Source organism: Dechloromonas sp. ZY10, from assembly GCF_041378895.1.
GTDB classification, from domain to species: Bacteria; Pseudomonadota; Gammaproteobacteria; order Burkholderiales; family Rhodocyclaceae; genus Azonexus; species Azonexus aquae.
Genome location: NZ_CP144212.1, coordinates 3,325,595 through 3,438,653 on the forward strand (window position 1 = coordinate 3,325,595; position 113,059 = coordinate 3,438,653).

Annotated in this window: 110 protein-coding genes and 2 riboswitches (2 of these 112 cut by a window edge); of the genes, 48 read left to right on the plus strand and 62 right to left on the minus strand. The window is 63.7% G+C overall.

Annotated elements, in window-relative coordinates:
* From VX159_RS15200 to VX159_RS15285, 18 genes are all read right to left on the minus strand, one after another.
* Positions 1-134, minus strand: partial view of an NAD-dependent succinate-semialdehyde dehydrogenase gene (locus tag VX159_RS15200; protein ID WP_371323712.1) — the beginning only. 1,321 nt of this gene lie to the left of the window's left edge; the window shows 134 of its 1,455 coding nt (coding positions 1-134); its start codon is at positions 132-134; the stop codon falls past the left edge of the window.
* A 1,378-nt stretch (positions 135-1,512) separates the two neighbouring features.
* Positions 1,513-2,307 (minus strand): aldolase/citrate lyase family protein, encoded by a 795-nt coding sequence (locus tag VX159_RS15205; protein WP_371323713.1) that lies wholly within the window; start codon positions 2,305-2,307, stop codon positions 1,513-1,515.
* A 32-nt stretch (positions 2,308-2,339) separates the two neighbouring features.
* Complete coding sequence (gene hpaH / locus VX159_RS15210) at positions 2,340-3,143, minus strand: 2-oxo-hept-4-ene-1,7-dioate hydratase (RefSeq protein WP_371323714.1); 804 nt, start codon at positions 3,141-3,143, stop codon at positions 2,340-2,342.
* A 15-nt stretch (positions 3,144-3,158) separates the two neighbouring features.
* On the minus strand, positions 3,159-3,554 hold the full coding sequence (locus VX159_RS15215) for a 5-carboxymethyl-2-hydroxymuconate Delta-isomerase (RefSeq protein ID WP_371323715.1): 396 nt from the start codon (positions 3,552-3,554) through the stop codon (positions 3,159-3,161).
* Between the two features lie 34 nt (positions 3,555-3,588).
* Positions 3,589-4,485, minus strand: coding sequence for a 3,4-dihydroxyphenylacetate 2,3-dioxygenase (gene hpaD / locus VX159_RS15220; RefSeq protein ID WP_371323716.1), 897 nt, complete (start codon positions 4,483-4,485; stop codon positions 3,589-3,591).
* Between the two features lie 64 nt (positions 4,486-4,549).
* A complete protein-coding gene (gene hpaD / locus VX159_RS15225) occupies positions 4,550-5,398 on the minus strand; it encodes a 3,4-dihydroxyphenylacetate 2,3-dioxygenase (RefSeq protein ID WP_371323717.1) in 849 nt (282 codons plus the stop codon).
* A gap of 21 nt (positions 5,399-5,419) precedes the next feature.
* Positions 5,420-6,874 (minus strand): 5-carboxymethyl-2-hydroxymuconate semialdehyde dehydrogenase, encoded by a 1,455-nt coding sequence (hpaE, locus tag VX159_RS15230; protein WP_371323718.1) that lies wholly within the window; start codon positions 6,872-6,874, stop codon positions 5,420-5,422.
* Between the two features lie 16 nt (positions 6,875-6,890).
* Positions 6,891-7,664, minus strand: coding sequence for a fumarylacetoacetate hydrolase family protein (locus VX159_RS15235; RefSeq protein WP_371323719.1), 774 nt, complete (start codon positions 7,662-7,664; stop codon positions 6,891-6,893).
* Positions 7,661-8,305, minus strand: a complete 645-nt coding sequence (locus VX159_RS15240; RefSeq protein WP_371323720.1) for a fumarylacetoacetate hydrolase family protein — start codon at positions 8,303-8,305, stop codon at positions 7,661-7,663. The genes VX159_RS15235 and VX159_RS15240 overlap by 4 nt, the downstream gene beginning before the upstream one ends.
* Before the next feature lie 15 nt (positions 8,306-8,320).
* Complete coding sequence (locus VX159_RS15245) at positions 8,321-9,649, minus strand: TRAP transporter large permease (protein ID WP_371323721.1); 1,329 nt, start codon at positions 9,647-9,649, stop codon at positions 8,321-8,323.
* The gene (locus VX159_RS15250; protein ID WP_371323722.1) at positions 9,646-10,188 is read right to left on the minus strand and encodes a TRAP transporter small permease; all 543 of its coding nucleotides are present in this window, start codon (positions 10,186-10,188) and stop codon (positions 9,646-9,648) included. The genes VX159_RS15245 and VX159_RS15250 overlap by 4 nt, the downstream gene beginning before the upstream one ends.
* Before the next feature lie 27 nt (positions 10,189-10,215).
* On the minus strand, positions 10,216-11,244 hold the full coding sequence (locus VX159_RS15255; RefSeq protein WP_371323723.1) for a TRAP transporter substrate-binding protein: 1,029 nt from the start codon (positions 11,242-11,244) through the stop codon (positions 10,216-10,218).
* A 153-nt stretch (positions 11,245-11,397) separates the two neighbouring features.
* Positions 11,398-12,453 (minus strand): NADH:ubiquinone reductase (Na(+)-transporting) subunit F, encoded by a 1,056-nt coding sequence (locus tag VX159_RS15260; protein WP_371323724.1) that lies wholly within the window; start codon positions 12,451-12,453, stop codon positions 11,398-11,400.
* Between the two features lie 67 nt (positions 12,454-12,520).
* Positions 12,521-12,880 carry a phenol hydroxylase subunit P4 gene (locus VX159_RS15265; protein ID WP_371323725.1) on the minus strand — a complete coding sequence of 120 codons (360 nt, stop codon included), beginning with the start codon at positions 12,878-12,880 and terminating at the stop codon, positions 12,521-12,523.
* 10 nt (positions 12,881-12,890) lie between these two features.
* Positions 12,891-14,435: a YHS domain-containing protein gene (locus VX159_RS15270; protein ID WP_371323726.1), complete on the minus strand. Its 1,545-nt coding sequence runs from the start codon at positions 14,433-14,435 to the stop codon at positions 12,891-12,893.
* Between the two features lie 25 nt (positions 14,436-14,460).
* The gene (locus VX159_RS15275) at positions 14,461-14,730 is read right to left on the minus strand and encodes an MmoB/DmpM family protein (protein ID WP_371323727.1); all 270 of its coding nucleotides are present in this window, start codon (positions 14,728-14,730) and stop codon (positions 14,461-14,463) included.
* Between the two features lie 10 nt (positions 14,731-14,740).
* Positions 14,741-15,733 carry a phenol hydroxylase gene (locus tag VX159_RS15280; RefSeq protein ID WP_371323728.1) on the minus strand — a complete coding sequence of 331 codons (993 nt, stop codon included), beginning with the start codon at positions 15,731-15,733 and terminating at the stop codon, positions 14,741-14,743.
* A gap of 60 nt (positions 15,734-15,793) precedes the next feature.
* On the minus strand, positions 15,794-16,048 hold the full coding sequence (locus VX159_RS15285) for a phenol hydroxylase subunit (protein ID WP_371323729.1): 255 nt from the start codon (positions 16,046-16,048) through the stop codon (positions 15,794-15,796).
* 273 nt (positions 16,049-16,321) lie between these two features.
* On the opposite strand from VX159_RS15285, the gene VX159_RS15290 reads away from it, so the two are divergent.
* Both VX159_RS15290 and VX159_RS15295 read left to right on the plus strand, forming a co-directional pair.
* Complete coding sequence (locus VX159_RS15290; RefSeq protein ID WP_371323730.1) at positions 16,322-19,768, plus strand: response regulator; 3,447 nt, start codon at positions 16,322-16,324, stop codon at positions 19,766-19,768.
* Complete coding sequence (locus VX159_RS15295; protein WP_371323731.1) at positions 19,758-20,819, plus strand: HD-GYP domain-containing protein; 1,062 nt, start codon at positions 19,758-19,760, stop codon at positions 20,817-20,819. The genes VX159_RS15290 and VX159_RS15295 overlap by 11 nt, the downstream gene beginning before the upstream one ends.
* Positions 20,820-20,834: 15 nt before the next feature.
* On the opposite strand, the gene VX159_RS15300 is transcribed toward VX159_RS15295, so the two are convergent.
* From VX159_RS15300 to hpaA, 3 genes are all read right to left on the minus strand, one after another.
* The gene (locus VX159_RS15300) at positions 20,835-21,263 is read right to left on the minus strand and encodes a hypothetical protein (RefSeq protein WP_371323732.1); all 429 of its coding nucleotides are present in this window, start codon (positions 21,261-21,263) and stop codon (positions 20,835-20,837) included.
* Positions 21,264-22,403, minus strand: a complete 1,140-nt coding sequence (locus tag VX159_RS15305) for a hypothetical protein (protein ID WP_371323733.1) — start codon at positions 22,401-22,403, stop codon at positions 21,264-21,266.
* A 130-nt stretch (positions 22,404-22,533) separates the two neighbouring features.
* Positions 22,534-23,448: a 4-hydroxyphenylacetate catabolism regulatory protein HpaA gene (gene hpaA, locus VX159_RS15310; RefSeq protein ID WP_371323734.1), complete on the minus strand. Its 915-nt coding sequence runs from the start codon at positions 23,446-23,448 to the stop codon at positions 22,534-22,536.
* Between the two features lie 162 nt (positions 23,449-23,610).
* Here hpaA and hpaR point away from each other — a divergent pair, with 162 nt between their 5' ends.
* Together hpaR and VX159_RS15320 are read left to right on the plus strand one after the other, a co-directional pair.
* Positions 23,611-24,093, plus strand: a complete 483-nt coding sequence (hpaR, locus tag VX159_RS15315; RefSeq protein ID WP_371323735.1) for a homoprotocatechuate degradation operon regulator HpaR — start codon at positions 23,611-23,613, stop codon at positions 24,091-24,093.
* A 137-nt stretch (positions 24,094-24,230) separates the two neighbouring features.
* Complete coding sequence (locus tag VX159_RS15320) at positions 24,231-26,195, plus strand: acetoacetate--CoA ligase (protein ID WP_371323736.1); 1,965 nt, start codon at positions 24,231-24,233, stop codon at positions 26,193-26,195.
* A 101-nt stretch (positions 26,196-26,296) separates the two neighbouring features.
* Here the strand turns inward: VX159_RS15320 and VX159_RS15325 are convergent, their stop codons facing one another.
* Both VX159_RS15325 and yegQ read right to left on the minus strand, forming a co-directional pair.
* Positions 26,297-27,406 carry an acyltransferase family protein gene (locus VX159_RS15325; RefSeq protein ID WP_371323737.1) on the minus strand — a complete coding sequence of 370 codons (1,110 nt, stop codon included), beginning with the start codon at positions 27,404-27,406 and terminating at the stop codon, positions 26,297-26,299.
* A gap of 60 nt (positions 27,407-27,466) precedes the next feature.
* Positions 27,467-28,765, minus strand: coding sequence for a tRNA 5-hydroxyuridine modification protein YegQ (gene yegQ, locus VX159_RS15330; protein WP_371323738.1), 1,299 nt, complete (start codon positions 28,763-28,765; stop codon positions 27,467-27,469).
* A gap of 92 nt (positions 28,766-28,857) precedes the next feature.
* Between yegQ and rng the strand changes: the two genes are divergently transcribed.
* From rng to VX159_RS15350, 4 genes are all read left to right on the plus strand, one after another.
* Positions 28,858-30,309 (plus strand): ribonuclease G, encoded by a 1,452-nt coding sequence (gene rng / locus VX159_RS15335; protein ID WP_371323739.1) that lies wholly within the window; start codon positions 28,858-28,860, stop codon positions 30,307-30,309.
* Positions 30,310-30,331: 22 nt separating this feature from the next.
* Positions 30,332-31,213, plus strand: a complete 882-nt coding sequence (locus VX159_RS15340; protein WP_371323740.1) for a dienelactone hydrolase family protein — start codon at positions 30,332-30,334, stop codon at positions 31,211-31,213.
* Between the two features lie 49 nt (positions 31,214-31,262).
* On the plus strand, positions 31,263-31,691 hold the full coding sequence (locus VX159_RS15345) for a ProQ/FINO family protein (RefSeq protein ID WP_371323741.1): 429 nt from the start codon (positions 31,263-31,265) through the stop codon (positions 31,689-31,691).
* Between the two features lie 78 nt (positions 31,692-31,769).
* Complete coding sequence (locus VX159_RS15350; protein ID WP_371323742.1) at positions 31,770-32,861, plus strand: GGDEF domain-containing protein; 1,092 nt, start codon at positions 31,770-31,772, stop codon at positions 32,859-32,861.
* 24 nt (positions 32,862-32,885) lie between these two features.
* Here VX159_RS15350 and VX159_RS15355 read toward each other — a convergent pair whose 3' ends face one another.
* The 9 genes from VX159_RS15355 to VX159_RS15395 form a co-directional block, all read right to left on the minus strand.
* Positions 32,886-33,491, minus strand: coding sequence for a nucleoside triphosphate pyrophosphatase (locus VX159_RS15355; protein WP_371323743.1), 606 nt, complete (start codon positions 33,489-33,491; stop codon positions 32,886-32,888).
* A 3-nt stretch (positions 33,492-33,494) separates the two neighbouring features.
* Entirely contained in the window at positions 33,495-33,965 is a 471-nt protein-coding gene (gene rlmH / locus VX159_RS15360) for a 23S rRNA (pseudouridine(1915)-N(3))-methyltransferase RlmH (RefSeq protein ID WP_371323744.1), read from the minus strand.
* Positions 33,962-34,327: a ribosome silencing factor gene (gene rsfS / locus VX159_RS15365; protein ID WP_371323745.1), complete on the minus strand. Its 366-nt coding sequence runs from the start codon at positions 34,325-34,327 to the stop codon at positions 33,962-33,964. The genes rlmH and rsfS overlap by 4 nt, the downstream gene beginning before the upstream one ends.
* Positions 34,327-35,010, minus strand: a complete 684-nt coding sequence (nadD, locus tag VX159_RS15370; RefSeq protein WP_371323746.1) for a nicotinate-nucleotide adenylyltransferase — start codon at positions 35,008-35,010, stop codon at positions 34,327-34,329. Before nadD ends, rsfS begins: the two co-directional genes overlap by 1 nt.
* Complete coding sequence (locus tag VX159_RS15375) at positions 35,003-35,776, minus strand: BPSS1780 family membrane protein (protein WP_371323747.1); 774 nt, start codon at positions 35,774-35,776, stop codon at positions 35,003-35,005. The genes nadD and VX159_RS15375 overlap by 8 nt, the downstream gene beginning before the upstream one ends.
* Before the next feature lie 3 nt (positions 35,777-35,779).
* Positions 35,780-36,529: a BPSS1780 family membrane protein gene (locus VX159_RS15380; protein WP_371323748.1), complete on the minus strand. Its 750-nt coding sequence runs from the start codon at positions 36,527-36,529 to the stop codon at positions 35,780-35,782.
* 15 nt (positions 36,530-36,544) lie between these two features.
* On the minus strand, positions 36,545-37,492 hold the full coding sequence (locus VX159_RS15385; RefSeq protein WP_371323749.1) for a homoserine kinase: 948 nt from the start codon (positions 37,490-37,492) through the stop codon (positions 36,545-36,547).
* 3 nt (positions 37,493-37,495) lie between these two features.
* Positions 37,496-37,825 (minus strand): DUF2782 domain-containing protein, encoded by a 330-nt coding sequence (locus tag VX159_RS15390; protein ID WP_371323750.1) that lies wholly within the window; start codon positions 37,823-37,825, stop codon positions 37,496-37,498.
* A 119-nt stretch (positions 37,826-37,944) separates the two neighbouring features.
* Positions 37,945-38,673, minus strand: coding sequence for a TIGR00730 family Rossman fold protein (locus VX159_RS15395; protein WP_371323751.1), 729 nt, complete (start codon positions 38,671-38,673; stop codon positions 37,945-37,947).
* A 5-nt stretch (positions 38,674-38,678) separates the two neighbouring features.
* On the opposite strand from VX159_RS15395, the gene polA reads away from it, so the two are divergent.
* The 3 genes from polA (at position 38,679) to VX159_RS15410 (ending at position 44,315) form a co-directional block, all read left to right on the plus strand.
* The gene (gene polA, locus VX159_RS15400) at positions 38,679-41,444 is read left to right on the plus strand and encodes a DNA polymerase I (protein ID WP_371323752.1); all 2,766 of its coding nucleotides are present in this window, start codon (positions 38,679-38,681) and stop codon (positions 41,442-41,444) included.
* A 130-nt stretch (positions 41,445-41,574) separates the two neighbouring features.
* Entirely contained in the window at positions 41,575-42,702 is a 1,128-nt protein-coding gene (locus VX159_RS15405) for a glycosyltransferase family 4 protein (RefSeq protein WP_371323753.1), read from the plus strand.
* A gap of 14 nt (positions 42,703-42,716) precedes the next feature.
* Positions 42,717-44,315 (plus strand): ArnT family glycosyltransferase, encoded by a 1,599-nt coding sequence (locus VX159_RS15410; protein WP_371323754.1) that lies wholly within the window; start codon positions 42,717-42,719, stop codon positions 44,313-44,315.
* Between the two features lie 231 nt (positions 44,316-44,546).
* On the opposite strand, the gene VX159_RS15415 is transcribed toward VX159_RS15410, so the two are convergent.
* The gene (locus VX159_RS15415) at positions 44,547-45,551 is read right to left on the minus strand and encodes a glycosyltransferase family 9 protein (RefSeq protein WP_371323755.1); all 1,005 of its coding nucleotides are present in this window, start codon (positions 45,549-45,551) and stop codon (positions 44,547-44,549) included.
* Positions 45,552-45,641: 90 nt separating this feature from the next.
* On the opposite strand from VX159_RS15415, the gene VX159_RS15420 reads away from it, so the two are divergent.
* The gene (locus tag VX159_RS15420) at positions 45,642-46,655 is read left to right on the plus strand and encodes a UDP-glucose 4-epimerase family protein (protein WP_371323756.1); all 1,014 of its coding nucleotides are present in this window, start codon (positions 45,642-45,644) and stop codon (positions 46,653-46,655) included.
* Here the strand turns inward: VX159_RS15420 and VX159_RS15425 are convergent.
* The 12 genes from VX159_RS15425 to VX159_RS15480 form a co-directional block, all read right to left on the minus strand.
* The gene (locus tag VX159_RS15425; RefSeq protein ID WP_371323757.1) at positions 46,646-47,866 is read right to left on the minus strand and encodes an O-antigen ligase family protein; all 1,221 of its coding nucleotides are present in this window, start codon (positions 47,864-47,866) and stop codon (positions 46,646-46,648) included. The two genes, VX159_RS15420 and VX159_RS15425, sit on opposite strands and share 10 nt — an antisense overlap.
* Entirely contained in the window at positions 47,863-49,041 is a 1,179-nt protein-coding gene (locus tag VX159_RS15430) for a glycosyltransferase family 4 protein (RefSeq protein ID WP_371323758.1), read from the minus strand. The genes VX159_RS15425 and VX159_RS15430 overlap by 4 nt, the downstream gene beginning before the upstream one ends.
* Before the next feature lie 13 nt (positions 49,042-49,054).
* Complete coding sequence (locus tag VX159_RS15435; RefSeq protein ID WP_371323759.1) at positions 49,055-50,173, minus strand: glycosyltransferase family 4 protein; 1,119 nt, start codon at positions 50,171-50,173, stop codon at positions 49,055-49,057.
* 33 nt (positions 50,174-50,206) lie between these two features.
* Positions 50,207-52,099 (minus strand): asparagine synthase (glutamine-hydrolyzing), encoded by a 1,893-nt coding sequence (gene asnB, locus VX159_RS15440; RefSeq protein ID WP_371323760.1) that lies wholly within the window; start codon positions 52,097-52,099, stop codon positions 50,207-50,209.
* 7 nt (positions 52,100-52,106) lie between these two features.
* A complete protein-coding gene (locus tag VX159_RS15445; protein WP_371323761.1) occupies positions 52,107-53,231 on the minus strand; it encodes a glycosyltransferase family 4 protein in 1,125 nt (374 codons plus the stop codon).
* Positions 53,228-54,226 (minus strand): glycosyltransferase family 9 protein, encoded by a 999-nt coding sequence (locus VX159_RS15450; protein WP_371323762.1) that lies wholly within the window; start codon positions 54,224-54,226, stop codon positions 53,228-53,230. The genes VX159_RS15445 and VX159_RS15450 overlap by 4 nt, the downstream gene beginning before the upstream one ends.
* Positions 54,223-55,992 carry a lipid A export permease/ATP-binding protein MsbA gene (msbA, locus tag VX159_RS15455; RefSeq protein WP_371323763.1) on the minus strand — a complete coding sequence of 590 codons (1,770 nt, stop codon included), beginning with the start codon at positions 55,990-55,992 and terminating at the stop codon, positions 54,223-54,225. The genes VX159_RS15450 and msbA overlap by 4 nt, the downstream gene beginning before the upstream one ends.
* 62 nt (positions 55,993-56,054) lie before the next feature.
* On the minus strand, positions 56,055-57,191 hold the full coding sequence (locus VX159_RS15460; protein ID WP_371323764.1) for a glycosyltransferase family 4 protein: 1,137 nt from the start codon (positions 57,189-57,191) through the stop codon (positions 56,055-56,057).
* Entirely contained in the window at positions 57,188-58,312 is a 1,125-nt protein-coding gene (gene rfaQ / locus VX159_RS15465; protein WP_371323765.1) for a putative lipopolysaccharide heptosyltransferase III, read from the minus strand. Before rfaQ ends, VX159_RS15460 begins: the two co-directional genes overlap by 4 nt.
* A gap of 30 nt (positions 58,313-58,342) precedes the next feature.
* Positions 58,343-58,909, minus strand: coding sequence for an alpha-ribazole phosphatase family protein (gene cobC, locus VX159_RS15470; RefSeq protein WP_371323766.1), 567 nt, complete (start codon positions 58,907-58,909; stop codon positions 58,343-58,345).
* 70 nt (positions 58,910-58,979) lie between these two features.
* Complete coding sequence (locus tag VX159_RS15475; RefSeq protein ID WP_371323767.1) at positions 58,980-59,420, minus strand: universal stress protein; 441 nt, start codon at positions 59,418-59,420, stop codon at positions 58,980-58,982.
* Positions 59,421-59,437: 17 nt separating this feature from the next.
* Positions 59,438-60,706, minus strand: coding sequence for a putative Na+/H+ antiporter (locus tag VX159_RS15480; RefSeq protein WP_371323768.1), 1,269 nt, complete (start codon positions 60,704-60,706; stop codon positions 59,438-59,440).
* Between the two features lie 143 nt (positions 60,707-60,849).
* On the opposite strand from VX159_RS15480, the gene VX159_RS15485 reads away from it, so the two are divergent.
* Together VX159_RS15485 and VX159_RS15490 are read left to right on the plus strand one after the other, a co-directional pair.
* Positions 60,850-62,415, plus strand: coding sequence for an ATP-binding protein (locus VX159_RS15485; RefSeq protein WP_371323769.1), 1,566 nt, complete (start codon positions 60,850-60,852; stop codon positions 62,413-62,415).
* A complete protein-coding gene (locus VX159_RS15490) occupies positions 62,412-63,020 on the plus strand; it encodes a response regulator transcription factor (RefSeq protein WP_371323770.1) in 609 nt (202 codons plus the stop codon). The genes VX159_RS15485 and VX159_RS15490 overlap by 4 nt, the downstream gene beginning before the upstream one ends.
* Positions 63,021-63,102: 82 nt before the next feature.
* Here the strand turns inward: VX159_RS15490 and VX159_RS15495 are convergent, their stop codons facing one another.
* The 3 genes from VX159_RS15495 to cobT all read right to left on the minus strand — a co-directional run bounded on the left by VX159_RS15495 (position 63,103) and on the right by cobT (position 65,950).
* Positions 63,103-63,990, minus strand: coding sequence for a hypothetical protein (locus VX159_RS15495; protein WP_371323771.1), 888 nt, complete (start codon positions 63,988-63,990; stop codon positions 63,103-63,105).
* A gap of 120 nt (positions 63,991-64,110) precedes the next feature.
* Complete coding sequence (locus tag VX159_RS15500; protein WP_371323772.1) at positions 64,111-64,878, minus strand: adenosylcobinamide-GDP ribazoletransferase; 768 nt, start codon at positions 64,876-64,878, stop codon at positions 64,111-64,113.
* Between the two features lie 4 nt (positions 64,879-64,882).
* Positions 64,883-65,950 (minus strand): nicotinate-nucleotide--dimethylbenzimidazole phosphoribosyltransferase, encoded by a 1,068-nt coding sequence (gene cobT / locus VX159_RS15505; RefSeq protein ID WP_371323773.1) that lies wholly within the window; start codon positions 65,948-65,950, stop codon positions 64,883-64,885.
* An 86-nt stretch (positions 65,951-66,036) separates the two neighbouring features.
* Positions 66,037-66,247: riboswitch (cobalamin riboswitch) on the minus strand.
* A gap of 26 nt (positions 66,248-66,273) precedes the next feature.
* On the opposite strand from cobT, the gene cobU reads away from it, so the two are divergent.
* From cobU to VX159_RS15520, 3 genes are read left to right on the plus strand one after another with little or no spacing between them, the layout of a single operon-like run.
* On the plus strand, positions 66,274-66,828 hold the full coding sequence (cobU, locus tag VX159_RS15510) for a bifunctional adenosylcobinamide kinase/adenosylcobinamide-phosphate guanylyltransferase (protein ID WP_371323774.1): 555 nt from the start codon (positions 66,274-66,276) through the stop codon (positions 66,826-66,828).
* Between the two features lie 28 nt (positions 66,829-66,856).
* On the plus strand, positions 66,857-67,468 hold the full coding sequence (locus VX159_RS15515; protein ID WP_371323775.1) for a sensor histidine kinase: 612 nt from the start codon (positions 66,857-66,859) through the stop codon (positions 67,466-67,468).
* Complete coding sequence (locus VX159_RS15520; protein ID WP_371323776.1) at positions 67,465-68,853, plus strand: response regulator; 1,389 nt, start codon at positions 67,465-67,467, stop codon at positions 68,851-68,853. Before VX159_RS15515 ends, VX159_RS15520 begins: the two co-directional genes overlap by 4 nt.
* A 7-nt stretch (positions 68,854-68,860) precedes the next feature.
* Here the strand turns inward: VX159_RS15520 and VX159_RS15525 are convergent, their stop codons facing one another.
* Positions 68,861-70,375, minus strand: a complete 1,515-nt coding sequence (locus VX159_RS15525; RefSeq protein WP_371323777.1) for a cobyric acid synthase — start codon at positions 70,373-70,375, stop codon at positions 68,861-68,863.
* A 56-nt stretch (positions 70,376-70,431) separates the two neighbouring features.
* Positions 70,432-70,612, plus strand: a riboswitch (cobalamin riboswitch).
* A 60-nt stretch (positions 70,613-70,672) separates the two neighbouring features.
* Between VX159_RS15525 and bluB the strand changes: the two genes are divergently transcribed.
* The 8 genes from bluB (at position 70,673) to VX159_RS15565 (ending at position 78,482) form a co-directional block, all read left to right on the plus strand.
* Positions 70,673-71,449 (plus strand): 5,6-dimethylbenzimidazole synthase, encoded by a 777-nt coding sequence (bluB, locus tag VX159_RS15530; protein ID WP_371323778.1) that lies wholly within the window; start codon positions 70,673-70,675, stop codon positions 71,447-71,449.
* Positions 71,446-72,429 carry an adenosylcobinamide-phosphate synthase CbiB gene (gene cbiB, locus VX159_RS15535; protein WP_371323779.1) on the plus strand — a complete coding sequence of 328 codons (984 nt, stop codon included), beginning with the start codon at positions 71,446-71,448 and terminating at the stop codon, positions 72,427-72,429. The genes bluB and cbiB overlap by 4 nt, the downstream gene beginning before the upstream one ends.
* Positions 72,422-73,414 carry a threonine-phosphate decarboxylase CobD gene (cobD, locus tag VX159_RS15540; protein WP_371323780.1) on the plus strand — a complete coding sequence of 331 codons (993 nt, stop codon included), beginning with the start codon at positions 72,422-72,424 and terminating at the stop codon, positions 73,412-73,414. The genes cbiB and cobD overlap by 8 nt, the downstream gene beginning before the upstream one ends.
* Positions 73,415-73,547: 133 nt before the next feature.
* Positions 73,548-74,339 carry a cobalamin-binding protein gene (locus tag VX159_RS15545; RefSeq protein ID WP_371323781.1) on the plus strand — a complete coding sequence of 264 codons (792 nt, stop codon included), beginning with the start codon at positions 73,548-73,550 and terminating at the stop codon, positions 74,337-74,339.
* A gap of 61 nt (positions 74,340-74,400) precedes the next feature.
* A complete protein-coding gene (locus VX159_RS15550; protein WP_371323782.1) occupies positions 74,401-74,757 on the plus strand; it encodes a hypothetical protein in 357 nt (118 codons plus the stop codon).
* Positions 74,754-75,380, plus strand: coding sequence for an SCO family protein (locus VX159_RS15555; protein WP_371323783.1), 627 nt, complete (start codon positions 74,754-74,756; stop codon positions 75,378-75,380). The genes VX159_RS15550 and VX159_RS15555 overlap by 4 nt, the downstream gene beginning before the upstream one ends.
* 106 nt (positions 75,381-75,486) lie before the next feature.
* Complete coding sequence (locus VX159_RS15560; RefSeq protein WP_371323784.1) at positions 75,487-76,392, plus strand: ABC transporter substrate-binding protein; 906 nt, start codon at positions 75,487-75,489, stop codon at positions 76,390-76,392.
* Positions 76,389-78,482 (plus strand): diguanylate cyclase, encoded by a 2,094-nt coding sequence (locus VX159_RS15565; protein ID WP_371323785.1) that lies wholly within the window; start codon positions 76,389-76,391, stop codon positions 78,480-78,482. The genes VX159_RS15560 and VX159_RS15565 overlap by 4 nt, the downstream gene beginning before the upstream one ends.
* A 65-nt stretch (positions 78,483-78,547) precedes the next feature.
* Here VX159_RS15565 and VX159_RS15570 read toward each other — a convergent pair whose 3' ends face one another.
* On the minus strand, positions 78,548-80,686 hold the full coding sequence (locus VX159_RS15570; protein ID WP_371325541.1) for a TonB-dependent receptor plug domain-containing protein: 2,139 nt from the start codon (positions 80,684-80,686) through the stop codon (positions 78,548-78,550).
* Between the two features lie 340 nt (positions 80,687-81,026).
* Here VX159_RS15570 and VX159_RS15575 point away from each other — a divergent pair, with 340 nt between their 5' ends.
* Genes VX159_RS15575 through VX159_RS15585 form a run of 3 tightly spaced genes read left to right on the plus strand, consistent with a single transcriptional unit; the run spans position 81,027 to position 84,033 of the window.
* Positions 81,027-82,157, plus strand: a complete 1,131-nt coding sequence (locus VX159_RS15575; RefSeq protein ID WP_371323786.1) for a homoserine O-acetyltransferase — start codon at positions 81,027-81,029, stop codon at positions 82,155-82,157.
* Positions 82,154-82,768: a methionine biosynthesis protein MetW gene (metW, locus tag VX159_RS15580; RefSeq protein ID WP_371323787.1), complete on the plus strand. Its 615-nt coding sequence runs from the start codon at positions 82,154-82,156 to the stop codon at positions 82,766-82,768. Before VX159_RS15575 ends, metW begins: the two co-directional genes overlap by 4 nt.
* Positions 82,768-84,033 (plus strand): AmpG family muropeptide MFS transporter, encoded by a 1,266-nt coding sequence (locus tag VX159_RS15585; protein ID WP_371323788.1) that lies wholly within the window; start codon positions 82,768-82,770, stop codon positions 84,031-84,033. The genes metW and VX159_RS15585 overlap by 1 nt, the downstream gene beginning before the upstream one ends.
* On the opposite strand, the gene VX159_RS15590 is transcribed toward VX159_RS15585, so the two are convergent.
* From VX159_RS15590 to VX159_RS15610, 5 genes are all read right to left on the minus strand, one after another.
* Complete coding sequence (locus VX159_RS15590) at positions 84,024-84,278, minus strand: hypothetical protein (protein WP_371323789.1); 255 nt, start codon at positions 84,276-84,278, stop codon at positions 84,024-84,026. The genes VX159_RS15585 and VX159_RS15590 overlap by 10 nt on opposite strands.
* 53 nt (positions 84,279-84,331) lie before the next feature.
* Positions 84,332-84,637, minus strand: coding sequence for a YqjK family protein (locus VX159_RS15595; protein ID WP_371323790.1), 306 nt, complete (start codon positions 84,635-84,637; stop codon positions 84,332-84,334).
* Complete coding sequence (locus tag VX159_RS15600; RefSeq protein WP_371323791.1) at positions 84,634-85,041, minus strand: phage holin family protein; 408 nt, start codon at positions 85,039-85,041, stop codon at positions 84,634-84,636. The genes VX159_RS15595 and VX159_RS15600 overlap by 4 nt, the downstream gene beginning before the upstream one ends.
* Before the next feature lie 6 nt (positions 85,042-85,047).
* Positions 85,048-85,362 (minus strand): YqjD family protein, encoded by a 315-nt coding sequence (locus VX159_RS15605; RefSeq protein WP_371323792.1) that lies wholly within the window; start codon positions 85,360-85,362, stop codon positions 85,048-85,050.
* A 75-nt stretch (positions 85,363-85,437) separates the two neighbouring features.
* Positions 85,438-86,220, minus strand: coding sequence for an exodeoxyribonuclease III (locus tag VX159_RS15610; RefSeq protein ID WP_371323793.1), 783 nt, complete (start codon positions 86,218-86,220; stop codon positions 85,438-85,440).
* Between the two features lie 95 nt (positions 86,221-86,315).
* On the opposite strand from VX159_RS15610, the gene pyrE reads away from it, so the two are divergent.
* The gene (pyrE, locus tag VX159_RS15615; RefSeq protein WP_371323794.1) at positions 86,316-86,957 is read left to right on the plus strand and encodes an orotate phosphoribosyltransferase; all 642 of its coding nucleotides are present in this window, start codon (positions 86,316-86,318) and stop codon (positions 86,955-86,957) included.
* Positions 86,944-87,573, plus strand: a complete 630-nt coding sequence (locus VX159_RS15620) for a hypothetical protein (RefSeq protein ID WP_371323795.1) — start codon at positions 86,944-86,946, stop codon at positions 87,571-87,573. The genes pyrE and VX159_RS15620 overlap by 14 nt, the downstream gene beginning before the upstream one ends.
* Before the next feature lie 94 nt (positions 87,574-87,667).
* On the opposite strand, the gene gatB is transcribed toward VX159_RS15620, so the two are convergent.
* Genes gatB through gatC form a run of 4 tightly spaced genes read right to left on the minus strand, consistent with a single transcriptional unit; the run spans position 87,668 to position 91,465 of the window.
* Positions 87,668-89,119: an Asp-tRNA(Asn)/Glu-tRNA(Gln) amidotransferase subunit GatB gene (gatB, locus tag VX159_RS15625; RefSeq protein ID WP_371323796.1), complete on the minus strand. Its 1,452-nt coding sequence runs from the start codon at positions 89,117-89,119 to the stop codon at positions 87,668-87,670.
* Positions 89,120-89,131: 12 nt separating this feature from the next.
* Positions 89,132-89,662: a hypothetical protein gene (locus VX159_RS15630; protein WP_371323797.1), complete on the minus strand. Its 531-nt coding sequence runs from the start codon at positions 89,660-89,662 to the stop codon at positions 89,132-89,134.
* 1 nt (position 89,663) lies between these two features.
* Positions 89,664-91,121: an Asp-tRNA(Asn)/Glu-tRNA(Gln) amidotransferase subunit GatA gene (gene gatA / locus VX159_RS15635; protein ID WP_371325542.1), complete on the minus strand. Its 1,458-nt coding sequence runs from the start codon at positions 91,119-91,121 to the stop codon at positions 89,664-89,666.
* 56 nt (positions 91,122-91,177) lie between these two features.
* Positions 91,178-91,465, minus strand: coding sequence for an Asp-tRNA(Asn)/Glu-tRNA(Gln) amidotransferase subunit GatC (gene gatC / locus VX159_RS15640; protein WP_371323798.1), 288 nt, complete (start codon positions 91,463-91,465; stop codon positions 91,178-91,180).
* 112 nt (positions 91,466-91,577) lie between these two features.
* Between gatC and VX159_RS15645 the strand changes: the two genes are divergently transcribed.
* From VX159_RS15645 to VX159_RS15685, 9 genes are all read left to right on the plus strand, one after another.
* Positions 91,578-92,621 carry a rod shape-determining protein gene (locus VX159_RS15645; protein ID WP_371323799.1) on the plus strand — a complete coding sequence of 348 codons (1,044 nt, stop codon included), beginning with the start codon at positions 91,578-91,580 and terminating at the stop codon, positions 92,619-92,621.
* Between the two features lie 29 nt (positions 92,622-92,650).
* A complete protein-coding gene (gene mreC, locus VX159_RS15650) occupies positions 92,651-93,571 on the plus strand; it encodes a rod shape-determining protein MreC (RefSeq protein WP_371323800.1) in 921 nt (306 codons plus the stop codon).
* Between the two features lie 9 nt (positions 93,572-93,580).
* Positions 93,581-94,102 (plus strand): rod shape-determining protein MreD, encoded by a 522-nt coding sequence (gene mreD / locus VX159_RS15655; protein WP_371323801.1) that lies wholly within the window; start codon positions 93,581-93,583, stop codon positions 94,100-94,102.
* A 13-nt stretch (positions 94,103-94,115) separates the two neighbouring features.
* Positions 94,116-96,023 (plus strand): penicillin-binding protein 2, encoded by a 1,908-nt coding sequence (mrdA, locus tag VX159_RS15660; RefSeq protein ID WP_371323802.1) that lies wholly within the window; start codon positions 94,116-94,118, stop codon positions 96,021-96,023.
* Positions 96,020-97,132, plus strand: coding sequence for a rod shape-determining protein RodA (gene rodA / locus VX159_RS15665; protein ID WP_371323803.1), 1,113 nt, complete (start codon positions 96,020-96,022; stop codon positions 97,130-97,132). Before mrdA ends, rodA begins: the two co-directional genes overlap by 4 nt.
* Positions 97,129-98,190: a septal ring lytic transglycosylase RlpA family protein gene (locus VX159_RS15670; protein WP_371323804.1), complete on the plus strand. Its 1,062-nt coding sequence runs from the start codon at positions 97,129-97,131 to the stop codon at positions 98,188-98,190. Before rodA ends, VX159_RS15670 begins: the two co-directional genes overlap by 4 nt.
* A gap of 100 nt (positions 98,191-98,290) precedes the next feature.
* Entirely contained in the window at positions 98,291-99,301 is a 1,011-nt protein-coding gene (locus tag VX159_RS15675) for a peptidase U32 family protein (RefSeq protein ID WP_371323805.1), read from the plus strand.
* 24 nt (positions 99,302-99,325) lie between these two features.
* Positions 99,326-100,228 carry a U32 family peptidase gene (locus VX159_RS15680; RefSeq protein WP_371323806.1) on the plus strand — a complete coding sequence of 301 codons (903 nt, stop codon included), beginning with the start codon at positions 99,326-99,328 and terminating at the stop codon, positions 100,226-100,228.
* Positions 100,229-100,230: 2 nt separating this feature from the next.
* The gene (locus VX159_RS15685; RefSeq protein ID WP_371323807.1) at positions 100,231-100,692 is read left to right on the plus strand and encodes an SCP2 domain-containing protein; all 462 of its coding nucleotides are present in this window, start codon (positions 100,231-100,233) and stop codon (positions 100,690-100,692) included.
* A 233-nt stretch (positions 100,693-100,925) separates the two neighbouring features.
* Here VX159_RS15685 and VX159_RS15690 read toward each other — a convergent pair whose 3' ends face one another.
* From VX159_RS15690 to VX159_RS15700, 3 genes are all read right to left on the minus strand, one after another.
* On the minus strand, positions 100,926-101,276 hold the full coding sequence (locus VX159_RS15690) for a hypothetical protein (protein ID WP_371323808.1): 351 nt from the start codon (positions 101,274-101,276) through the stop codon (positions 100,926-100,928).
* 144 nt (positions 101,277-101,420) lie between these two features.
* Positions 101,421-103,250: a PHA/PHB synthase family protein gene (locus tag VX159_RS15695; RefSeq protein WP_371323809.1), complete on the minus strand. Its 1,830-nt coding sequence runs from the start codon at positions 103,248-103,250 to the stop codon at positions 101,421-101,423.
* A gap of 19 nt (positions 103,251-103,269) precedes the next feature.
* Positions 103,270-104,310 carry an MBL fold metallo-hydrolase gene (locus VX159_RS15700; protein WP_371323810.1) on the minus strand — a complete coding sequence of 347 codons (1,041 nt, stop codon included), beginning with the start codon at positions 104,308-104,310 and terminating at the stop codon, positions 103,270-103,272.
* Positions 104,311-104,425: 115 nt separating this feature from the next.
* On the opposite strand from VX159_RS15700, the gene VX159_RS15705 reads away from it, so the two are divergent.
* The 9 genes from VX159_RS15705 to VX159_RS15745 all read left to right on the plus strand — a co-directional run.
* Positions 104,426-104,842, plus strand: a complete 417-nt coding sequence (locus VX159_RS15705) for a MerR family DNA-binding transcriptional regulator (protein ID WP_371323811.1) — start codon at positions 104,426-104,428, stop codon at positions 104,840-104,842.
* Between the two features lie 52 nt (positions 104,843-104,894).
* Positions 104,895-105,380, plus strand: a complete 486-nt coding sequence (locus VX159_RS15710) for a PaaI family thioesterase (RefSeq protein ID WP_371323812.1) — start codon at positions 104,895-104,897, stop codon at positions 105,378-105,380.
* A 15-nt stretch (positions 105,381-105,395) separates the two neighbouring features.
* The gene (locus tag VX159_RS15715) at positions 105,396-106,568 is read left to right on the plus strand and encodes an isovaleryl-CoA dehydrogenase (protein ID WP_371323813.1); all 1,173 of its coding nucleotides are present in this window, start codon (positions 105,396-105,398) and stop codon (positions 106,566-106,568) included.
* Positions 106,569-106,675: 107 nt separating this feature from the next.
* Positions 106,676-107,824, plus strand: a complete 1,149-nt coding sequence (gene can, locus VX159_RS15720; protein ID WP_371323814.1) for a carbonate dehydratase — start codon at positions 106,676-106,678, stop codon at positions 107,822-107,824.
* A gap of 38 nt (positions 107,825-107,862) precedes the next feature.
* The gene (locus VX159_RS15725) at positions 107,863-109,053 is read left to right on the plus strand and encodes an acetyl-CoA C-acyltransferase (RefSeq protein ID WP_371323815.1); all 1,191 of its coding nucleotides are present in this window, start codon (positions 107,863-107,865) and stop codon (positions 109,051-109,053) included.
* A gap of 167 nt (positions 109,054-109,220) precedes the next feature.
* The gene (locus tag VX159_RS15730) at positions 109,221-110,357 is read left to right on the plus strand and encodes an acyl-CoA dehydrogenase family protein (RefSeq protein ID WP_371323816.1); all 1,137 of its coding nucleotides are present in this window, start codon (positions 109,221-109,223) and stop codon (positions 110,355-110,357) included.
* An 81-nt stretch (positions 110,358-110,438) separates the two neighbouring features.
* Positions 110,439-111,056 carry a 2-hydroxychromene-2-carboxylate isomerase gene (locus tag VX159_RS15735; protein WP_371323817.1) on the plus strand — a complete coding sequence of 206 codons (618 nt, stop codon included), beginning with the start codon at positions 110,439-110,441 and terminating at the stop codon, positions 111,054-111,056.
* A 39-nt stretch (positions 111,057-111,095) separates the two neighbouring features.
* A complete protein-coding gene (locus VX159_RS15740; protein WP_371323818.1) occupies positions 111,096-111,695 on the plus strand; it encodes a TIGR00730 family Rossman fold protein in 600 nt (199 codons plus the stop codon).
* A gap of 95 nt (positions 111,696-111,790) precedes the next feature.
* A protein-coding gene (locus VX159_RS15745; protein WP_371323819.1) for a carboxyl transferase domain-containing protein crosses the window boundary here: on the plus strand, positions 111,791-113,059 show its 5' portion. Its footprint extends 339 nt past the window's final position; the window shows 1,269 of its 1,608 coding nt (coding positions 1-1,269); it begins with the start codon at positions 111,791-111,793; its stop codon lies off the right edge, out of view.

The window sequence follows — 113,059 nt, forward strand, 5'->3', positions numbered from 1 at the left end:
CGCGGCACGCTGGCGATGGTCTCGCCGGTCGCCGGATTGGTCACCGCGATGGTCTCACCGCTATCGGCGCCAACCCAGGCGCCATCGATGTAGCAAGCCTGGCGGAGAAGGTTTTGATCGTTCAGGGACAACATGCAGGGCTCCTTCGGAGTGATGCGCCTGCCGTTTATACGGCAGGTCGGGGATTTTTCGGGGTTTTCACGGTCGACCGTGAAAAGTGGGGTTTTTGGGCTGCGATTTGGGCTGAAAAATGGGGAAATGGTTCGCGGCTGACACTGCTTGCGGCCTGACCGTCGCACGGGAACCGCCGCTGCCGCCTGCCGGTCGGGCTACGGCGCAACCGTTTCTATTCTCTGCTTGAGGCTGGTTTCCGCCGTTGACCGGCGGGCGTACTTTTTCTTGTCTTGCCAAGAAAAAGTAGCCAAAAAGAAGGCGCGCCCGCTGCAGCGCCCGGCTGCGCCGGGTGCACTGCGCTGCTCGCGAACAACGGGGGGTTGCGGAACTCGGCCCTTTGGGTCTCAGACAGTCCTCGCCCTTTTTCCCGTTGCCCGCTGCGCTGCTCGACGCCGCAGAGGGCTGGGGGAAAAACATCTCGGATTCACGGTCGACCGTAAAAAATGGCGTTTTTACTAGTCGACCGTAAAAAACAGTTTGCTTTGTTTTTTGCTCCAGCCTTTCCGCCGCGACACCTCTGGGTCCCCATGTGAAGCGCCGAGCAACGCAGGCGGGCCGGGGGATTTCGGCGAGGACTGTTTGAGGCCCGCAGGGCCGAGTTCCGCAGCCGCCCGGCTCGACGAGTAGCGCAGGGCAGTCGGCGTAGCCGACCGCGTAGCCTGGGGTCGCCTTTTCTTTGCTTACTTTCTTTTGGCGAAGCAAAAGAAAGTAAGGCGCCGTCAAGGCGAAACTCGGCCGTTCAGCCAGCGCCAAAGCAAAACCTGAGCAAGCAGCCGCTGTCCTGGCAGAACCCAGTCGCAAAACAGACCGCAATAAGCCCCCTGCTGCAAAGGGCCGCGAGAAAAACCTCGCGAATTCACGGTCGACCGTAAAAATGGACGTTTTTGCCGGTAGACCGCAAAAAACAATCAGCTGCGTTTTTTGCTCAAAGCTTTCCGCCGCGACGCCTCTGGGTCCCCATGTGGAGCGCCGAGCAACGCAGGCGGGCCGGGGGATTTCGGCGAGGACTGTTTGAGGCCCGCAGGGCCGAGTTCCGCAGCCGCCCGGCTCGCTGAGTAGCGCAGGGGAGTCGGCGCAGCCGACCGCATAGCCTGGGGTCGCCTTTTCTTTGCTTACTTTCTTTTGGCAAAGCAAAAGAAAGTAAGGCGCCGTCAAGGCGAAACTCGGTTGATCAGCCACCGGCACGGCAGGAACAGGCCGCTCGGCAACCACCAAAAACCGCATTTCCCGCCGTCGACCGTGAATCGCCAAACTCACGCAGCACCCCGAACTCAACCCTCCCCCCGCCGTGAGCGGCAGGGACCGGCGAGAATAAAAGCACGGGCGCCGCGCCATGGCCTAATACGCCGCGCCACCCGCCGCCGTCTGCCCGGCAGCCTTGAATTTGTCAGCCAGCGCCACTGCCGAGTTACGCAGCAGCAAGGCGTCGACACCGACCAGCAGGAAGCTGGCACCGATCTGCCGGTAGGCTTCGGCGGCGGCCGGATCGGCCGAGAAAACGCCGGCAGCGAGGCCGGCGGCGGAAATCTTGCGGATGGCGCCTTCGACCGCCGCCTTGACTTCCGGGTGGCCCGGATTGCCGAGATAGCCCATCGATGCGGCCAGGTCGGAGGGGCCGATGAACACGGCATCGACGCCCTCAACCTGAAGAATCTCGTCGATGGCGGCGAGGCCGGTGGTCGATTCGATCTGCACGATCAGGCACATTTCCTGGTCGGCCTGGGCGAAGTAGCCGTTCACGCCGTTCCAGCGCGCGGCACGGGCCATTGCGGTGCCGACGCCACGGATGCCGTTGGGCGGGTAGCGCATGGCGCGCACCAGCTTTTCGGCATCGGCAGCGGATTCGACCATCGGCACCATCAGCGTCTGGGCGCCGCCGTCGAGCAGTTGCTTGATCCGCGCCACGTCGTGGTCGACGGTGCGCACCACCGGCCGTACCGGGTACGGCGCCAGCGCCTGCAGCTGGGCGATGATCGTGCGCAGGTCGTTGGGGCCGTGCTCGCCGTCGATCAGCAGCCAGTCGAAGCCGGTGGTGGCGACGACTTCGGCGGTGTAGGCGTTGGCCAGGCCGAGAAAGAGGCCGATCTGCGTTTCACCGGCAGCCAGCGCGCGCTTGAATGTATTGAGGGGCATGTCCACGGTCGACGTCCTTTATCCCGGCAAAATCAGACAAAACGGGCAGTGATGTTGCCCAGCGGGCCGTAATCGACGTGGATGGTATCACCCGGCGCGACCTTGACCGGACGGGTGAAGGAGCCGGCGAGGATGATCTGGCCCGGTTCCAGCGCCACGCCGTGCGGCGCGAACTTCTTGGCCAGCCAGACGATACCGTTGGCCGGATGGTTCAGGACACCGGCGGCGACGCCGGTTTCCTCGATCACGCCGTTCTTGTAGAGCAGCGCGGCGGCCCAGCGCAGGTCGATGTCCATCGGCTTGATCGGGCGACCGCCGAGGATGATGCCGACGTTGGCGGCGTTGTCGGAAATGGTGTCCATCACCTTGCGCGGCCGCTTGGTTTCCGGATCGATGCGATGGCAGCGGGCATCGATGATCTCGACCGCCGGCACCACGTAATCGGTGGCCGAGAGCACGTCGAAGATGGTGACGTTCTCGCCTTCCAGGCGATCCTTGAGGATGAAGGCCAGCTCGACCTCGACCATCGGGTCGATGAAGCGCGAGCAGGGAATGTCGCTGGCATCTTTGTAGACCATCTCGTCGAGCAGGGTGCCGAAGTCCGGCTCGTTGATCTGCGACGACATCTGCATGGCGCGCGAGGTCAGGCCGATCTTGTGGCCGACGACCTTCTGGCCCTCGGCCAGCTTGATCTGGACCCAGGCTTTCTGGATCGCGTAGGCGTCCTCGATGGTGATTTCCGGGTGGTCGAGCGAAATCTGGCGCACCGGCTGGCGGGCCTGTTCGGCGGCGTGCAGGCGCTGGGCGGCGGCCTGAATGATGTCTTGGCTGAGCATGTTGATTCTCCTCTGTCAGTTCTTCTTGTAGCGGGGGTGAATGTTGTTTTTCTTCCAGGTGCCGGCCTCGCTGAACTCGGCGATTTCCATGGAGAGCGCCAGACCATGACGCTCGAAGAAGGCGGCGAAGTGCGCGCTCAACATCGCGAACAGTTCGTCACCGGTCTTTTTCTTGGCCTCGTCGGAACGGCCCGCACCGATCTTCAGCGTGGCATGCACGAAGGCATCGCTGGTCTGGGCGCCATCGGCAACGCAGTAATCCTTGAGCCAATGCACGCGGGAGCGGATACCCCCGGTCGGGAAAACGCCCCCCTGATCGATCAGGACCTGGTTGCTCTTCTTCAGCAGGCCCTGAATGTCAGCCTCGGCCACGTTCAGGTTGTCGGTGATTTCGTAGATCAGGTGGGGCATGTTCCTCTCCAGATAGTTCTTTTACGGTCGACGCTCAGGAAACCGGCATTTCCATGCCGACGCCCTTGGCCTGCGGCGGAATGCCGGCAACCGGCAGGCTGACCACCACCTGCCCGGTGCCCGAGCTTTCGAAATAGGGGCAGACGATCTCGGCCTTGCCTTCGTACTTGTCCCAGCCGAGGGCGCCGAAGAGCATCGCGGTGTCGTGCATCTTGCCTTCGCCGGTGCAGTACTGCGCGTACTCGGGCAGCATGCGCAGGAAGGGGCCCCAATCGCCGGCCTCCCACAGTTGCAGCGCGCGCAGATCGACCTGCTTGTTGAATTCGCGGCTGATCGTGTTGAAGCCCTGCTCGACCAGACGGTTTTCCCAGATCTGGTGCGACATCGAGCCGGAGGCGACGATGGCGACCTTGCAATTGCTGCGGGCGACGGCCTTGGCCAGTGCTTCGCCGAGGATGCGCGACTCGTCCAGCGAGCCGAAGGTACTCCAGCCGGCAATCGAGATCACGCGGATCTTGCCTTCCGGGTTCATGTAGCGCATCGGCAGGATGGTGCCGTACTCGAGGTCGAGCGAAGCCACTTCATGGGCACGGGTCTTGACGCCCATCGCCGTCGCTTCCTCGGCGATCATCCGGCCCAGTTCCGGGTTGCCCGGGAAGGCGTAGGGCAGGTCCTGGATGAAGTGCGGGAACTCGTGGCTGGTGTAATTGCCCTGATGCACCGCGTTGTTGTTGATGTGGTAACCCGCATTGACCAGCCAGTGCGTGTCGAACACGATGAAGGTATCGACGCCGAGTTCGACGGCGCGCCGGCCCAGCTCGCGCTCGGCATCGATGGCAGCCTGACGGCAGCCATGCGCCGGCCCCGGCTGTTCGGAAATCAGCATCGAGGGCACGTGCGTGCACTTGATGGCCATGACGATTTCACCCATGTTTGTCTCCCTTATCCTTTGGAAATTGGCTTCTCTGCGGGGTTGACCGTGGCTTTACGCTCTTTTAGACGGGAAAGACGACGTTGATCTGGCCGGTGCCGGATGAGCCGAAGTACGGCGTCACCACCTCGGCCTGGCCGGTGTAGCTTTCGCCACCGAGCACGCCGAGCAGCATTGCCGTGTCGTGCATCATCCCTTCGCCGTGACACTTGACCGCGTACTCGGGCAACATGCCGCAGAAGGTCTTCCAGTCGCCCTTTTTCCACAACTCGACGACGTGGTGATCGACGGTTTCCAGGAACGGGTCCCAGACCTTGTGCAGGAATTGCTCGGAAACGCCGTTCTGGGCGAAGCGGTGCGACAGCGAGCCGGAGGCAAGCACGGCGACGGTGCCGTCGTACTGTTCCTCGATCGCCTTTCTTACCGCCTGACCGAGCACGATGGAGTCGGCCAGGTTGTGCACCGTGCACAGCGCCGAAACCGAGACCACCTTGAACTCTTTGTCCGGGTTCATGTAGCGCATCGGCACCAGGGTGCCGTACTCCGGGGCCAGGCTGGTCGCGTCGTGGGCACGGGTATGCACCCCCATGGCCGTCGCCGTGTCGGCGATGGCCTTGCCCAGCTCCGGGTTGCCGACGTAGGAGAACGGCAGGTTCTTGATGAAGTGCGGCAGCTCGTTGGAGGTGTAGATGCCCTCCCAACTCGGTGCGCAGTTGATGTGGTAACCGGAATTGACCAGCCAGTGCGTATCGAAGACGACGACGGTGTCGACGCCGGCCTCACGCATACGGCGGGCGATCTCCTTGTGACCGTCGATGGCGGCCTGACGGCAGCCCTTGTGTGGTCCGTCCTGCTCGGACAGGTACATCGACGGCACGTGGGTGATCTTGGCGGCTAAAGCGAGTTTTCCCATGATTGTCTCCTCCGTGCGTCCTCAGACGCCCCAACGCGGGATCGGGTGGCTGCCGTAGGACACGGCGATGTTCTTCGCCTCGCAGAACACTTCGTAGCTGTAGTGGTTGCCTTCGCGGCCGGTACCGGAGGCCTTGGAGCCGCCGAAGGGCTGGCGCAGGTCGCGCACGTTCTGGCTGTTCACGAAGGTCATGCCGGACTCGATGGCCTTGGCCAGGCGGATGGCGCGGCCGGTGTTGTTGGTCCACAAGTACGACGAGAGGCCGTAGATGGTGTCGTTGGCGATCTGGATCGCTTCTTCTTCGGTCTTGAAGCGGATGATGCACGGCACCGGCCCGAAGATTTCTTCCTGGGCGATGCGCATCTTGTTATCCACCCCGGCGAACACCGTCGGCTGAACCCAGAAGCCGTTCTTGAACTTGTCGTCGACCGTCGGCGTGCCGCCGCCGAAAACGACTTCGGCACCTTCCTGCTTGCCGAGTTCGATGTAGTAATTGACCTTTTCCTGGTGGCCCTTGGAGATCATCGGCCCGATGATGGTGCTCATGTCGGTCGGGTCGCCGACCTTGATCTTGGCGGCGCGGGCGGCGAAATCGGCGACGAACTTGTCGTAGATGCCGGCCTGAACAATGATCCGCGAGCCGGCGGTGCAGCGCTCGCCATTGTTCGAGAAGATCATGAAGATGGCGGCGTCGAGGGCGCGTTCGTAGTCGGCGTCGTCGAAAATGATGAAGGGCGACTTGCCGCCCAGTTCCATCGAGAACTTCTTGAGGCCGGCCGACTTGACGATGCGGTTGCCGGTGGCGGTCGAGCCGGTAAAGGAAATCGAACGCACATCCGGGTGAGCGACCAGCGGCTCGCCGGCGGTGTTGCCGAAGCCATGGACGACGTTGAAGACGCCCGGCGGGATGCCGGCTTCGAGCGCCAGTTCGCCGAGGCGGTTGGCGGTCAGCGGCGACAACTCGGACATCTTGAGCACGGCGGTGTTGCCGAAGGCCAGGCAAGGCGCGGTCTTCCAGGTGGCGGTCATGAACGGCACGTTCCACGGCGAGATCAGCGCGCAGACGCCCACCGGCTGCCACAGCGTGTAGTTCAGGTGGCCGGTGTCGGAATCGTAGGTTTCGCCGTGCATGTGCTGGATCAGCTCGGCGAAGTAGTTGAAGTTGTCGGAGGCGCGCGGCACCAGCACCTTCTTGGTCTGGTAGGTGACCTGGCCGGTGTCGGCGGTTTCCATGTCGGCGATCGGCTCGACGTTGGCGGCAATCAGCTCGCCCAGCTTGCGCACCAGGCGGGCGCGCTCCTTGACCGGCGTGGCGGCCCAGCCCGGGAAAGCGGCCTTGGCGGCGGCCACTGCGGCATTGACTTCGGCTTCGCCGCCGCTGGCAACGGTATCGATCACTTCGCCGGTCGCCGGATTGACCGTTTCGAAGGTCTCCTTGCTCTCGACCTTCTGGCCGTTGATGATGTGCTTGATCATGCTGTTCTCGCTTTCTTTAAACGGGGGCGAACCAGGTCTGGTCGTCGACGATGGTGTTGACCAGACAGCAGACGTTTTCAACTTCGGTTTCGATGACATCGCCCGGCTTCACATCGGCCAGGCCTTCCGGCGTGCCGGTCAGGATGACGTCGCCCGGATTCAGGGTCATGAAGGACGACAGGTATTCGATCAGGGTAGCGATGTCGAAAATCATGTCGGCGGTCGTTCCTTCCTGCGTCGTCTGGCCATTGACGCGGGTGGTCAGCTTGAGCGCCATCGGGCTCGGCACATCGGCGGCATCGACCAGCCACGGGCCGAGCGGCGTGCAGGCGTCACGGTTCTTGACCCGCAGGTTCGGGCGGTAATAGTTCTCGAGGTAGTCGCGGATGGCGTAGTCGTTGGCCACGGTGTAGCCGGCGACCATGTCCATCGCCTCGGCCTTGTTCACGTTCTTGCCGGTCTTGCCGATGACCACGGCCAACTCGCACTCATAGTGCATGTAGGTGGCGTCGGCCGGGCGGCGCGTCTTGGCCTTGTGGCCAGTGATGGTGTTCGGCCCCTTGAGGAAGACCAGCGGCACTTCCGGCGCCTTGAAGGCGAGTTCCTTGGCGTGGTCGGCGTAGTTCAGGCCGAGCGCGAAGACAGTACCGACTTCGACCGGCGGCAGCCATTGAAATTCGCCCTCGCTGAGCAGTCGACCGTCGGCGAGGCGAACGCGGCCCGCATTTTCAACACCTGCGTCCGTCACCTGATGGACGGCGCCGTTGTAACTGATCCGACCGTGCTTCATGCGGCGACTCCTTGTGCGATGGTGAAATTCAGGCTGCCCAGGCCTTCGGCACTGAGGCGGACGACGCTGCCGGCCTTGGCCTGCGGCGCCTGGTAGCGCACGCCGACGAGCAACACGTCGCCGGCATTGAGGGTCATCCATTCCGAGACATCGGCCAGCAGTTGCGCCGGCTGGCGGATCAGATCATTGAGCGGGCGACGATCCACGACCTCGCCATCGATTTCGGTGACCAGGGTCAGGCCGGCGATATCGACCAGCGGCTTGACCGAGGACAGCGGCAGCGCACCGTCGAAACACTTTTCCTTGATCGCCGGGCGGTAGTAGCTGGCGTGCGGCAGGCTGAGATCGGCAGCGAGCACCAGGCCGCTGACGTGACCCAAGGCATCGGCCGCCGTCACGCGGGCGGCAGCCTGGCCGATGACCAGACCGACGGTAGCGGCGACTTCGACCGAATGGGCACCCTGCGGCAGGTTGACCGTCGAACCACATCCAACACGGGTGTTGGCCGGCTTGATGTAGAGCACCGGGGCCTTCGGGGCACCCTTGTACGGGGCCTCCTCGAGCGAACCGATTTTTTGCACGGAGACGGCATCGTTGAGGATGACGCCGTAGGCCGTGCCGCGAACGTGTTGCTTGATCATGGATTCAGACTCCGCTCAGCCGAGGAAATGCACCAGGCCGAGGCACAGGGTGGGGAAGAAGACCAGCGCGATGATGCGGATGAAGTCGGAGGCGAGGAAAGGCATCACGCCCAGCGCGGTTTCCTTCATCGGGACATCCTTGGCGATCTTGTTGATGACGTAGAGGTTCATGCCGACCGGCGGATGGACCAGACCGATTTCGACCACCATCAGCGCCAGGATGCCGAACCAGATCGACTTGTCCTCGACGCTCATGCCGAAAAAGTCCAGCCCCATGACCATCGGATAGAAGATGGGAATGGTCAAGAGGATCATCGCCAGCGAATCCATCACGCAGCCGAGCAGGATGTAAATGAGCAGGATCGCGAACAGCACGACCAGCGCCGGCAGACCGCTGTTCTGCACCCACAGCGCCAGCTCGGTCGGCATTTGCGACAGGGCCAGGCTGGAGTTGAGCAGATCGGCGCCGATCAGGACCATGAAGATCATCCCGGTGGCGTGGGCGGTGCCATAGACGCTCTGCAGGAAATCCTTGGTGCGCATGCCGCCGGAGACCGCCGCGATGATGCCGCAGGCGGCCGCGCCGATGGATGCGGCTTCGGTCGGGTTGGCCCAGCCACCGTAGATGCCGACGATGACGACGAGGAAGACGCAGAGCACCGGAATGATGTTGATCTGGGCTTTGATCATTTCGGCGAAGGGCACCTTCTCGCCGGCCGGACCGGCCGCCGGGTCGCGGCGGACGATGATCGCGATCACCAGCAGGTAACCGAGAGCGGCAACGATACCGGGCACAACGGCCGCGACGAACAGCTTGCCGATCGACTCCTGGGTCAGCACCGCGTAGATGACCAGCGGCACGGAGGGCGGGATCAGGATGCCCAAGGTGCCCGAGGCAGCCAGCGTGGCCGTGGACAGCTTGCCGGAATAGCCGTGCGACTTCAGTTCCGGCAGCGCCACCTGCCCCATGGTCGCGGCGGTGGCCAGCGAGGAACCGCAGATCGCGCCGAAGGCCGCACAGGCTGCCGTCGAGGCCATCGCCAGACCGCCGCGCCAGTGGCCGATCAGCGTGCCGGCGGCACGGAACAGCGCCTTGGACAAGCCGCCGTGGGTCGCAAACTGGCCCATGAGAATAAACAGCGGGATCACCGCCAGGTCATAGTTGGAAACCCGGGCATAGACCAGGTTGTTCAGGGTGTACATCAGGGCCGAGGTTTCACCCTGATTCATGACGAGATAGATGCCGGCGCCGGTGATGAACATCGCCATCGTGATGTGCACCCGCACGGCGAGCATGGCCAGCAGACAGCCAAAGCCGATCAGGCCGATGGTGGTACCGCTCATTTGTGGGCTCCCGGAAGTTTCTTGGTGGGATGGAAGGAGGCGTAGGCGCGGTAGAAGGCACAGACGGCCATCAGCACGATGCCCGGCACCAGCAGCGCGGTCGGAATCCAGAGCGGCAGCGAGACCAGGGTCGTGACCTCTTGCGATTCATAGGTGGAAATCGCCGACAAGACGGTACGCCAGGCGAGCAGCACCGACACCCCGCCGAGCAGCAGCTCGGCGATGCCGTCGATCGGGCGCTTCAGGGAATCACGCATGTTCTCGGTGAAAAAATCGACCTTGATGTGTTCGCCGAGCAGCGTGCAGTACGGCAGGAAAGCCGTCGCCGCCACCGCCGTCCCGGCCTGCATCAGTTCGATATCGCCGTTGACCGAGCCAAAACCCAGCTTGCGGCCGATGATCGACACCAGCGACATGATGATCAGCGCGATGAACAGCACGCCCCCGGACACTGCCATCGCCTTGCCGGCCATGATCAGGTAATGCTCGACCCGGTCGTGTTCGACCAAGTCGTGCGGCATTCCCATCGGATCCTGCATGATTAACCCCTTGCGACCGTGTTCAATTTACTTGGCGACCGTGCCGGTCAGTTCGCGGGCAGCGGCAATCAGCTTCTTGCCATCCAGACCCTTTTCACCGACCTGCTTGGCCCACTCTTCCTCAACCGTTGCCGTGGCACGCTTCATGGCTTCGACCTGAACGCCGCTGAAGGTGGTGATCTTGTTGCCCTGGGCGGCAATCCGCTTCTTGGTATCAGCGGCGACCTCGTCGAACATCGCACCGAACTTGCCGACCATGACTTCACCGGTGGTCTTGTCGACGATGGCCTTGAGATCGGCCGGCAGGCCGTCGTACTTCTGCTTGTTCATCAGCACGGTAAGCACGGTCGCAGTTGGATAGGCAACGCCTTCGGCCGGCTGAGCATGGAACTTGGTGACTTCGGAGAGCTTGGTCGGGTAGACCAGTTCCCAGGCGCCGAGCGAACCGTCGACCACGCCCTTGGCAATGGCTTCGGTGACCTGGGCCGGCGGCATCGCCACTGGCTGGCCACCGAGCGCAGCCAAGGTCTTGGCACCAACGCGGGTCGAAGTACGCAGCTTGAGACCAGAGAAGCCGGTCAAGCCTGCCACTTCCTTCTTCGAGGTATGCACCGCCTGGCCGCCATCGGTGTGGAAGGCCAGCACCTTGTAGGCGGCAAATTCCTGCTGCGCGTGCTGCTGGTAGAACTTCCACAGCGCCTTGGAACTGGAAGTCGCATCCTTGACCATGAACGGCAGCTCGAAGGCTTCGATCGCCGGGAAACGACCGGCAGAGTAACCCGGGCCAGTCCACACCACGTCGGCAACGCCGTTCTTCACCTGGTCGACCAGTTGGGCCGGCGTGCCGCCCAACTGCATGGCCGGGTAGAACTGGCACTTGATGCGGCCGGCCGAAGCCTTGCCCATTTCGTCGCACCAGGGCTGCAGCACCTTCTGCTGCGTCGGCGCGGCCGACGGCAGGAAGTGCGCGATCTTGAAGGTCACTTCCTGCGCCTGCGCGGACAAGGAAACGGATGCGGTGACGGCCCCCAGGGCCAGCAGCTTGCGGTAGTTCATGGGAATCTCCTCTTTTGCGGGACCGGACATCGCGCCGGTTGTTAATATGTTAGCAATTAAATCGCTACGATGTTAGTAAGTCAACGACAAAAACGCTTTTTTACAATTTCCGGAGGTTGACCGTGACCGCTTCCCGGTCACGGTCGCGGTGGCTCAAACCCGCTTGAACAGCGGGCTGCGCACCTGCTGTGCGTCGGCCGCCGAGAAGAATTTCTCGGTATAGATGTCGCGCTCGAACAGGCGGCCCTGCATCAGCGTGGTGATGCAGGCTTCGATCATGATCGGGGGGCCGCAAAGATAGGCTTTCTGACCACGGAAATCGTTGTCGAAATGGGCCTTGGCCGCTTCATGGACGAAGCCCCGGAAACCGCTCCAGCCGCTGTCGGCCGGTTCATCGTTCAGGGCCGGGACATAGGTGAAGTGCGGGTACTTGGCGGCCAGATCGAGGAATTCCTGGTGGTAATAGAGTTCGCCCTGATTGCGCGCGCCGTACACCAGCGTGATCGGCAGGGTGCTACCCTCTTCCAGCAGGTCGAGGATCATCGAGCGCGGGCTGGACAGACCGGAACCGCCGGCCATGAACAGGGACGGCACATTGGCCGATTTATGCACGAAGAAACGGCCATACGGACCGGACACGGTGACCGCGTCGCCGACCTTGAGCTCGTTGTGAATCCAGGTCGTGCCGGCACCGCCGGGCACGATGCGGATGTTCAGTTCGATCTCGTCGCCGGTCGACGGGGCGTTGGCGAGCGAAAAGGCGCGGTGGCCGAGGTCATTCGGCAGGTTGAAATTGACGTACTGGCCGGCCTGGAAATCGAGGGCTTCGTCCAGCTTGAGCCAGATCCCCTTGATGGTCGGCGTCAGGTCTTCGATCCGGCTGACCACGCCGGGGAAATCGCGGACTGGAATGTCGCGGGCGTCTTCGTCGATCTCCATTTCGACTTCGATCACCGCATCCGATTCCAGCGTGGCGCAGCAGGCCAGGGCCTTGCCCTCTTCCCGCTCGTAATCCATCAGCGCGAAGCTTGATGCGTTCTGGTGGTCGACCTCGCCGTCGGTGATGCACACCTTGCAGGTGGCGCAATAGCCCTGGCCGCAAGCGTGCGGCAGGTAGATGCCGGCGCGCAGCGCGGCGTCGAGCAGGGTCTGGCCATCCTCGACTTCGATGGTCCGGCCGAGGGGTTCAATGGTCAGTTCGTAGCTCATGACAGTCTCTCCGCTGGGAAATCCGGGCTACCGGACGGGGCTACCGTCCGGCGCACCGTGTGCGTTTTTAGTAGCCGGTACCGGCAATGCCATCCAGGCCCGGGGTGCGGAAACGGATCAGGTCCTTGTGACCGATACCGTTCTCGGCCAGGCTCTTGTCGCGATCCGGCGTGAAGCTGTTCTTGCCGTTCTGCCAGAGGGCCTTATCCCAGTCGATCTGCGCCCAGTCCGGGTGATAGCTGAAGCACTCGGCCATCTGCGCGATGATCGTCGAGAACGGCGTATCCGGCGTCAGGGCGACGACGAAGGGGCGGGAGAACATGCGGTGACGTTCCCAGTTGATGTACACCAGCTGGCGGCCCTTGTAGTTCTCCAGGGCGTCGCGGGACTTGAATTCATACGGCGCCAGGGTTTTCAGCATCGTCATGGCGTTCTCCTCAGTTCTTGGTAGCCTGTTCGCGCCAGGCAGCGAAATTCTTCTGATCCTCGGAACCGTTGAAGTCGCCGAGGGCCCGCTTGTCGAGCTTCCAGTAGTCGAGAATCTGCTTGCCGGGCTGGAAGTCCGGAGCATTGACATCGACGCCTTCCGGCTCGCAATTGCCCTGCAGGACCTGATGCGAGGAGATGAAGGTCTGGATGTACTTTTCCGGCTCGTGCTCGAAGATTTCCTGGCAGTGATCCGAACAGAAGTGGAACTTCTCGCCCTGATAGGTCGTCTCGCGGAAGCACATTTCCATCGGGTCGCCCGGCTCGTTGAACTTGATGGTGCTGACGCAGACCTGGCAGTTCATCGGGGCCGTCTGGTTGTTGAAGCGGTTGCCGGCCTTTTCCTGGGCGTCGAAGAATTCGAGCACCGGACGGTAGTACTGGTCGAAGGTGTTGGGATACTTCTCGGACAGCCAGTCCATTTCCTCCGGCGTCGGAATCCAGGTGTGGAACGGCGTGGCCTGCGGCTTCATGTAGAAACCGATCCACGACTGGTGCGAGACGTGTTCCTTTTCCTCGATGGTCTGGCTGAAGCACTTCGGGATGGTGATGCCGTAGCGGGCGAGGTCCTTGAACAGGGCGCCGCCGTTTTCCTCGACGTACATTTCCCAGGCTTCCTTGAAGCTCATGATGCGCTTGGGCAGCATGTAATCCATCATCATGCCGACGGACGCCAGCTTGCGCGTGCCGCGCCAGGTCCATTTGTCGATCCAGCGCTGGACGATGGGCAGGTTGTCCGGGTCCTGTTCGAGCATGAACTTGATGCATTCCAGGCCGAGCGTCATGTGACGCGCTTCGTCGGATTGGGCCGAGAAGCCGACGGTCATCGCCGCCATGTCGCCGTTGTAGGCAGCGCCGGAAATGAACGGCACGAACAGGATGTTGGTCAGCACGTATTCGAAGGCGAAGCCGATGGCGACCATGAACTCGAACGGGCCGGCGGTAATCGCGTCGTCGAAGAAGGACTTGCCGTCCGACAGGTACCACATGCGGGATTGCTGATGGGCGAACTCGTCCATCCCGTTGTAGTACTTGTTGTAGTTCGAGATCGAGTGGATCTGCGTCTGGAAGTGACGGTACTCGTCGACCGCCTGCATCTGGCAGGCGACGCGCGGGCCGGCACCCTGCATGTGGCGGCCCATCATCGAGAAGCCGCGCGCGGCCATCAGCTCCAGCGGCGGGGTCGAGCCGAGGAAGAGCTTCAAGACGTTGATGTAGCGGGCGTCGGTGACCGACAGATGGCCGTTGTTCTGGTTGAAGCCGTCGAGAATCGCGTACAGCTTGCGCTCCTTTTCCGACTGGTATTTCCAGTAGGCGTCCATGGTCAGGCGGAAGGGGTCTTCCCACTTGTCCCAGTCGTGAATCTTGATGCCTTCGTACGCGGTCTGCGGGAAGACCTTGTCCATCGGCTGGTAGCTGGTTTCCCACGCGAGGTCGCGGGTCATCAGCGTGTAGCGCTCCTTGAGGCCGAGCTTCTTGGCAACTTTCATATCCATGGTGTTCTCTCCTTGGCTGCCGGAATCAGGAATTCCAGCTCAGGGTGAATTCGTCGTCGGTCTCGTCGAGATGGCCGGAGATAGTGATCAGGTGCAGTTGCAGTTCCTGCAGATCGAATTCACGGCCCATCTTTTCCTCGACGGTTTCGCGCTTGATGACCAGGCGGTTCGGCACGTCGATCTTCACCATCGACGGCTGGTCATCGACCATGGCATTCGGGTTGTCCTCGAGGATGGCCTCGACGATACAGCGGGAGTCGTCGTTCTTCTGAAAGGCGATGAAGGCGTTAGACATGGGGCTTCCTTTACAGGGCGATGCCGGCCTTGGCGGCGCGGGCATTCAGGTTCAGGACGAGTTCTTCGAGAATCGCGTCGGCTTCGTCGCCGAAGGCCAGCTGGGCAACCGGCTTGAGGGCGGCCAGGGCACGCTCGCGCCAGGCCTTGATCCAGGTGGCGAGCTGCGCCTTGTTCTCGGGATTGTCGGCAGCGCAGGCCTTGAGAACGGCGTCGAGCCATTTGGTGGTTTCGCCGAACCATTCGCGCTGGAAGCGGGTCAGCATCGAGAAGACCGGACCGTGTGCGGCGTTCAGCTTTTCGTTGAAGCGTTCGTAGATCAGCGGATAGAGCAGGCCTTCAAGCGCGAAATCCTGGGCGATCAGGACTTCGAACCAGTCCTGGCCGACCATCACGTCTTCCATGTAGCGGCGCAGCTCCTGCCATTCGGCACCCTCCAGCCAGGCGGTCTTGGCCTCGGCCAGGGCATCGAGATCGTTGAAAGCGAGGCCGAGGCGGCTGACGTACTGGGCGACGCCCAACTGGTCCATCGAGGCGTAGCAAGCCGCCTGCGACATGGCGATGCCGTAGGCGTAGGAAGAGACATAGGCCTTGTTCAGGTTCGAGCCCCAGGCGACGTGACGCAGCGGCAGGAAGACCTTGAGCGCGAGCTCCTTGCCGGCCGCCGGATAGGCGGCCGCAAGGCCGAGGTCTTCGACCAGATCGAAATCACCTTCGGCGATTTCCTGCATCTTGCCGCGCGCCAGAGTCCAGGCGCCGTAGTAGTACTGGCGCGGGTCCTTCAGCGCGTACCAGTCCTTCATGGTAATCGCAGTGCGGCGGGTATCGAAGATGTCGCGTTCCGGTTCCCAGGTCGGGCGGTAGTGGTAGTTTTCCACCGGCTGCAGGTCCATGGTCGCTTCCAGATAGCGCGAAGCCGGCTTGTCGGCGCCCATGCGGCGTGCCAGGTGACCAAAGGTCTGGCGCAGCGGCGTGATGCTGACCGTCCGCAAATCAATTGCCATGAGTGTCTCCTCGAAAAGAATGATGTGATGCGGTCGACCGCAACAAAAGGGCAAAAAGCCTTAGCGGAAGCGTTGGTGGGTCGCCTGGTGCATGCCCCATTGAAAGTCGGCGGCAGCGCCGTCAGCCTTGGGCATTTCACTCAGGAACTCGACCTGGTTGGCTGCGCAGAAGGCCTCGAAGGCCGCCTTTGGCATCACCAGTTCGGCGCAGACATCGGGATCGCCGACGGCAAATTCGAACTCGACCATCCCGTTAGGCAAGGTGCCCATGACCCGTACGAACTTGCGGGTGATGTCGAAAGTAGCGGATGCCATGTTTGTCTCTCCTCCATGCCGCGACCAGCCGGCCGCTTTCTCATGGCTGCATTAGAACTTTTACTAAGATATTAATAAATGCACATTTGCGGAAATGACTTGTACTTTTCGTAACCCCGGCCAACCATCAACTCTCTGTCGTGTGATGTCCGGTTAACACTTCTTTCCATGAAACTCTTTGCTCTTTTTGCAATTTTTGAATCACACTAGGCACTACCTACCGCCCACGGCGTCCTTGGAAAATCCCACAACCAGCGGACGCACGGAGTTGCCATGAACAAACGCACGTTGACCGGTTCGCTGTTTGGCCGCCTGCTGCTCGGTGGCGGCACCTTGCAATTGCTGATTCTGGGCGCCTACCTGCTGGTTGCCTCGCCAATCATGCGCAGCGGCTTCGCCGAGCAACTCCGTGCGAGTGCCGACCTGACAAGCGAAATCCTACATCTGGCAATCGTCCCCTACTCGGCGGAAAACCGCTACGAGACCCTGCAGGAGGTCTTTGGCGATCTGGTCACCCATTCACGGGAGGGACTCGAGTATCTGGCGATCACCTCTGCCGAAGGTCGCCTGCTGATCGCCGCCGGCACCCTGCCAAACCCGGGTGGAAAATTGCCACCACCATCTCCGGACATCGACAACGCATTGCGCGAGGGTTTCCTGCATGTCCGTCACGACATCCTGCTGGCCGACAATCAGGTCGGACATCTGCAATTTGGCTTGTCGACCGCACGTCTGGAGCAAACTCTGGCGCGCCTGCAAACAAGCCTCGGCTGGCTCGGCGCAGGCAGTTTCCTGCTCACCATACTGCTGGTTGGCTGGTTTGGCCGAGGAATTCGCCTGCGCTTCCAGCATTTCGTCGAGTTGGCCCGGCGTGTTGCCACAGGCGATTACTCGATCCGTCTGCCAGACCCCGGCAGCGACGAACTTGACGAACTCGCCGGCAATTTCAACCGGATGGCCGAAGCGATTTCGCTGCGGGAACGAAAATTCATCAATGTTTTCAATGCTGCGCCCATCCCGATGCTGCTCTGCCGTCGTCTGGCGCCCGCCGCGGAGTACCTGATTGTTGACGGCAATGACATCGCCTTGGCCAGTTTTGGCATCGGGCGCCCCGAAATCGCCGGTAAGCGAGTCAGCCAGTTGGCACCCGGCATCCAGCCGGAAGCCTTGCACCAAATGCGACAGGACCTGGATCAGGATGGTCAGTTCGGCCCCTGCGAAATCAGCCAACTTCTTCCTGGCAGAAATCAATCCAGCAATCTGCTGTTGTTCGGCAAGCGCTTCTCGGCAGGAAACGAAGACCTGCTGGTGGTCTGCATGCTCGAAATCAGCGATCTGCGGCAAGCTCAGGTGCAATTGCGGGAGATGAACGACTCGCTGGAACAACGCGTGATTCTCCGCACCGAAGAGTTACGCCAGCGCAACCACGAACTCGACTCGGCGCTCGCAGCCCTCGACGAAGCCCGACAAAGGGCAGAGGAAGCCAATCGGGCGAAATCCGCTTTCCTGGCCACCATGAGCCACGAAATCCGGACCCCGATGAACGCGATCATCGGCATGTCTCACCTGGCCCTGCAATCGGGTCTCGATACCCGGCAGCGCAACTACATCGAGAAGGTACACCGCTCAGCCAATGCACTGCTAGACATCCTGAACGAAATCCTCGATTTCTCGAAAATCGAAGCCGGGCAATTGAATATCGAAAAAATCGACTTCGATCTGGAAACCGTGCTCGAGAACCTGGCCAGCCTGCTCGCCCTGCGAGCCGGAGAGAAGGGGCTTGAACTGATTTTCGACCTGCCGGCAGAAACTCCCCGGATGCTGCAAGGGGATCCATTGCGCCTGGGGCAGGTGCTGACCAACCTGCTTGGCAATGCGATCAAATTCACCGAACAGGGGCAGATCGTGGTTGCCGCCCACCCGATCCAACAAGATGCCAAACAATGCACCATCCGCTTCTCGGTCAGCGATACCGGCATTGGCATTTCCCCGGAACAGCAAGACAAGCTGTTCAGCCCTTTTGTCCAGGCCGATGGCTCGACCTCACGCCGCTACGGCGGCAGCGGCCTTGGCCTGGCGATCTGCCGCAGGCTGGTTGAACTGATGGGCGGCAACATTGGTTTGGAAAGCGCCCCCGGATTAGGCAGCACCTTTCACTTCAGCCTCAGCTACCCACTCAGCGAACGCAGCATCCAACGCCCCTGTCGAGACCCGGAGGGCCTGCGCAATCTGCGTGCCCTGATCGTCGATGACAACGACCAAGCCCGCGAAATCATGGCGCAAATGTTGCGTGGCTTCGGTCTGCACTGTACCCAGGCCAGTTCTGGAGAGGAGGCAATCCAACGCCTGCACGAGAGCAATGGCGACTCCACCTTCGATCTCTTGCTCTGCGACTGGAAGATGCCCGGCATGGATGGCATCGATCTGTTGCAGCACTGCCAGACGCAAGGACATCCCATGCCGGCGAGCATCATCATGGTCAGCGCTTATGACACTGAAGCACTGGCCGGTGAATTGACTCGCGCCGGGGAAAAGCCGAATGCCATTCTCGGCAAACCGGTATCCCCTTCACTGCTGTTCGACGCCATCAGCCAATCGATTCGCCCTGCCCACAGGGATGCATCCTTAACTCCTGCACCGGCACAGAATGAAGGTTATCGCGACCTGCGAGGCTTGCAGGTCGTGCTGGTCGACGACAATCCGCTCAATCTGGAACTTGGTGAAGAGTTACTACGTCTGGTCGGAGTCAAAACCCGGACCGCCAGTAGCGGCGAGGAAGCCATTGCGGCAATCAGCGCGCAGGCGCCCGACATCGTGCTGATGGATGTGCAAATGCCCGGACTCAGCGGACTCGAAGCCACGCGCATCATCCGCCGGCAGTTTCCGGCAGGCACACTGCCGATCCTGGCCATGACAGCGGGAGCGCTCGATAGCGACCGCGAGGAAACCCGACAGGCCGGAATGGACGAGCATCTGACCAAGCCGATTGATCCCGATGCCCTGTACCGCCTGCTGCGGCAGTTTGACCGGCGCCCGGAAAGCACTACCGGCCTGCGGCCAGCCTCTGCGCCACTACCGGCCCAGGAGGGCGTGGACAGCGGACAGCCCCTTGCCTCGCCTGAACTGGACCGGAACGAGGGTTTGCGCCTGTGCGGAGGCCGCGCCGAAATCTATCAAAGGATTTGCGACCGTTTCCGCCAATCCTTTGCCGACTTCCCGCTACGCTGGCAAGAGGCGGAGCAAGCTGGCGACATCCTGCAACTGCGCATGCTGGCACACAACTTGAAAGGCGTAGCCGGAGCACTTGGCGCCAAGACACTGAGTGCAGAAGCGATCGCACTTGAAACGCTGCTGCAGCAAGCGGAGCATTTGTCCGAAATCAGGCCAGCCGGTGAGCGGCTGTGCCGCCAGCTGATCGCCTTGGTCACGCAACTAAACAGCGAGGCAGCCAGTCACGGCATACCGGACACCGCGAACGCTCCTGCCCTGCCGCTGACCGAATCCGGGTTCCAGACATTGCATCAAGTCCGCCAGTTGCTGCTCTGCGGCGATACTGAAGCCCTTGAGGTATTGGAACAACTCAACATTGCCTCCCCCTTGCCACCAGCACTGAAAAAACTCCAGCAGGCCGTCGGAAACTATGATTTCCGGAATGCGCTGTCGCTACTCGACACCATTCTGGCCGCCCCTGCCACCAACGGAGACCAAGATGCTTCCTGATACCCCTGCCGCAAGCAGCAAACGCCATTCGCTGCTGATCGTCGATGACATGCCCGACAACATCGAGGTATTACGCGGCATTCTGCGTAGCGACTACCGGATTTATGCCGCCACCTCCGGAGAAGGAGCGCTGGCATTACTGGCCCAAGGCGTACGCCCCGACCTGATCCTGCTCGACGTGATGATGCCGGGCATGGATGGCAACACCCTCTGCCGACATCTCAAGCAGGATCCTCGTACCGCAGACATCCCGGTCATCTTCGTCACGGCGCGCGGCGAAGAGCAGCACGAGGAACATGGCTTTGAACTCGGTGCAGTCGACTACATCCCCAAGCCGGTCAAGCCCAGGGTAGTCCAGGCCCGGGTCAAAACCCATCTGGCGCTGGCTGACCAGCAACACCTGCTGGAAGCCATGGTCAGCCGCCGAACCGAACAGCTTTATGCAACCCGTCTCAAAGTGATCAGGACCCTCGGGCAGGCTGCCGAATTCAAGGACAACGAAACCGGCTTGCATATCATCAGAATGAGCCACTACTGTCGCGAACTCGCCCTGGCCCTTGGCCAGCCTGACACCTGGGCCGACCTCCTCTACAACGCAGCTCCGATGCACGACATCGGCAAGATCGGAATCCCGGACGCAATCCTGCTCAAGCCAGGAAGGCTGGATGCGGAAGAAATGACGGTAATGCGCACGCATGCTGAAATCGGCGCCCGTATCATCGGCGACGCGGAGGGTAGTGAATTGTTCCAACTGGCCGCAAGCGTTGCCTTGACCCATCATGAAAAATGGGATGGTAGCGGCTATCCACAAGGACTTGCCGGCACAAGCATCCCGCTGGCTGGCAGAATTGCCGCTGTTGCCGATGTCTTTGACGCACTGACCTCGACCCGCCCTTATAAAAAAGCCTGGCCATTTTCGGAAGCTCTGACGCTACTGCAAAATGAACGTGGCCGTCATTTCGACCCGGAGATTGTCGCCTGCTTCGAGCGAATTCTGCCTACCGTCCGGGCCATCCATGACCAATATGCCGACGCAACCTTGTCCGGCTGACTTGCTGCTGCCTGGCTAGGGCAGAACCAGCAAGGTACGCGTTCCCGGCGGCAGCTTCTGGTCGCTGCGCAGATAGGCGACCAGATCTGGGCGCAAAGCCAGTTCCCGGCCAAGCTCCTCGGGCGACAGGCTGCGCGGCGGCTTGCCCTGACCGGTAAAGACCATGCGCGACCAATAGGCGCGCATCTGGTTGCGGCTGCGGCCCAGCAAAATCTGGTAGAACAGCTCGCGCAACTCGCTGTCCTCACTATCAACTGGCATCACACCCTGAATTGCCCCACGCCCTGCGCTCATGCCGAGAAATAGCGAGGCAGCCTCATCTCTCGCCAGCGTCCTGAGAGCAGCCCGGTCACTGGCAATCAGGATGACGCCGTTTCCCTCCCCGGCCAGCGCCACCGGGTTGGCCCAGCAGACAACGAACAGGAAGAGGACAATTGCACGCATTCAGAAAGCCCAGTCCATAACCAGCGAAAAAACTTCGAACCGAGAACGTCCCGCCGGCAAAGGACTGGCCTGCAGACCATAGGTTTCCGGCCGGACACTGTCCCATTGAGCCTTGAGCGCCATGCCAGCGGCAAAATCCCAACGCACCCCCAGCGACCAGCTCTGCTGGTTTGAGTCACGCCTGGCCAATAGCGCGTTCGCAGCCTGAGCTGCCGGCCCATGGAGGCGGTTCTCCTGCAACGGACTGCTGGTCCGGTTGCGGGCATACGTCACATAGGGCGTCCAATTGCCCCAGGTATGTCCGAGGGTCAGATACCCCCCGACTCGATCGCGCAGTGAAATCCGCTGCAGTTGCGTGGCACCGATTTCCGACATCAGTAGCCAGCCAGCGCGCTCATAGCGCATCCCCAGCCCCCCGTACCACAGGCCATTGACCGTACCCACGAGATATTCCCGCGCCACCTCGGGATTTTCCATGGCAATCAACTGCCCAACCCGATCGATTGCCGGCATCTGCAACTGGGCATCGGCATAGACTGCCGCTGCCTGCAGGGTCAGATGCGGATTCGCCAGCGTCAGAGCCAGGCCGAAATTGCGACGATTGGTATTTTCGTAAGTTGGCCGCTGCAACGACGCCCTCGCCGCATGCGCGGTCAGCGTCGCCATGTAGGATCCTGCGGGCTGGCGGTAACGGACCTGCACCCCTTCGAGCGGAGTCATTTCCCCGACCAAGGTATAGAGTTCGGCTGGCGGCCTGACCCAGGGATGGGCATAACCGATGTCGAAACTATCAGTTGTCAGAAACAGCACCTGGCGAATGCGTCCAAGCCGTGCCTCGAATTGCGGTGATGGCTGCCAAGCGAGATAGGCAACCGGAAATTCGCCCTGTACTTCGTTGAGACCATTACGATGCAACAGCCACTGGCTGGTGAAAGCCCAATGGTCTGCCACCTTCCAGGACGCCTGCAAACCGACCCGGTTATCCAGTCGATCTGTCCAGTTCCTGCCAGCCGCTTGTACCTCGGCATCATTGGGGCGATAAGCGACCCCGGCAGCCAGCGTGCGCGCTATCCCCAACGTGCCATGCAGATTGAGCGTCAGCGGTTCCGGCTCTCCTGCCCACAGCAGCAGCGGCAGCATCAATCCGGGCAGCGAGCGCAGACAGGCGAGGGCAAAGCACGTCAAATATCGGTCAAACTGCATTGATCTCCCCGGAAAAAACCTTCAATCCATCCCCCAGCCCAGTCATCTTAGCGCAAATCAGTGGCGACTAACGCCCTCCCTCCTGACGGTACTGGCTGGGCGGCAGGCCGGTCCGCCGAGTGAAAAAGCGGGAAAAATAGGCCGGATCGGCAAAGCCAAGCTGGTAGCCAATCTCGCTGACCGGAACGGCGGAAAAGCGAAGCATCCGGCAAGCCTCCTGCAAGACCCGCTCGTGCACCACCTCCTTCGACGGTCGCCCGGCGACCCGGCGACAGATGTCGTTGAGCCGGGCTTCGGTCACCGCCAGTTCGCCGGCGTAGGCGGACAGCGTCCAGTGATCGCGGAAATGCGCCTCAACCAGATCGCAAAACTGCATGAAGACGCGCAAATCCTCGCTCCGCTCGGGGCGTAGCCCCTGTAGCGGCTGCCCTGCCAGCAACAAGCGGCCAAGATGGATGAAAGCGCACTCACCCAAGGCCAGCAACAGTGCCGAGCGGCCCGGTGCGCTGCGCTCGACTTCGGCTTGCAGCAGGCTCAGCGCCTGGATCAGCGCCCGGTAATCAGGTTGGCACTCGGCTGGTAGCGCCGCAATTTCGAAGAAGCCACCGCTGCGCAGCAGACTGTCCGGCCACTGCCCCGGCATCGCCCTGAACCAGTTGCGCACAACCTCCTGGCGTACGGTCAGGACATGACCATCGGTATCTTCTTCCGAATAAAACGCATGCGCCACCGTGGGCGGGGTAAAGATCAACAAAGGCGCCTGGCCCCGATAGACCTGTCCGTCGAGGTCGAGGTTGATCGCACCGCGTTCGAGCACGTGCAGTTGGAAGAAGCAGTAATGCCGATGGACCGGCGTGTTGCGACCGAAAAAGTCGGCCAACCGGGCAAAGGTTTCGTAGTGAATCTCGCATTCTGGGTCCCGCCGGTCGTAAACCCGGCCGATGTGGATATCGGGAATTGCCTGCGTGTTTTGATGCGTCATGGCTAAAGGGGGACGACGAGGATTAAGCAAGCTTAGCGCAAGCCGGCAACGCTTAAGCCTTTTGGCTCATTAACATGTTAGCTTTCGCCGGCTATGATGTCTCCCGCAACGATGCACCCTGGTTTTGTCCTCCCGTTCTGATCGCACTGCCGTCCCGTCACCATGTCCCGCAAACTCGCCTACCGCAATCTGCCCCAACTTTTCCTCCGTGCCCGCGAAGAACTGCTTTGCCACTTCCGCCCGATCATCAGCCACTTCGGTCTGACCGAACAGCAATGGCGCATCCTGCGCGCCCTGAGCGAGCACGAACAACTGGAACCCCGCGAGATTTGCGAAATCTGCCACATCCTCAGTCCCAGCCTGGCCGGTGTGCTGGCACGGATGGAGGAAATGGGGCTGGTCACCCGCACCCGGATGGCCGAAGATCAACGCCGCGTCAGCGTCCGCCTGACCGAAAAGAGCGAGGCTCTGGTCGCCGAACTGGGGCCGCTGATCGAAGCCCAGTACCGGATCATCGAGGAGGCCTTCGGGCCGGAACTGATCGGCGAGCTGTACAAGATCATGGACCGGGTGATCACGGTCGGCGCCAGCCCGATCAAGCGCGTCGAACTACCCCCCAAGCGCGACTGGATCGGCGGCAAGTAGGCTGCCCGCGGCCCCTCCCGCCCAGCCCTTTCCTGCCTCGATTGTCCGGCATCTGACATTCGCCTGTCCTTGCCTGCGCTAAGCTGCCACATGGCACAATAAGCGCCCCAAAAACAACGAGGACACAAGGAGACAAGATGACCTATGAAATCGCGGCCACCCCGCTGTGGCGCCCTAATCCGGCCACCGTCGGCGACACCCGGATGGCGCAGTACCTGCAGGCAATGGGCCGGGGCGACTACGCCGCCACCTGGCAATGGTCAGTCGAGCAGCCGGCGGATTTCTGGTCCTCGATCTGGGATTTCTGCGGTGCCATCGGTGAAAAATTCGGGGAAAAAGGCCAGGAAATCCTGGTCGACCGTGACAAGATGCCCGGCGCCCGCTGGTTTCCGCAGGCCCGCGTCAATTTTGCTGAAAACCTGCTCGCCCGCGACGCAGAAGGCGAAGCCCTGGTCTTCTGGGGTGAGGACAAGGTCAAGCGCCGCCTCAGCCGCGCCGAGCTAACGCGCGAAGTCGCCCGTTTCCAGCAATGCCTGCTCGCCGCCGGCGTCGAACCCGGCGACCGGGTCGCCGGCTACCTGCCCAACCTGCCTGAAACCCTGGCCGCAATGCTCGCCGCCACCGCGCTCGGCGCAATCTGGTCGTCGGCCTCGCCCGACTTCGGCGTGCAGGGTGTACTCGACCGCTTCGGCCAGATCGAGCCCAAGGTGCTGGTCTGCGTCGATGGCTACTGGTACAACGGCAAGCAGGTCGATTGCCTGGCCAAAAACGCCGAAGTCGTCGCGCAAATGCCGTCGCTGGTCAAAACCGTCGTCGTCCCTTACCTCGACCCGCAGCCCAATCTGGCCGCCATCGCCAACGCCGTGTTGTGGACCGACCTGGCCGCCACGGCGGCACCGGTCGAATACCGCCGCGTCGCCTTCGAGCATCCGCTGTTCATCATGTTCTCCAGCGGCACCACCGGCGTCCCCAAGTGCATCGTGCACTGCCACGGCGGCGTCCTGCTGCAGCATCTCAAGGAACACCAGCTGCATGCCGACGTGCGCCCCGGCGACCGCTTGTTCTACTTCACCACCTGCGGCTGGATGATGTGGAACTGGCTGATCTCCGGCCTCGCCTCGGGTGCCACGCTGCTGCTTTACGACGGCTCGCCGTTCGCAGCGCGCGGCAAGGTGCTGTTCGACCTCGCCGAAGCCGAGAAGATGACCCACTTCGGGACCTCGGCCAAGTTCATCGACGCTGCCGCCAAGCTCGGCCTGACGCCCGGCAAGACCCACAACCTGGCCGCCCTGCGCGCGCTGTTCTCGACCGGCAGCCCGCTGTCGCCCGAAGGCTTCGACTGGGTTTATCGCGAAATCAAAGAGGACATCCTGCTCGCGTCGATTTCCGGCGGTACCGACATCGTCTCCTGCTTCGTCCTCGGCAACCCGGTGCTGCCGGTCTATCGCGGCGAAATCCAGTGCCGTGGCCTGGGCATGGCGGTCGAGGTGTTCGACGACAACGGCCGGCCAGTGCGCTCGGAAAAGGGTGAGCTGGTGTGCACCGTGCCCTTCCCGAGCATGCCCGTCGGTTTCTGGAATGACCCGGACGGCAAGAAGTACCGCGCCGCCTATTTCGAGCGTTTTGACAATATCTGGTGCCACGGTGACTTCGCCGAACTGACGGCGCACGACGGGATCATCATCTACGGCCGCTCCGACGCCACCCTCAACCCCGGCGGCGTACGCATCGGCACTGCCGAAATCTACCGCCAGGTCGAGCAGTTGCCGGAGGTCGTCGAGTCGCTGGTGATCGGCCAGGACTGGCCGCCGGGCAAGAACGACGACGTGCGCGTGGTGCTCTTCGTCAAGCTCGCTGAAGGCCTGACGCTCGACCAAGGGCTGAGCGAACGGATCAAGAAGCAGATCAAGGACAACACCACGCCGCGCCACGTCCCGGCCAAGGTGGTTCAGGTGCAGGACATTCCGCGCACCAAGTCGGGCAAGATCGTCGAACTGGCGGTGCGCAACGTGGTGCACGCGCAGCCGGTGAAGAACGTCGAAGCCCTGGCCAATCCGGAAGCGCTCGAACACTTCCGCGACCGCGAGGAATTGCGCGACTGACCCGGCCAATCAATCAGCCGGATCGGTAATAAAAACGGCAGGCGCGCAGCCTGCCGTTTTTCATGTTCTTTTCGCACGCCTCGCCGGCAGTGAGGAAGCCCTCAACCGCGATCCGGCAATACCCGGCGCAGCAGCCCAAAGCCGGAACGCAGCACCGACAACGGCAATTGCAGCAGCCAACGCAAGGCATCGACAATCCGCCGGCTTGCTTCCGGGGCCTCGACCCAACGGCAGAATACGGCTCCGGCGACAACGCTCACGGTCCACGCCGCAAACAAGGCAAAAACACCGACGACCATGCCCGCTTCGCTGAATTGCGCAAACAGCGCATTGGCCAGCAGCAATACCGGAAAATGGACCAGGAAGATGGAGTAGGAATTGACCCCGAGCCAGCCCAACCAGGGACGATCCAGCCACCGCTCAAGGCCACCGCTACGCCGTGCGATACCGAGCAACAGCGCCAGCACCAGGGAAACCACGATCCGGCCACGGAAATCGAGTAACAAGGCTGCCATCACCACGCAGCAGATCACGCCCAGCCAGGACAACATCCGCCGCCGGTCACCAGCCCACCAGGCCGCCGCCCCCAGCGCATAAGAGCCGAAGAAATAGAGCGCCCAGTTGTCGAGACTGGTCTGCCGGTTGAAATAAAACAGCGAGGCCAGACCGAGCAGCAGGACCAGCAAGGGTGCCAGCAAACGCCGCCGTCCGCTCCACAGCAGCAAAGCCATCAGCGCGAACAACTGGAAGTCGATCGCCACATACCAGACGCCGGCCGAGAGCGACTCGACACCGAGCACACCATGCAGCAATACGGCATGTGCCAGCCATTGGCCAACCGTCGCCCGCGCCGGAATCATATCGTCGTCGAGCCAGCGGTCGGCCAGTGCGGCGCAAACCACGGCCAGCGAAACCGCAACCATGAACGGCACCACCAACCGGACATAGCGTTTATATAGCAAAGGCCAGGGCGCCCGGGACAATGCCTGCCCGTCCGGCGACAAACCCCGTGCCGCGAGAAACCCGGCAATCACCAGAAAGACCTGCACTGCCATCCGGCCGTATTCAAACAGCAGGCTCGACAACAGCGGCGCGGCCTCCTGCAAGGCTTGCGCGAGGGGGCCATAGCTGGCCAGATGATGGAGAAGAATGATCTGCGCTGCGAGGCCTTTCAGGCCATCAAGCAACGGCATGCGCTGTACGACTTTCATTGTGCTTATTTTACGCCTGTTGCTGCGGCGCAGCAAAATTCACCTGAAAAGAATGGGGTTTTAGACAAAACGGGCGATAAAGGCACCAGCCTTGGTTTCAGGCAGATCGACCCAAACCGTGTGGCCGTTGCCGGGAGCCACGGTCAACGCTTCGCCCGCGCGATTTTCCAGGCGCCCCAGGGTCCAGCTCAGATTACCGGAGGGATGCACGCATTCGAGGCGATCGCCCAATGCAAAACGGTTCTTGACCTCGATCTCCATCAGGCCGCGCGCGGCGTCGAAACGGCTGGCGTCGCCAACATAAAGGCTGCGGTCCGATTCCGAATGGCCGCGCAGGTAGTTCTGGTACTCGGCGTCATGGTGGCGCTGGTAGAAGCCGTCGGTATAGCCGCGATTGGCCAGGCCTTCGAGTTCGCGCAGCAGGGTCGGGTCGAGCGGCTTGCCAGCCACGGCGTCGTCAATCGCCTGCCGATACGATTGACAGGTGCGGGCAACGTAGTAAGGCGACTTGGTCCGCCCCTCAATCTTCAATGAATCGACGCCGATTTCGACCAGGCGCTGGACATGCTCGATCGCGCGCAGATCGCGCGAGTTGAGGATGTAGGTGCCGTGTTCGTCCTCTTCGACCGGCATCAGTTCGCCCGGCCGTTCCTTTTCCTCGATCAGCCAGATTTTCTTGGCCGGATCGCTGTCGACCGTAGCGCTTGGCCGCACAATCCCCGCCGCATCCTCGGCGGCACCGCTGACCTTGTAATCCCAGCGGCAGGAGTTGGTGCACGTTCCCTGATTCGGGTCGCGGTGATTGAAGTAGCCGGAGAGCAGGCAACGCCCGGAATAGGCGATGCACAAGGCACCGTGCACAAAGACTTCGAGTTCAACATCCGGGCATTGCTGGCGGATTTCGGCGACTTCGTCGAGCGACAGTTCGCGCGACAGGATCACACGGTCGACCCCCATTTTTTTCCAGAAACGGACGCTGGCCCAGTTGACCGTGTTGGCCTGCACCGAGAGATGGATCACCTGCTCAGGGAAGTTTTCGCGGACGATGTCGATCAGCCCCGGATCGGACATGATCAGCGCATCCGGCTTGAGCGCGATCACCGGCCGCATGTCAGCCAGGTAGGTGGTCAGCTTGGCGTTGTGCGGATAGATGTTGCTGACCACGAAAAACTGCTTGCGCAAAGCGTGCGCCTCGGCAATCGCCTCGCCCAGGGTTTCCAGGCTACCGAATTCGTTGTTGCGGACGCGCAGGCTGTAGCGCGGCTGGCCGGCATAGATCGCATCGGCGCCAAAGGCGAAAGCGGTCCGCATCATTTGCAAAGAACCGGCCGGAGCGAGCAGTTCGGGAGCCTTGCGCATAGTAAAATCCTGAAAGAACAAAAAATCGAAGCCGTGCATTTTAGCCTGCCTGCTGCCTCTTATCCTGCCTGACGTCCTGATTTCCCTCCTTTATGTCCGAAGAGATTCTGATCAATTTCACCCCGCAGGAAACCCGGGTTGCCGTCATGCAGCAGGGCGTGGTCCAGGAACTGCATATCGAACGCACCGCCAGCCGGGGCCTGGTCGGTAACATTTATCTCGGGCGCATTTGCCGCATTCTGCCCGGCATGCAGTCGGCCTTTGTCGAAATCGGCCTCGAACGCACCGCCTTCCTGCACGTTGCCGACATCTGGCAACCGCGTGAAACGCAGAGCGAAAAACCGATCGAAAAAATGCTCAGCGAAGGCCAGAGCATTGTCGTCCAGGTGGTCAAGGACCCGATCGGCACCAAGGGCGCCCGTCTGTCCACGCAGATTTCGATTGCCGGCCGGATGCTGGTTTACCTGCCGCAGGAGAAGCACATCGGAATCTCGCAGCGGATCGAGTCGGAAGCCGAGCGGGAATCGCTGCGCGACCGCCTGACCCGCCTGGTCCCGGCCGATGAGGCCGGCGGCTTCATCGTCCGCACCATGGCCGAGAACGCCAGCGACGAGGAATTCGCCAACGACATCGCCTACCTCAAGAAGACCTGGGCCGACATCAAGGCCAAAGCCCGCGTTTCCGGCCCACCAACCGTGCTCTACCAGGAACTGTCGCTTGGCCAGCGCGTGCTGCGCGACCTGGTCAACCCGGACACCACGCGCATCGTCATCGATTCGCGAGAGAACTTCCAGAAACTGAGCGGCTTCGCCGAGGAGTACACGCCGGCGGTCCTGCCGCTGCTCGACCATTACACCGGCCAGCGACCGCTGTTCGATCTGCACGGGGTCGAGGAAGAAATACTGAAGGCGCTGGCCCGCCGCGTTGACCTTAAGTCCGGCGGCTACCTGATCATCGACCAGACCGAGGCGATGACCACCATCGACGTGAACACCGGCGGCTTTGTCGGCGTGCGCAACTTCGACGACACCATTTTCAAGACCAATCTCGAAGCCGCCGTCACCATCGCCCGCCAGCTACGGCTGCGCAACCTCGGCGGCATCATCATCGTCGACTTCATCGACATGGAAAGCGACGAACACCGCCGCGCCGTGCTCGAGGAGTTCAACAAGGCGCTGGCGCGCGACCATACCCGACTGACGGTCAATGGCTTCACCCACCTCGGCCTGGTCGAGATGACCCGCAAGCGGACCCGCGAATCGCTCGCCCACATCCTGTGCGAACCGTGCCCGACCTGCAGTGGACGAGGTGAGGTCAAGACCGCGCGCACCGTCGCCTACGAGATCCTCCGCGAGTTGCTGCGCGAGGCGCGCCAGTTCAACGCCCGCGAATACCGCGTACTGGCCGGCCCGGCGGTGGTCGACCTGTTCCTCGACGAGGAATCGCAGGCGCTGGCGATGCTTTCCGACTTTATCGGCAAGCCGATCTCACTGCAGTCGGAGAGCAGCTACTCGCCCGAGCAATACGATATTGTCCTGATGTAAACATCCTGCCCGGAGGCCCTTGATGACTACCGATGCCGAATTCGACAGCCTGCTTCCTGCCGCCACCCACAACCGGCGGGAATTCCTCGCCGCCTCGCTCGGCGCCGGCTTCGCGCTGGCCGTACAACCAGCGCTGGCACAAACTCCCAACCTCGTGCGCACTGACGGCCAAGGCTTGAGTGCCGGGGAGGTCCGCATCCCTGTCGCCGACGGCGAACTGCTGGCTTACGCTGCTCGTCCTGAAGGCGCGACAGCCGGTGGCTGGCCGACGGTGCTGGTGGTTTCCGAAATTTTCGGCGTGCATGAATACATTCAGGATGTCTGCCGCCGCCTGGCCAAGCTCGGCTACCTGGCCATCGCGCCCGAATTGTTCACCCGCCAGGGCGACCCGCGCAGCCTGAGCAGCATTCCCGACATCCAGGCGAAGATCACCAGTCGCACCCCGGACACCCAGGTATTTGCCGACCTCGACGCCAGCGTTGCCTGGGCCGGCCGCCAGGGCGGCGACCTGCAGCGACTGGCGGTCACCGGTTTCTGCTGGGGCGGCCGCATCACCTGGCTGTACGCTGCGCACAACCCAAAGGTTCGCGCCGGCGTTGCCTGGTACGGACGCCTGGTCGGCACGGTCAATGAATTCACCCCACAGCACCCAACGGATATTGCCGCCCACCTGACCACGCCAGTTCTCGGCCTCTACGGCGGCCAGGATGCCGGCATCCCGCAGGAAACCGTCGAGCAGATGCGGCAAGCGCTGGCTCTGGGTCGCAGTACTTCGCACATCCATGTTTACCCCGACGCTCCGCACGCTTTCCACGCCGATTACCGCCCGAGTTTCCGGGCCGAAGCGGCGGCTGATGGCTGGCAACGCCTGCTTGAATGGCTCAAACAGCACGGCGTTCGCTGAATTTCCCGTATAGTTCGCCTTTCCGTTCCCCGGAACCCGCATTCGTATCATGACTACCGAACAAAACACCGCTCCCGCCCAGACTGTCGATGCCCGCGCCGTCCTCAAGGACCTGCAGGCCCGTTTCCCGGTTTTTGCCGATCACAGCCCGCTGGCCATCGGCATCGACCGCCAAGTGCTGGCACAAATGCCGGAGCTGAGCAAAAAGGCCCTGCGCCTGGCCATGCGCAACCACACCCAATCGACCCGTTACCTGAAGGTGATGGAGAAAGCCAGCGTCCGCCTCAATCTGGACGGCACCCCGGCCGACGAGGTGACCGACGAAAACCGGCGACACGCCAGCGAATTGCTGCGCGAGCGCTTCAAGAAACAGGCGGAAGCGCGCAAAGCCACCGAAGCCGCAGCCCGCGCAGAAGAACGCAAGCAGCAAAAGCTGCTTGAACTGGCCGACAAGTTTGGGCGCAAGGGCAGCCGCTAAGGCCGCGCACGGCAACTGGCAAAGGCGGCGGGCTCCGGCTATCATTCGCCCTCAGCTTTCCCGACTGCCTTTCCCCCAATGAGCGACCCCGCCGCCGGTACCATTTCCTCCCGCCTCCTCCCGCTGCTGCAACAACTGCGGCAGGTTGCCGGCGAGAAGGATCGTGACCGGATCAATCGTTACATCCTCGACACCCTGGCCAAGCTCTACGGGATTGAGGACGGCGCGATCTATCTTTATTTCCTGCACGGCAACCAGCACTGGCTGGCGATCAACGCTGCCCTGACGCATCGCGATGGCGAACGGGAGATCAGCAGCATCGACCCCTACCAGCTCAACGTGCATGCCCGCCAGGAACTGGAAGGACTGCCGCACCTACAGACTCCGCTGCAGGATGGGACCCGCCATCTGGAGGAAAGCCAGCACTGGCAGCTACTGGTCTATCCGCTGCTGCACAAGGATACGCCGTACGCCCTGATCGAACTGCAGCGGGCCACCCCGTTCGCAGCCGACGAACTGGAGGAACTCGATCAGTTCATCGGCATCCTGCAGGATCACCTGAATCTGGTCCGCTATGCCGAAACCGACACCCTGACCGGGATGCTCAACCGCAAGACCTTCGACGAGAATCTTGATCGGGTCCTGGCCAGTGTGCATGAGTGCGAAGTCGAGAATATTCCCGCCAGCGGCGAACAGCGGCACCTGCCGCCCGAACCGGGCCTGATCTGGCTGGCGGTGATGGATATCGATCACTTCAAGCAGATCAACGACAACTTCGGCCACATTATCGGCGACGAAGTGCTGATCCTGCTGTCGCAGCTGATGCGCGACTCCTTCCGGCTGCACGATCAACTATTCCGCTTTGGCGGCGAGGAATTCGTCGCGGTTCTCCGTACCGGGTCGGCCGAAGACACAGTCAGGGTTCTCGAACGCTTCAGAGAGCACGTTGCCGAGCACGCCTTCCCACTGGTCGGCCAGGTCACGATCAGTATTGGCTACACGCTGGTCGACCCGCTCGACACCCCGACCGAACTGGTTGCCCGTGCCGACTCGGCGCTGTATTACGCCAAACAGAACGGGCGCAACATGGTGGCCTGCTACGAGGACCTGCGGGCAGCAGGGCTGATTGGCGGCGGCCAGGCAAAAGCCACCGAGATCGAACTGTTCTGACCCGCGTGGTGCGCCGCGTACCGCCTACAACACCCGCCAGCCGAGACGCTTGAGCAATTCCCCGGTTTCGCAGACCGGCAAGCCCATGATCCCGGTATAGCTGCCGGCAATATATTCGACAAACAAACCAGCCCGCCCCTGAATGCCGTACGCACCAGCCTTGTCCATCGGCTCGCCGGTGGCAACATAGGCGCGGATTTCGTCGCCTGACAGCACGCGGAAACGCACCTCGCTGCTCGACAACACATACTCGGTCTGCCCCCGGTCATGTACTGCAACCCCGGTCAGAACCCGATGCGAGCGGCCTGACAAGGATTCCAGAATGGCGATCGCGTCATCGGCATCGCGTGGCTTGCCGATGATCCGCCCGTCGACCTCCAGCGTGGTATCTGCCGAAAGGATCGGCCGCGGCAGCAAGCGGCGGGTAATCATCAGCCGCGCGCCATGTTCGGCCTTGGCCCGGGCGATCCGCTCGACATAGACGATGGCGCTCTCGCCGGGCTGTGGCGTTTCGTCGACTTCATCGTCGGTCCGCTGGCCGGCTCGGAACAGCAGGGTATCGAACTCGATCCCGATCTGGGTCAGCAACTCCCGGCGACGCGGGCTGCGGGAGGCGAGATAAATGCGCATGGCTCAGCCTTCGCGATGATAAGGGTGATTCTTGAGCACGCTGACCGCACGGTACAGTTGCTCGCATAAGAGTAGCCGGGCCATGCCATGCGGCAGGGTCAGACTGGACAGACGCAGCTTGTCGCTGGCCTGACGCTTCAACTCCTCGTCGATCCCGTCGGCACCGCCGATCAGCAGCACGCAATCGCGCCCATCCTGCATCCAGTTCTCCAACCGGCGAGCCAACTGCAGGGTGGTCAGATCGTCGCCCTTTTCATCGAGCACGATCAAGCGGCAACTATTCGGCAAAACCTCGCGGATGCGCGCTTTTTCGGCGGCCAGCAGTTGTTCCCGGGTTTTCGAGCCGCGTGGCTCGGGCTTGATCTCAAGCACGCTCGCCGGCAACTCACGGGGCATCCGCTTCAGGTATTCGGCGCAACCGGCAGCGACCCAGTCGGGCTGCCGATGCCCGACGGCGACAACCTGCAGTTTCATTCGCCGCGCGCAGCCTCAAGAGCACTGCGGTGCAGGTCCGGGGTCACCTGCCACAACTCTTCAAGGTTGTAATACTGGCGGACGCTAGGTTGCATCACGTGCACGACCAGATCGCCGAGGTCGACCAGCACCCATTCGCCACCATCTTCGCCTTCGACCGACAGCACTTCGCCGCCCTGTTCACGAACTTTCTCTTGAACATTGCGCGCCAAGGCCCGGACCTGGCGATTGGAGTCGCCGGTGGCGATCACCAGTCCGTCGAACATCGACGTCAGCTGGGCCGTGTTGATAACTTCAATATCCTTGCCTTTGATGTCTTCAAGGGCGGATACAACGATTTTTTGCAGGGAACGCAGGTCCATTAGAGGCTTCGGTAGAGTTGATGGGTTTGAATATAGTCGAGTGCCACATCCGGCAACAGGTAACGCGCCGACAGGCCGTTGGCCAGCAGCTTGCGGATCTGGGTGGCCGAGATCGCCAGCTGGGTCATCGCGAAACTAACAATCCTTCCAGCTGGTGCCTGGGCCAGAACCGCCGGATCGGCATTGTGGCAACCGGCAAAGACTTCCGCCAGGTCCGGCCCCAGGCTTTCAGCCGCAATCGGGAAACCGGGCCGGTGAGAGACTGCCAGATGCGCCAGGGCGAGCAGGTCACGCCAGCGATGCCAACGGTCGAGCCCGGCAAAGGCGTCAGCGCCGACCAGCAACACCAGCGGTTGCGCCGCGCCCAGTTCGGCCCGCAAGCGCTCCAGGGTGTGCACGGTGTAACTGGGCGCAGCCGCCAGTACCTCGGCCGGGTCGACGGAAAAATGCGGATTTCCGGCCGTCGACCGTAGCACCATGGCCAGCCGCTGCTCGCCGCTCACCTGTGGCGTCCCGCGATGCGGCGGCTGGCCGGCAGGAATCCAGCGCACGCCCCCCAGCCCCAGTTGAAGCACGGCCTCCTCGGCCAGCCGCAAGTGGCCATAGTGCACCGGGTCGAAGGTGCCGCCAAAAATCCCCAGCGGTGCCGACCCGGCGACCGCAGATGTCAGCGGGTCAGACAATTTCGGAAATACCAAAGATGTCGCGATACCCGGCGTAAAAACTGGCGAATACGACCGGCGCGACAATCAGCGCCAGAGGCATGACCACCAGACCGACCAGGAAATTACCGCCCGCCGGAATCAACGCCAGCAACAGCCCCAACACCACGGCGGGAACGATACCGGCGACGACGAACAGGCCCAGGCCATAGACCAGGAACGGCCGCCAGTTCATTGCGCAGGCAATCAGACTGAAAAACAGCGCCTTGGCCAGAGAGAGACGATGCCAGGCAAGCAGGACCGGAGCAAACCACCAGGCCATCACCACCGGCGTCAGCAACAGCATCACCACGGCGGCCGAAACGGTGAAATCGGCATCTTCGAAGGCTGCCCGCTCAGCCTTGCTGTCGGCGAGCATGAACTGGAACAGGTTACCGCCGTCGAACAGCGCCGAAACCGCGAGCGCCCCCAGCGTTGCGCACAGATACAGGGCCCCGAGTGCAAACAAGCTGCGACCGCTCTCGCGCAGCGCCGAAAACAGCACCGCCGGCGTGATCGTAACGCCCCGCTCAGCGTGCCGCGCAGCCTGCATCAGGCCTACCGACAGGGCCGGAATGGCCATTGACGCCAGTAGCGGACCGAGCAGCGGCAGAACATTGAGAAAGAGTACGATGAACCAGTAAAGCACCACCAGCATCGCCAAAGCGGCCGGACTCCGGCGGTACAGGGCAATGCCGCCGAGAATCCAGTTCCAGCCAGCTGCGGCAGGGAGGGTTTGCGCACGCATCGCTCAGGCTCCGGCAAAAATGTCGCGATAGGACGCGTAGACTGCGCCGGAGAAGACCGGCAGGAACAGCAGCAGCCCGAGCAGCATCGGCAGCATCGCAAAGAACAGCGCGATCACCAGGAAAGTGGCGAAAACACACATCGCCAGCCAGTTCTTGGCGCCGGCAGCAAAACTCGCCTTCATCGCCTCGACCGGCGTCATGTCGTGGAAGTACACCAGTGCCGGCGCAAACCAGGTCGCCATGATCACCGGAATCGACAACACCATCACCAGCAGCCCGGCGAGCATCGCTCCGCCGAGCGCCACACCGATGCCGCCGACCTTGCCGGTGACCACCCCGCCGATCACGCCGCCGCTGACCAGCAGGAAGGCGATGAAGGCAATCCCGAAGGTGCCGGCGGCGAACAGAACGCCAACCATGATCAACGGCCCGCTCCGTTGACTGCGAAAACCGGAAAAGAGGTCGGCGACGTGCGGATCATCTCCCTCGGCCAGCCGCTTGGCCAGCTTCAGCATGCCAACGCTGAACAGCGGCGCCAGCAAGTGCGCGGCAATCTGGCCAAACAGGGGCACGATCGAAATCGCCATCAACATCACCAGCAAGACGACAGTGCTGCCGATCCAGACCCCGGGGTTGCCAAGGAACAGCGCCCAACCCTGGCGCAGCCAATCGAAACAGGCACCCGCCTCGACCTCGCGCGAACTACCGGAAAATGGAGCCGGGATCAGGGGAAAGGTTTGCGGTTCGCTCATGAGACAAAAATCCGATCAATCGAGTTGTGCGGCAGCGGCTGCAGGCTGCCGCAAGGCCTGCAGCAAGTTGCCGAAGTACGCCGGGTCCTTGCGCAGGACATCTTCACCCGCACGCGGCCGGTAACTGGCATCGAGGCGCAACAACCAGAAGCGCAGGGCGGCGGCCCGCCGTACCGCCGGCCAGGCCATTCGCTCGACGGCGGTAAACGGCCGTTCGGCGGCATAGGCTGCCAGCAGTGCCTGCATGCGCTCCGAATCCGGACACCAGTCATTGACCACGATGGCCAGATCGTAGAGCCAGGCATCGACGCCGGCAAAATAGAAATCGAGCAGGCCACCGACCTGCCCCGCGGCATCCCACAACACGTTGTCGCGGAACAGGTCGCCGTGGATCACTCCGGCCGGCAAGCCATGACCGACTTCCACGGTCCACGCCTGTTGTTGCTGAAAAGCCAACTCGTCGGCCAGCAAGCCGCGTTCGGCAGCCGGCAGCAAGGGCAGCAACTCCTCACCCACCTGCTGTCGCCAGGCGACGCCGCAAGGATTGGCGGGAAAGTCGCGGAGATCGGCTGCCGCCAGATGCAGGCGGGCCAACACCCCGCCGATCCGGCGACAGGCGACCAGATCCGGAGTATCGAGCGCACGGCCGGGCAGACAATTGAACAGCGCCGCCGGCTTGCCTGCCAACTGGCGCACCAGTTCTCCTGCCGGGTCGGGGCAGGGACGCGGGCAGGGAATGCCGCGCCCGGCCAACTGCTGCATCAGGCGCAGGTAAGTTGCCACATCACCTGCGGGCAAGTGCTCGAACAGGGTCAATACCCAGCGCCCGCTGCTGGTATCGACGAAATAATTCGAGTTCTGCATCCCGGCGGAAATCCCGGCATGCGCCCGATAGGCGCCGACCTGCAAAGGCTGCAGCCAGTCGGCCAGTTCGACACTGCCGACGGAGGTATAGACCGACAAGGCTTACCAGCTATGAATGATCCACATCGGCGGCTTGACCGCCGGCGTCGGGATATGCGACTCAATGAATTTACCGTCGCCGTGCTGGTCGATCAGGTAATAAGCCGGACCGGCAGCCGGGGTGACCTTGATCATGTACAGCTTGCCCTTGATGCGAAACTCCTCGCGGGTTTCGCGCTCGCTCTTGACGATGGTTACCTGCGGTTCCAGCGCCGCGTCGAAAGCCTCCATTTCGGGAGGCGGCGGCGGCACCACCGGCAAGGGCTGCAAACCGGCCGGCTGGGCCCAGACCGGGGCGGAAGCAAGAAGCAACAGGGGAAGCAGTCGGCGCATGGTGGCTCAGCGTATCATCTAGGCGTTGTGGTGACGGGAAAAACTCCGCCAGTGAAGGCGGCAACGCCGGGGAGGGACGACATCTGTGCGCGCCACACCCGGCATCTGCCCACATTTTATTACAGGTTCAGCATCATCTCCCGTTCGTTCGGCAAGGGACCAAACGGCCGGGCTTCGTAATGCTTGAAGATCGCTTCGACCACCTGCTCGGGTTGGTCGATCAGCTGGATCAGGTTCATGTCGTCGGGATCGATCATTTTTTCTTCGACCAGGCGCTCGCGAAACCAGTCGAGCATGCCTTTCCAGAACTCGGAACAGACCAGAATCAGCGGAATCTTGCGCGCCTTGCCGGTCTGGATCAGGGTCAGCGCTTCCATCAGTTCGTCGAGCGTGCCGAAGCCGCCAGGCATCACGACATAGGCGCTGGCGAAGCGGACGAACATGTACTTGCGGGCGAAGAAGTGGCGGAAGGTCTGCGAGATGTTCTGGTAGGGATTGGTGCTTTGCTCGTGCGGCAACTGGATATTCAGCCCGACTGACGGCGACTTGCCCTCGAAAGCGCCCTTGTTGGCCGCTTCCATGATCCCCGGTCCACCACCGGAGATCACCGAGAAACCGGAATCCGACAACAGGCGAGCGGTCTTCTCGGTCAGTTCGTAGTACGGCATGCCGGGCTTGACCCGGGCGCTGCCGAAGATGGTGACCGCCGGCTTGATTGCCGACAGGCGTTCGGTGGCCTCGACGAACTCTGACATAATGCCGAAAATCCGCCAGGATTCACGGGCCGTGGTGTTTTTCATCAGGGCGTCGGTCTCCACGTGCATGATCAGCTTGTCGTTTTCGGTCATTTTCTATGCCTCTCTTGTTGTTGGTGGACGGTTCGTCCTATCTCTATCGGGCCTTCCACGCCCTGCCCGACCTGCGCAATCCGGCCGGGGAGCCCACCGGGGCCCTGTATGGCGTGCTGAACATGCTACGCCGGCTGGATGGCGACTACAAGGCGGACTACAAGGCGGTGGTTTTCGACGCCAAGGGCAAGACTTTCCGCGACGATTGGTACCCGCAATACAAGGCGCACCGGCCACCAATGCCGGATGATCTGCGCGCCCAGATCGAGCCGATCCACGCCGCCATCCGCGCCTGCGGCTGGCCGGTGCTCAATGTCGACGGCGTCGAGGCCGACGACGTGATCGGCACGCTGGCAACGCAAGCTGCCGCCGCCGGCATCGACAGCGTGATCTCGACCGGCGACAAGGACCTGACCCAGCTGGTCGGGCCGCACGTCCGCTGGGTCAATACGATGACCGACGAAGTACTCGATGCCGCCGGCGTCGAGGCCAAGTTCGGCGTACCGCCGGAAAAAATCGTCGATTACCTGGCGTTAGTCGGCGACACCGTCGACGGCGTTCCCGGCGTCAGCAAGTGCGGTCCGAAAACCGCGCTCAAATGGCTGGCCCAATACGGCTCGCTCGACGGCGTTGTCGCCAATGCTGAAAAAATCACCGGTGTCGTCGGGCAGAACCTGCGCGACCACCTCGACTTCCTGCCGCTTGGCAAGAAGCTGGTCACCGTCGTCTGCGATCTGCCGGATTTGCCGGCCCCTGCCGCGTTGACCGTGAGCGCGCCGGACCTGCCGACGCTGCGCGAGCTGTATAGCCGCTACAACTTCCGCACCTGGCTGCGCGAGGTGACGGCGGCGCTGGAAGGCGGCGACGGCCAGGCGCCAGTCGCTTCCGCCGCCGCAACGAGCGGCGAACTCGCAGTGGCCGACGGCGACAGCGTGCCAGCCGTCGCCGCACCGCCGGTCAATTACGAGACCGTGCTCGACTGGCCGAGCTTCGAAACCTGGCTGGCGCGCATCGAAGCCGCCGAGCTGACCGCGCTCGACAGCGAGACCGACGGCCTCGACCCGTTCGCCGCCCGCATCGTCGGCCTCTCGTTCGCGGTCGAGCCCGGCCACGCCTGCTATCTCCCGCTCGCCCACACGGCGCCCGGCACGCCCGAGCAATTGCCACGCGAGGCGGTGCTGGCCCGGCTAAAACCGTGGCTGGAAGCGGTCGACCGTAAAAAACTGCTGCAGAACGCCAAGTTCGACCAGCACATCTTCGCCAACCACGGCATCGCGCTGGCCGGAATTGCCGACGACACGCTGCTGCAAAGCTACGTCCTCGACTCCGGCAAATGGGCCGGCGGCGGCCACGACCTCGGCCAGCTATGCAAGCGCCACCTCGGCCTCGATACCATCGCCTTCGAAGACCTGTGCGGCAAGGGTGCCAAGCAGATCAGTTTCGACCAGGTCGAGCTCGAACGCGCCGCCACCTACGCCGCCGAAGACGCCGACATGACCCTGCGCATCCACCAGCGGCTGCGCCCGGCGATTGCCGAGGCGGAAGGACTGGAGCGCATCTACCGCGAGATCGAACTGCCGGCACGGCAGGTGATCTGGCAGATGGAACGCAACGGCGTGCTGATCGACGGCGAGCTGCTCGCCCGCCAGAGCCACGAAATCGGCCAGAAGCTGCTGGCGCTGGAAACCCAGGCCTACGAACTGGCCGGCCAGCCGTTCAACCTGGCCTCGCCCAAGCAGTTGGGCGAAATCCTGTTTACCAAGCTCGGCCTGCCGGTCAAGAAAAAGACCGCCTCTGGCGCCCCATCGACCGACGAGGAAGTGCTTTCCGAACTCGCGCTCGACTACCCGCTGCCCAAGCTGCTGCTCGAACAGCGCAGCCTGGCCAAGCTCAAGGGCACCTACACCGACAAGCTGCCGAAAATGATCAACCCGCAGACCGGGAGGGTGCATACGCACTACGCGCAAGCCTCGGTGGTCACTGGCCGGCTGTCGTCGAGCGAACCGAACCTGCAGAACATCCCGGTACGCACCGAGGAAGGCCGCCGCATCCGCACCGCCTTCATCGCCCCGGCCGGCAGCAGCATCGTCTCCGCCGACTATTCGCAGATCGAACTGCGGATCATGGCTCACCTCTCCGGCGACCCGCGCCTGTGCGAGGCCTTCGCCCACGGCGAGGACGTGCACCGCGCCACTGCCGCCGAGATTTTCGGCGTCACCCCGCTCGAAGTCGGGCCGGACCAGCGCCGCGTTGCCAAGAGCATCAACTTCGGCCTGATCTACGGCATGAGCGCTTTCGGCCTGGCTCGCCAGCTCGGGCTGGAGCGCAGCGCGGCGCAGACCTACATCGACCGCTATTTCGCCCGCTACCCCGGCGTTGCCCGCTACATGGAAGAAGCCCGGCAGATGGCGCGCGAGCAGGGCTATGTCGAGACCGTCTTCGGCCGCCGCCTGCACTTCCCCGAGATCAAGTCGAGCCAGGCGATGCGCCGCCAGGGCGCCGAGCGCGCCGCGATCAACGCGCCGATGCAAGGCACCGCCGCCGACCTGATCAAGCTGGCGATGGTCGCGGTCCAGGACTGGCTGCAGCGCGAACAGCTGCAGACCCGATTGATCCTGCAGGTGCACGACGAACTGGTGCTGGAAGTGCCTGACGGCGAACTGCAGGCGGTACGCCACCAGATCCCGCAGCTGATGAGCCGGGTGGCGGCGCTGCGGGTGCCGCTGGTCGCCGAAATCGGCGTCGGCCCGAATTGGGAGGCGGCGCATTGAGGCCACGTACCGGCCAGCCGGCAGTCGTGCCGATGGCTACGGTCAACCGCCCACGGCGGCATTTTTTCCTTTTTCCGGCGTTGACCGTGGCAAATGCCCGGCCCGCCCCTGACCTGCCAGTTCACTGCTTATGGCCCGGATCCTGATCACCAATTTTCATCCCGTCGGCGGCGGCGGACACGTCCCCTACGTGCAGGCGCTGACCCGGCTCAATGCGGCATCGCCGCACACCATCGGGGTTGCCGTGCCGCAAGGGTCACGGCTCTACGCCTATCTCGCCGAACAGGGGTATCCGCACCTCTACGCCTGCGACTTTCCGGCCAAGATCCAGCGCGAACTGCCGGCCATCATTCGCAACGTCCGCCGCTTCAAGGCCATCGTCGCCGACTTCAAGCCCGACCTGGTGCACGCCAACGGCAGCCCGGACCTGTCGATTGCCGCCTGGTCCGATCCCTTCGCCCGCCATTTCCGGCTGGTCCGCACCCACCACGCGATCAAGAAGATTCCACACAGCGCCTACCATCGCTGGCTGTACCAGCGGCGCGTCGGCGGCAACATCTTCGTCAGCCGCTCGGCGATGGAAATGTCCTGTGCCCAGGGACTGATGCCGGCCCGCTGCGAAGTCATCGAAAACGGCGTTGATCTCGACCACTACCAGCCTCGCCAACGCGACCGCGAACTCGCCGCCGGCCTCGGCCTGGCCGACGACATGCTCTGTTTCGGCTCCTGCGCCGGGCTCGGCAGCTACAAGCGGGTCGACAGCATCATCGAGGCCGCCCGCCAGCTGCAAGACGAGCGCCCTTTCCGCATCGTCGCCCTCGGCGATGCCGGCAGCGGCGCCAAGCTGCAGCAACTGGCCGCCGCGCGCGGTGTCGGCCAGTTCGTCTATGGCGGCTTCCAGCAGGATGTGCGCCCCTTGGTCGCCTGCTTCGACGTCGGCTTCATCCTCAGCGACGCGATCGAGACGATTTCCTTCGCCGCGCGTGAAATGATGGCGATGGGCAAGCCCTTGCTGTCGAGCAGCTTTTCCGGTCTCAAGGAAAACCTGATCGACGGCGAAAACGGCCTGCTGGTGCCACCCGGCGACATCGACCGGATCGCCGCCGCGATGCGGCGCTTCCTGCGCATGGATGCCGGCGAACTGGCTGCTTTTTCAGCTGCGGCCCGCCATCACGCTGAGCAGAACTTCGCCATCAGCCGGCAACTCGACCGCCACCAGGCGGTGTACGAAGCCGTCCTGGCTGCCCCCGCTCCCTGAATATCCGACTGCGCATGCGCCTCCTCACTTCCCTGCCCCTGCTCTTCGTCCTCGCCGTTCTGCTCCTCGCTCTCGGCATCTGGGAGCCAACCGGGCTGACCGGCAAGGACGAGTTCTACCTCGGCCTGCGCACGCCGCTGGAGATGCTGCGCGACGACCATTGGCTGGTCCCTTTCCTCGACGGCGTCCCCCGGATCAAGAAGCCGCCGCTGCTCTACTGGCTGGGCCGCGCCAGTTACGAACTGTTCGGTGCCTCGCTGGTCAGCGCGCGGATGATCACGGTCCTTTTCGGCGCCCTGCTGGTCGTTGCCACCGCCGCGATTGGCCGGCGCCTGAGCGGCGAGCGGACGACCGGCACGGTCGCCGCGCTGATCCTGCTCGGCATGCTCGGGCTGGCCACCGAGTCGCGCCGCTTCATGCTCGACATCCCGGTCGCCGCGCTGTCGGCCAGCGCCTTCTGGCTGCTGCTGATCTGGAGCGAGCGGCCGCGCTGGCCGTGGCTGAGCGGCGCCAGCCTGCTACTGGCAGCGGCTTTCCTGATCAAGGGGCCGATTGCCGTGATCGTCTGCGGCAGCGGCCTGCTCGCCCTGCTGCTCGGCCACCCGGAAGCCCGTCGCCAGCTGTTCGGCCACTGGCCCAGCCTGCTCGCGCACGGCCTGCTTTTCGCCGCGCTAGCGCTGCCCTGGTTCTACCTGGTCAAGGAATTGCACCCGGCTGCCGCCGAAGCCGCTTTTGCTGGTGAGATCGAATCGCGGCAGTTTTTCCAGCCCAACCTGAACGCAGTCTTCGGCCTGTTCAGCATCGGACTGCCCTGGGTTTTCGTCTTTGTCGGCCACCTCGGCCAGCGCTGGCGCAACGACAACGATTTGCGCCGCCTGCTGCTCACCTGGCTCCTGGCCGCAACCCTGCCCTTTCTGCTGATCCGCGCCTTCGACCGTTACTTGGTCGGCTCGCTGGTACCGCTGGCGATCTTCCTCGCCTGCCTGCTGCCGCAGTTGCGCAGTCGCGTCGCCTTCCGCCTCGGGATGCTGTTGGCCCTGCTGCCCGGCCTGGCGCTGGGCGGTTTCGCCGCCTGGTTCGGGCTCGGCGGCTGGTACTGGCTGCTCGTCCCGGGGCTTTACCTGGCCTGGGCCTGGTGGAGCGACCGGGGGCTCGGCCATCTGCTGGCCGCCCCGATCATCTACTGGACGGCGCTGCTGGCGCTGCTCTTCCCGGCGCTGGGGATCAATGCCTTACCGGCCGAAGTACTGGCGCTCGGGCGGCAACAGCCGGTAGTCTTTTTCGAAGGCCCGCAGCCGGCGATGCTGGCCATCCTCAGCGGCCAGCCGCACCGCCAGTACCGCGACCTAGAGGCACACGCCGCCGAACTGGCGCAAGCCGGCACCCCGGTCTTCGCCGAGAGCGGCGATGTCGCGCTGCTGCAGGAGAAACTGGCGGCCGCCGGTTATCGTGCCGCACCGCTCGGCAGCTATCTGACCCTGGCCAGCCACGGCTCGGGCCTGCGCTTTGCCCGCAACGGTGCCGGCGCCGCCGAGTGGCAGGCGGCTTTCACCAACCGCAGCCTGGAACCGCTGCAAACACGAATCGAGTGGTTCAGGATCGAGGCCCACTGAAGCGACAGCAACAAAAAAGGGGAAATTCACGGTCGACCGTGAATTTCCCCTTTTTTTCTCCCATCCAGCCCGCCGAGGCTGCGCCTGCCGCCGCAGACGATAGCGCTGATCGCAAATTTTCAGCTGGTCGCCGGCCTTGGCCGCAACACCGCCTGCTTATGCCCAACACCGCCCGACACCGCCCGGCAGGCCTCATGGCCGGCATGGCCTTGGCATTTCGCCTGCACGCGCCTAACGGCCCCGGGTATGGCCAGCCAGCAGTTGCTCGCACGCCTCCAGCGCCGCCTCGACGCTGACTTCGGCAACCTCGCGGCTGGCCGGCTGCAAGACAAGATGCGGCACGCCCCAGGGCTGCCAGCGAGCCGCGTCGGACTGCCCGAAAAAACAGACAATCGGTTTACCCAGCGCTGCCGCCAGGTGCATCGCACCACCATCCGACTGCAGCATCAGGTCGCACAACGAGAGGCCGGCGATCAACTCCGGCAGTTCGGCGGTCGGTGCCGGCAGCAGGCGCAGTCCGGCTGCGGCGGCAACAATCTCGGCCGCCTTGCGGTCGTCACCGGGATGGCAAGGATCGTGTTCGTCGCCTGGCGACCAGAAAAGCATGAACTCGACCTCGCGCTGCGCGGCCAGGCGCCGGGCAAATTCAACAAAAGCGCCCGCCGGCCAACGTTGCGAAGGCTTGCGCGCCGAGATGTGAAGGCCGATCCGCAAGCGCTTGCCGCTACCGAAAGCCGCGACCAAACGCTGTTGCCACAGCGCCTGCAAGCTCGGCTCGGCGACAATCCGGCAGGGCGGGATCGTCGGCTGCAGACTAGCCAGCGGTGGAAAACGGCGGGCCAGCGCGAACACTTTCTCAACCTCGTGCGCTGCGTCGCACTCCTCGTTGATCAGCACCTGACGCGCCCCGATCCAGCCGGCAAAGCGGCGCGCCGAAGCCTGCCCGCCGACCGACGGCACCAGCAGCCAGTCGATGCCGCGCCGGCGCAAGGCCACGATCGTGCGCAGACGCGCCCAGTAGGCTCCCCAGCGCGACTCGCCCGGTTCCAGATGTTTGGCCTTGCGATAGACCAGAACTTCGTCGAGGGCCGGATGGCCGGCCACCGCCGGTGCGCTGTAAGCATTGGCCAGCAGGCCGATCCAGGCCTCCGGGCAGGCGGCACGGGTGGCCTCGATCAGCGGCGTGGTGCACACCAGATCGCCGATATTGTCGGTACGAACAAACAGGATGTTCATCGCTTTTCGATGCCGCCGGCAAAAAAAGCCGATTCTAGGCGGGATGCGGGGCGCGATACAATGCGGCCGCACTTTTTTTCGCCACTGCCGATGCCCGTTCCCTCATCCGCCCCGCTCCCATCCCCGCATGCCACCGCCCGCTCCACCGTACTGCTCACCGGAGCCAGCGGTTTCCTCGGTCAGGCCCTGGCCCGCCACCTGGCGGCGGAGCCGCATTGGCAACTGCGTTGCGCAGTTCGCCATTTGCCGGCACCGGCCTTGCCGGGAGAACTGTGCAGCGGCCTGGACCTGCACCACACGGCAGGCTGGAACGAAGCCCTGAAAGGTATCGATTGCGTCGTCCATTGCGCCGCCCGGGTGCATGTCATGCAGGAAACCGCCGCCGACCCGCTTACCGCCTTCCGCTCCGCCAACCGCGACGCGGCCCTGCGCCTGGCGCGGCTGGCGGTCGCCGCCGGCGTCCGCCGCTTTGTTTTCGTCAGCACCCTCAAGGTCAACGGCGAAGCTACGGTTGGCGAGCAGTCTTTCCACGCCGACGACCGGCCGCAACCGCTCGACCCTTACGGAATATCCAAGCACGAAGCCGAACAGGGCTTGCGCGAATTGGCGGCGGAAAGCGGACTGGAAGTAGTGATCGTGCGCCCGCCGCTGGTTTACGGCCCCGGCGTCAAGGCTAACTTCCTCGCGCTGTTGCGTGCCCTCGCGCGCGGCCTGCCCCTGCCGCTGGCCTCGGTGACTAACCGCCGTAGCCTGGTCTATATCGACAACCTGGTCGATTTCATTGCCCTTTGCTGCCGCCATCCGGCCGCTGCCAATCAAACCTTCCTGGTCAGCGACGGCGAAGATTTGAGCACGCCGCAACTGCTGCACGGACTGGCCGCCGGCCTGGGCCGACCGGCCCGCCTGCTGCCCTGCCCTCCGGCCTGGCTGCGCCTGGCGGGGCGGCTGCTGGGAAAAACCGGGATGATCGAACGGCTGCTCGGCTCACTGGCCGCCGACATCGAAAAAAACCGTGACTTACTGAGCTGGACACCGCCGGTCAGCGCCAGCGAAGGTCTGCGCCGGACGGCAGCGGCCTATCGCGCCGCCGGTACTCAGGACTGAGGCGTCGTAGTGGCCAGCGCTTGCCGCTGCAGCGCAAGCAAAGCACCGGCCAGAAACCAGAACAGGTAGGCCTGTTCGCGCACGAAAAAGTCGTCAGTCATGTTCTTGACCCAAACTCCCGCGCAAACGGCCAGACCGACCACCGCCACCTGCCGGGCCAAGGGCGCGACCCGGCGGTGCCGCCACAAAGCCCAGGCCAGCGCCGCAAACAATGCGACGAAGGCAAGCAGGCCCGGCACGCCGAGTTGCACCAGGCGATTGACCAGCATGTTGTGCGCGTGCACGAAGACGCCCTGCGTCAGGGGATGCTCGGGATACTGGCGAATCAGGCTTTCCCGCCCCATGCCGCCGCCGTGCCAGGGATGTGCCAGCGCTTCGCCAATGGCGAATTTCCAGATCGGCAAGCGCCCGTCGCGCTCCAGAGCGGCGACGATGCCGCTTCCCGCCTCGTTGCCCAGACGTTTGCTCATTTGCTGCTGAAACACCCCGGCCAGAACGGCCAGCACCAGCAGCACCGGTAGCCACTGCCGTGGCTGGCGCAGGCGGGGCGCGAGCCAGGCCAGAACAACCAGCAATTCGGCCGCCACGGCGACGATGGCCTGCCGGTTGGCGGTAATGTAGATCGCGAAAAAATTGGCTGCCAGCAACAGCAGCAGCGGCCAACGCCAGCCTTGCCGCTGAATCCAGGCCTGGCGCAATGCCCAGGCGAGAAACGGCAGGATGGTGACCAGGTAGGTGCTGAAATTGCCGACACCGGTGTGGTAGGTCCCGATCAGGCCATCCTTGGTCGCGCCGCCGGCCAGCCAGACATTGAGCGTATAGCCGACCAGCAGCAGATTGCCGGAACACAAGCTGGCCAGCAGCCAGCGCAGGTCATCTGCGCGGCGCAACAAGTTCGCACCCAGCCAGAAATACAGCGCTGCAAACAGGATTTCCAGGCGGATTTCCTTGCCGCTGTAGGCCGGGTCGACTGCCCAGGCCAGACCAATCGCCGCAATCCCGGCATAAAGCCCCCACAGTGGCCACAGCGGCAACTGGAAGCGCGGCCGTTCACCGGTCAGTGACCATTGCCGCCAGAGATTCAAGCCGAAGGCGCTGCAGCAGAGCAGCAGCGCCAGATTGCGCAAAGCCGCCGAACCTTCCAGCGGCAGCACCAGCAGCAACAGGCTGGCGCTGGCCAGGGGCCAGAAGCAGGCGGGCCAATTCATCATTGCGCCCCCGCCGAGCCGAGCCGGGCAAAGAAGTCGCGCAAAATCGCCGCCCGGGCCGGCCAGCTGTAATCGCTGGCGCGAGCCTGCGCGGCAGTGGCCAGACGTGCCGCCAGCGCAGGGTCGGCCAGCAGGCGATTAATCTGGCGAGCCAGCGCTGCGGGGTCGTCGACGGCTGCGAGCAGGCCATCCTCGCCGTCGCGCAGCACCAGTTGCAGCGCAGGTACGTCGGCGGCGACGATCGGCTTGCCGACCGCCATGTACTCGAACAGTTTCAGCGGCGAGGTATAGCGACTGCCGATCGAGGTACCGGAGAGCGGCAGCAGGCAGATGTCGGCGTCGGCAATGGTCTGGAAACGCTGCGCTGGCGGCACGCTGCCGAGGAAGCGCAGGCGGTCGGCGATGCCCAACGCGGCGGCCTGCGCGCGCAGTTCGGCAATCCGTGCCTCCGGCCCACCGGCGATGTGCAATTCGGCCCCGGTGACCTGTGGCAACGCGGCCAGCAGGCGGTCCAATCCTTTCCACGGATGCAGGCTGCCGAGGTAAAGCAATACCGGCGGCTGGCTCCAGCCGGCTTTGCGGGTCACCGCCGCAGCCAGGGCCAGGTCGACGCCGTCCGGCACCACCGCCCCCGGTGTTGCCACGCCGTACTCGGCGCGCAAATCGTCAAGCAGCCACGGCGTCAGCGCGGCGATGCCGTCGCTGCCGGCATAGACGCCGCCCTCGCGGCGGCGTAAGGCGGCCAGCTTGCGCCGTTCGCGCCAGCCCGGCGCCGGATGATCCTCGGCGTAAGTCCGGGCAAAAACTTCATGCGTCTCGAACACCAGCGGTGGCCGCTGCGGCAATGCCAGCAAGGCCTCCGCCAGTTTCAGGTTGCGCACCAGGACGCCGTCGGCCGGCGTCGCCGCGACGAAACGCGCGGCGGCGCGGTAGAAAAACTTGCCGGAGCGGATCGGCAGCCAGCGGTGGGCGCGCAAATCCTTTAGATGCACGCATTCGACGTTCGCATGCAGCGGCCGCCCGAGCACTTCCTCGCAGCGTCGCCCGGCCGCCGGAGCCGGCGTCGCCAACGTCACCCGGCAACCCACCTCAGCCAGCGCATCGACGGTCTGCAGAATCTGCATCGCCTCAGGGCAGACATCGGGCACCGGATGCGGATCGATATAGAGCAGGTGCATTCAGGCCTTTCGGTCAGGCGCTCGCCAGCGCGCGCAGCAGACGCTGTGCCGCCAGCGTCCAGGTGAATTGTTCGCGAATGCGTACCGCTGCAGCGGCGCCGAGGCGCTGCCGGTAGCCGGCATCGGCCGCCAGCCCGGCCATCGCCGCAGCAAAACCGGCCGGATCGCCGGCCGGCGCCAGCAAGCCGCAGGCGCCTTCATTGCCGACCACTTCCGGAATTCCGCCGATATGGCTGGCAACCACCGGCAAGCCGCAGGCCATGGCCTCGGCGATGGTGATCCCGAAAGCCTCGTCGCCGATGCTGGGGAACACCCCGCCATCGGCGGCGGCGTAGTATTTCGGCAATTCGCGATGCGGCACCGGTGCCTGGAAGACCACCCGGTCGGCGACCCCGAGGCGGGCGGCGAGTTCGCCCAGCCCGGCGCGGGCATCGCCGTCGCCGATCAGCAGCAGTTTCACCGGCCGTCCGGCGAGCGCCGGCTCGGCCAAGGCCTTGATTGCGACCGCCAGGCCTTTCCAGCCGACCAGCCGGCCGGCGAAAGCAAAAACCACATCGTTGTCGGCAAAACCCAGCTGTTGGCGCAGCCCGGGTTCGCGCGCCGCCGGCGAAAAGGCCGCGACATCGACCCCGTTGAACATCACCTGCGGGAAGCGCTTGTAGTGGTGGGCAATCTGCCAGGCATTGAAATGGCTGCAGGCGACCCAGGCGTCGACCTTGCGGCCAAGCCGCCGGTCACCACGGAAGAAGTCGGTGCCGCCGCTCATGAAGCAAAAGCGGGTGCGGCTGCCGGCCGGCATCCGCCAGGGCAGGAAAAAGTCGAAGGGCTTGGTTAGGATGACCCAGTCGAAATCGCCGGCGACCAGTGTCGGCAGCGCCTGGCTGGCAAAGCTCCAGCGCTCCCAGATGCGGCGGAAGCGCGAACCGAGGTCGAGCACCTGGTCGCGCGGCGTAAACCCGAAGGTGTGCACCGCGATCTCGCGGCCGCCAAGATCGGGTCGGATCTTGCCGTCGCCGCCAAAGACACTGACCTGGTGCCCGGCATCGTGCAAGGCCCGCGCCAGTTCCCAGACGGCGGTCTGAATACCGCCAAAGCTGACGGTCACGGTCACATCAAAAAGGGCAATTTTCATCAAAAATCGGTTCCCGTCTGGCCCCCCCTGACTTCAGGGAGATACTCCGACTGTTTCACCCGGCTCCGGGTGTGGATTGAAACATCGCAAACCGCCCGCCTGCAATTGTTGCAAGGACTCGTCGAGGATCAGCAGTTGCAGGATGTTCTCCGCCAGATCCTCGGCACCGCCGCGATAGAGTTCGAGCATGCGCTCGACTGCCGCCGCGTCGATACGGCCGGCACTGTGCTCGGCCAGCCGGCCGCCGAGGCCGGCATAGCGGTCGGCGAGATCGTGCTGCAACCAGTGGCGCAAGGGCGGATTGAAGCCGCGCTTCTTGTCGTCGAACAGAGTCTGCGCCAGATCCGGCGGCAGCACTTCGGCGAGCAGACGCTTCGGCTGCGCGGTAAAGCGTCGGGCCGCAGGCAAGGCCTCGACCGCGTGCACGAAATGGTGGTCGAGCAGCGGAGCGCGCAGCTCCAGGCCGTGCCCCATGGTGGTCAGGTCGCCCTTGCGCAGGATGTATTCAGGCAGATAGTTGGCCCGGTCGATGGCCAGCAGCTGCAGTAACGGATCGGCCGGCCAGACCGGCGGCGGCGCCCAATAATGTGCCGGCGCCTGCAAGCTGGGCTGCAGGAAGCGCCGCTGCCCGAGCGACATCCCGGAAAAGCGCAGTTGATAGGCATCAGCCCAGGGGTTGGCGAGCTCTTCGCGCCAGCGCTGTGCCTTGCTCTGCCGGGGCGTGGCCGCCGGCAGGCCGGGCCAGTGCAGGCGGCCGCGCCAGGCGTTGCGCAAATGTTTTCGGTAGCGCTTGTAACCGGCCAGCAGTTCGTCGCCGCCGTCGCCGCCGAGCACCACCTTGACCTCGCGGCTGGTTGCCTGCGCCAGGTACCAGAGCGGGATCGCTGAGGGGTCGGCAAAGGGATCGTCAAGGGCCGCGACAATCGCCGGAAAATCGTCGCGGATCGAAGTTGGCACAGGCACCACATGGTGTTGCAGGCCAAGTCGCCGGCACAGGCTGGCAGCCTGTGCGGTTTCGTCAAACGGCGTGTCGGGGAAAGCCGCAGTGAACGCGGCAAAGCGATGGCCGAGCGCGGCCAGCCGCGTCGCGATCACGCTTGAATCAATGCCGCCGGAGAGGAACAGGCCGACCGGCCGGTCGGCGACGCAGCGCCGCTCGATGGCTTGATCAAGGGCCGTTTTCCAGTCGCCCGGCGGGGGTTCATCAGCAACGGCCGGCGCACCGGCGTACCAGCGTTCGACGCGCGCTTCGCCGCCATCCAGCGGCCAGCGCAGCAGGTGCCCGGCGGGCAGCCGCTGCACGCCCTCGACGCAGGTCAACGGTGCCGGGATGTAGCGGTGCGCCAGGTAAGCATCGAGCCCGGCAGCCGACAGTCGCCGGGCCGCCGCCGGCAGCGCCGGCAACAGGCCGCGCAGCAGCGACGAAAAGGCGAAGGAGCGGCCGTCGCTCCACCACAGCAGCGGCTTCTTGCCGTAGCGGTCGCGGGCCAGCACCAGTTCGCGGCGCTGCCAATCGATGAAGGCGAAGGCGAACATCCCGGTCAGTTTGGGCAGCAGCGCCTCAACCCCCCAGGCAGCGGCGCCGCGCAGCAGATACTCGCTGTCGGAACGGCTGCGGAAAGGCTCGTCGCGCGCCAAGTCGGCCGCCTCGCCCTCCCAGCCATAGACTTCGCCGTTGTAGCACAGCCAGTAGCGTCCATCGCTGCTGGCCATCGGCTGGTCGGCCAGCGGCCTCGGGTCGATGATCGAGAGACGGGCGTGCAACAGCGCGTGGGCGCCGGAATTTTCGCTATTTTCGCCGTCGACCGTGAAAAAGCGCGCATGCCGCGCATCCGGGCCGCGCGCGGCCAGGGCTTCGAGCATCGCCGCCGCGACCCCCGCCGCAGCGCCGGGGTCCTGTCCGAAAAAGCCGCCGATCCCGCACATCGCTGTCTTACCTCGGGCGCGCGTGGGCGCGGAAAATGGCTTCCATCCGGTCCACCATTCGGGCCAGGCCGAACTGCCGCTGCGCCTTGTCCCAGCCGGCGGCAGAAAACTGCGCGCGCAACGCCGGGTCGGCGATCAGCCGGCGCAGCGCGGCGGCCAGCGCCTGCGCATCGCGCGGCGCGACCAGCAGACCGCTGCGGTCGGCGTCGACCGCCTCGGCAATCGCCCCGACCGGGGTGCTGACCACCGGCAGGCCGCAAGCCATCGCCTGCATGATCGACTGCGGCACGCCCTCGTCGCCGTAGGATGGCAGCACGAACAGGTCCATCGCCTGGAACCAGCGCTCGGCGTCGTCGCGGTTGCCGACGAAATGAATGCGCCCGGCCAGCCCCAGTTCGCCGGCGCGGCGCTCCAGGTTGTGGCGCTGCGGCCCGTCGCCGACGACCAGCAGGCGCCAGTCGGGAAATTCAGCAGCGAGTTCGGCATAGGCGTCGAACAGGTAGGCGTGCCCCTTCCAGTTGCGCAAGGTGGCCAGGATGCCGAGGTAGGGACCGGGCGGCAGGCCGAGCGCGGCGACGTGCGCCGGGCGCGCGGCCGGGTCGAGGCGGACAAAGCGGGCGAGGTCGATCCCGGTCGGGACCGAGGTCATCGACGCGGCGGCAAAGCCGTTGTCGCGCTGCAACTGGGCGCGCAGGGCTTCGCCGGTAACCACCACATGCGCCGCCGCACGCTGGTAGAGCCAGCGCGTCTGGCCGTTGCGGCTGACCGGCGAGGAGACATGGCGGGTACGCACGATCGGCGGCGCGCCGGGCAGCAGCTGGCAGGCAACGGCGGCCAGCCAGGAATCGGTCGAGCTATGGGTATTGAGCAGGTCGATGCCGGCGCTCTCGCGGCGCAGCCACTGCCACAAGGCCCACAGCGCTGGCAGCCGCTTGCGGGTAATCGGCAGGGTAACCACTGTCAGCCCCATTTCGCGGGCAACCGTCGCAATCCGCGCCTCGGGCGGCGTGACCAGCGTGACCCGGTGGCCGCGTTCCTGCATCCCGCGCATCTCGCTGAGGACGCGGATTTCCTGCCCGCCCCAGCCGCAGGACGATTCGGTATGGACGATGTGCAATTTGCGTTCGCTCACGCGCGGCGCTCCAGGAGTTCGCAGGCGGCCTGCAGGACCGGCGCGACCGGGATCGCGGCCATGTCGGCATTGCGCGCCTCGGCGCTGCCGGTCAGGGGATGTTCGATAAAGCGCCCGCGCAGATGCTGCAAGGGCGCCAGATTGCGGCCGGGATAGGCGGCATGGTAGAGCGCCACCATCGGCGCGCCGACCGCGCCGGCCAGATGCGTCGGCCCGGTATCGACGCCGACGTAGAGATCAACCGCCGCCAGCACCGCCGCCGTCTGGCGCAAGCTCAAGTCGCCGGCCAGGCTGCTGACGCAGTCGCCGCAACGCTCGCGCAGACGGGCGGCCGAAGCGCGCGCCAGCGCATCGCCGGTGACCACGAAAGCCGCTTGCGGATAAGCCGCCCGCAAGCCCTCGACCAGCTGTGCGAAATGCTCGAATGGCCAGTCGCGATGCGCCTTGGTCGGAAAGCTATGCAATTGCAGCGCAATCAGCGGCCGCCCACAGCCGGCCAGCCGTTGCTCGGCCCAACTCGCCTCGGCGGCGCTGACCCGATAGGCCAGTTGCGGTTCGGCGCTCTCGATTCCCAGCGGCGCCAACAGGGCCAGGCGAGCCGTAACCGCATGCGCCGCCGGCTGTTCGACCAGGGTCAGCCCCGACGCAGGAACCGCCTTGCCAGCAAAAGCTACGACCTGTGCCGCGACACGGCGGGCGCAGCCGATTTGCTCGACTTCGTCGGCAAACACCAGCGCCAGGTCGTATTGCCGGCCGCGCAGCCGCGAACCCAGCTTGCGCCGCCAGTCGTAGCCTTGCAGCCGGTCGATGAAAGGCAGGCCGGCCAGCACTTCGAGTCGTTTCGGATGCGCCCAGACGCTCAGCTCGGCCTCCGGCCAGCGCGCCTTGAGCGCGCGCAGCGCCGGGGTGCACAGCAAGGTGTCGCCGATGCGGGTGACGACGATGGCCAGGATCCGGCGCGGCGGCGCCGACAGGAACGGCGGTAGCGGCGTCATCCGGCCACCACCGACTGCGCCTGGTGCAGCTTGGCGTATACTCCCTCCTGCGCCAGCAGTTCCTGATGCCCGCCGCTTTCGACCACCCGTCCCTGCACCAGGACCACGATACGGTCAGCGCGTTCGATGGTCGACAGGCGGTGGGCGATCACCAGCGTGGTCCGGTCAGCCATCAGGTGTTCCAGCGCTTCCTGGACCAGGCGTTCGGATTCGTTGTCGAGCGCCGAAGTTGCCTCGTCGAGGATCAGGATCGGCGCATCCTTGAGGATCGCGCGGGCAATCGCCAGGCGCTGGCGCTGACCGCCGGAGAGGCGGCCGCCGTTTTCGCCGATCACGGTGTCGAACCCCTCCGGCAAGGCGCGGATGAAATCGAGCGCATTGGCTGCCTTGGCCGCAGCCTCGATCTGCGCATCGGTCGCATCGGCGCTGGCGCCGTAGGCGATGTTGGCACGCACGCTATCGTTGAAGAGCAGGGTTTCCTGCGAAACGATGGCGATCTGCCGGCGCAGGCTGGACAGTTCGAGGTCAGCCAGGGCAATGCCGTCGATCCGGATTTCGCCTTGGTCCGGCGCGTGGAAGCGCGGCAGCAGCGCCGCCAGCGTGGACTTGCCTCCGCCCGAGGGGCCAACCAGCGCCACGGTCTGCCCCGGCGCGATGTCGAGTTGGACCCCGGCCAGCGCGGGGCGCTCGGCCCCCGGGTAGGAGAAGGCCACGTCGGCGAACTCGATCCGGCCGGCGGCCCGTTCCAGTTTGCGGCAGCCGGTTTCCTGTTCGACCGGCGCATCGAGCAGTTCGAACACGCTCTCGGCAGCGGCCAGGCCGCGCTGCAGGGGCAGATTGACCCCGGCCAGCGCGCGCAAGGGGGCCAGCAGCATCAGCATGCAGGTGATGAAGGAAACGAAACTGCCGACCGTGGTTTCGCCATGGCCAGCCTGCAGCAGCGCGGTATAGATCACCGCTGCCAGCGCAATCGAGACGAAAAAGTGCACCAGCGGCGAGCCGGCGGCTGCCGCCACGGCGGTGCGCAGCGCATAACCGCGCATTTCCTCGTTGACCGTGGCAAAACGCCGGCTTTCCTGTTCCTGGCCACCGAAGACCTTGAGCACCTTCTGGCAATGGATGCCTTCCTGCAGGGTCTGGGTCATCAGGCCCATGCCCTCCTGCGAGGCGCGGCTCATGTTGCGCAGGCGGACGCCGACCTTCTTGGTCACCCAGGCGATGAACGGAGCGACGGTCAGGGTCACTAGCGTCAGCTGCCAGTTGAGGTAGAGCAGCCAGGCGAGCAGGCCGACAATCGACAGCGATTCGCGGATCAGGGTGACGCCGACGGTGGTTGCGGCCCCGCCGATGCTGTTCACGTCGTTGGTCAGCCGGGTGATCGTGCGCGCCGACGGGGTCTGCTCGAAAAAGCGCATCGGCAGCCGCAGCATGTGGTCGAACATCTGCTGGCGGAGATCGTTGACCAGCCGGATCTGGACCCAGGACATCGCGTAGTTGGCGGTAAAGGTGATGATCCCGCGCAGAGTCATGATCCCGACGATGATCAGCGGCACCACCCAGGGCGCCCGCTGCAGCAGGCCGTCGGCGATCTCGCCGTTGCCGCGCGGGACAAAGCCATTGTCGAGCAGCGGCTTCATCAGCGCCGGCAGGAGCGGTTCCATCGCTGCCGCCAGGGCGCTGAGCAACAGCCCCAAGGCCAGCATCCGCCAGTAGGGAACAACATAACGGAGCAGCCGGAGATAGAGCTGACGACTTTCAGGGGACATCGGCGCGGATCGCTAAGCAAAGGGGGCAATTATACGTGCTTGCCCCTGCTACCCGCGAGGACTCACAGGCTGCGATAGAGTTCAAGCAGGCGTCCGGCCATCGCCGCCAGACTCAACTCGGCCACTGCCGCGCGGGCAGCCGCCTGTGCCGCCGGCTGCCCGCCGAGAATGCATAATTCGGCGAGTGCGGCGCTCAGCGCATCGACGGCCAAGGCATCGACGACGCGGCCGTTTTCACCGTCGCGAATCCACTCCTGCGCGCCGCAGCCGGTGGTGGTCACCGTCGGCAGGCCGCAGGCCAGGGCCTCCAGCGCCGCGTTCGGGCAGGGATCGTAGAGCGTCGGCAGGACGAAGCCGTCGGCGGCGCCGTACCACGGGCGGACATCCTTGAGCGGGCCGGTGAATAGCACCCGTTCGCCCAGCCCCAGTTTTTGCGCGGCGGCCTGCAGCGCCTTCAGCTTGCGGTCGGCGCCGACGATCACCAGCCGCGCCTCGCGCTCGGGCAGGTCGGCAAAGGCCTGCAGCAACTGTGGCACGCCCTTGCGCTCGAAACCGCTGCCGACGTAAAGGAGCAGCGGCACCGCCTCGGGAATCCCGGCGGCGGCGCGGGTCGCGGCGCGAAATTCGGCGCGCAGGCCGGGGTGGAATACGCTGGTGTCGAGACCGTTGTAGATCACCGCCAGCTGTTCACGGTCAACGCCGTAAAAAGCCGAAATTTCGTCGGCAACCATCTGCGAATTGCAGATCACCCGGCGCAGAGCCGGATGCGCGAACATCTCCCGCTCGGCGTCAAGGACGTAACGGTGGTAGCCCGACAGTCGCTGCCCGAGCCGCGCCAGCGGCCCGAGTTGGCGCGCCCGGTGGCGCAGCCAGGCGGCGTGCACGCCGTCGCCGGCGCGGAACACGGTGCAGCCGGGAATCCGCTCGTGCGCCTGGACGATGTCGAAACCGGCGCACGCGGTCAGCGCCTGCACCGCCCGGGCAAAACTGCGGTCGCGTGCGGCGCGGCCGCCGAACAGCCGTGAGTAGGCCGGATCGCAGGTGATCTGCTGAAAACCGGCCTGCGGCGCGCCGTCCCAGTTGCGGGTGATCAGCGTCACCTCGGCGCCCTCGCTGCTCAAGGCGGCCAGCGCCCGCTCGACGAAACGCTCGGCGCCGCCGTAGGGGTTGTAACGCTGGCGAACGATGGCGATCTTCATGCCGGGTACAGCTCGCGCACGGCCGCCAGCACGGTCTCGACCTCGATCGTCGCCAGGCAGTCGCTAAGTTTGCCGCCGCCACAGCCGTCGATGCCGCAGGGGCGACAGGGGTGGCGGTCGCTGGCGATCACCCGGTGCGGCACGCCCCACGGCCCCCACTGCTTGTCGCCGGAAGGGCCGAACAGCGCCACCACCGGCGTACCGACCGCCGCTGCGATGTGCATCGGCGCCGAATCGACGCCAATGAACAGCCTCGCAGCCTGGGTCAGCGCCGCCAGTTCCTTGAGCGACAACTCGCCGGCCAGGCTGGGCACGGGCTGCGCCAGGCGGGCCTGGATCGCATCGACCATCGCCCGCTCGTCGGCGCTCGGCGCGGCGCTCAGCACCACGGCGTGGCCAGCGGCCTGCAATTCGCCGATCAAGGCCGCCATACGGTCGACCGGCCAGCATTTGAAAAACCAGCGCGAAGCCGGGTGGATGTGGATGAAGGGCGTCCCAGCCAAGCCCAGCGCAGCCAGCTTGTCGCCGACCCGGCGGGTGGCCTCGGCGCCCGGCACCAGCAGCAGGCGGCGCTGCTCCGGCGTCGGCTGCAGACCGAGCCGGCGCAAGGCGTCAAGGTTGCTCTCGGCCATATGGCGGAGCGCATTCTTCGGCTGCGCCTGGAGGTGGGTGAAGGCCTTTTTCCAGCGCTTGCCGCGCCCGGCCACGCTCGGCCCGACCGACCAGCGCGGCTTGAGCAGGCGGCACAGCCAGGCGCCGCGCCAGTGTTCGGTGAGGTGCACGATCAGGTCGTAGCCGGCTGCCTGCAGACGACGGTAGAGCGCCAGTTCGGCACGCAGCTGGCCGAGCACACCGAGTTTCTTCCATTGCCGGTCGATGCCCAGCACCTCGCGGATCGCCGGATGGTCGCGCAGCATGTCGGCGGTGTCGGCATAGACCAGCGCGTCGATCTCGACCTGCGGCGCCTGCGCCTTCAGCGCAGTGAATACCGGCGAAGAAACCAGCACGTCGCCATGGTGGCGCAGCTTGATCACCAGCGCCCGGCGGACTTCGCCAAAGGGGATGGCATCGCGCAACTGCGACGGCAAGGGCGGAAAGGCGGGAGCGGAAGATTCAGTCATGGGCCGGCATTTTACCGGCAGCGGCGGCGATTATTGCGCCGCACCGGCATCGCCGTCCGGCGTCCGCTGCCACACGGTCAACGAGGCATAGTCGCAGGCCAGATCGCACCAGCGTTCGGGCGGCAGGCCCTGGTCGGCGGCGAGCAGGCTGCGGATCACGCCGGCGTGGGTGACAACCACCGTGTCCCGATCGGGCAGGGTGTTGAAGAAGTCGAGCACGCGCGCCTGCAACTGCCACGGCGACTCGCCGCCGGGCGGCGCATAACCGCCGACGTCGGCAGCCCAGGCATCGATCTGGTCGCGCGGGATGGCGTCCCACGGTCGACCTTCCCAGGCGCCGAAATCGATCTCGGCCAGCCGCGAATCGAGCCGCAACGGTGCTTCCTCGCCCGCCGTCCCGCCCGCTGCGGCGGCGAGCGCCTGCGCCAGGTCGCGGCAACGGCGCAGCGGACTCGACCACAGCGGCAGCCCGGCCGGTACTTGCGGGCGCAAGGCGGCGGCGGCGAAGGTCGGGTTTTCGGCGGCGATGTCGAGTTGACCGTAGCAGACGCCGGCGGCGATCAGGGGACGCGGATGACGGATCAGGTAAAGGCGCACGCGGAACAGGCGGCCGGGCCGCAGGGGAGCTGAAAACAGCCGCCAGTATCGCAGAAAGGCGCGGCCGGCCTTACAGCGCCAGTACCGGCACGGTACCGGGCCGCCGCTGCAGACGCCGTTGCAAACCGAGTGGCAGACCCAGGCAGGTCTGGCGCGGAATCACCAGCGCTGTGCATTGCTGCTCTTCGGCCAGCGCCCGCAACAAGGTGGCCGGATCGCCGGTCCGGCAGTAGCCCCGGCACGGAATGCCCGCAGCCTGCAAGCGCGCGGCCGCCAACTGCAGGAAAATCCCGGCACGCTCGGCAAAGTGCTGCGCCACCTCGGCCTCGCTGCGAAACTTGAGGACCTCCCAGCAGCGCACCGGCTCGATCACATACAACAGCACCACCTCAAGAGCCTGCCCGGCGGATTGCAGCGCCTGCGCATGATCGAGCAATTGCCGGCTGCGGTCGCTGGCATCGATCAGGAACAGCAGGCGACGGATGCTCGCTTCGGATGCCAGGTCGCTCATCGCACCACCGCCACGGTCTACAGGGCCAAAAAGGCAAAAATCGCGACGCAGGTCGGCGGCAACGCCGCCAGCAGGAGACCGAGCGGGCTCACCGACTCATCCTCGAAGCTGCCCTTGAGAATCGCCAGCCCGGCTGGATTCGGCGCGTTGGCAATCACCGTCAGGCCGCCGCCGGTCACCGCGCCGGCGACGATCGCGTACTTGAACTCCGGCGTCACGCCCTCGACCAGCGAGGCCAGGTAAGTCAGTGCCGCGTTGTCGGTCACCGCCGTCAGCGCGGTCGCCAGGAAATACAGCACGGTCGGTTCGACCCCGGTCAGCGCCTGCTGCAGCCACCATTGCTGCAGGCCGCCAAGGACCACCAGCCCGGCCAGGAAGAAGGCGACCAGCAACCCCTCGCGCAGGATCAGGCGCTCCTGGTACTGCTTGTAGGCTTCGGCATAGCCGAGAAAAAGCAGGAACACGCCCATGAAGACCACCGGATGATGGGCAAAAGCGACCACCCCGACCAGGAACAGCACATGGATCGCCGCCACTCCGCTGGGAATCCGCAGCGCCTCGCCAGCCATTGGTGCCGCCCCCTTGCCCGCCAGTTCATGGCGGAAGAACCAGGTCAGCACCAGCGCGTTGACCACCACGGCAAAGGCCGCCTTCCAGCCGAAATGCGAGAGCATGAACAGCGTGTCCCACTGCCACTTGGCCGCGACCATCAAGACCGGCGGCGCAGCGAAGTTGGTCAAGGTGCCGCCGATCGAAATATTCACGAAGAGCAGGCCGAGCGTCGCATACTTGAGCCGGGTGGACAGGCCCTGGCGGAAAAAGCCGTCACGCAGCATCAACGCGGCCAGGGTCATCGCCGCCGGCTCGGTGATGAAAGAGCCGAGCAGCGGCACCAGAGACAGGCACAGGAAATACACCGCCACCGCCCGGCGCACCGGAATCATCGCCGCCAGGGCCTGCACCGCTGCCATCACCGTATGCAGGATCGGCCGGCTGGCGGCGATCACCATGATCACGAAGACGAACATCGGCTCGGTGAAATTGCGGCTTTCCAGATACTCGACCGCCGCCGGCTTGCCAGACCACCAGAACAACATCGCCACCAGCACGAAGGCCCAGAAGCCGAACACCACCTCGACCTCGGCCAGCAGATGCCAGAGCCCGGCATGGCGCGGCTGAACATGCGCCAGATGGGCGAAGAACTTGGTCGAAAAGGTATGCAGTACCGCGATGGCAAACAAAGCAGTGGCAAACAGTTCAGGGGTCGAAATCGGAGCGGAAGGCATTGCGGGCGGGACGAAAATGAAGGGGGAGCTTGCGCCCTACTCTAGCCCCGGATTGCCACTGCGGAAATTCGGGGTCGTCTTACGGGAAACCCTTACGCGCAACCCGCCGTCGCAAAGCGGCGGCTTTCAGCCACAATGCCGGCATGCCCGCCCGCCTTGCCACCGCTCTGACCGTCGCTGCCTTCGCCGCGCTCTACATTGCGCTCGACGCAGCCAGTTTCATCGCGCCACTACACGGCCTCAACATCACGCCATGGAACCCGGCACCGGCCCTGGCACTGGTCTATCTGCTGCGGCAAGGCCCGGCCGCACCGTGGACCGTACTGCTCACGGTGGTGGTCGCAGAAAGCCTGATTCGCGGCCTTGCCGCTCCCTGGTGGCCGGGGCTGTTGTCGACCGCACTGCTCGGCGCCGGCTATCTCGCCCTGGGCCGGATTCTGGCCCGGCTTCTGCCGCCTACCGGCCTGCTCGACGACCGCCGCACGCTGTTTGCCTGGAGCGGCTGCATCGCCGGCGGCACCCTGCTGCTCAGTTTGCTCTACCTCAGCGCCTTGCACTTCTCCGGCCTGTTGCCGGCCGCCGGCTGGCTGAACGGGGTGCGTCGCTTCTGGATCGGCGACAGCGTCGGGATCATCGTCGCCATGCCCCTTTTCTGGTGGCTGAGCAGCCCGCGCGGCCGCGAACTGCTGCGCCAGATCGTACGCAAGCCGGAAACCGCTGCCTACGCCTTGCTCAGCCTGCTGATGCTGTGGCTGGCCTTTGCCGACGGCCACCACAGTTTTCGCCTCGCCTACCTGCTCTTCCTGCCGATCGTCTGGGCCTCGGTCCGGCAGGGCATGGCTGGCGCCATCGTCGCCGCCAGCCTGCTCCAGATCGAGATCATCGCCACCGCGCAAATCCTCGGCTACAGCGGGGTGACGCTGGCCGAATTCCAGATGCTGTCGCTGGCGATGGCGCTGATCGGCTTTTTCATCGGTGCGATTGTCGACGAACAGCGGCGCACCAGCGAGGAATTGCGCCACAGTCTGCGCCTGGCGGCCGCTGGCGAAATGGCCGGCGCCCTGGCGCACGAACTGAATCAACCGCTGACCGCACTGGCCGCTTACGCTGCCGCCAGCGAAACCCTGCTTGCCCGCAACGACAGCGGCGACCGGCTGCGCACCGCCCTGGACGGCCTGGTGCGCGAATCGAACCGGGCTGGCGAGGTATTGCGCCGCCTGCGCGATTTCTTCCGCACCGGCGCCACCCAGCTTGAATCTTTCCCGCTCGGCGAGTTGGTGGCACAGGCCGTGGCTGGCTGCCAGGCACGCGCCGGCCGCGCAGGAATCGCGCTGGCAGTCGGTGAGTTGCCGTCGGCTCTCCTGCTGGCCGACCGCCTGCAACTCGAAGTGGTGCTGCGCAACCTGCTCGCCAATGCCTGCGACGCGCTCGAAGCACTCCCCGCCGGGGCCCCCCGGCAGATCCGCATCGATGGTCAGCTGCTGCCCGGCCAGCGCCTCTGCCTGCAGGTCGAGGACAGCGGCCCCGGAATTTCGCCGGCGGTTGCCGCCCGCCTGTTCGAGCCCTTCCAGTCCGACAAGTCGAGTGGCCTCGGGCTGGGCCTGGCAATCAGCCGGGCGATTGTCGAGACGCACGGCGGCACGCTGTGGGGCGAGGTCGCCGGGCACGGCCGGTTCAAGATTGTCTTACCCGTTCAGGAATCCGCATGAACTCTCAACTGACTGTTTTCATCGTCGATGACGATCCGGCCGTGCGCGACGCGCTCGGCCTGCTGCTCGGAGTCCATGACTATCGCGTCGCCTTGTTTGCCGATGGCGAAAGTTTCATCAACGCCTTCCGTCCGGAATGGCGCGGTTGCGCACTGCTCGACATCCGCATGCCCGGGATCGATGGCCTCAGCCTGCAGAAAAAGCTGGGCGAAATTGGTAGCCAGTTGCCGGTGATCGTGATGACCGGGCACGGCGACGTGGCCTCGGCGCGCGAGGCCTTCCGCGCGCTGGCGCTCGATTTTCTCGAAAAACCGCTCGACCGCGAACGCCTGCTGGCGGCGATCGAAGAAGCCTTTACCCGACAGCGCGACAGCCTGCAACAAGCTGCCGAGATCCGGCAGAACCACCAATTGCTGGCCCGCCTGACCCCGCGCGAAGCCGAAATCATGGCGCGTGTGGTCGCCGGCCGGCACAACCGCGAAATCGCCGCTGAACTCGGGATCAGCCCGCGCACGGTCGAGGTGCACAAGGCGCGGATGATGGACAAGCTCGGCGTCGGCAGCGTCGCCGAACTGGTCCGCCTGCAGCTGAGCGGCGAACGCTGAAAGCAAAACGGCGGGGCCGGCATTTTTGCCTTTCCCGCCGGTTGACCGTGGCAGCGGGCCACCGCCCGCGCCCGGAGCCAGCTCAGAAGTGCGCTTCGACGCGCAGCAGCGGCGTCCGCGTGGTCTTGCTGACGATGAAGCCGGGGATGCTGGCCGAAGCCGCGCCGTCGTAAGTCCCGTATTTGTGGTCCCAGTACTGCAGGCCGGGGCCGGCGTAGAACTGGCCTTTGCGACCACCGGCCAGTTGCCCGAGATCGAACATGTAGAAGGCTTCGAGCAGGGTTTCGGTGCGCGTACCGACGCCGGCGGTATCGTTGCCCTTCGGCCCGGTAACGCTGACGAAACCCTTGAACTTGCCCGGCCCGATGTCGATGCCCCAGGCCGACGCGAATTGCCAGGTGGTGTCGAAGCGCTGGCGGATCGGCGAGTTGAAACGGTTCTGGTTGCGCTCGTGGTAGGCGTAAAGCCCGACATCCCAGAAACCGGGAACGTTGAAACTGACGCTTGGGCCGGCGACCAGATCGAAGGGACGGGCGTGGATGGCGTTGTTCTTGGTCCCGGCGTTGAAACCGGTAACCAGGCCGTAATCGCGGATAAAACCGCCGCCCAGCGGCTTGCCGGCGACTGCCGACAAGGACAGGGTGTGGCGGAAGACGCCGAAAATCTCGTCGGCACCCTGCGCTCCGGCAACGCCGTCGGCCGGGTCCTTGCCGTTCGAGCGGATCCACTCGATGTTGGCAAAATTGGTGCCGTAGCGGTAGCCGCTGACGTGCTGCAGTCCGTAGGTCGTCACCCGCACGTCCTGCTCACGGTAATTGCGGCCATCGCCGCCGAGGTCGAAACGGGTGCCGGGGAACTTGTAGTTCGGCCCGTGATTGACGAACAGCGAGGTATCGCTCCAGTCGAGCGCGGAGGCGCTCAAGGCACAGCCGCCAAGCGCGGCTGCCGCCAGAATGCGTGCAATTTTCATCGTTCTTTTTTCCCTGAAATGAAGAGCGGAGGTCCGCGCCCCCGACAACTTGGCAAAGATAACAGCCGCAGCCGCCGCCGTCAGTTGCGGAAAACACTCAAGCACGGCACCTGCCCGCGCTCAGGCCCGCCACTGCGCCGCCAGACCGAGGTAGAAGGCGATTTCGCCGACCTGCTGCACCGCCCCCAGCGTATCGCCGGTATAGCCGCCCAGCCAGCGCCGGCACTTGCCGGCCAGCCACAGCGTACTCAGCAACAGCAAAGCCAGCGCCAACAGTGCTGATGGTGCTGGCAGCCAGTACAGCGGCGGCAATGCGAACAGCGCAGCAAAGCCCAGACTGCCCGCCGACAGGCGTTGCGCCACCGGCCGCGCCTTGCTTGAAGCATCGGCACGCGCGTAATCGAGCGTCGCCATCAGCCCCAGCGCGGCGTAGCGCGAGACGGCGTGGCCGGCGACCAAGGCCGGCACCACCAGCGCCGGCGGCAGGCTGGCGAGCAGCAGCAGTTTGCTGCTCAGCCCCAGCCACAACGCGACCACGCCGTAACTGCCGACCCGCGAATCCTTCATGATGTCGAGGATGCGCGCCTTGTCCCAGCCGCCGCCGAGGCCGTCGGCGGTATCCGACAAGCCATCCTCGTGGAAGGCGCCGGTCGCCAGCAGCATCGCCGCCAGCGCCAGCAGCACCGCCACCGGCTGCGACCAGAGATGGTGCGCGGTGACGAAGACCGCGCTACCGATGCCGCCGACCAGCAGGCCGACTGCCGGCAGGTAGCGGGCGGCGGCGTGCAGCGCCTCGGGACTGAAACCGACCCAGGCCGGCACCGGCAAGCGGCTGAAATAAGCGCAGGCGGCGAGGAAATAGCCGAGTTCGCGGCGCAGCCAGGCCATTGCCCTAGGCCTTGTCGGCAACACCGGCCGACTCGAAGCTGGCCATTTCGTTGAGGAAGGCGGCGGCGGCCTGCAGCAGCGGGAAGGCCAGCGCCGCGCCGGTGCCTTCGCCGAGGCGCAGGCCGAGGTCGAGCAGGGCTTCTGCCTGCAAGGCCTGCAACTGGGCGCGGGCGCCCGGCTCGGCCGAGCGGTGGCAGAAGACGCAGTAGTCGCGCAGCGCCGGTTGCACGCGGCAGGCGACCAGCGCCGCCGAACTGACGATGAAGCCGTCGACCAGCAGGACCATCCCGGCCTCGCCGGCAGCCAGCATCGCGCCGACCATCGCCGCAATCTCGAAACCGCCGAATTCGGCGAGCAAGGTCAGCGGGTCGCCACCGACCGTCTGGCCACCGGCCGCCGCATAGCGGGCCAGCGCCTGTTCGAGCAGCGCCTGCTTGCGCGCCAGGCCAGCGTCGTCAAGGCCGGCGCCACGGCCGATGCAATCGGCCAGCGAAGCGCCGGTCAGGGCATGCGTCAGCAAGGAAGCGGAGGCCGTATTGCCGATCCCCATTTCGCCGAAGCCGACCACGTTGCAGCCCTCGGCGGCCAGGCGGCGGACGATCCCGGCGCCATGTTCGAGCGCCTGCGCGCACTGGGCGCCGGTCATCGCCGGCTGCTCCAGGTAGTTGGCGGTGCCGGGCGCGACCTTGGCGTCGAGCAAACCGGGGCGCGGCGCGAAATCATGGGCGACGCCAGCGTCGACGACGCTCAGCTCCAACCCGTTGAGACGGGCGAAAACGTTGATCGCGGCACCGCCGGCAAGGAAGTTCTCGACCATCTGCCAGGTCACTTCCTGCGGGAAGGCCGAAATCCCGGCCTTGGCCGCGCCGTGGTCGCCGGCAAAGACCAGCATCTGCGGCCGGCGCAGTTCCGGGCTCAGCGTTTGCTGGATCAGGCCCAGCTGCAGCGCCAGACGCTCCAGCTGGCCGAGCGCGCCGAGCGGCTTGGTCTTGCGGTCGATCTTGTGTTGCAGTTTGGCGGCAATTTCACGGTCGACCGTGGAAACGACGATTTTTTCAGCAATGGAATGCATCCGATTCTCCAAAAACAAAAAGGGCCTCGCCGTTGCATCCGGCCAGAACGCAACGACGAAGCCCTGTCCACAGGCTTCTTCCTGATTGAGATTGAATTTCCGACAGGTCTTCTGGCTTCCGGATCGTTCCGCTCACCGCGTCTTCCCGGAGGGTTTGTTTCCCCTCGTAGTGACTTCTTGCGGCGGCAGTCCCCGGTTACAGCGGCGGGCCCGCCCCGGAATTGCAGCCTGCGCCGCGCACCGGGTTCCATTTTGTCGGAAGCCGCGATTATGCCGCCCGTCGACGGTTGCCGCCAAGCGGTACAAAGTCGACAATGCATGCCATGAAAGAACTAATCCTGGGTGGCGCCCGTTCCGGCAAAAGTCTGTTTGCCGAGCGTTGCGCCCATGACGATGAAGCGGTGGGCCGGCGGGTCATCTACCTGGCGACGGCGGAAGCGCGCGACGGTGAGATGCAGCGGCGGATTGTGCAGCATCGCGAACGGCGGCCGGCGCACTGGGCAACCTGCGAGGAGCGGCTGGCGCTGGCGGCCAAGCTGCGCGAACTGGCCGCGCCCGATACCTGCATCCTGGTCGATTGCCTGACCCTGTGGCTGACCAACCTGCTCTTCGCCGGCCGTGCGGCGGCACAGGCGGAAGCCGGCGAGACCGTCGACTGCCCGCTCTTCCTCGGCGAAACCGCCGCGCTGGTTGCCACCCTGCCGACCCTGCCCGGCCGCATTCTGCTGGTCTCCAACGAAGTCGGCTGGGGCGTGGTGCCAATGCACCCGGTCTCGCGCCTGTTCGCCGACGAGCAGGGACGGCTGAACCAGCGGGTGGCGGCGGTCTGCGATCAGGTGAATCTGGTTGCCGCCGGCCTGCCACTCAGGTTGAAATAAGGCATTTTCACGGTCGACCGTAAAAATCATGGAAAAACTGCTCGACACCCTCGCTTCCGGCATCCACGATGCGCGCAACCAGCTGCTGATCGCCGAAAGCCAGCTCGCCGAACGCGAATCTCGGCACGGCATCGACCTCGGCGAAGCGCGGCAGGCGATTGAAAACGCTGCCGGCCGGCTGACCCGCCTGCTTACCGCCTACCGGCTGATGCAGCACGATGCCCGCCTGGCGCTGCAGCCCTGCCGGATCGACGAGCTCTGTGCCGAAGCAGCGCTGACCCAGCGTTCGCCATTTGCTGCCCGCGGGCTCGAACTGACGGTAGACTGCCAGGTCCTCGACGAATGGGTTTGCGCCCGCGATCTGGTTGCCGACATGCTCAACAATGCCTTGCAGAATGCTTGCCGCCACGCCCGCCAGCGGGTCCGGCTAAGCGCCCGCACCAATGCCGACGGCCTCCAGCTGTGCGTCGAGGATGACGGCCCGGGCTTTTCCGAACTGCCGCCGCAAACTACCGGCAGCGGCCTGCTGCTGGCAGGCCGGCTGGCTGAACTGCACCGCCGCAGCGAGCGGCATGGCCACCTCCAACTGAGTAACGGCGGCCGTCTTGGCGGCGCCGTCTTTACCCTGACCCTGCCATGAGCGTCGATTTCTCGAAAAAGCGCTTTCTCGTCGTCGACGACCAGCCGATGGCGCGCGAAGCCTTGCGCACCATCGCCCAGAGCGCCGGTGCCTTCGCCGTCGAGTTCGCGGTCGGCTATCAGGATGCGCTCTATCGCATCCGCAACAACCCGCCCGATGTCATCCTCTGCGACTACATGCTGGGCAAGGACCGCTCCGGCCAACAGTTGCTGGAAGAGGTGCGCCGCTTCAACCTGCTCACCGACGAAGCGATCTTCATCATGGTCACTGGCGAACAGGCCTACGAGCAGGTGGTTTCGGCGGTCGAACTGGCACCCGACGAGTACATCATCAAGCCCTTCTCGCCGGACAAGCTGCTGTTCCGCCTCGAACGCGTCGCCGCGCGCAAGGAGTTTTTCTCGCCCTATTACCGGCTGCGCCGCAACGGCGACTACCCCGGCGCACTGACCACCCTCGGCCAGCTGGCGAAAAACGAAGAAGGCCGCCAGTACCGCTACGAAATCATGCGCCAGCAGGCCGAAACCATGCTCGCCGGCGGCAATGCCACCGCTGCCGAAACCGCCTATCGGGCGATCCTGGAAAATTACCAGTTCCCCTGGGCACAGGCCGGCGTCGCCCGGTCGCTGCACCATCAGCAACGGACCAGCGAAGCGCGCGAGGAAATCGAGCGCGTGGTCGCCGGCGCGCCGCACTTCTTCGATGCTGCCGACCTCAAGGCCCAGATCTGCATGGCCCAGGGCGATCATGCCGAGGCCCAGCGGGTACTCGACGACGTTGCCCGGCGAACGCCGCGCAACTATCTGCGCAAGCGCCTGCTGGCCGAAGCCGCGACGCTCAACGGCGACGTCGAGACGGCGCGCACGGCAATGGCCGACGTGATCGAGAACGACACCATGCCCGGCGCAATCACCCTGCCCGATCAACTGGCGCTGGTACGCAGCTATCTGGCCGCCAACGATCCGATCAACGCCGAGAAAATCCTGTACACGATCAAGGAAAGCGACCTGCTCTACAGCGAACTGGGAATCCAGGCCAGCTACTACGCGTTGCTGACCCTGACCCTGCCGAGCAAGGGCAAGCCCAAACTGGCCGGCCTCCGCCCGGCGCTGATGGCGACGCCGTTCGATGCCGCGACCCACCTCGATCTGCTGCACGCTGCGCTGTCGGTCGGCGACGACCTGCTCGCCGACACCCAGGCGACACACCTGCTCTCTAGCCACGACGCCAAGAAAGTCTTTGCCACCCTGCGCAAGTACTACGCGCTGTACGGCCGCGAGGCCGATTTGCGCAATCTGCAGCGCGAAGTCGCACTGCAACGCATCCGCGTCCGCGACAGCCAGGCCGAGCCCGGCGAAGCCGCCATCGCAACCCCGGACGCGACCTGAAAACGCCTCAAGCGAGCGGGTAACCGGGCAGCAGTTCCGCCATCCGCCGCCGGTCCAGCGCCGCCCAGGTCGAATCGGCCAGGCGGTCGAGATCGGCCTCGCGGCGGGCGGCAAAATCGACCCGCTCGACCTCGCCGGCACCGGCCCAGCGGAGCAGCGCCGAAAGCGCCTCGGGATGGTCGAAGAGGCCGTGGCAATAGGTGCCGAGGACCTGCCCGTCAGCGGACAAGGCGCCATCCGGCCGCTCGCCCTCGGCCGCAGCCAGCCACACCGCCGGCTGCGCCAGACCGGCGCCGCGCGTCACCCCGAGGTGGATTTCGTAGCCGCTCATTGCGGCGGCAGTCGCTCCGGCAAAAGCCAGACGGCCCTGCACATTGCGCAACTGCTTTTCGGCTTCCAGCGTCGTTTCAACGTCGAGAAAACCCAGGCCGGCAGTCGAGCCGGACGCGCCTTCGCGGCCGTCCGGGTCATGCACTTGGCGCCCGAGCATCTGGTAGCCACCACAGAGGCCGATCACCTTGCCGCCGTAGCGCAGGTGCCGCGCCACCGCTGCGTCCCAGCCTTGGGCGCGCAGCCAGTCGAGGTCGCCGCGCACCGCCTTGGAGCCGGGAAGCACGATCAGGTCGGCCGGCGGCAAAGGCTCGCCGGGCTTGATCCAGGAAAAGTCGACCTGCGGGTGCAGGCGCAGCGGATCGAGGTCGTTGTGGTTGGAGGTGCGCGGATAGGCCAGCGCAATCGCGCGCAGTTTTGCCGCTTTTTTGCCGTCGACCGTGGCAGTCGCAATCGCATCCTCGGCGTCGAGCATCAACCCGTGCAGATAGGGCAAGACGCCGAGCACCGGCTTGCCGGTCCGCTCTTCGAGCCAGCGCAGGCCGGATTCGAGCAGCGAAATGTCGCCGCGAAAGCGGTTGATCACGAAACCCTTGACCCGCGCCTGCTCGGACGGCGAGAGCAGTTCCAGGGTCCCGACCAGGTGGGCGAAAACGCCACCCCGGTCGATATCGGCGACCAGGATCACCGGGCAATCGACGGTCTCGGCGAAGCCCATGTTGGCGATGTCGCGGGCACGCAGGTTGATCTCAGCCGGCGAACCGGCGCCTTCGACCAGCACCGCCTCGTAAGCGGAAGTCAGCCGCCCCCACGACTGCAGCACCGCCTGCATCGCGCGCGGCTTGTATTCCTGATAGTCGCGGGCGTTGAGATCGGCGGCGACCTTGCCGTGGATCACCACCTGCGCCTTCTTGTCGGTGGTCGGCTTCAACAGCACCGGGTTGAAGTCGGTATGCGCTTCAAGGCCGCAGGCCAGCGCCTGCAGCGCCTGCGCCCGGCCGATTTCACCGCCATCGACGGTCACCGCCGAGTTGAGCGCCATGTTCTGCGGCTTGAACGGAGCGACAGCGACGCCGTTGCGCTTGAGAATCCGGCATAGCGCGGCAACCAGCGTCGATTTGCCGGCATCGGAAGTAGTGCCCTGCACCATCAGGGTCGAACAGGAAACGGCGGCGGGCTGAGCAGCGGACATGGCAACGACGATGTGAAAAAAGTCCGTAATTATGGCACCATCGCCCCCGCCTGAATGGTTCAGGCAAGTCTCTCGGTGCCATCGACGGATGGAGAATCGGGAAGGCGGTGCGATTCCGCCACGTGCCCAACGCTGTGAGGGGGACGGATGCTGCAGATGCCACTGGCGCCCAGCCGGGAAGGCGCAGCCGCCGGCAGAACCCGAGTCAGAAGACCGGCCGGGAGACCGCAACCGCCGGCCGCATGCCGGCAACACGACTGCAAGGCCAGGCAGCCGCATTTTCCAGAAGGGGAATCCATGGAAAACCTCTCGCCGCAAGCGACCCAATCCGATTCGTCGATAGCGCAGCCCTTTTCCGACGCTGCCCGTGCCGCCGTGTATGAAACCATTTTCAGCCGCCGCGATGTGCGCGGCCAGTTTTTGCCGCAGGCCGTGCCGGAAGAGGTGCTGGCCCGCGTGCTGCTGGCGGCGCACCATGCGCCGTCGGTCGGCTTCATGCAGCCGTGGAATTTTCTCGTCGTCCGCTCGCCCGAGGTCAAGCAGCAGGTGCGTGGGGTGTTCGCCAAGGCCCACGAGGAAGCCGCCGCGATGTTTCCCGACGAGAAGCGCCAGATTTACAGCAAGCTGAAACTCGAAGGCATCGTCGAAGCGCCGATCAACCTGTGCATTACCTGCGACCGGCAACGCACCGGCCCGGTGGTCATCGGGCGCACCCACATCCCGACCATGGACCTCTACAGCAGCGTCTGCGCCGTGCAGAACCTGTGGCTGGCCGCCCGGGCAGAAGGTTTGGGAGTCGGCTGGGTGAGCATCTTCAACGAGCCGGAGCTGCAGGCAGCACTCGGCATTCCGCCGGAAATCGTGCCGATTGCCTACCTGTGCATCGGCTATGTCAGCCATTTTCACGACAAGCCGGAGCTGGAAAAAGCCGGCTGGCTACCCCGGCTGCCGGTCGCCGACCTGCTTTATTACGACCGCTGGGGTGGCAGCGACCCGCAGCAGGCCGACCCGCTCACCGCTACCGTCGCCCGCTTGCAGGATGACATCCAGACTCGGGGCCACTTCCCGCGATGAGTTCTACGCCCGCCGCCGCGATCTTCGCCGCCGCCTGGCCCGCGCTGGCCATGCCGCTGGCGGCGCTGGCCGGAGTCGGTCTCGACCGGCGCTTCGGCGAAGTCAGCCGCTACCATCCGCTGGTCGGCTTTGGCACCTACGCCAATTTTCTCGAACGCCTGCTCAACCGCCGCCAGCGCGGCCCCGGCGTCCTCGCCTGGGGACTGGCGGTGCTGCCCTTTGCAGTCTTTGCGCTATTGCTGCGCCAGGTACTGCCGACGCCGCTGGCCTGGCTGGTCGACGTCATCGCGTTGTACTTCGCGCTTGGCGCGCAAAGCCTGATCGAGCACGCCGAAGCCATCGCCCGCCCGCTCGCCGCTGGCGATCTGGCGACCGCCCGGGTCAAGGTCGGCTGGATCGTCTCGCGCGACACCAGCCAGCTGGATACGACCGGCGTCGCCAAGGCCGGCGTCGAATCGGTGCTGGAAAACGGCAACGATGCAATTTTCGCAACCCTGTTCTGGTTCGCCGTCGGCGGTGCCCCCGGCGTCATCCTGTTCCGGCTGGCCAATACGCTGGATGCGATGTGGGGCTACCGCAACCAACGCTTCAACGCTTTCGGCTGGGCCGCCGCGAAAATCGACGACCTGCTCAACTGGCCCGCCGCGCGGCTCACCGCGCTGAGTTATGCCTTGCTCGGCCAGACCCGGCAGGCCCTGGCCTGCTGGCGCCGGCAGGCGCCCGGGTGGGACAGCCCCAACGCCGGACCGGTGATGGCTGCCGGCGCCGGCAGCCTCGGCGTGCAGTTGGGCGGCGCCGCGATTTACCACGGCCACGAGGAAATCCGCCCGCCGCTCGGCTGCGGCCCGGCCCCGAGCAGCAATGATCTGGCACGGGCCATCGCCCTGGTCCGGCGCACGCTGCACGGCTGGCTGGCCGCGCTGCTGCTGCTGGGCCTGGGACACGGGCTGCTGCTGTTTACCGGAGTCATCCATGCTTGAACACGGAGGCCGCCTGCGCGCTGCCGCTACCCGCCACGGCATTCTGCTGGCCGACTGGCTCGACCTGTCGACCGGCATCAATCCGCAGGGCTGGCCAGTGCCGGCATTGCCGGCCAGCGTCTGGAACCGCCTGCCGGAAGACGACGATGGCCTCGAAGCCGCTGCCGCCGCGTATTACGGCAACGACCAATTGCTGCCGCTGGCCGGCTCACAAGCGGCGATCCAGATGCTGCCGGCACTCTTTCCCCACGCGGCGATTGCCTGCCTCGGCCCGCTCTATGCCGAGCACCCGCACGCCTGGCAACAGGCCGGACACAAGCTGCGCCAGCTCAACCATGCAACGCTGACCCGAGCGTTGAGCGCAGTCACCCCCTACGTGCTCTGCTGCCACCCGAACAATCCAACCGCCGTCACCCAATCGCGGGAAGGCCTGCTTGAAGCCGCTGCGCAATTGCAGAAACGCGGCGGCTGGCTGTTTGTCGACGAGGCCTTCGTCGATTGCACGCCGGAACTGAGCGTGACCCCGGAGGCGGCCAGCGCGGCGGCACCAAACCTGATCGTCTTCCGCTCACTGGGCAAATTCTTCGGCCTGGCCGGCGCCCGCGTCGGCTTTCTCTTTGCCCCCGAGGAAATTCGCCACAAGTTGCGCGAGGCACTCGGCCCCTGGGCGATTTCCGGCCCGGCGCGCGAGGTCGCCCGGCTGGCGCTCGCCGACCATGCCTGGCAAAGCGCGACCCGCCCCCGCCTGCGTGCTGCGGGGGAACGCCTGGCGGAACTGCTGGGACGCTGCGGCGAGGTTCGCCATACGCCGCTGTTTGCCACACTGAGCAGCGAACGCGCCGGCGAACTGGCCGATTTTCTGGCGGCGCGCGGCATCCTGGTCCGCAATTTTCCTGAGCAAGCGCTGCTGCGCTGCGGCTTGCCGGCCGACGAAGCCGGCTGGCAACGCCTGACGGCTGCGCTGACGGCCTGGCAGACAAGCTGACGCCACTCCACGGTCGACCGGCTTTTTGGCAAGAAAAGGCGGTCGACCGTGAAAGACGGCCGGAGCGATGCCCGTCGGAAACTTTGTGCCCTCGCCCCGGTCGCACGCCTTTCCCATTGACTCATCCGCCACCATGCCCCGCCTGCCCCAACGCATCGTCTGCCTGACCACAGAAACCGTCGAAGTGCTCTACGCGCTGGGCGAAGAGGACCGGATCGTCGGCATTTCCGGCTATACCGTGCGCCCACCGCAGGCCCGCAAGGAAAAACCCAAGGTCTTTGCCTTCACCAGCGGCGACATCGGAAAAATCCTCGCCGTCAAACCCGACCTGGTGCTGACCTTTTCCGACCTGCAAGCCGATATTTCGCGCGATCTGATCAAGGCTGGAATTCCGGTCTACGCACTCAACATGCGCAGCGTTGATGACATTCTGGCGATGATCGAAACCGTCGGCCGACTGGTCGGGGCCGAAGCCAAGGCGCTGGCGCTGGTCGCCGAACTGGAGGCGGAAATCGAACTGACCCGACGCCTGGCGGCGGAGCGAATCGCCCGCAATGGTCGCCGGCCGCGCGTCTATTTCGAGGAATGGGACGAGCCGCTGATCTGCGGCCTGCGCTGGGCCTCGGAACTGATCGAAATCGCCGGTGGCGAGGATGTCTTTGCCACCCGCTCCTATTCACCGCTGGCTGCCGACCGCCAACCGAGTGCCGCCGAGGTGATCGCCGCCGCTCCCGAGATCATCATCGGCTCGTGGTGCGGCAAGCATTTCCGCCCCGAACGGGTGGCCGCCCGTCCCGGCTGGCAGGAGATTCCGGCGGTCAGGAACGGCCGCCTGCACGAACTCAAGTCAGCCGTGATCCTGACTCCCGGACCGGTCGCGATCAGCGAAGGTTTGCCGCAACTACGCGCGCTCTTTGATCTGTGAGAAAAAATTGCCCGATGCGGCTGTCTATAATCGACCCATCCTTTTTCTTCGGCATCCGTTCATGAACCTCCGTCTTCTGCTGCCCTGCCTCGCGCTGCTTGCCTTTGCCGCCACGCCCGCCCAGGCTGGCGAGCAACCCTCAGAAGCTGCCGGCAAGGCGGCATTGACCGTTCTCGGCGAAATCAACGGCACCGCCCTGGCTTGCCAGCAGTTGGCAATCGTCAGCCGCGCCCGCAATGCGGTCAGCACCACCGCCCCCAAGACCCGCGAAAACGGCGAAATTTTCGAGCACGCCACCAACACCGCGTTCCTCGCTCAAGGCCAGGGCGGTCGCTGCCCGGAAGCAATGCAGTTGGTCGAGCGGCTAAACGCTGCCGAAAGCGAACTCGCCCGCGCCTTCGCGACGCAACGCCCGTGACCCGGCGCTGGCTGCTCCTGCTCAGCCTGGTCAGCCCGCTGGTCCTGGCCCAGGCCCAGCACAGCCTGGAATTGCTGCAGCAGGCCGGGCAGCGCAATGTGCTCACCAGTAACAGTGAAGAGAGCGAGCAAATCATCCCGCGCTACCTGCTGCAAGATCCCCTGGGGCGCGCGGTCAGCAACGAGGATTTCCGCGGCCGCTACCAGTTGATCGCCTTCGGCTACACCTATTGCCCCGACATCTGCCCGACCACCCTGGTCGAAATGGCCGAAGTCCTTAAGTTGCTGGCCAGCGATGCCGACCTCTTGCAAGCAATCTTCATCACCGTGGACCCGGAGCGGGACAATGGCAAGGTGCTCAAGACCTACACCGAATTTTTTGACCGCCGGATTCTCGGACTGACAGGCTCCCCACAGTTGGTCCGCCGCGCAGCCGACAATTTCCGCATCCGCTATGCCAAGGTTCCCGGCAGCGACGGCAATTACGCGGTCGACCACGCCGCTGGCATGATTTTGCTCGGCCCCGACGGCCGCGTCGCCAGAAAATATGCCTACGGCACCTCGCCGCAGGAAATCGCAGAGCATCTCCGCAGCGCGATCCGCCGTCGCCAGGCAGCACACTGAGCCTGCTTTTGTGGGGCACAGAAGAAGCAAGGACTCGCTCCGCTGGAATACCTTATTACCTTTAGATCAATTGCCCGGCATAGGCGCTGGCGCTATAGTCCAGCCCATGCTGCGCTCCGCCCTGTTCCGCGCCCTGCTGTTGCTGCTGCTGTTGCCTCCGGCTTACGGCGGCCCAGTCGCGCTTGTGCTGAACCAGCAGGGCGGCCCCTATGCGGAGTATGCGCGCACACTGGGGGAACATCTCGATCCGGCCCGATTCCCGCTGAGCCTGCATGCCAGCCCGGAACAATTCCCCGGTCCGGCTCCGGGCACCGAGCTGATCATCGCCGCCGGCACCGAAGCACTGCGCCAGGCGCTGGCTAGACATGGCAACACACCGATTCTTGCCGTCCTGCTGCCACGGCAAAATTATGAAAAGATACTGGCCGAACACAGCAAGCTCAGGGTGAGGATTTCGGCCATTTATCTCGACCAGCCGCCTGGCCGCCTGGCCGCCTTTGTCCGCCAGTTGCTGCCGCAGCAAAAACGGGTCGGCCTGCTGCTCAGCCAGGATAGCCGACCGCAGTTCGGCGCGCTGCGCCAGGCCCTGGGACAGCAGGGCCTGCATGTTGACAGCGAGGATAGCGACAACGACACCAACCTGCTGCCGGCACTTAATAACCTGTTTGCCCGCAACAACATCCTGCTGGCGATCCCGGATGGCAGTATTTACAAGCGGGAGAACATCCGCAGCATCCTGGTCACCAGCTTCCGTTACCAAAAGCCGGTGATTGCCTTTTCCTCGGCCTTCGTTCAGGCTGGCGCCCTTGCCGGCCTGTATTCGACGCCGGCACAGATTGCCCGCCAGACCGCCGAACTGCTTGCCCAGTCCGGCGCCAGCCTGCCGCCCCCGATGCCCCCCACCCAGTTCGCAATTTCGATCAATCAGAATGTCGCCGAGTCCCTCGGCCTGTCCCTGCCCGACGAAAGCACGCTGCGCCGTGCGCTGCAGCAGGATCGGGAGGCACGATGAGAGGACTGACCCTGCGTTACCGCTTGTTGCTGCTGACCCTGCTGCCAAGCACGCTGATTTCCGTCGTCCTGGTGGCCTTCTTCACGGCCAGCGGAATCCGCAGCCTGGAAAACGAACTGCGGGCCAAGGCCTTATCGACCGTTCGCTATCTGGCACCGATCAGCGAATACGGGATCATCGCCGGCCATATCGACAGCCTGCACAGTCTGGCGCATGCCACGCTGCAGGAACCCGGTGTCAAGGCTGCCGTCATCGTTAACCAGAAGGGACGCGCGATTGCCGTCAGCGGCCGTGTCTCGTTGACCAGCGACCTGTTGCGCAGCCCGGTCCCGACCCCTGGCCTGGTCGCCGAAAACGAGGGCTGGGTTGCCTACGGCGCGCCGGTCAAGCGCTCGGCCAGTGAGAGCGACGTATTGTTCGAGTTTTCTCCACCCGGACAGGAAAATGCCAGTGCAGAAGTGATCGGCCACGTGTTCGTCGAATTCGACAAGCGCGAACTCTCGGGCAAACGCCGTGAATTGCTGGAGCAGGCCACCCTGATCATGAGCATCGGCCTGATTCCCCTTGGTCTTCTCGCCATTTTCGTGGCTGACGGGATGTCTGCTCCGGTACGTCGCCTGGCGGAAGCGGTCAGGAAAATGTCGGCGGCCCATTTCAATACCCGCGTACCGGAAAGCACCAGCGGTGAAATCGGCATTCTGGAACGCGGCTTCAATGAAATGGCCGAGCACATCGAGGAGGTCCATCACTCGATGCAGTTGCGGATCGAAGAGGCGACAGCCCAACTGGCCTACCAGGCCCGCCACGATGCGCTGACCGGGCTGATCAACCGGCGCGAATTCGAAGCCCGACTGGAGAAAGCTCTGCGCTCGGTACAAGCCGGCGGGACCGAATTCTGCGTGCTATTCATCGATCTCGACCGTTTCAAGCCGGTCAATGACGCCTGCGGCCACCTCGCCGGCGACGAACTTCTGCGCCAGATTGCCCAGTTGTTCCAGACCCGCCTGCGTGGTGAAGATACCCTCGGCCGCCTCGGCGGCGACGAGTTCGGGATCATCCTGCACGACTGCAAGTTGCCCAACGCAATGCAGATCGCCAACGATATCTGCATGCTGGCCGGCGACTATCGCTTCATCTGGCAGGACAAGGTTTTTGCTGTTGGAGCCAGTATCGGTGCAACCGCCGTCGATCGGCATGTCCGCCGGATCAAGGACATTCTTGCCGCCGGCGACCAGGCCTGCTATCAGGCCAAAGAAGCCGGCCGCAACCGGGTCTGCGCCCACCAGCCGGAGAATGACCACAACCAGCGCCTGCACGACGAACATTGGGCGATCCGGATTCCCGAAGCACTTGCCGAACAGCGCCTGCAAATTGACGCACTGCCGTTGCGGGCGTTGCAAACCGGCCTGCCAGCCCGGCACGTCGTTGAAATCGGAGCCCGGATGCATGAGCCGGGGCGCCCGCCGATCCTGCTTCCAGCCCTGATCGACGCGGCCGAGCGCTACGAACTATCCGAAGCCGTCGACCACTACCTGCTGACCGCCACCGCCCAGGCACTGGCCCATGCCCGCGACCACGGCCGCAACCTGTTCTGCCTGGTACCGTTATCGGCTTCGGCAATTGATCGGCCGGGGACCCTGAAATACATCGCCGGGCTGCTCAACCAGCATCGTCTCGATGGTGGCAGTCTCTGCCTGCTGTTCCCGGAAGAATTGTCGACCCACCACGCCTCGCAACTGACCAGCTTTGCCCGTGAAGCAAACAAGCTGGGCTGCACGATCGGATTGCAGGAGTTCGGCGGTGGTCTGTCCTCCTTTGGCCACTTGCGCACACTCGCCCCGGCCTTCATCAAGATCAGCCCGAGCCTGACCCTGCAAGCCGGCAGCAACAAGACCTCGACAGCGCTGTTGCGCGCGATCAAGGAAATCGCAGCCGATCTCGGCATCCACTCGGTCGCCACCGAAATCAGCGATGTCGATAGTCTGGGCGCCCTGAAATCGCTGGGTCTGGACTACGGCCAGGGCTACGCCGTAGCTCCCTGCGAACCGCTTGAGGTCTGGCTTGAAGGCGCGGTGATCCGCAACGGATAAGGCACCGGCAATACGGCAGTTCTACTCCCGGATCGAAGCAGCGGCCCCGGGCCGCAGCAATCGCTTCAGAAATCCAGGCGCAAGGATAACCAGTGCAACTCCTTCGCGATCCGGGTGTTACGCCGCCCTTCCATGTCGTGATTGGCCATCTGTGCGGTATAGGCCAATTCAGCGCGCACGCCCGCAAGCTTGAAACTGCGAGCCAGACGCCAGTCGATGCGCTCGTAGGGGTTGGTATAGGAATTCCGCAACCACTGCATCAGGCCGCTCTTGTAATACATCACCGACAGATCGAAATCATGGGGCAACTGCTGGATCAGCATCGCCGACTGGCTGTTGCGAGGAGCCGAGCGACGGGTTTGGGCCGGAATCTTGTCGATATTCTCGGCAAATTTTTCAGCAATCGGCGCCAGATCGTTAAGGACCGCCTCGGTCTGGATCAATGCGTGGTTGTATAGCAGGCGGGTAGATTCAAACGGCTGCCAGCGGAACTGGTATTCATAGCCACGCACCACTACATTCTCGAGATTCATCGCCGCATCGGCCCGGCCGTAGGGGTACGGAATCCCGCCCAGCAGAATGCTGCGGTCAAAGAAGCGATCCTTGTCGCTATCGCGGTTATCGGCTGAGCTTGCCGGCAGCGCAGTGGGCACGATCTGGATGCGGTTCGGAATTTTCTCCCGGAAAGCCCGAACATCAAGGCTTGCACGCAGGGACTTCCACTCGCCGAGATAACCAACTTCGAGGGTATCGACCCGCTCCGGGCGCAACACGCCCTGTGCCAGATAGGTAATATCAACGGGCGAGGAACCTCCGTCCGGCAATTTCCGCTGGCTACCATTGGCCTCGTACAGACTCGGTGTCCGGTGGGCGCGCGAAGCGATGAAACGCAAGGTATGGTCCGGCTGCAAACGATAACTGACACTGACTCGCGGATCGACAAAACTGCCTGCGATGCTGTCGTTCTCGATGCTGGCGCCAAAATTCACCAACCACGCTGCTCCGGCATTCCACTCCAGATTGCCAAATACCCGCTCGGTCGCTCGCGTTTGACGCGGCGCCAGATAAAACTGATCAACCGATTGCAAGGTGACATACTTAAGCGCCCCCCCCCATACCAGTCGTGTCTTGTGCCAGGGCGAGAGCAGATACTGGAACTCAAGTTCATCAACGGTCGAACGCCCTCCTGCCCGATTACGGTTGGTGAAGCTGACGTTTTGCCCACTCTGGACCCCGAACGAAACGCGTTCGTCGTAAGCGCCAGAAAACCAGTCGTCAACGTGGGCATAACGCAGCTTGAACTCCTCACCCGGTGCAATCACCCGCGACCACTCAAGACTAAGCGAGGTCGAATGCTGTGCAAGATCGCGGAAAGGATCACTCAAGCTGGCCGGCCGACCGTATTGCGAGACATCCTCAGCATGACTGAGGCCAACCCGCAGTTCATCGTGATTGCCAAGAGGAATATCGGCGCGCAAATCGAATAAGCCGGCATGCCGTGCATCGTGTGGATCGAACCAGCCCAGCGAGCCGTCAAACATCTTTTGAAAGCCGCCGTCACCGGTCAGCTTGGCCGTCATCCGCAGATCGGCACCACTGACCCGCCCGCCCCAGCGCACGGTCTGATCACGCACCGAATTATTGCCATGATTGGCTGCCAGCATCCAGCCATGGGTCTGCGAGGCATCCTGGGTAATGATGTTGATCACCCCCAGGAGCGCGTTGGAACCATAGGAAACCCCGTTGGCGCCACGCATCACCTCAATCCGCTCGATATTTTCCAGAGCAACCGGAATCAGGTTCCAATTGACACCGCTCTTGAACAGGGGGGAATAAAGGGAACGACCATCGAGCAGAACCTGCACACGAGGGGTGTATTCCTCGTTGCTCAACCCATGGTAGGCAACGATCCCTCCCTCCTGATTATGCGGCGTCACCTGAAAACCGGGTACCAGCCGCAACAAATCAACAAAATTACGGGCCCCGGAGGCCTTGATCAGGGTCCGATCAATCACCGTGACCGCACCCGGTGCATCGGCCAGTCGCTGCGGCAATCGGCTGACCGAGGCGACAATCGGCAACTCGCTGAAATAAAGGTCCTCGTCGCCGGCGCTTGCCGAAACTGCAAAAGCAGACAGAACGGCAGCGGCAATCACTCTCAGTCGCGCATGCATCCGGCCGGTCGCCATGTTCCCCTCAAACATAATATCCACCCTGATCGTCGCCGGCGTCGGGCAAATCTGCCCCTACCACAGCTGATCGGCGAATATTAGCAAATTAATGGCCACCAGTTGACAGCCATTGGCAGCAAAATCTACAACTAAAGTAATAACCAAAGCCACTCAGTAACGACTGAAACAAGTTTCATACCGTTTTGGCCAATTGACTTTTCGGATACCGCTCGCTATTGTCTTTCGCTAGCCAGTTCAAGGCCGCGCCGATTTGAGCTCTGATTGCGGGCGCGTACAAATACCGCTAAAACGGGAACCCCCAGTTCGCCCGCGAGTTCAAAGGCCAACTGGGTTTTTTGTTTGCAGGAACAGCATGCCAGGACAATCCGTCGGCGTCGTGCAATCGCAACGCGCCCATTTCGACCACGCACTGCAACTCCGCAGCGGCGGCGTTCTGCCCGCCTACGATCTGGTCTACGAAACGTATGGCAGCCTCAACGCCGCCAAGTCGAACGCCATCCTCGTCTGTCACGCCCTCTCGGGACACCATCATGTAGCCGGCCATTATGCCGATGCACCGGACAATCTCGGCTGGTGGGACAACATCGTCGGCCCCGGGCGCCCGCTGGACACTGATCGTTTCTTTATTGTCGGCGTCAATAACCTGGGGGGCTGCCACGGCTCGACCGGACCGTCGTCAATCAATCCGGCCACCGGCAAACCCTGGGGTGCAGATTTCCCTCTGGTAGCCGTCAGTGATTGGGTGGAGGCCCAAGCCCGACTGGCCGACCGGCTCGGCATCGACAGCTGGGCAGCCGTCGTCGGTGGCAGTCTTGGCGGCATGCAGGCCCTGCGCTGGACCATCAGCCAGCCGGAACGGGTACGCAATGCGGCAATCATCGCCTCGGCCCCCAAGCTGACGGCACAGAACATCGCCTTCAACGACGTAGCCCGGCAGGCCATCCTGACTGACCCGGATTTTCACGGCGGCCACTATTACGAGCACAATGCCCGTCCGGTACGCGGCCTGCGCCTGGCGCGCATGCTCGGCCACATCACTTATCTGTCTGATGACCAAATGGGTGAAAAATTCGGCCGCGAACTACGCAACGGCTCTTTTTCCTTCGATTACGACGTCGAGTTCGAGGTCGAGTCCTATTTGCGCTACCAGGGCGACAAGTTTGCCGGCTATTTCGACGCCAATACGTATCTGTTGATGACCAAGGCGCTCGACTATTTCGACCCTGCCCGCCTCGACGGCGGCGACCTGACCAAGGCGCTCGGCCGCAGTCATCCCGACACCGGCTTCCTGATCGCTTCGTTCACCACCGACTGGCGCTTTTCGCCGGCCCGCTCGCGCGAAATCGTCGCTGCGCTACTGGCCAACAAGCGCCGCGTTTCCTACGCGGAAATCGACCTCAACTTCGGCCACGACTCCTTCCTGATGGAAGATGCCCACTATCACGGCGTGGTCGATGCCTTCCTGCGGAACGTAAAAGTATGACCACGCATACGCTTGGACGCCCCGATTTTGACGTCATCGCCGGCTGGATCGAACCCGGCCACCGCGTGCTCGACCTTGGCTGCGGCGATGGCGCACTGCTCAAGCACCTGATCGATACCCGCGGCGTCGATGGCGTTGGCGTCGATTTTGAGCCAGCCAATGTCCTGGCATCGCTGCGCAACGGCATCAACGTGATCCAGGGCAATCTGGAAAACGGCCTGACCGATTTTGCCGATCAGGCCTTTGACCATGTTGTCCTTTCACGCACACTGCAGACGGTACGCCACACTGAAGGCATTCTGCGCGAAATGCTGCGAGTCGGTCGCGAAGCGGTCGTCTCCTTCCCCAATTTTGCCTACTGGAAGAATCTGCGCTCAGTCCTCGATGGCCGCATGCCGGTTTCCGAAGACCTGCCTTATCAATGGTACAACTCACCGAATGTACGCTTCTTCACCCTGCTTGATTTTGAGGCACTCTGTGCGCAAATGGGCCTGACCGTACGCGAACGCCGGGTGCTGGATGAGCAGGGGCGGCCGGTTGAATCGGAAGATCCGCGCGAACTGAACTTCCTTGGCAGCCTCGCCGTATTCCGGCTCTCGCAAACCGCCTGATGCCAAGCTGGCTTGCCGCCCTGCTGACCCGGAGGATGCTGATCTGCATCTTCACCGGTTTTTCCTCGGGACTCCCGCTCTACCTGCTGCTCAACCTGCTGCCAGCCTGGCTCAGGAGCGAAGGAGTGGACCTCAAGACGATCGGCTTTTTTGCGCTGATCCAGTTTCCCTACACCTGGAAATTCCTCTGGGCTCCGCTACTGGATCGCTACGCCCTGCCCGGCTTCGGCCGACGGCGCGGCTGGATGCTGCTGACACAGGTGACTCTGCTGCTGGTCATCGGCTCGCTGGGTGGACTCGACCCGCGCAACAACATCTGGCCAATCCTGTGGCTGGCCGCCTTGCTCGCCTTCCTTTCGGCAACCCAGGATATTGCGGTCGACGCCTTCCGCCGCGAAATTCTGCAGGATGCCGAACTGGGCCTCGGCAACGCCGTACACGTCAACGCCTACCGGATCGCCGGCCTGATCCCCGGCTCCTTGTCGCTGATCCTGGCCGACCGCCTGCCGTGGAACGAAGTGTTCTGGATCACCGGTGCTTTCATGCTGCCAGGGATGGCAATGGCCTGGCTGGTCAAGGAGCCCACAGTCGGTGGTCAGCCCAAGACCCTGCGCGAAGCGGTCAGCGAGCCCTTCCGTGAATTCTGGCAGCGCCAAGGCTGGCAAGGTGCCGCCACGGTGCTCGGTTTCATTTTTCTGTACAAGCTCGGCGATAGCCTGTGCACCGCGCTGGCCACCCCGTTTTACCTCGACATGGGATTCTCGAAAACCGACATCGGACTGATCGCCAAGCATGCCGGGCTGTGGCCGGCGGTGGTCGGCGCCCTGCTTGGCGGCCTGTGGATGGTTCGCCTGGGAATCAACCGCGCCCTGTGGCTGTTCGGCATCATCCAACTGGTCTCGATCTTCGGTTTTGCATGGCTGGCCGGCCAAGGTCAGTTCAATGAAATTGGTGGCCAGGAACGGATTGCGCTGGCGTTGGTGATCGGACTCGAAGCATTGGGGGTCGGTCTGGGTACTGCAGCTTTCGTGGCCTTCATCGCCCGCAGTACGCACCCGGCCTATACCGCAACACAGATGGCGCTGTTTACCAGCCTGTCAGCGGTTCCCCGGACCTTCATCAATGCTTCGGCAGGCTGGCTGGTCGAGCAACTCGGCTGGCTCAATTTCTTCTGGTTATGCGCCGTACTGGCGGTTCCAGGCATGCTGCTATTACTGAAAGTCGCCCCCTGGCACGGTAACGACAAACCAGCGTTTCAGTCCTGACGCTGCTGCCGGCGACGGTCCAGCCACCACGCATAAATCGGCAGCAACAGCATCGAGCCGGGCAACAAGAGAAACAACAGATAAGGAGAAAGGTGGGCCATCCGGCGCAGATGGTCAAGCAACGCCTCTTTTTCATCAGGCGTCCATTGCCCGCCGTTACGGGCCTTCATCAACAGCGGCATCATCCCCCGGGTTGCCATCAACTCGCCGAGAATGCGCCGGACCTCGCGGCGTTGGGACGACAACAGTTGCCGCCACCAGGCAGGCAACGCAGATGCGAGCGCCCCCATCTCCACGGTCAACCGCCGCCAGCGAATTTTTTCAGCAAGCCGCCACGCAAGGATTGCCAACCTCGCCACACCACAAAAGCTCGTCGCCCCCAGCGCCACAGGCGTGCCGGTTTGGCCACCACGGCCACGGCAACGGCGGCTCCGACGGCTCCCGGATGCTGCTTCAGCCAATCGACGCCATCGAGTACCAAGTCCCCCTTGGCCAGGGCTGCCTCAAGCGGCACGACCTGTTGCGCCAAGTGCCGCCGCTGCTCGTCGATGCGTGCCCGCAATACCCCGTGCCGTGTCGCCAGTTGCAACAGCCGCTCGTTCACTCCGCACTCCCCGGGCGCCGGCGCAGTTGTGCCATATCGCTCTCGAGCTCAGCCAGGCTGGCGCGGAACAACTTGCTCGGTTGCGCCGCCTGACGTTTCAACGCGAAGACGAGGATTAGTCCACCGCCGATAAAAAGGCTGGCAAACAAGCCGAAGAGGATAACCCGTTGCTCCCAAAATGCCAGCGCCAGGCAGAAAACGCCGAGGATCATACCTACTGCGAGCAGGAAGGCCGCACCGATCGCCTTGGCCCACAGCGAAATCAGACGGTATTTTTCCTCTTCCAGCTCGGTAACCAGCAACTCCGCCCGCGTCTTGCCAATGGTCAGCAAGGTCGCGAGCGTGTTTTTCAGTGCGGCAAACAAGCCTTCGCGGGCCCCTTCACCGCCTGGATTCTGCATCATGGATGCTTAACGGCGACCAATCAGGACGCCCAGGGCAAGGCCCAGAGCGGCGGCTACGCCGACAGCCTTCCACGGCTGCTCATGGACGAAATCATCGGTGGCACGGGCACAGGCCTTGGTCTTGTCGACCAGCGCAGCTTCGGCATCCTGCAGACGCTCCTTGGCGTCGCGCAGACGCACACCGATGCGCTCGCGCATTTCAGCGACCTTCTCACCGGCGGTACCCGCAGTGGCACGCAGGATTTCTTCAGCGTCGGCAACCACGACCTTGAGATCGGAAACCAGTTTTTCCTTATTGGCGACGCTCATTTCTTGGGACATTTTTGACCTCGTTGATGACAGTGAAAAGCAGGAATAACAGGTTATCCGCTCTCTGCGGCGAAAGCAATCCGCAACTCAGGCTGGATAGGCGTAATCCACGGTCAACGGCGCATGATCGGAAAAACGCTGTTCCTTGTAGATCGTCGACGCCTGAGCAAGGGCCGCGATCCCGGGAGTCGCAATCTGGTAGTCGATCCGCCACCCGACATTCTTGGCCCAGGCCTGCCCCCGGTTGCTCCACCACGTATAGCAAGCGTCGGTAGTCTCGGGATGGAGACGCCGATAGACATCGACCCAGCCCTGTTCGTCGAACAGGCGACCGAGCCAGGCCCGCTCTTCGGGCAGGAAGCCGGAATTTTTCTGGTTCGACTTCCAGTTTTTCAGGTCGATTTCCCGATGCGCGATGTTCCAGTCACCGCAGAGTACGACTTCCCGTCCCTCGGCACGCAATTGCTGCAAGTGGGGGAAAAATACGTCGAGGAAGCGGAATTTCGCTTCCTGCCGCTCCGGGGAGGACGAACCGGAAGGCAAATACAGAGAGATCACTGACAAATTACCGAAATCGGCGCGCAAGTAACGGCCTTCGGCATCGAACTCGCCGCCATCGAAACCCGCCACCACCCGATCCGGCGCCTGCCGCGACCAGATTCCGACACCGCTGTAGCCCTTCTTTTCAGCGCAGTGATAAAAGGCATGCATGCCGTCCGGCTGCTGCATCTCCGGTGTCAGGTCCGGCAATTGAGCCTTGAGCTCCTGCAGGCAGACGATATCGGCTTGCTGGGCTGCCGCCCAGGACAACACCCCTTTGCTCCAGGCCGAGCGGATTCCGTTGAGGTTGAGCGAGATGATGCGTAACATTACAAAATACTCCGGCCCGCAGGGCCATTTTCTCGACAAGCGCCGCATGCACGGAGACAATCCGTTGCCGGCGCCCTTCTCGACTGATCAAAAACATGGATTTTCGCCAGGATTTCATCAAGTTCGCCGTTGACTGCCAGGTTTTACGCTTTGGCGAATTCAAGACCAAGGCCGGCCGGCTCTCGCCGTATTTCTTCAATGCCGGCCTGTTCAACGACGGTGCCTCCCTGGGCAAACTCGCGGAATTCTACGCGAAAGCCACCGAGGCCGGCGGCGTCCGCTTCGACATGCTGTTCGGCCCGGCTTACAAGGGCATTCCGCTGGTTGCGGCAATTTCGATCGCGCTGGCCGGGCACGGCTACAACTTCCCCTTCGCTTTCAATCGCAAGGAAGCCAAGGACCACGGCGAAGGCGGCAACATCGTCGGCGCACCGCTGCAAGGTCGCGTACTGATCGTGGACGACGTGATTTCGGCCGGCACCTCGGTGCGCGAATCGGTCGAACTGATCCGCGCGGCCGGTGCCACTCCGGCCGGCGTCCTGATTGCACTCGACCGCCAGGAGCGCGGCCAGGGCGAACTGTCGGCAGTCCAGGAGGTACAGCGCGACTACGGGATTCCGGTCATCGCCGTGGCCGGGCTCAAGGACTTGATGGCTTATCTGGCACAGCATCCGGAGTTCGCCGAACACCGCGACGCCGTTGCCCGCTACCGGGAGCAATACGGTGTCGACGCCTGATCTTCGCCGCTGTTCGCGCCTGCTCGCGGTGCTGCTGCTCAGCCTGGGGGCCAGCCTGCCGGCGCAGGCCGGCAATTTCTTCTGCTGCCCGGACCCGCAAAGCGGCCGCCGGGTTTGCGGCGACTCGCTGCCCGAGCAATGTCGTGGCCGCGCCTATCGCATCCTCGACGGAAACGGCAACCTCGTCCGCGAGGTACCGGCAGCGCTGACGCCGGAACAGAAAGCCGCCAAGGCAGAAGAAGAGCGCCGCCGCCAGCAGCAGGAAGAAATCGAGCGGGAACAGAAGCGCAAGGACACCGCGCTGCTGGCCACCTATGCCTCACAGCAGGATATTGACATGGCGCAGCAAAAGGCAGAAAACGACGCCAAGCTGAACATGCAGGGCTTGCAGGCACGCCTCGACGAGACCAGCAAGAAGCGCAAGAAAGCGCAGGAAGAAACCGAGTTCTATCGCGGCAAGCCACAACCGCCGGAGCTGACCCAGCGACTGAAAAGTCTGGACAGCGAAATCGCCGCCATGCAACAGGAACTGACCCAGAAACAACGCGACTTTTCCGGCATCAAGCAGCGTTACGACAGCGAGCGGCAGCGCTTTCGCGAGCTGACCGGGCGCTGAGCGGCCCCTGCCGCCGGATACCCCGCCAAGCGCCACGAAAAAAGGCCGTCGCCCCAACGGGCGACGGCCTTTTGCTATCCGGTTCGGTGACCGCTCAACCGGCCAGCTTGGCCTTCAGCAAATCATTAACCTGCTGCGGGTTGGCCTTGCCCTTGGCCGCCTTCATCACCTGGCCGACCAGCGCATTGAATGCCTTTTCCTTGCCCGCCTTGTATTCGGCGACATTGCCCGGATTGGCGGCAAGCACCTCATCGACCAGCTTCTCGATGGCGCCGCTGTCGGTAATCTGCTTCAAGCCCTGCTTCTCGATCACCTCGTCGGCAGTCGCACCCTCACCGTTCCACAGCGCCTCGAAAACCTTCTTGGCGATGTTGTTGGAGATGGTGTTGTCGGCAATGCGCAGGATCAGCCCGCCCAGTTGTGCGGCGGAAACGGGCGACTCGGCGAGTTCCTTACCTTCCTTGTTGAGGCGGGCGGCCAGATCGACCATCACCCAGTTGGCACAGGGCTTGGCATTGGCCGCACCGGCGATATTCACGGTCGACTCGAAAAATTCGGCAATTTCCTGGCTCGCAGTCAGCGTCGTCGCATCGTAGGCGGACAGGCCAAACTGCTCGACGAAGCGCTGGCGCATCTGGCCGGGTAGCTCGGGCAATTCGCTCCTGACCCGATCCATCCAGTCGCTGGAAATCACCAGCGGCAGCAGGTCGGGATCGGGGAAATAGCGATAATCGTGAGCGTCTTCCTTGGTCCGCATGGTCCGGGTTTCGCCGCTGTCCGGGTCGAACAGCACGGTCGCCTGCTGAATCTTGCGGCCTTCCTCGATTTCGTTGATCTGCCACTGCACCTCGTAGTCGATGGCTTCCTTAAGGAAACGGAAGGAGTTGAGGTTTTTGATCTCGCGGCGGGTACCAAAGGGTTGGCCGGGGCGCCGTACCGAGACGTTGGCGTCGCAGCGGAACGAACCTTCCTGCATGTTGCCGTCGCAGATCCCGATCCAGCGCACCAGCGCGTGCAGGGCACGGGCATAGGCAACGGCCTCATCGGAGGAGCGCATGTCGGGCTCGGTGACGATTTCGAGCAGCGGCGTGCCGGCGCGGTTGAGGTCGATCCCGGATTTGCCGTGGAAGTCCTCGTGCAGCGACTTGCCGGCGTCTTCCTCAAGGTGCGCGCGGGTCAGGTTGATCGTTTTCTCGTAGGCTTTGTCACCACTCCCCACCTGGACGGTAATCGCCCCGCCGACCACCACCGGCAGCTCGAACTGGCTGATCTGGTAGCCCTTGGGCAGATCGGGGTAAAAATAATTCTTGCGTGCGAACACCGACTTGGCCGCCACTTCGGCGCCGATGGCCAGACCGAAGCGGATCGCACAATCGACCGCCTTGCGGTTGAGTACCGGCAGGACGCCGGGCAACGCCAGATCGACGGCACAGGCCTGGGTGTTGGCCTCGGCGCCGAAAGCGGTCGAGGCACCGGAAAAAATCTTGGAAACGGTGGCGAGCTGCGCGTGCGTCTCGATCCCGATCACTACTTCCCATTGACTCATGGTTTCATCCGTTCAATGACAGCGCCCGCTGCGTGCATCCACGACCACGGGCCAGAGATAATCAAACGCCTGCCCTTCGCAGGACTTGGGACAACTATTGAAGGCGACAGTCACCTGGCTGCCCTGCTCCCACATCCGCACCGAGCAATCCTTGTCGCTCTTGTGGCGCAGCAAGGCCTGCGGCAGCCGTTCGGCCTGTTCGAAATCCTTCAGTTCGAAGCGGCAGCTGCCGTGGCCCTTGATCGCCACCTGGGCGCTAAAGGTCTTGACCAGAGCATCCTTGACCAGCAGTTCCAGCCGGGTTTGGGTGCCGATGGCGTCGCGATGCGAACAGCGCGACTTGACGTTGAGCGGCCGTGTCGGCTGCGGCTTCAGGTTGCGTCCGGCCAGGTACTTGAGCGTATCCGACTTGAACTTCGGCGACGCCGCCTCCGGTTCCGCCGCCGGCGCAGCTTCGACCGCCGGCTCGGGCTCCGGCGCCTTGGGCGCCTCGGCACAGCCGGCCAGGATCGAGACCGCGAGCAGCGTCAGAACCCGGCGCACCTCAGGCAATCCCTGCCGGCTGCTGCGTGTGCCAGTCGGTCGCCTGCTGGAAGCGGTGGGCGACGTTGAGCAGGCGAGCCTCGGCAAAATAGTTGCCAATCAGTTGCAGACCAACCGGCAGGCCGTCGGCAAAACCGCAAGGCAGTGCCATGCCGGGCAGGCCGGCGAGGTTCACGGCGATGGTGTAGATGTCGGAGAGGTACATCTGCACCGGGTCGGAAGACTTTTCGCCGATACGGAAAGCGGTGGTCGGCGCGGTCGGCCCGAGGATCACGTCGCAATCGTTGAAGGCGGCGACGAAATCGTTGGCGATCAGGCGGCGAATCCGCTGCGCCTGCAGGTAGTAGGCGTCGTAGTAACCGTGCGACAGCACGTAGGCGCCAACCAGGATGCGGCGCTTGACCTCGGCGCCAAAACCCTGCGCCCGCGTCTTCATGTACATGTCGTCGAGGTTGCCGTACTCCGGTGCCCGATAGCCGTAACGCACGCCGTCGTAACGCGACAGGTTGGAGCTGGCCTCGGCCGGCGCGATCACGTAATAGGCCGGGACCGAGAGGTGCGAGTTGGGCAGCGAGACCTCGACCATGGTCGCGCCGAGCTTTTCCAGTTCGCGGATCGCGCCCTGAACGGCAGCCATCACCCCGGCATCGCAGCCAGCGGCAAAGAACTCCTTGGGCAGACCGACGCGCAGGCCGGCCAACGGCTGCTCCAGATCGCGGGCATAGTCTTCGGCCGGACGCTCCAGCGAGGTCGAATCGCGCTCGTCGAAACCCGCCATCACGTTCAGCAGCAGCGCGCAATCCTCGGCGCTGCGCCCCATCGGGCCGCCCTGGTCGAGCGAAGAGGCGTAGGCAATCATGCCGTAACGCGAAACCACGCCATAGGTCGGCTTGAGGCCGGTCAGGCCGCACATCGACGCCGGCTGGCGGATCGAGCCACCGGTATCGGTACCAGTGGCAATCGGCGCCAGCCGCGCCGCGACCGCCGCTGCCGAGCCGCCGGAAGAGCCGCCGGGAACGCGGTCGAGCGCCCACGGATTCTTCACCGCGCCGAAATACGAATTTTCGTTCGACGAACCCATCGCGAATTCGTCCATGTTGGTTTTGCCCAGCGAAACCATGCCGGCCTCGCCCTCGAGCTTGCGCACCACCGTCGCGTCGTAAGGCGCGACAAAGTTTTCGAGCATTTTCGAACCGCAAGTGGTACGCCAGCCTTCGGCACAGAAAATATCCTTCTGCGCCAGCGGGATCCCCGTCAGCGGGCCAAACTGGCCGGCGGCGATGCGGGCGTCGGCGACAGCAGCCGCTTTCAGGCTTTTGTCACGGTCGACCGTGACAAAAGCGTTGATTTGCGGATTCAGCCGGTCGATGCGGTCGAGAAAGAGCGTCGTCAGTTCGACGCTGGAAACCTGTTTCGCGGCCAGCGCCTGCGACAGTTCCTTGAGCGATGCATTAATCATGTTCATCGGGAGCCGGGGGCCGGGCTCGGCCACCGCGCTCCGCTCTCCTCACGGGGTTATTCAATCACCTTGGGCACGAGGTAGAGACCGGCCTCGGTCTCCGGCGCCACGGCCTGGAAAGCGGCGCGACGATTTTCCTCGCTGACCGCATCGGCACGCAGGCGCTGGGAAAGATCCTGCGCATGCGCCATCGGCTCGATACCGGCGGTATCGACCGCCTGCATCTGTTCTATCAACTGGAAAATCCCGTTGAGCTGACCCTGGGTCGCCAGGGCCTCTTCGTCGCCAATCTCGATACGGGCGAGATGGGCGATACGTTTGACCTGATCAAGTGTGAGCGACATGGCTAAAAACTTTCAGTGCACCCCTGTTTTTGCAGTGCACAAAGCCTTAAAATGGAAAGCGTTATAAGGTATCATAAAAATTTTCTCTACCGCACCCCCAGCGGAGTCTCGAATGCTCGGTTTTCTCAGCAAGTATTTTTCCAATGACCTGGCCATTGACCTGGGTACAGCCAACACGCTGATCTACCTTCGTGGCCAGGGCATCGTTCTCGACGAACCTTCAGTCGTCGCCATCCGCCTCGAAGGCGGCCCGAATGCCAAAAAGAGCATCCAGGCAGTCGGCAAGGAAGCCAAGGACATGCTCGGCAAGGCGCCGGGCAGCATCACCGTGATTCGCCCGATGAAAGACGGCGTGATCGCCGACTTCACCGTCACCGAGCAAATGCTCAAGCAGTTCATCAAGAAGGTGCATGACTCGAAGCTGTTCAGCCCGAGCCCGCGCATCATCATCTGCGTCCCCTCCGGCTCGACCCAGGTCGAACGCCGCGCCATCCGCGAGTCGGCACTGGGTGCCGGCGCCAGCCAGGTGTACCTGATCGAGGAGCCGATGGCGGCCGCCATCGGCGCCGGCCTGCCGGTCGCTGACGCCACCGGCTCAATGGTCGTCGACATCGGCGGCGGCACCACCGAAGTCGGCGTAATTTCGCTCGGCGGCATGGTCTATGCCGGTTCGGTGCGCGTCGGCGGCGACAAGCTCGACGAAGCGATCATCAATTACATCAGCCGCAACTATGGGATGATGATCGGCGAGAACACCGCCGAGAACATCAAGAAGAACATCGGTTCCGCCTTCCCCGGTGCCGAGGTCAAGGAAATGGAAGTTTCCGGCATCAACAAGGCCGAAGGCATTCCACGCAAGTTCACGATTTCCTCCAACGAAATCCTCGAAGCGCTGACCGACCCGCTCAACCAGATCGTTTCCGCCGTCAAATCAGCGCTGGAAAAGACACCGCCAGAACTTGGCGCCGACATCGCCGAAAAGGGCATGGTCCTGACCGGCGGCGGCGCCCTGCTGCGCGATCTCGACCGTCTGCTGATGGAAGAGACCGGTCTGCCGGTGATCGTCGCCGACGAGCCGCTGACCTGCGTTGCCCGCGGCTGCGGCATGGCGCTGGAAAAGATGGACAAGCTGGCGAGCATTTTTGCCTCGGATTGACGTTGACCGTAGCAAATCAGGAGTGAGCGATGGCCGGCATCGACCACGCACCGCCACCGTTCTTCAAACGAGGGCCAGCACCGCTGGCCCTTCTGACTTTCTATATCGCCATCTCGCTGGCGGTGTTTTTTGTCGACCTGCGGATGCGCAGTCTCGACCTGCTGCGCCAAAGCCTGTCGCTGGTGGTCGACCCGGTCCAGCGCGCGGCGCAAGCCCCGGGCAGTCTGGTTGACCTCGCGGCCGGCTATCTGCAGGGCCTGCAGGCCCTGCAGGAAGAAAACCGCGAACTCAAGCACGCCAAACTGAATACCGCCCCCGACCTGCAACGTCTGGCCCAGCTGGAAAGCGAGAACGAGCGGCTGCGCAAGCTGCTGGCGGTCAAGGAGCGCGAGCAGGCGAAGGGCCAGGTCGCGCAAATCCTGTATACCGCACGCGACCCCTTCTCGCGCAAGGTGATCGTCGACAAGGGCCAGCAAAGCCAGATCGTTGCCGGCCAGCCGGCGATCGACGAGGCCGGGGTGGTCGGCCAGGTCACCCGGGTTTTCCCCTTCTCGGCAGAAATCACGCTGATCACCGACAAGGACCAGGCGGTGCCGGTGCAGATCGTTCGCAACGGCCAACGCTCGGTGGTTTTCGGCCTCGGCAACGGCCAGCTTGAATTGCGCTACATGCCGGCCAACGCCGATGTCCAGGAAGGCGACCTGCTGGTCACCTCGGGGCTCGACAGCATCTACCTGCCCGGCTTTCCGGTCGCCAAGGTGGTGCACATCGAACGCGACAGCGCCTACTCCTTTGCCCGGATCTTCTGCGCGCCAATTGCCGCCGTCGAGAATTTTGGCGAGTTGATGATTCTCGACCCGCGCCAGCCGCTGCCCCCGCCCCCGCCGGAGAGCAAGGGCCGCGGCAATAGTGGCGAAGTGGTCAATGTGCGCAGCAAAAAGAAGCGCTGAGGGCTGAGCATGCAACCGACTTTTACCTCATCCCGCATCCTGCTCCCGGTTCGCCCCTGGTTCGTTTATTTCAGCCTGTTTGCGGCCTCAGTACTTAATTTTCTGCCGACCTCGCACTGGCCCGGCATACCGGACTGGGTGGCGCTGACCATCTGCTTCTGGGGCATTCGCGAACCGCGCCGGGTTGGCATGGGCAGCGCCTTTTTCCTCGGCCTGTTGATGGACGTTGCCGACGGCTCGATTCTCGGCCAGCACTGTTTCGCCTATGTGCTGCTAGCCTACGGCGCCTCGGCGCTGGCTCGTCGCATCCTGTGGTTCCCATTGTTGCAGCAGGCCTTGCATGTGTTGCCGTTGCTGCTGACAACCCAGGCCATCCAGGCAGTCATGCGGCTGGCCGTCGGTGCCGACTGGCCAGGCATTGGTTACTTCGTGTCACCGCTGAGCGCAACCCTGCTCTGGCCGCTGCTGACGCTGGTCCTGCTACTCCCGCAATACCAGCCGGTCGAGCAGAACCCGGACCGCCCGATCTGACGGACACCATCCCGTGAGCGGTTTTCACACCCCCGACGACGGCCTCGACCGTTTCCGCTTCCGCCTCGGTTTTGCCGCAGCCGTGGTGCTGGCTGCCTTCACCCTGCTGATCGGCCGCTTCATCTGGCTGCAGATCGTCCAGCACGACTTCTACCGTACCCGGGCCGAAGACAACCGCATCGCGCTGATCCCGATCGTGCCCAATCGCGGCGTGATCACCGACCGCAACGGGGTCGTGCTGGCCCGCAACTATTCGGCTTTCACCCTGGAAATCACACCGTCACAACTGGGGCAGACGCTGGAAGAAACCATCGACGCGCTGGCAGAAATCATCGACATCCAGCCCAAGGATCGCAAGCGCTTCAAGCGTCTGCTCGACGAAGCCAAGAACTTCGAGTCGATTCCGATCCGCACCCGGCTTTCCGACAGCGAAGTTGCCCGCTTTGCCGCGCAACGCTACCGTTTTCCCGGCGTCGAAGTCAAAGCCCGACTGTTCCGCCAGTATCCCTTGGGTAATGTCGCATCCCATGCCCTCGGCTACATCGGCCGGATCACCGAGCGCGATCTGAAGTGGATCGATGAAAACGAACAAGCTGCCAATTACAAGGGTACCGACCACGTCGGTAAGACCGGACTGGAACAGCATTACGAATTCGAATTGCACGGCCTGACCGGTTACGAACAGGTCGAGATTGACGCCGGTGGCCGCGCCTTGCGCAGCCTGAAGCGGATTCCGCCGGTCTCCGGCAACAATTTGCAACTGACCCTCGACGCCAAACTGCAGGAAATCACCGAAAAGGCCTTCGGCGACCGCAAAGGCTCGCTGGTAGCGATCGAGCCCGAAACCGGCGGCGTCCTGGCACTGGTCTCGAACCCGACCTTCGATCCCAACCTGTTCGTCGACGGGATCACCCCGGACAACTGGAAGGAACTGAACGAACACCCGGACAAGCCGATGATCAACCGCGCGATCAATGGTGCTTATCCGCCCGGCTCGACTTTCAAGCCCTTCATGGCACTAGCCGCGCTCGAACTGGGCAAACGTACGCCAAACCAGGCCATTGCCGACCCCGGCTATTTCAACTTCGGCAACCACCAGTTCCGCGACGACAAAAAGGGCGGCCACGGGATGGTGGACATGTATAAGTCGGTCGTGCACTCCTGCGATACCTATTACTACATCCTCGCCAACGACATGGGCATCGAGGCGATTTCCAACTTCATGGGCCAGATCGGCTTTGGCTCCAAGACCGGGATCGACCTGGGTAAGGACGACTCGGGTGAGTCGCGCGGCATCTTGCCGTCCCCGGCCTGGAAGAAACAGCGATTCAAGAAGCCGGAACAACAGAAATGGTATTCCGGCGAAACCATCTCGATCGGCATCGGCCAGGGCTACAACGCCTACACCCCGATGCAGTTGGCCCAAGCCACGGCAACACTGGCGAATAACGGAGTGATGTTCCGCCCGCATCTGGTACGCCATATCGTCGATACCCGGAATGGTGAAAAGCGTGCGGTCGAACCCAAGCCGATTCGCGACCTCGGCTGGAAACAGAAGAACCTTGAGGTGATTCACCGGGCAATGGCCGGGGTCAATACCGAAGGTACCGGCGCCCGTGCCTTCGCCGGCGCGCAATACGTTGCCGGGGGCAAGACCGGCACGGCCCAGGTCTTCTCACTGAAAGGCGCACAGTACAAGGAAGGCGCCATCAAGAAGGAATTGCGCGACCACGCGCTATACATCGCCTACGCACCCATCGACAAGCCCAAGATCGCCCTCGCCGTACTGGTTGAAAACGGTGGTTTCGGCGCCCAGTCGGCAGCGCCGATTGCCCGCATGGTGCTCGACTACTACCTGCTCGGCAAGCTGCCGCAAGGCGCTGCCAACGAAGATGCGGCAGCCGTGGAGGCCGACGAATGATCGACCTGGTCGGTACCCTGCGCCGGGGCTGGCTGAACGCCACTGCCCATATCGACTTCCCGCTGTTGTTCATCGTCCTCGGGATCATGGGCATCGGAATCGCAACGGTCAATTCCGCGACCATCGACACCTCGCACCGGATGCTCGCCCAGACCGGCAACATGTGTATTGCGCTGGTGGTGATGTGGCTGGTCTCGCGCGTTCCACCGCAAAAGCTGATGCGTTTCGCGGTCCCGCTCTACGTGCTCGGGGTACTGCTGCTGATCGCCGTCTTCCTCTTCGGGATCAAGGTCAATGGTTCGCGGCGCTGGTTGTCGATCGGGATCACCCGCATCCAGCCGTCGGAAATCATGAAAATCGCAATGCCGCTGATGCTCGCCTGGTATTTCCAAAAGTACGAGGCAACCCTCAAGTTCCGCCATTACCTGGTCGCCGCCGGCCTGCTGCTGGTGCCCTTCGCCCTGGTCGCCAAGCAACCCGACCTGGGCACCGCGCTGCTGATCGGCTCGGCCGGGTTTTATGTGATCTTCTTTGCCGGTCTCCCCTGGAAGGTGATTCTCGGCCTGGTCGCCGCCGGCGTTTCTGCCGCCCCCTTCTTGTGGACCATGCTGCATGACTACCAGAAGAAACGCATCCTGACCTTGCTCGACCCGACCACTGACCCGCTCGGCTCCGGCTACCACATCATCCAGGCAACCATCGCCATCGGCTCCGGCGGCGTCTTTGGCAAGGGCTATCTGTCGGGGACTCAGACCCACCTCGAATTCATCCCGGAAAAACACACTGACTTCATCTTTGCGGTCTATTCGGAAGAATGGGGCCTGCTCGGCAATGTCGTGCTGGTCACGTTGTACACCCTGCTGATCGGACGCGGACTGATGATCGCCTCGGCGGCTTCGACGCTGTTCGCCCGCCTACTCGCCGGCGCCATTACCCTCGGTTTCTTCACCTACGCCTTCATCAACATGGGCATGGTCTCGGGCATCCTGCCGGTGGTTGGCGTGCCCCTACCGTTCATGAGCTATGGCGGCACCGCGCTGGTCACACTGTTCCTCGCCATCGGCATCCTGATGTCGATCAACACCCACCGCATGCTGGTGAAGAAATGAGCATTGGGCTTCGCCTGCTCTGGCCTGCCCTGACCTTGGGCCTGCTAGCTGCCTGTGGCAGTACGCCACCAGCCCCCGAAGCCCCCCCTGCCACGGTCGACCGGGCAAAGCCGGTAATCAGCAAGACCCCGACCCGCAAACCCAGTGCCGTACTCAAACGCGGCGGCGGTTTCTACAAGGACGACGGCCCCGGCGAAGAAATTCCCGACGGTCTCGACGACATCCCCGATGCCGTGCCCAAATGGGAACCACTGCACAAACCGGCGCTCAAGCCCTATGTGGTGCTGGGCAAGGAATACGTACCAAATACCAGTCTGCAGGCCTACAAGGCACGAGGCATTGCCAGCTGGTATGGCAGGAAATTTCACGGCCAGAAGACCTCGATCGGCGAACCCTACGACATGTTCGCGATGACCGCCGCCCACCCGACCCTGGCGCTCCCCTCCTACGTCCGGGTGACCAGCCCGAGCAGTGGCCAGAGCGTCATCGTCCGGGTCACCGACCGCGGCCCTTTCCACGCCGGCCGAATCATCGACCTGTCATATACCGCAGCCTACAAGCTCGGACTGATCAACGGCGGCAGTGGCGAAGTCGAAGTCGAGGCGATTCTCCCTGGCGACTACGGTAACGCCACCTACGCCCAGGTTGGCGCTCCGGCCAGCAGCAGCCCGGCGCCAAGCGCGACGGTGATTGCCACCACCGCCGGCGCCGCCCGTAGCAAGGCCGGCGCCGATGAAATCGAACAACTGGCACAACGCATGGCCCACGAAGAACGGCCGGTGCAAACCCTGGCCCAAACCGGCATGAGCGGTGAAAGCGCAGCCAAGGGCAACGTCTGGTTGCAGTTGGGCGCCTTTGCCAGCCCCGATAATGCCGAGAATCTGAAGAGCCATCTGGCTCGCGATCTCGACTGGCTGGCCGAGCCGCTCCGGATTATCAGCGGCGGCGGACTGCACCGGCTGCAGCTTGGCCCTTACGTCAGCCGCAGCGAAGCAGACCGCGTCGCCGAGCGCATCCGCAGTACCCTGGGCGGCAAGCCGACCATCATCATTCGCTAGGATTTGGCGCATTTTTCAGGCAATTCGCCGTACTTGACCAGGATCAATGGCGGTTTTTCGCCCTTGGCTATACTCGCGCGGTTAATCTGGAACCCGCACCATGAGCAGCAAACTTCCCGATCTGGTCTGCCCCGCCGGCAGCCTCCCCGCCCTCAAGGCGGCCGTTGATCAAGGCGCCGATGCCGTTTATCTCGGCTTCAAGAACGATACCAACGCGCGCAATTTCGCCGGTCTCAATTTCGACCAGAAAACCATGCGCGAAGGCATTCGCTACGCCCACGACAAGGGCCGCGAAGTGCTCCTGGCGATCAATACCTTCCCGCAGCCCGGGCGGGTCAGCGACTGGCAGAACGCGGTCGATGCAGCGGCCGATCTCGGCGTCAACGCGATCATCCTGGCCGATGTCGGACTGCTCGACTACGCCAGCCGCAAGCATCCGCAACAACGCCTGCACCTCTCGGTACAAGGCTCGGCAACCAGCTATGAGGCGATCAACTTCTGCCAGCGCGAATTCGGCATCCGCCGCGCAGTGCTGCCACGGGTGCTGACGCTGGCCCAGGTCGAGCACGTGATCAAGCACACCACGGTCGAAATCGAAGTCTTTGGCTTCGGCAGCCTGTGCGTGATGAACGAAGGCCGCTGCTGGCTCTCGTCCTACGCTTGCGGCGAGTCACCGAATACCGTTGGCGCCTGCTCGCCGGCCAAGTACGTGAAATGGGACAAGCAGCCGGGGCGCATGGATACCCGCCTCAACGGCATCCTGATCGACCGTTTCAACGACGACGAACCGGCCGGCTACCCGACGCTGTGCAAGGGCCGCTTCGAGGTCCAGGGCGAGACCTATTACGCGCTGGAAGAACCGACCAGCCTCAACGTGCTCGAACTGCTGCCGGAGATCATCAAGATCGGCGTCGCCGCGATCAAGGTCGAAGGCCGCCAGCGCAGCCCGGCCTACGTCACCCAGGTCACCCGCACGCTGCGCGCGGCACTCGACAGCCTGCGCGACGGCAACGACCGCTACCACGTCAAGCCGGCCTGGCAAGCCGAACTGGCCAAAGTGTCCGAAGGCAGCCAGGCGACCCTCGGTGCCTACAACCGCCCCTGGCGCTAATCCTTACCTGAGCCCCACGCAACCATGAAACTCGCGCTTGGCCCCCTGCTCTTCTTCTGGCCCAAGGCCGAAGTGATGGAGTTTTACGCCGCGATGGCGGAAAACCCCGCACTCGACACCATTTACCTCGGCGAAGTCGTCTGCTCCCGCCGCCAGCAACTGCGCACCGCCGACTGGATCGGCCTGGCCCGCGACCTGGCCGATACCGGCAAGGAAGTCGTGGTTTCGGCGCAGGCACTGCTCGAATCCGAAAGCGACCTCAAGGCGCTGCGCCGGCTGATCGACGAAGCCAATTGCAAGATCGAAGCCAATGATCTCGGCGCGGTCAATCTGGTCGCCGGTCGCCCTTTCGTCGCCGGCCCGCACCTCAACATCTACAACGAGGCAACCCTCGCCACCTATGCCCGCTACGGCATGCAGCGCTGGGTACCGCCGCTCGAAGCCAGCCGCGAACTGATTGTCAAGCTGCACGCGGCGCGCCCGGCCGGGGTAGAAACCGAGGTTTTCGCCTTCGGCAAGCTGGCGCTGGCGTTCTCGGCCCGCTGTTTCACCGCCCGCCACTACGAACTGAACAAGGACGACTGCCAGTTCAAGTGCCTCGACCACAGCGAAGGGCTGACGCTGAAAACCCGCGAAGGCCAGGATTTCCTGTGCATCAACGGGATCCAGACGATGTCGGCACAGACCTACTGCCTGCTCGACCACATGCCCGAACTGCTGGCACTGGGTATCGACGCGGTGCGAATCAGCCCGCAACAAGGCGAGCTCGACGCCATCATCGGTGCCTTTGATCAGGCAAGAAAAGGCGAAAAATCCACGGTCGACCGTAAAAACTGGGCAGAATGCGGCCTGGTCGACGGTTACTGGTTTGGTGCAGCCGGCATCGCCCAGCATCACCAACAAGCGCTGGAACAACTTGGAGCCTGAGCATGGATCAGTCATTCACCATCCCCAAATTCCGCCTCCCCGGCTTCGTCGCCGCACTCGGTCGCAAGCTGCCACAATGGCCGCACGGGCTGGCGCTGGTCGCCGGTCTCAACGCTGCGTTGAAAATGAAGCTGCTGCCGATCGACGATCTGCAGGCACTGGAAGGCAAACGCTTCCGGGTCAGTGTGCACGACACCGGCGGGGTCGCCGACTTCAGCTACCGCGACGGCCTGTTCCGCCCGCTGTTCCGCGTTGAAGGCGAACCCGACCTGGCCTTCGCCGCCCATCTGTCGGCCTACCTGCAACTGCTGTCGCGGCAGGAAGACCCGGATACGCTGTTCTTCAACCGCGAACTCGAAATCACCGGCGATACCGAACTCGGCCTGCTGGTCAAAAACCTGCTTGATGCCGTCGAATGGCCGAAACTGCCGAGCCTGCCCAAGCTGCCGCTGCCGCACCGCTGAATCAATTGCCCCAGGCAAAAACGGGGATGACCACGGTCCACCGTGGTCATCCCCGTTTTTTGTCAGGCTTTCATCCCGGCCCTCAACCGGGGACAACCTCCTCGCTCTTCGCAGCGGCCGGCCAGCAGCATGAGCCGGCTCAAGCACAGCAGAAGACCTGTGCCATACCGATAGCTGGCGAGGGATACAATCTGCACAGCGGCCCTCATTCGCTACCGCCGCTCGCCAGAACCTTATTCACCCAGCGAAATCACCGCCGCATCCCCAGCCGCGAAAACCGGTAGCGGCCTGGCTGGAACCGAGCAGGAAACCTCTCCGGTCGCAACCAGACTAAGCACCTCTTCCGGCTCAACCGGAGTCGCCAGCCCTTGCACCAAGGGAGTGCCGTTCCGATAGACGCTGAGCCCGGCGGCCAGCGAACCGTCACCGCACAGGACCCGCCCGGAAAATGCCGGCCAGACCCGCCCGACTGCCTGCAGGACCTCACCCACCGTGGCACCGCTGGCGGTCACTTCATCGCGACCACCGGTTAGTGGCTTCAGCACCGGGGGAATGTGTACCGACAACACAGGATATTCACTCATCAGCATGATCAAGCTCCTGTCACCGAGAAACCTGCCGACCGGAAAACGCCGGCCGCCTGGGATTGGGCAAGCCGGGGGCCATGAAGTTCACGCAAAAAAGGGGAGGCCGCAGCCTCCCCTTTCAATCAACCGAGTGGGTATCGGTCAGGATGCCTTCTGTGCGTCGAGACGGAACTTGACGTAGGCGCCCGGCGCCGCTTCGACCACCGGCAGCTTGCCCTTGGCCGGGTCACGCGCGGGTACCTTGGCGTCGCCGCCGGGCAGTGCAGTCACCCACTGGTGCCAGTGGGTCCACCACGAACCTGGATGCTGGGTCGCGCCGGCCAGGAAGTCGTCCGGGCTTTCCGGCAGCTTGCCGTCGGTCGCATCGTTGACCCAGAAACCGTACTTGTTGGCTGCCGGCGGATTGACGATGCCGGCGATATGCCCGGAGCCGCCGAGCACGAACTTGGTCGGGCCGGACGGCAGGCGGGCACCCATGTAGGTGCTCTTCCACGGCGCGATGTGGTCTTCGACGGTAGAGATGAAGTAGCACGGGGTCTTGACCTTGCGAATGTCGATCGCCACGCCACCGAGGGTAACGCCGCCCGGATCCTTCAGCTTGTTCTCCAGGTACATGTTGCGCAGATAGAAGCTGTGCATCGCCTTCGGCATCCGGGTCGAGTCGGAGTTCCAGTAGAGCAGGTCGAACGGGAACGGATCCTTGCCCATCAGGTAGTTATTGACCACGAAGGACCAGATCAGATCGTTGGCACGCAGCATGTTGAAGGTGCCAGCCATTTCCGAGCCTTCGAGGAAGCCGCGCTTCTCCATCTTCTTCTCGAGACCCTCGATGGTGCCTTCGTCGAGGAAGACCGACAGTTCGCCCGGCTCGGAGAAATCGAGCATGGTGGTGAAGAAGGTGGCGGAATTGGCGCGCTTGTCCTTCTTGGCCGCCATGTAAGCCAGCGTCGACATGGTCAGCGTACCGCCGATGCAATAGGCCGCCAGGTTAACCGAATCCTCGCCGGTCTGGGCGCAGACCTGGGTAATTGCTTCGAGGGTGCCTTTCAGCATGTAATCCTCAAAGCCGATATCGGCCATGTTTTCGTCCGGATTGACCCAGGAAATGATGAAGGTGGTGTGGCCCTGATCGGTCGCCCACTTGACCATCGAGTTCTTGTCGCGCAGGTCCAGGATGTAGTACTTGTTGATCCACGGCGGGACAATCAGGAAGGGCTTCTTGTACTGCTCCGGCGTGGCGGGATCGTACTGGATCAACTGGAACAGTTCGTTCTGGTAAACCACCTTGCCCGGAGTGGTGGCAACGTTCTTGCCCATCTCGAAAGCCGAGGTGTCGGTCATCCGGATGCGCAACTGGCCGTCATCGCTGACGTCGTTGAGCAGGTTGTTGAGACCCTTGATCAGGTTCTGACCATGGCTCTTGACCGTCTCGCGGAAGACTTCCGGGTTGGTCAGCGCGAAGTTCGACGGGGACAGCGCGTCGATGTACTGGCGGGTAAAGAAATTGACCTTGTTCTGGGTCGCTTCGTCCAGGCCCTCGGTACCAGCAACGGTGTCATGGATGTGGCGGGCGGCGATCAGGTAGGACTGCTTGACGAAATCAAACAGGAAATGCTGTTCCCAGTCCTCGTCCTTGAAGCGCTTATCGCCCTTTTGCGGCACGGCGACCGGCTGGGCATGCGGCATGCCCATCATCTTCATCATCGAACCCTGCCACAGCGAGAAGTAATCCCACATCATGTTCATCTGCACCTGGGCCAGCTTGTACGGGTTGGCCATCAGCCGAGCCGACAAATCCATGAAGGCCTTGGCCACGCCCATTTCATCGGACGGGGTACTGACGCCTTCCTTGGACTTCTTTTCCATGAACTGGGTGATCAGACGCGAGGCGCGCTGGGCCACTTCGGCATAGGTCTTGGCCATTTCGGCCGGGTTGGGCAGATTGACGCCCTGTTCGGTTTGCTGCGACATACGTGTGAAACTCCCTCTGTTAGTGCTCAACGGACGGCGGTTGCGCCCGCGAATAACGAATCACCCCGTCGGCGTCAGTGCTGCGCGAAAGCCGACCTGCTTGCTCCAGATAGTTCAGATGGGCAATCGCTTCGCCCATCGCGAACATGGTTTGGTGTGTATCCAGTGGCCGATTGAACAATACTTCGAGCAATTCGGCTGCGCTCTGCGGCGCTTGTATGCAGCTATCCTCCAATGCGTGCAGTCGTTCTTGATGATGCTCGTGCAAGGCCGCGACCCGGGGCTGCACCCCCGCGAAGGGCAATCCGTGCGAGGGCAGGACCAGGGTTTGCGCCGGCAAACGCTGCGCCATCTGTGTCAGCGAATCGAGATACCAACGCAGGGCATCGGCATCCGGTGTCGCGGCAAAGACGCTGATATTGGTCGAAATCCTCGGCAAGAGCATGTCTCCTGAAATTAACACGTCAAGTTCTGCGCAGTAAAGCGCGACATGTTCAGGAGAGTGACCATAACCAATGATTATTTCCCAGCGATTTCCGTCTATCTGCAAATCATCGCCGGCCTTCAGTCGCTGGTAGTGATCGGGCAGTGCCGGCACCGCCCGCCGATAGCCGGAACCGCGCGTAGAAAATTTCTCCAGCCGTTCGCCGTGCAGGCCATGCTGGCGGAACTGTTCGCTCATGAAACGCGCGCCGTGGCCGCCGACATCGTGCCAGACTGCGTGGGCGGTCAGGAACTCACCGCTGCTCATCAGCAACTCGGCTCCGGTCCGGGCCTGCAACCAGGTTGCCAGACCAAGGTGATCAGGATGGAAATGCGTCGCGACCAAGCGGGTCACCGGCCCGTCGAGGTCGGCCAGAATTTGCTCCCACAAGCCGCGCACGCTGTCGTCGGCAAAGCCGGTATCGACCAGGGTCCAGCCGGCTCCGTCGCGGAGCAGCCAGAGGTTGATGTGATCGAGTTGGAACGGCAAAGGCATCCGCAGCCAGAAAATTCCGGGCGCGACTTCGATTCGTGTGCCAGGCGCTGGCGGCTCGGCGTAAGGATAAACCAGAGACATGAGGGAAGGCAGGCCGGGAAAGGCGGGAATCGGGGGCAAGCACGTTACCATACGGCAGCGGATTGAAAAAAGCCCCTGCTTCTGCTTAACTTGCCCGCCCACAGAGGAGACAACATTGAGCCCGACGGCCCCTACAACCCCGCCCGCAGCGACGGCAACCTTCGCCATTTCCGATCTTGCCCGGGAATTCGGGATCACTCCGCGCACCATCCGCTTCTGGGAAGACCAGGGCATCCTGGCTCCCGACCGCGAAGGCAACAAGCGGATTTTCACTCGCCGCGACCGGGCCCGCCTCAAGATGGCGCTGCGCGGCAAGCGCCTTGGCCTCAGCCTGGCCGAAATCAAGGACCTGATCGGGATGTACAACTCGACCGAGGACGAAACCCCGCAGTTGCTGCAGTGTCTGCGAGTCATGGAAAAACGCCGGCTTGCCCTGCAGCAGCAGCGCGAGGACATCGAAGCGATGCTCGCCGACATCGGGCAATTCGAATCGCTGTGCCGCGAGGAATTGACCCGTCGGCAAGGGCGCTGACTTTTTTACGCGGACAAGTTGACGTTAACGTCAACGTCAATACAATGGTGCCATGCTCACGCCCGCCAACCCCGACTTTGCCCAGCGCGTTCGCGACAGTTTTCAACTGCAAAACGCGATGCACCTGATTCAGGCTCGCCTGGAGCAGGTGACGCCCGGCAATGTGACCATTGTCCTGCCGCACTGGACCGGCGTCGAACAGCAGCACGGCTTCATCCACGGCGGCGTGGTCGGAATGATCGCCGATTCGGCCGCCGGCTATGCCGCGATGAGTCTGGTTTCTGCCGATGCCTCGGTGTTGACCGTGGAATACAAGCTGAACCTCGTCGCGCCCGCCGATGGCGACCGCCTGATTGCCCGGGGCAAGGTGGTACGACCGGGAAAAACCTTGAGCATTACCCAGGCAGAAGTCCTTGCCGAACGCAACGGACAGGAAATCCTCTGCGCCCTGATGCAGCAAACGATCATGGTCATGCGCGGCAAGAGCGAAAAGCCGGATCAGGCCGCCCGGACCAGCAAGCCACTAACAACTAATTAACACGGAGACAAACCCATGCATATTCCCAGCCTCGACTTTGGCCTCGGCGAAGATATCGCCGCCCTGCGCGATGCCGTCAAAGCCTTCGCAGACGCCGAAATCGCGCCACGCGCGGCCGAGATCGACCGCGTCAACGAGTTCCCCGCCGACCTCTGGCAGAAGTTCGGCGAGATGGGCCTGCTCGGCATGACCGCCCCCGAAGAATACGGCGGCACCAACATGGGCTACCTGGCCCACATCGTCGCGCTGGAAGAAATTTCGCGCGCCTCGGCCTCGGTCGGCCTGTCCTACGGCGCCCATTCCAACCTCTGCGTGAACCAGATTCGCCGCAACGGCAACGAAGCGCAGAAGCAGAAGTACCTGCCCAAGCTGATCTCCGGCGAACACGTCGGGGCGCTCGCCATGTCCGAGCCGAACGCCGGCTCCGACGTCGTCTCGATGAAACTCAAGGCCGAGAAGAAGGGCGACCGCTACGTGCTGAACGGCGCCAAGATGTGGATCACCAACGGCGGCGACGCCGACACCTTGGTGGTCTACGCCAAGACTGACATGGAAGCTGGCGCCAAGGGCATGACCGCCTTCATCGTCGAAAAGGGCATGAAGGGCTTTTCCCACGGCACCCACCTCGACAAGCTGGGCATGCGCGGCTCCAACACCTTCCCGCTCTTCTTCGACGACTGCGAAGTGCCGGAAGAAAACGTGCTCGGCGGGGTCGGCAACGGTACCAAGGTGCTGATGTCCGGTCTCGACTACGAACGCGCCGTGCTCTGCGGCGGCCCGCTCGGCATCATGGCGGCCTGTATGGATGTGGTCGTGCCCTACCTGCACGAGCGCAAGCAGTTCGGTCAGCCGATCGGTGACTTCCAGCTGATGCAGGGCAAGGTGGCCGACATGTACTCGACCTGGCAGGCCACCCGCGCCTACGTCTATGCCGTCGGCCGTGCCTGCGACACCGCCGACCACGCCCGCACCCTGCGCAAGGATGCCGCTGGCGCCATCCTCTACTCCGCCGAAAAGGCAACCTGGATGGCAGGCGAGGCGATCCAGACTCTGGGCGGCGTTGGCTACACCAACGAGTATCCGACCGGCCGCCTGTGGCGCGATGCCAAGCTTTACGAGATCGGCGCCGGCACCAGCGAAATCCGCCGCATGCTGATCGGCCGCGAACTGATGGCCGAGACACGGTGAATTCATAATTACCGGGACAGGTAAAATGACGGGATTGCGCCACCCCTGCAATCCCTGCCAACGCACTGCGACCCACCGGTTGCAGTGACCTCCCGGAGCCCTGACCGATGACGATCCATATCCGTACCCTCACAGCCAACGACACCGCAGCACTGGAACAAGTGCGCCAGTACTTCCGCAATTACGCGGCCTGGCTCGGGGTTGAACTGTGCTTCCAGAACTTCGACCAGGAAATGGCTTCGCTGCCCGGCGCCTATTCGGCACCGGCGGGTCGCCTGTTCTTTGCCGAGGTTGACGGACGCCCGGCCGGCTGCGTCGGGGTACGCCCCTTGCCGGAAAGCGATGGCCTGTGCGAGATGAAACGCCTGTACGTCTCGCCCGAAGCACGCGGACAGGGAATCGGCGCGGCGCTGGCGATGGCGGCGATCAAGGCAGCCAAGGAAATTGGCTATAAAAAGCTGATGCTCGACACCCTGCCCAACATGCGGATGGCGGTCAAACTCTACCGCGAACTGGGCTTTACCGAGGCCCCGGCCTATTACCAGACGCCAGCCGAAGGGACGATGTTCCTCGCCCTTGACCTGGAAAACTGGTCGGAAGAGGAAGTGCGCAGCGAAAACCTGTCGCACCTGTTCGACTTCAACCGTGCTTGGGCCGCCCGGATGCAGGATGCGGACCCCGATTACTTCAACCGCCTGGCCAAGATTCAAACACCCGAGTTCCTGTGGATCGGTTGTTCCGACTCGCGCGTCCCGGCCAACCAGATCGTCGGCCTGCTGCCAGGCGAGGTGTTTGTCCATCGCAACGTGGCCAACCTGGTCCTGCATACCGACCTCAACTGCCTGTCGGTGATCCAGTACGCAGTCGATGTACTCAAGGTCAAGCATGTCATGGTCGTCGGCCACTATGGCTGCGGCGGGGTGCTGGCGGCGCTCAACAAGTCGCGGGTCGGCATCGTCGACTTCTGGCTCGACAATGTGCAACGGGTACACGAAAAGCACCGCGAACAGGTCGCCCGTCTGCCGACCGAGAAGCAGCACGACCGGCTGTGCGAACTGAACGTCCTCGAACAAGTAGTCAGCCTGGCCAACACCCCGGTAGTCAAGGATGCCTGGGGGCGGAACCAGAAACTGACCATCCATGGCTGGATTTACGGCCTCAAGGACGGCCTGATGCATGACCTGGGAATTACCCTCGATTGCCCGGACGACCTCCCCGTACGCTACGACGCGGCGCTGAAAGCCCTCGAAGCCTGAACCGATTACTCATAACAAACCGTCAAGGAGAAAGCAGCATGAATGACCCTATCGTTATCGTTTCCGCCGCCCGCACCCCGATGGGTGCCTTCCAGGGCGCCTTCGCCGGCCTGACCGCACCGCAGCTGGGTGCTGCCGCGATCAAGGCCGCTGTCGAGCGCGCCGGGATTGACGCCAACCTGGTCAACGAAGTCCTGATGGGCTGCGTCCTGCCCGCCGGTCTCGGCCAGGCGCCGGTCCGCCAGGCCGCCCTGCTCGCCGGCCTGCCGCTGTCTGCCGGCTGTGCCATGGTGAGCAAGGTCTGCGGTTCCGGCATGAAGGCCACCATGGTCGGCCACGACGGCATCCTCGCCGGCTCGTCCGAGATCACCGTGGTTGGCGGCATGGAGTCGATGACCAACGCCCCCTACATGCTGCCCAAGGCCCGTGGCGGCTACCGCCTCGGCCACGGCCAGATGCTTGACCACATGTTCTTCGACGGCCTCGAAGATGCTTATTCCAAGGAAACCCGTGGCCGCCTGATGGGCACCTTCGCCGAAGAATGCGCAACCTCCTACAGCTTCACCCGTGAAGACCAGGACGCCTACGCGATCCGCTCGACCACCCGTGCCATCGAAGCCTCCAATAACGGTGCCTTCGCCTGGGAAATCGCTCCGGTCACCGTCGCCGGGCGCAAGGGCGATGTCGTGGTTGACAAGGACGAAGGCCCGTTCGCCGTCAATGTCGACAAGATTCCGACCCTCAAGCCGGCATTCAAGAAGGACGGCACCGTCACCGCCGCCAACTCTTCCTCGATCTCCGACGGCGCCGCCGCGCTGGTCCTGATGCGCGCCTCCAAGGCCGCCGAACTGGGCCTGCAGCCGATCGCCAAGATCGTCGGCCACACCACCAACGCCCACACCCCGGCCCTGTTCCCGACCGCACCGGTCGGCGCGATGCAGAAAATGCTGGCCAAGGCCGGGTGGACCGTGGGTGACGTCGATCTGTGGGAAATCAACGAAGCCTTCGCTGTCGTCACCATGGCCGCGCTGCACGACCTCAAGCTCGACCCGGCCAAGGTCAACGTCAATGGTGGTGCCTGCGCGCTGGGCCACCCAATCGGCGCTTCCGGTGCCCGCATCCTGGTCACCCTGCTCGGCGCGCTCAAGGCGCGTGGCGGCAAGCGTGGCGTCGCCTCACTGTGCATCGGCGGCGGCGAAGCCACCGCACTCGCCGTCGAGATGCTGTAACCACAGGATCGGGTTTTAGGATCGAGGGGTGACTGAAAGCCCGGGGTTCCCGCCAAGGCGGGAACCCCAGCGCTGGCAGCAACCCACGGAATCGGCCTCCCCGCCGCGCCGCAAGGCGCGCAAACCTCGACTGATCGCCAACGCCTGACCACTGGATTCTCATCATCATGATTCTCACCCAAGAACAGGAAATGATCCGCGACTCGATGCGCGCCTTCGCGCAGGAGCGCCTCGCCCCCTTCGCCGCCGAATGGGACAAGAACCACACTTTCCCGGCCGAGGCCCTCAAGGAACTCGGCGAACTCGGCGCCCTGGGCATGGTCGTGCCCGAGGAATGGGACGGCGCCGGCATGGATTACATGAGCCTGGTGCTGACCCTGGAAGAAATCGCCGCCGGCGACGGCGCCACCTCGACCATCGTTTCGGTGCAGAACTCGCTGGCCTGCGGCATCACCCAGAAATACGGCACCGATGCGCAGAAGGAAGAATGGCTGAAGCCGCTCGCCCGGGGCGAAAAGCTCGGCTGCTTCTGCCTGACCGAGCCACACACCGGCTCCGATGCCGCCGCGATCACCACCCGCGCTGACCGCGATGGCGACCACTTCGTGCTCAACGGCGTCAAGCAGTTCATCACCACTGGCAAGCACGCCCAGATGGCGATCGTCTTTGCAGTGACCGACAAGGCCGCCGGCAAGAAGGGGATTTCCTGCTTCCTGGTGCCGACCAATACTCCCGGCTTCATCGTCGGCCGCACTGAAGAGAAGATGGGTCAGCACGCTTCCGATACCGTGCAGATCATTCTTGAAGACTGCCGTGTTCCGGCCTCCGCGCTGCTCGGCAAGGAAGGCGAAGGCTACAAGATCGCCCTCTCCAATCTGGAAGCCGGCCGCATCGGCATCGCCGCCCAGAGCATCGGCATGGCCCGCGCCGCCTTTGAGGCCGCCGTTGCCTACGCCAAGGAGCGCGTCACTTTTGGCGTGCCGATCATCGACCACCAGGCGGTCAACTTCAAACTCGCCGACATGAACACCCTGCTCGACGCCGCCCGCCTGATGGTCTGGCGCGCCGCCCAGCTCAAGGATGCCGGCAAGCCCTGCCTGAAGGAAGCCTCGATGGCCAAGATGTTCGCCTCCGAAGCCGCCGAGAAGATCGCCTCCGACGCCATCCAGATCCACGGCGGTGTCGGCTACACCAGCGACTTCCCGGTCGAGCGCATCTACCGCGACGTGCGCATCTGCCAGATCTACGAAGGTGCCAACGACATCCAGCGCCTAGTGATCGGACGCAGCATCGCCGCCGAGTAACACCCCGCATTTCCACGGTCGACCGGCAACAAAGACAAAAATGCCGGCGACCGTACCCCTACCACGCACGAGGAGACAAGCATGAGTGCAAGCGCAACGCCCCCGCTCGACTTTTATTTCGATTTTTCCAGCCCCTACGGCTATCTGCTGGCCGAAAAAATCGACGCTGTTGCCGCCCGCCACGGGCGCACGGTGAACTGGCACCCGATCCTGCTCGGGGTCATCTTCCAGGCCACCGGTTCGCGGCCGCCAGTCGATGGCAACAGCGCCAAGTCGAAATACGTCTTCAATGATTTCGCGCGCTCGGCCCGCTTCATGGGCGTGCCGTACAACCCGCCGTCGCGCTTCCCGCTACCGACCCAGAACGCCGCCCGCGCCTTTTACTGGCTGCAGGGACAGGACGCCGCCCTCACCCGCCGCTTTGCGCTGGCCGTCTATCGCGCCTTCTTCGTCGCCGACCGCGACATTTCCGCCCCCGAGGTGGTACTGGAAATTGCTGCCGAACAAGGGGTTGACCGCGAACAACTCGCCGCCGCGCTGCAAAGCCCGGAGATCAAGGCACTGCTCAAGGGCGCCTGCGAACAGGCCCTGGCTGCCGGCGTCTTCGGCTCGCCGCACCTGATCGTCGACGGCGAACACTTCTTCGGCGCCGACCGCCTGCCGCAAATCGAGCAATGGCTGGCCAGCGGCGGTTTCTGAACGTTTTTATCCACCGCCTTCAATCATTCCGCCTCCCTGATGAAATCAATTTGCGTCTTCTGCGGCTCCAATGCCGGTCACAACCCGCGCTATCGTGAGACCGCCGAACAACTCGGCCGCCTGCTCGCCGCGCGCGGCATCGAACTGGTCTATGGCGCCGGCAATATCGGCCTGATGGGCGCAGTTGCCGATGCCTGCCTGGGCGCGGGCGGCGCGGTCACCGGAATCATCCCGGAAGCGCTGATGGGCAAGGAGGTCGCCGGGCGTGCGGTCGATCATCGGGCGCTGACCCGGATCGAAGTGGTCGACTCGATGCACACGCGCAAGGCGCGGATGGCCGAGCTGTCCGACGGTTTCATCGCCCTGCCCGGGGGCTTCGGCACTTTCGAGGAATTCTGCGAAATCCTGACCTGGGGGCAACTCGGCTTTCATCGCAAGCCGATGGGCCTGCTCAACGTCAATGGTTTCTACGACCCGCTACTGGCGATGTTCGACCGCGCCGTCGCCGACGGTTTCCTGCGCCCGCAAAACCGGGCGATGGCGCTGTGCAGCGACGAGATCGAGGATTTGCTGGCGCAAATGGCCGCTTACCAGCCGGAGCCGGTCGACAAGTGGCTGAAAGAGGAAAAGCAGTTGTAAAGCGTAAAAAAGGATCGAGTTGCCCAGGGGCTTGAGCGGTCAGCGAAGCCACTCAAACCCCTGGGCGACCAGGCAACTCATAACTAGGAAGAGACATGACAACACTCAAATCGCAACTCAACCCGCGCAGCGCCGATTTCCAGGCCAACGCCACGGCCATGCGGTCCCTGGTCGACGACCTCAACGAACAGGTCGAAAAAATCGCCCTCGGCGGCCCCGAAGCGGCGCGCCAGAAACATCTGGCACGCGGCAAGCTGCTGCCGCGCGAGCGGGTCAATGGCCTGCTCGACCCCGGCACGCCTTTCCTCGAAATCGGCCAGTTCGCGGCCTACGGCATGTACGGCGGCGATGTGCCGGCGGCGTCGATGATCGCCGGCATCGGCCGCGTCGAAGGCGTCGAGTGCATGATCGTCGCCAACGATGCGACGGTGAAAGGCGGCACCTACTACCCGCTCACCGTGAAAAAGCACCTGCGGGCGCAGGAAATCGCGCTGGAAAACCGCCTGCCCTGTATCTACCTGGTCGACTCCGGCGGTGCCTTCCTGCCGCTGCAGGACGAAGTTTTCCCGGACAAGGAACACTTCGGCCGCATCTTCTTCAACCAGGCCAACCTGTCGGCCAAGGGCATTCCGCAGATCGCGGCGGTGATGGGCTCCTGTACCGCTGGCGGCGCCTACGTGCCGGCGATGTGTGACGAGTCGATCATCGTCAAGAACCAGGGCACCATCTTCCTCGGCGGCCCGCCGCTGGTTAAGGCCGCCACCGGTGAAATCGTCTCCGCCGAAGACCTCGGCGGCGCCGACGTACACACCCGGATTTCCGGCGTCGCCGACCACCTCGCCGAAAACGATGCGCACGCGCTGGCGATTGCCCGCAGCATCGTCCGCAACCTGAACTGGAAAAAGGCGCCGCCGGTCGCGCTGAGCCTGCCGGCCGAGCCGCTCTACGCCGCCGACGAGCTCTACGGGGTAATCCCGACCGACGCCAAGAAACCCTTCGACGTGCGCGAAATCATCGCCCGCGTCGTAGACGGCTCCGACTTCGACGAATTCAAGGCCCGCTACGGCACGACGCTGGTCTGCGGCTTCGCCAAAATCTGGGGCTATCCGGTCGGGATCGTCGCCAACAACGGCATCCTGTTCTCCGAATCGGCGCAGAAAGGCGCGCACTTCATCGAACTCTGCGCCCAGCGCGGGATTCCGCTGGTCTTCCTGCAGAACATCACCGGCTTCATGGTCGGCAAGAAGTACGAAAACGGCGGCATCGCCCGCGACGGCGCCAAGATGGTCACCGCCGTCGCCACCGCCAAGGTGCCGAAATTCACCGTCGTCATCGGCGGCAGCTTCGGCGCCGGCAACTACGGC

Coding starts and splice junctions, on each gene's coding strand:
- VX159_RS15205 (WP_371323713.1), bottom strand. CDS start 2,307: ATGCCCCTCAATACATTCAAGCGCGCGCTGGCTGCCGGTGAAACGCAG.
- hpaH (WP_371323714.1), bottom strand. CDS start 3,143: ATGCTCAGCCAAGACATCATTCAGGCCGCCGCCCAGCGCCTGCACGCC.
- VX159_RS15215 (WP_371323715.1), bottom strand. CDS start 3,554: ATGCCCCACCTGATCTACGAAATCACCGACAACCTGAACGTGGCCGAG.
- hpaD (WP_371323716.1), bottom strand. CDS start 4,485: ATGGGTGAAATCGTCATGGCCATCAAGTGCACGCACGTGCCCTCGATG.
- hpaD (WP_371323717.1), bottom strand. CDS start 5,398: ATGGGAAAACTCGCTTTAGCCGCCAAGATCACCCACGTGCCGTCGATG.
- hpaE (WP_371323718.1), bottom strand. CDS start 6,874: ATGATCAAGCACATCATCAACGGCCAGAAGGTCGAGAGCAAGGAGACC.
- VX159_RS15235 (WP_371323719.1), bottom strand. CDS start 7,664: ATGAAGCACGGTCGGATCAGTTACAACGGCGCCGTCCATCAGGTGACG.
- VX159_RS15240 (WP_371323720.1), bottom strand. CDS start 8,305: ATGATCAAGCAACACGTTCGCGGCACGGCCTACGGCGTCATCCTCAAC.
- VX159_RS15245 (WP_371323721.1), bottom strand. CDS start 9,649: ATGAGCGGTACCACCATCGGCCTGATCGGCTTTGGCTGTCTGCTGGCC.
- VX159_RS15250 (WP_371323722.1), bottom strand. CDS start 10,188: ATGCAGGATCCGATGGGAATGCCGCACGACTTGGTCGAACACGACCGG.
- VX159_RS15255 (WP_371323723.1), bottom strand. CDS start 11,244: ATGAACTACCGCAAGCTGCTGGCCCTGGGGGCCGTCACCGCATCCGTT.
- VX159_RS15260 (WP_371323724.1), bottom strand. CDS start 12,453: ATGAGCTACGAACTGACCATTGAACCCCTCGGCCGGACCATCGAAGTC.
- VX159_RS15265 (WP_371323725.1), bottom strand. CDS start 12,880: ATGACGATGCTGAAAACCCTGGCGCCGTATGAATTCAAGTCCCGCGAC.
- VX159_RS15270 (WP_371323726.1), bottom strand. CDS start 14,435: ATGGATATGAAAGTTGCCAAGAAGCTCGGCCTCAAGGAGCGCTACACG.
- VX159_RS15275 (WP_371323727.1), bottom strand. CDS start 14,730: ATGTCTAACGCCTTCATCGCCTTTCAGAAGAACGACGACTCCCGCTGT.
- VX159_RS15280 (WP_371323728.1), bottom strand. CDS start 15,733: ATGGCAATTGATTTGCGGACGGTCAGCATCACGCCGCTGCGCCAGACC.
- VX159_RS15285 (WP_371323729.1), bottom strand. CDS start 16,048: ATGGCATCCGCTACTTTCGACATCACCCGCAAGTTCGTACGGGTCATG.
- VX159_RS15290 (WP_371323730.1), top strand. CDS start 16,322: ATGAACAAACGCACGTTGACCGGTTCGCTGTTTGGCCGCCTGCTGCTC.
- VX159_RS15295 (WP_371323731.1), top strand. CDS start 19,758: ATGCTTCCTGATACCCCTGCCGCAAGCAGCAAACGCCATTCGCTGCTG.
- VX159_RS15300 (WP_371323732.1), bottom strand. CDS start 21,263: ATGCGTGCAATTGTCCTCTTCCTGTTCGTTGTCTGCTGGGCCAACCCG.
- VX159_RS15305 (WP_371323733.1), bottom strand. CDS start 22,403: ATGCTGCCGCTGCTGCTGTGGGCAGGAGAGCCGGAACCGCTGACGCTC.
- hpaA (WP_371323734.1), bottom strand. CDS start 23,448: ATGACGCATCAAAACACGCAGGCAATTCCCGATATCCACATCGGCCGG.
- hpaR (WP_371323735.1), top strand. CDS start 23,611: ATGTCCCGCAAACTCGCCTACCGCAATCTGCCCCAACTTTTCCTCCGT.
- VX159_RS15320 (WP_371323736.1), top strand. CDS start 24,231: ATGACCTATGAAATCGCGGCCACCCCGCTGTGGCGCCCTAATCCGGCC.
- VX159_RS15325 (WP_371323737.1), bottom strand. CDS start 27,406: ATGAAAGTCGTACAGCGCATGCCGTTGCTTGATGGCCTGAAAGGCCTC.
- yegQ (WP_371323738.1), bottom strand. CDS start 28,765: ATGCGCAAGGCTCCCGAACTGCTCGCTCCGGCCGGTTCTTTGCAAATG.
- rng (WP_371323739.1), top strand. CDS start 28,858: ATGTCCGAAGAGATTCTGATCAATTTCACCCCGCAGGAAACCCGGGTT.
- VX159_RS15340 (WP_371323740.1), top strand. CDS start 30,332: ATGACTACCGATGCCGAATTCGACAGCCTGCTTCCTGCCGCCACCCAC.
- VX159_RS15345 (WP_371323741.1), top strand. CDS start 31,263: ATGACTACCGAACAAAACACCGCTCCCGCCCAGACTGTCGATGCCCGC.
- VX159_RS15350 (WP_371323742.1), top strand. CDS start 31,770: ATGAGCGACCCCGCCGCCGGTACCATTTCCTCCCGCCTCCTCCCGCTG.
- VX159_RS15355 (WP_371323743.1), bottom strand. CDS start 33,491: ATGCGCATTTATCTCGCCTCCCGCAGCCCGCGTCGCCGGGAGTTGCTG.
- rlmH (WP_371323744.1), bottom strand. CDS start 33,965: ATGAAACTGCAGGTTGTCGCCGTCGGGCATCGGCAGCCCGACTGGGTC.
- rsfS (WP_371323745.1), bottom strand. CDS start 34,327: ATGGACCTGCGTTCCCTGCAAAAAATCGTTGTATCCGCCCTTGAAGAC.
- VX159_RS15375 (WP_371323747.1), bottom strand. CDS start 35,776: ATGCGTGCGCAAACCCTCCCTGCCGCAGCTGGCTGGAACTGGATTCTC.
- VX159_RS15380 (WP_371323748.1), bottom strand. CDS start 36,529: ATGAGCGAACCGCAAACCTTTCCCCTGATCCCGGCTCCATTTTCCGGT.
- VX159_RS15390 (WP_371323750.1), bottom strand. CDS start 37,825: ATGCGCCGACTGCTTCCCCTGTTGCTTCTTGCTTCCGCCCCGGTCTGG.
- VX159_RS15395 (WP_371323751.1), bottom strand. CDS start 38,673: ATGACCGAAAACGACAAGCTGATCATGCACGTGGAGACCGACGCCCTG.
- polA (WP_371323752.1), top strand. CDS start 38,679: ATGCCTCTCTTGTTGTTGGTGGACGGTTCGTCCTATCTCTATCGGGCC.
- VX159_RS15405 (WP_371323753.1), top strand. CDS start 41,575: ATGGCCCGGATCCTGATCACCAATTTTCATCCCGTCGGCGGCGGCGGA.
- VX159_RS15410 (WP_371323754.1), top strand. CDS start 42,717: ATGCGCCTCCTCACTTCCCTGCCCCTGCTCTTCGTCCTCGCCGTTCTG.
- VX159_RS15415 (WP_371323755.1), bottom strand. CDS start 45,551: ATGAACATCCTGTTTGTTCGTACCGACAATATCGGCGATCTGGTGTGC.
- VX159_RS15420 (WP_371323756.1), top strand. CDS start 45,642: ATGCCCGTTCCCTCATCCGCCCCGCTCCCATCCCCGCATGCCACCGCC.
- VX159_RS15425 (WP_371323757.1), bottom strand. CDS start 47,866: ATGATGAATTGGCCCGCCTGCTTCTGGCCCCTGGCCAGCGCCAGCCTG.
- VX159_RS15430 (WP_371323758.1), bottom strand. CDS start 49,041: ATGCACCTGCTCTATATCGATCCGCATCCGGTGCCCGATGTCTGCCCT.
- VX159_RS15435 (WP_371323759.1), bottom strand. CDS start 50,173: ATGAAAATTGCCCTTTTTGATGTGACCGTGACCGTCAGCTTTGGCGGT.
- asnB (WP_371323760.1), bottom strand. CDS start 52,099: ATGTGCGGGATCGGCGGCTTTTTCGGACAGGACCCCGGCGCTGCGGCG.
- VX159_RS15450 (WP_371323762.1), bottom strand. CDS start 54,226: ATGACGCCGCTACCGCCGTTCCTGTCGGCGCCGCCGCGCCGGATCCTG.
- msbA (WP_371323763.1), bottom strand. CDS start 55,992: ATGTCCCCTGAAAGTCGTCAGCTCTATCTCCGGCTGCTCCGTTATGTT.
- VX159_RS15460 (WP_371323764.1), bottom strand. CDS start 57,191: ATGAAGATCGCCATCGTTCGCCAGCGTTACAACCCCTACGGCGGCGCC.
- rfaQ (WP_371323765.1), bottom strand. CDS start 58,312: ATGACTGAATCTTCCGCTCCCGCCTTTCCGCCCTTGCCGTCGCAGTTG.
- VX159_RS15475 (WP_371323767.1), bottom strand. CDS start 59,420: ATGAGCGACCTGGCATCCGAAGCGAGCATCCGTCGCCTGCTGTTCCTG.
- VX159_RS15480 (WP_371323768.1), bottom strand. CDS start 60,706: ATGCCTTCCGCTCCGATTTCGACCCCTGAACTGTTTGCCACTGCTTTG.
- VX159_RS15485 (WP_371323769.1), top strand. CDS start 60,850: ATGCCCGCCCGCCTTGCCACCGCTCTGACCGTCGCTGCCTTCGCCGCG.
- VX159_RS15490 (WP_371323770.1), top strand. CDS start 62,412: ATGAACTCTCAACTGACTGTTTTCATCGTCGATGACGATCCGGCCGTG.
- VX159_RS15495 (WP_371323771.1), bottom strand. CDS start 63,990: ATGAAAATTGCACGCATTCTGGCGGCAGCCGCGCTTGGCGGCTGTGCC.
- VX159_RS15500 (WP_371323772.1), bottom strand. CDS start 64,878: ATGGCCTGGCTGCGCCGCGAACTCGGCTATTTCCTCGCCGCCTGCGCT.
- cobT (WP_371323773.1), bottom strand. CDS start 65,950: ATGCATTCCATTGCTGAAAAAATCGTCGTTTCCACGGTCGACCGTGAA.
- cobU (WP_371323774.1), top strand. CDS start 66,274: ATGAAAGAACTAATCCTGGGTGGCGCCCGTTCCGGCAAAAGTCTGTTT.
- VX159_RS15515 (WP_371323775.1), top strand. CDS start 66,857: ATGGAAAAACTGCTCGACACCCTCGCTTCCGGCATCCACGATGCGCGC.
- VX159_RS15520 (WP_371323776.1), top strand. CDS start 67,465: ATGAGCGTCGATTTCTCGAAAAAGCGCTTTCTCGTCGTCGACGACCAG.
- VX159_RS15525 (WP_371323777.1), bottom strand. CDS start 70,375: ATGTCCGCTGCTCAGCCCGCCGCCGTTTCCTGTTCGACCCTGATGGTG.
- bluB (WP_371323778.1), top strand. CDS start 70,673: ATGGAAAACCTCTCGCCGCAAGCGACCCAATCCGATTCGTCGATAGCG.
- cbiB (WP_371323779.1), top strand. CDS start 71,446: ATGAGTTCTACGCCCGCCGCCGCGATCTTCGCCGCCGCCTGGCCCGCG.
- cobD (WP_371323780.1), top strand. CDS start 72,422: ATGCTTGAACACGGAGGCCGCCTGCGCGCTGCCGCTACCCGCCACGGC.
- VX159_RS15545 (WP_371323781.1), top strand. CDS start 73,548: ATGCCCCGCCTGCCCCAACGCATCGTCTGCCTGACCACAGAAACCGTC.
- VX159_RS15550 (WP_371323782.1), top strand. CDS start 74,401: ATGAACCTCCGTCTTCTGCTGCCCTGCCTCGCGCTGCTTGCCTTTGCC.
- VX159_RS15560 (WP_371323784.1), top strand. CDS start 75,487: ATGCTGCGCTCCGCCCTGTTCCGCGCCCTGCTGTTGCTGCTGCTGTTG.
- VX159_RS15565 (WP_371323785.1), top strand. CDS start 76,389: ATGAGAGGACTGACCCTGCGTTACCGCTTGTTGCTGCTGACCCTGCTG.
- VX159_RS15570 (WP_371325541.1), bottom strand. CDS start 80,686: ATGTTTGAGGGGAACATGGCGACCGGCCGGATGCATGCGCGACTGAGA.
- VX159_RS15575 (WP_371323786.1), top strand. CDS start 81,027: ATGCCAGGACAATCCGTCGGCGTCGTGCAATCGCAACGCGCCCATTTC.
- metW (WP_371323787.1), top strand. CDS start 82,154: ATGACCACGCATACGCTTGGACGCCCCGATTTTGACGTCATCGCCGGC.
- VX159_RS15585 (WP_371323788.1), top strand. CDS start 82,768: ATGCCAAGCTGGCTTGCCGCCCTGCTGACCCGGAGGATGCTGATCTGC.
- VX159_RS15600 (WP_371323791.1), bottom strand. CDS start 85,041: ATGATGCAGAATCCAGGCGGTGAAGGGGCCCGCGAAGGCTTGTTTGCC.
- VX159_RS15605 (WP_371323792.1), bottom strand. CDS start 85,362: ATGTCCCAAGAAATGAGCGTCGCCAATAAGGAAAAACTGGTTTCCGAT.
- VX159_RS15610 (WP_371323793.1), bottom strand. CDS start 86,220: ATGTTACGCATCATCTCGCTCAACCTCAACGGAATCCGCTCGGCCTGG.
- pyrE (WP_371323794.1), top strand. CDS start 86,316: ATGGATTTTCGCCAGGATTTCATCAAGTTCGCCGTTGACTGCCAGGTT.
- gatB (WP_371323796.1), bottom strand. CDS start 89,119: ATGAGTCAATGGGAAGTAGTGATCGGGATCGAGACGCACGCGCAGCTC.
- gatA (WP_371325542.1), bottom strand. CDS start 91,121: ATGATTAATGCATCGCTCAAGGAACTGTCGCAGGCGCTGGCCGCGAAA.
- gatC (WP_371323798.1), bottom strand. CDS start 91,465: ATGTCGCTCACACTTGATCAGGTCAAACGTATCGCCCATCTCGCCCGT.
- VX159_RS15645 (WP_371323799.1), top strand. CDS start 91,578: ATGCTCGGTTTTCTCAGCAAGTATTTTTCCAATGACCTGGCCATTGAC.
- mreC (WP_371323800.1), top strand. CDS start 92,651: ATGGCCGGCATCGACCACGCACCGCCACCGTTCTTCAAACGAGGGCCA.
- mreD (WP_371323801.1), top strand. CDS start 93,581: ATGCAACCGACTTTTACCTCATCCCGCATCCTGCTCCCGGTTCGCCCC.
- rodA (WP_371323803.1), top strand. CDS start 96,020: ATGATCGACCTGGTCGGTACCCTGCGCCGGGGCTGGCTGAACGCCACT.
- VX159_RS15670 (WP_371323804.1), top strand. CDS start 97,129: ATGAGCATTGGGCTTCGCCTGCTCTGGCCTGCCCTGACCTTGGGCCTG.
- VX159_RS15675 (WP_371323805.1), top strand. CDS start 98,291: ATGAGCAGCAAACTTCCCGATCTGGTCTGCCCCGCCGGCAGCCTCCCC.
- VX159_RS15680 (WP_371323806.1), top strand. CDS start 99,326: ATGAAACTCGCGCTTGGCCCCCTGCTCTTCTTCTGGCCCAAGGCCGAA.
- VX159_RS15685 (WP_371323807.1), top strand. CDS start 100,231: ATGGATCAGTCATTCACCATCCCCAAATTCCGCCTCCCCGGCTTCGTC.
- VX159_RS15690 (WP_371323808.1), bottom strand. CDS start 101,276: ATGAGTGAATATCCTGTGTTGTCGGTACACATTCCCCCGGTGCTGAAG.
- VX159_RS15695 (WP_371323809.1), bottom strand. CDS start 103,250: ATGTCGCAGCAAACCGAACAGGGCGTCAATCTGCCCAACCCGGCCGAA.
- VX159_RS15700 (WP_371323810.1), bottom strand. CDS start 104,310: ATGTCTCTGGTTTATCCTTACGCCGAGCCGCCAGCGCCTGGCACACGA.
- VX159_RS15710 (WP_371323812.1), top strand. CDS start 104,895: ATGCTCACGCCCGCCAACCCCGACTTTGCCCAGCGCGTTCGCGACAGT.
- VX159_RS15715 (WP_371323813.1), top strand. CDS start 105,396: ATGCATATTCCCAGCCTCGACTTTGGCCTCGGCGAAGATATCGCCGCC.
- can (WP_371323814.1), top strand. CDS start 106,676: ATGACGATCCATATCCGTACCCTCACAGCCAACGACACCGCAGCACTG.
- VX159_RS15725 (WP_371323815.1), top strand. CDS start 107,863: ATGAATGACCCTATCGTTATCGTTTCCGCCGCCCGCACCCCGATGGGT.
- VX159_RS15730 (WP_371323816.1), top strand. CDS start 109,221: ATGATTCTCACCCAAGAACAGGAAATGATCCGCGACTCGATGCGCGCC.
- VX159_RS15735 (WP_371323817.1), top strand. CDS start 110,439: ATGAGTGCAAGCGCAACGCCCCCGCTCGACTTTTATTTCGATTTTTCC.
- VX159_RS15740 (WP_371323818.1), top strand. CDS start 111,096: ATGAAATCAATTTGCGTCTTCTGCGGCTCCAATGCCGGTCACAACCCG.